Source organism: Leptospira noguchii serovar Panama str. CZ214 (assembly GCF_000306255.2).
Lineage (GTDB): Bacteria > Spirochaetota > Leptospiria > Leptospirales > Leptospiraceae > Leptospira > Leptospira noguchii.
On the sequence record NZ_AKWY02000001.1, the window covers coordinates 115,344 to 230,686 of the forward strand.

At 34.3% G+C, this 115,343-nt stretch carries 89 protein-coding genes, 4 tRNA genes, 1 rRNA gene, 1 other RNA gene and 5 pseudogenes (2 of these 100 cut by a window edge); 57 read left to right on the forward strand and 43 right to left on the reverse strand.

The features are described 5' to 3' along the window. Positions 1–1,246: the 3' portion of an NHL repeat-containing protein gene (locus tag LEP1GSC059_RS00520; protein ID WP_017215079.1), read on the forward strand. 170 nt of this gene lie to the left of the window's left edge; 1,246 of the gene's 1,416 nt are visible here — the last part of the coding sequence; its start codon lies off the left edge, out of view; the stop codon is at positions 1,244–1,246. A gap of 324 nt (positions 1,247–1,570) precedes the next feature. On the opposite strand, the gene LEP1GSC059_RS00525 is transcribed toward LEP1GSC059_RS00520, so the two are convergent. Together LEP1GSC059_RS00525 and LEP1GSC059_RS00530 are read right to left on the reverse strand one after the other, a co-directional pair. Then, positions 1,571–2,914, reverse strand: a complete 1,344-nt coding sequence (locus LEP1GSC059_RS00525; RefSeq protein WP_002179190.1) for an MATE family efflux transporter — start codon at positions 2,912–2,914, stop codon at positions 1,571–1,573. 36 nt (positions 2,915–2,950) lie between these two features. Beyond that, positions 2,951–4,234: a dicarboxylate/amino acid:cation symporter gene (locus LEP1GSC059_RS00530; protein WP_036056747.1), complete on the reverse strand. Its 1,284-nt coding sequence runs from the start codon at positions 4,232–4,234 to the stop codon at positions 2,951–2,953. Positions 4,235–4,373: 139 nt separating this feature from the next. Here LEP1GSC059_RS00530 and LEP1GSC059_RS00535 point away from each other — a divergent pair, with 139 nt between their 5' ends. From LEP1GSC059_RS00535 to LEP1GSC059_RS00545, 3 genes are all read left to right on the forward strand, one after another. Then, the gene (locus LEP1GSC059_RS00535) at positions 4,374–7,556 is read left to right on the forward strand and encodes a SpoIIE family protein phosphatase (protein WP_017215082.1); all 3,183 of its coding nucleotides are present in this window, start codon (positions 4,374–4,376) and stop codon (positions 7,554–7,556) included. Next, positions 7,549–8,439, forward strand: coding sequence for a hypothetical protein (locus LEP1GSC059_RS00540; RefSeq protein WP_036056799.1), 891 nt, complete (start codon positions 7,549–7,551; stop codon positions 8,437–8,439). Before LEP1GSC059_RS00535 ends, LEP1GSC059_RS00540 begins: the two co-directional genes overlap by 8 nt. A gap of 641 nt (positions 8,440–9,080) precedes the next feature. Then, positions 9,081–12,287, forward strand: a complete 3,207-nt coding sequence (locus LEP1GSC059_RS00545) for a SpoIIE family protein phosphatase (RefSeq protein ID WP_017215084.1) — start codon at positions 9,081–9,083, stop codon at positions 12,285–12,287. Between the two features lie 697 nt (positions 12,288–12,984). On the opposite strand, the gene LEP1GSC059_RS00550 is transcribed toward LEP1GSC059_RS00545, so the two are convergent. The 3 genes from LEP1GSC059_RS00550 to LEP1GSC059_RS00560 all read right to left on the reverse strand — a co-directional run bounded on the left by LEP1GSC059_RS00550 (position 12,985) and on the right by LEP1GSC059_RS00560 (position 14,836). Further along, complete coding sequence (locus tag LEP1GSC059_RS00550) at positions 12,985–13,455, reverse strand: DUF2147 domain-containing protein (RefSeq protein ID WP_002179555.1); 471 nt, start codon at positions 13,453–13,455, stop codon at positions 12,985–12,987. A gap of 76 nt (positions 13,456–13,531) precedes the next feature. Further along, positions 13,532–14,053 carry a dCTP deaminase gene (gene dcd, locus LEP1GSC059_RS00555; protein ID WP_017215086.1) on the reverse strand — a complete coding sequence of 174 codons (522 nt, stop codon included), beginning with the start codon at positions 14,051–14,053 and terminating at the stop codon, positions 13,532–13,534. After that, the gene (locus tag LEP1GSC059_RS00560; protein ID WP_017215087.1) at positions 14,054–14,836 is read right to left on the reverse strand and encodes an enoyl-CoA hydratase-related protein; all 783 of its coding nucleotides are present in this window, start codon (positions 14,834–14,836) and stop codon (positions 14,054–14,056) included. 97 nt (positions 14,837–14,933) lie between these two features. Here LEP1GSC059_RS00560 and LEP1GSC059_RS00565 point away from each other — a divergent pair, with 97 nt between their 5' ends. After that, entirely contained in the window at positions 14,934–15,662 is a 729-nt protein-coding gene (locus tag LEP1GSC059_RS00565; protein WP_036056749.1) for an LIC10067 family putative lipoprotein, read from the forward strand. 665 nt (positions 15,663–16,327) lie between these two features. After that, positions 16,328–16,537 (forward strand): hypothetical protein, encoded by a 210-nt coding sequence (locus LEP1GSC059_RS00570; RefSeq protein ID WP_000869875.1) that lies wholly within the window; start codon positions 16,328–16,330, stop codon positions 16,535–16,537. An 88-nt stretch (positions 16,538–16,625) separates the two neighbouring features. Here the strand turns inward: LEP1GSC059_RS00570 and LEP1GSC059_RS00575 are convergent, their stop codons facing one another. From LEP1GSC059_RS00575 to LEP1GSC059_RS00585, 3 genes are all read right to left on the reverse strand, one after another. Beyond that, the gene (locus LEP1GSC059_RS00575) at positions 16,626–16,994 is read right to left on the reverse strand and encodes a VOC family protein (protein ID WP_017215089.1); all 369 of its coding nucleotides are present in this window, start codon (positions 16,992–16,994) and stop codon (positions 16,626–16,628) included. 109 nt (positions 16,995–17,103) lie between these two features. Then, entirely contained in the window at positions 17,104–18,192 is a 1,089-nt protein-coding gene (locus LEP1GSC059_RS00580) for a hypothetical protein (RefSeq protein ID WP_020980113.1), read from the reverse strand. Further along, the gene (locus LEP1GSC059_RS00585; RefSeq protein WP_017215090.1) at positions 18,189–19,829 is read right to left on the reverse strand and encodes a flavin monoamine oxidase family protein; all 1,641 of its coding nucleotides are present in this window, start codon (positions 19,827–19,829) and stop codon (positions 18,189–18,191) included. Before LEP1GSC059_RS00585 ends, LEP1GSC059_RS00580 begins: the two co-directional genes overlap by 4 nt. Before the next feature lie 93 nt (positions 19,830–19,922). On the opposite strand from LEP1GSC059_RS00585, the gene LEP1GSC059_RS00590 reads away from it, so the two are divergent. After that, entirely contained in the window at positions 19,923–20,672 is a 750-nt protein-coding gene (locus tag LEP1GSC059_RS00590; protein WP_020980140.1) for an HAD family hydrolase, read from the forward strand. On the opposite strand, the gene LEP1GSC059_RS00595 is transcribed toward LEP1GSC059_RS00590, so the two are convergent. Next, positions 20,661–21,512, reverse strand: coding sequence for a class I SAM-dependent methyltransferase (locus tag LEP1GSC059_RS00595; protein WP_020980082.1), 852 nt, complete (start codon positions 21,510–21,512; stop codon positions 20,661–20,663). The two genes, LEP1GSC059_RS00590 and LEP1GSC059_RS00595, sit on opposite strands and share 12 nt — an antisense overlap. Before the next feature lie 138 nt (positions 21,513–21,650). Here LEP1GSC059_RS00595 and dapF point away from each other — a divergent pair, with 138 nt between their 5' ends. After that, positions 21,651–22,496, forward strand: coding sequence for a diaminopimelate epimerase (gene dapF, locus LEP1GSC059_RS00600; RefSeq protein WP_002179501.1), 846 nt, complete (start codon positions 21,651–21,653; stop codon positions 22,494–22,496). Between the two features lie 25 nt (positions 22,497–22,521). On the opposite strand, the gene LEP1GSC059_RS00605 is transcribed toward dapF, so the two are convergent. Together LEP1GSC059_RS00605 and LEP1GSC059_RS00610 are read right to left on the reverse strand one after the other, a co-directional pair. Beyond that, a complete protein-coding gene (locus tag LEP1GSC059_RS00605; protein WP_002179166.1) occupies positions 22,522–23,226 on the reverse strand; it encodes a lysophospholipid acyltransferase family protein in 705 nt (234 codons plus the stop codon). Positions 23,227–23,264: 38 nt separating this feature from the next. Further along, on the reverse strand, positions 23,265–23,549 hold the full coding sequence (locus LEP1GSC059_RS00610; RefSeq protein WP_002179283.1) for a hypothetical protein: 285 nt from the start codon (positions 23,547–23,549) through the stop codon (positions 23,265–23,267). Positions 23,550–24,575: 1,026 nt separating this feature from the next. Between LEP1GSC059_RS00610 and LEP1GSC059_RS00615 the strand changes: the two genes are divergently transcribed. Then, positions 24,576–24,923 (forward strand): slr1659 superfamily regulator, encoded by a 348-nt coding sequence (locus LEP1GSC059_RS00615; protein ID WP_002179140.1) that lies wholly within the window; start codon positions 24,576–24,578, stop codon positions 24,921–24,923. 2 nt (positions 24,924–24,925) lie between these two features. Here LEP1GSC059_RS00615 and LEP1GSC059_RS00620 read toward each other — a convergent pair whose 3' ends face one another. The 8 genes and pseudogenes from LEP1GSC059_RS00620 to LEP1GSC059_RS00655 form a co-directional block, all read right to left on the reverse strand. Continuing rightward, positions 24,926–25,501, reverse strand: a complete 576-nt coding sequence (locus tag LEP1GSC059_RS00620) for a slr1658 superfamily regulator (protein WP_002179245.1) — start codon at positions 25,499–25,501, stop codon at positions 24,926–24,928. Positions 25,502–25,699: 198 nt separating this feature from the next. Further along, complete coding sequence (locus tag LEP1GSC059_RS00625; RefSeq protein WP_017215093.1) at positions 25,700–26,239, reverse strand: WbuC family cupin fold metalloprotein; 540 nt, start codon at positions 26,237–26,239, stop codon at positions 25,700–25,702. A gap of 368 nt (positions 26,240–26,607) precedes the next feature. Continuing rightward, positions 26,608–27,419, reverse strand: a pseudogene (locus LEP1GSC059_RS00630) (XAC2610-related protein). A 925-nt stretch (positions 27,420–28,344) separates the two neighbouring features. Further along, positions 28,345–28,421, reverse strand: a tRNA-Arg gene (locus LEP1GSC059_RS00635). Between the two features lie 5 nt (positions 28,422–28,426). Then, entirely contained in the window at positions 28,427–28,837 is a 411-nt protein-coding gene (locus LEP1GSC059_RS00640) for a hypothetical protein (protein ID WP_002179417.1), read from the reverse strand. Next, a complete protein-coding gene (locus LEP1GSC059_RS00645) occupies positions 28,791–29,237 on the reverse strand; it encodes a hypothetical protein (protein WP_002179221.1) in 447 nt (148 codons plus the stop codon). Before LEP1GSC059_RS00645 ends, LEP1GSC059_RS00640 begins: the two co-directional genes overlap by 47 nt. Positions 29,238–29,280: 43 nt before the next feature. Then, a tRNA-Ser gene (locus LEP1GSC059_RS00650) sits at positions 29,281–29,367 on the reverse strand. Positions 29,368–29,379: 12 nt separating this feature from the next. Further along, positions 29,380–29,463: transfer RNA gene (locus LEP1GSC059_RS00655), tRNA-Ser, on the reverse strand. 103 nt (positions 29,464–29,566) lie between these two features. On the opposite strand from LEP1GSC059_RS00655, the gene LEP1GSC059_RS00660 reads away from it, so the two are divergent. The 7 genes from LEP1GSC059_RS00660 (at position 29,567) to LEP1GSC059_RS00690 (ending at position 38,684) form a co-directional block, all read left to right on the forward strand. After that, positions 29,567–30,805: a class I SAM-dependent RNA methyltransferase gene (locus LEP1GSC059_RS00660; RefSeq protein ID WP_155243370.1), complete on the forward strand. Its 1,239-nt coding sequence runs from the start codon at positions 29,567–29,569 to the stop codon at positions 30,803–30,805. Between the two features lie 729 nt (positions 30,806–31,534). Next, positions 31,535–32,131: a hypothetical protein gene (locus LEP1GSC059_RS00665; RefSeq protein ID WP_036056756.1), complete on the forward strand. Its 597-nt coding sequence runs from the start codon at positions 31,535–31,537 to the stop codon at positions 32,129–32,131. Positions 32,132–32,960: 829 nt separating this feature from the next. Beyond that, positions 32,961–34,235: a hypothetical protein gene (locus LEP1GSC059_RS00670; protein ID WP_020980122.1), complete on the forward strand. Its 1,275-nt coding sequence runs from the start codon at positions 32,961–32,963 to the stop codon at positions 34,233–34,235. Positions 34,236–34,503: 268 nt separating this feature from the next. Beyond that, on the forward strand, positions 34,504–35,193 hold the full coding sequence (locus LEP1GSC059_RS00675) for a hypothetical protein (protein WP_004427851.1): 690 nt from the start codon (positions 34,504–34,506) through the stop codon (positions 35,191–35,193). Positions 35,194–35,293: 100 nt separating this feature from the next. Next, positions 35,294–36,778, forward strand: a complete 1,485-nt coding sequence (locus LEP1GSC059_RS00680) for a HEAT repeat domain-containing protein (RefSeq protein WP_017215099.1) — start codon at positions 35,294–35,296, stop codon at positions 36,776–36,778. A gap of 8 nt (positions 36,779–36,786) precedes the next feature. Continuing rightward, positions 36,787–37,830, forward strand: coding sequence for an LIC_10091 family lipoprotein (locus LEP1GSC059_RS00685; RefSeq protein ID WP_002179171.1), 1,044 nt, complete (start codon positions 36,787–36,789; stop codon positions 37,828–37,830). Next, on the forward strand, positions 37,827–38,684 hold the full coding sequence (locus LEP1GSC059_RS00690; protein ID WP_002179275.1) for an N-acyl homoserine lactonase family protein: 858 nt from the start codon (positions 37,827–37,829) through the stop codon (positions 38,682–38,684). Before LEP1GSC059_RS00685 ends, LEP1GSC059_RS00690 begins: the two co-directional genes overlap by 4 nt. A 589-nt stretch (positions 38,685–39,273) precedes the next feature. On the opposite strand, the gene LEP1GSC059_RS00695 is transcribed toward LEP1GSC059_RS00690, so the two are convergent. From LEP1GSC059_RS00695 to pabB, 5 genes are all read right to left on the reverse strand, one after another. Continuing rightward, positions 39,274–41,325 carry an AMP-dependent synthetase/ligase gene (locus LEP1GSC059_RS00695; RefSeq protein WP_017215100.1) on the reverse strand — a complete coding sequence of 684 codons (2,052 nt, stop codon included), beginning with the start codon at positions 41,323–41,325 and terminating at the stop codon, positions 39,274–39,276. A gap of 178 nt (positions 41,326–41,503) precedes the next feature. Continuing rightward, positions 41,504–41,785 carry a hypothetical protein gene (locus LEP1GSC059_RS00700; RefSeq protein ID WP_002179181.1) on the reverse strand — a complete coding sequence of 94 codons (282 nt, stop codon included), beginning with the start codon at positions 41,783–41,785 and terminating at the stop codon, positions 41,504–41,506. Positions 41,786–41,859: 74 nt separating this feature from the next. Then, positions 41,860–42,519, reverse strand: a complete 660-nt coding sequence (aat, locus tag LEP1GSC059_RS00705; RefSeq protein ID WP_002179308.1) for a leucyl/phenylalanyl-tRNA--protein transferase — start codon at positions 42,517–42,519, stop codon at positions 41,860–41,862. A 49-nt stretch (positions 42,520–42,568) separates the two neighbouring features. Next, the gene (gene thpR / locus LEP1GSC059_RS00710; RefSeq protein WP_017215102.1) at positions 42,569–43,117 is read right to left on the reverse strand and encodes an RNA 2',3'-cyclic phosphodiesterase; all 549 of its coding nucleotides are present in this window, start codon (positions 43,115–43,117) and stop codon (positions 42,569–42,571) included. A gap of 47 nt (positions 43,118–43,164) precedes the next feature. Continuing rightward, complete coding sequence (gene pabB, locus LEP1GSC059_RS00715; protein WP_036056760.1) at positions 43,165–44,940, reverse strand: aminodeoxychorismate synthase component I; 1,776 nt, start codon at positions 44,938–44,940, stop codon at positions 43,165–43,167. Positions 44,941–44,971: 31 nt separating this feature from the next. Between pabB and LEP1GSC059_RS00720 the strand changes: the two genes are divergently transcribed. Continuing rightward, on the forward strand, positions 44,972–47,122 hold the full coding sequence (locus LEP1GSC059_RS00720) for an MASE1 domain-containing protein (protein WP_017215106.1): 2,151 nt from the start codon (positions 44,972–44,974) through the stop codon (positions 47,120–47,122). 130 nt (positions 47,123–47,252) lie between these two features. On the opposite strand, the gene LEP1GSC059_RS00725 is transcribed toward LEP1GSC059_RS00720, so the two are convergent. Together LEP1GSC059_RS00725 and prfA are read right to left on the reverse strand one after the other, a co-directional pair. Continuing rightward, complete coding sequence (locus tag LEP1GSC059_RS00725) at positions 47,253–48,755, reverse strand: aminotransferase class I/II-fold pyridoxal phosphate-dependent enzyme (RefSeq protein ID WP_002179335.1); 1,503 nt, start codon at positions 48,753–48,755, stop codon at positions 47,253–47,255. Positions 48,756–48,807: 52 nt separating this feature from the next. Next, on the reverse strand, positions 48,808–49,872 hold the full coding sequence (gene prfA / locus LEP1GSC059_RS00730) for a peptide chain release factor 1 (protein WP_002154096.1): 1,065 nt from the start codon (positions 49,870–49,872) through the stop codon (positions 48,808–48,810). Positions 49,873–49,912: 40 nt separating this feature from the next. On the opposite strand from prfA, the gene LEP1GSC059_RS00735 reads away from it, so the two are divergent. Beyond that, positions 49,913–50,518: a hypothetical protein gene (locus LEP1GSC059_RS00735; RefSeq protein ID WP_002154107.1), complete on the forward strand. Its 606-nt coding sequence runs from the start codon at positions 49,913–49,915 to the stop codon at positions 50,516–50,518. Between the two features lie 81 nt (positions 50,519–50,599). Continuing rightward, a complete protein-coding gene (locus LEP1GSC059_RS00740; RefSeq protein WP_020980100.1) occupies positions 50,600–51,841 on the forward strand; it encodes a hypothetical protein in 1,242 nt (413 codons plus the stop codon). Between the two features lie 614 nt (positions 51,842–52,455). Here LEP1GSC059_RS00740 and LEP1GSC059_RS00745 read toward each other — a convergent pair. The 5 genes and pseudogenes from LEP1GSC059_RS00745 to LEP1GSC059_RS23870 all read right to left on the reverse strand — a co-directional run bounded on the left by LEP1GSC059_RS00745 (position 52,456) and on the right by LEP1GSC059_RS23870 (position 55,772). After that, positions 52,456–53,478, reverse strand: a complete 1,023-nt coding sequence (locus tag LEP1GSC059_RS00745; protein WP_017215109.1) for a hypothetical protein — start codon at positions 53,476–53,478, stop codon at positions 52,456–52,458. 11 nt (positions 53,479–53,489) lie between these two features. Continuing rightward, complete coding sequence (locus LEP1GSC059_RS00750; protein ID WP_002179279.1) at positions 53,490–53,924, reverse strand: NUDIX hydrolase; 435 nt, start codon at positions 53,922–53,924, stop codon at positions 53,490–53,492. A gap of 834 nt (positions 53,925–54,758) precedes the next feature. Then, positions 54,759–54,908, reverse strand: a pseudogene (locus LEP1GSC059_RS23865) (IS3 family transposase); the annotation flags it as partial. A gap of 8 nt (positions 54,909–54,916) precedes the next feature. Then, on the reverse strand, positions 54,917–55,585 hold the full coding sequence (locus LEP1GSC059_RS00755; RefSeq protein WP_002179403.1) for a rhomboid family intramembrane serine protease: 669 nt from the start codon (positions 55,583–55,585) through the stop codon (positions 54,917–54,919). Further along, positions 55,563–55,772 (reverse strand): annotated as a pseudogene (locus LEP1GSC059_RS23870) (hypothetical protein). Before LEP1GSC059_RS23870 ends, LEP1GSC059_RS00755 begins: the two are co-directional and overlap by 23 nt. Positions 55,773–56,367: 595 nt before the next feature. Here LEP1GSC059_RS23870 and LEP1GSC059_RS00765 point away from each other — a divergent pair. After that, complete coding sequence (locus LEP1GSC059_RS00765) at positions 56,368–57,138, forward strand: LA_3696 family protein (RefSeq protein ID WP_017215111.1); 771 nt, start codon at positions 56,368–56,370, stop codon at positions 57,136–57,138. A 371-nt stretch (positions 57,139–57,509) separates the two neighbouring features. Here the strand turns inward: LEP1GSC059_RS00765 and LEP1GSC059_RS00775 are convergent. Continuing rightward, a tRNA-Leu gene (locus LEP1GSC059_RS00775) sits at positions 57,510–57,593 on the reverse strand. 73 nt (positions 57,594–57,666) lie between these two features. Here LEP1GSC059_RS00775 and hisB point away from each other — a divergent pair. The 6 genes from hisB (at position 57,667) to LEP1GSC059_RS00805 (ending at position 63,869) form a co-directional block, all read left to right on the forward strand. Then, positions 57,667–58,287 carry an imidazoleglycerol-phosphate dehydratase HisB gene (hisB, locus tag LEP1GSC059_RS00780; protein ID WP_002179520.1) on the forward strand — a complete coding sequence of 207 codons (621 nt, stop codon included), beginning with the start codon at positions 57,667–57,669 and terminating at the stop codon, positions 58,285–58,287. Next, complete coding sequence (gene hisH, locus LEP1GSC059_RS00785; RefSeq protein WP_002179106.1) at positions 58,284–58,916, forward strand: imidazole glycerol phosphate synthase subunit HisH; 633 nt, start codon at positions 58,284–58,286, stop codon at positions 58,914–58,916. Before hisB ends, hisH begins: the two co-directional genes overlap by 4 nt. Further along, a complete protein-coding gene (hisA, locus tag LEP1GSC059_RS00790) occupies positions 58,913–59,638 on the forward strand; it encodes a 1-(5-phosphoribosyl)-5-[(5-phosphoribosylamino)methylideneamino]imidazole-4-carboxamide isomerase (protein ID WP_002179389.1) in 726 nt (241 codons plus the stop codon). Before hisH ends, hisA begins: the two co-directional genes overlap by 4 nt. A gap of 92 nt (positions 59,639–59,730) precedes the next feature. Further along, the gene (locus LEP1GSC059_RS00795) at positions 59,731–60,945 is read left to right on the forward strand and encodes a vitamin K epoxide reductase/DsbA family protein (RefSeq protein ID WP_017215113.1); all 1,215 of its coding nucleotides are present in this window, start codon (positions 59,731–59,733) and stop codon (positions 60,943–60,945) included. Positions 60,946–60,969: 24 nt separating this feature from the next. Beyond that, positions 60,970–61,494 (forward strand): hypothetical protein, encoded by a 525-nt coding sequence (locus LEP1GSC059_RS00800; RefSeq protein ID WP_017215114.1) that lies wholly within the window; start codon positions 60,970–60,972, stop codon positions 61,492–61,494. A gap of 551 nt (positions 61,495–62,045) precedes the next feature. Further along, a complete protein-coding gene (locus tag LEP1GSC059_RS00805) occupies positions 62,046–63,869 on the forward strand; it encodes a DUF885 domain-containing protein (protein WP_017215115.1) in 1,824 nt (607 codons plus the stop codon). Positions 63,870–64,006: 137 nt separating this feature from the next. Here LEP1GSC059_RS00805 and thiD read toward each other — a convergent pair whose 3' ends face one another. The 3 genes from thiD to LEP1GSC059_RS00820 all read right to left on the reverse strand — a co-directional run bounded on the left by thiD (position 64,007) and on the right by LEP1GSC059_RS00820 (position 67,643). Next, a complete protein-coding gene (thiD, locus tag LEP1GSC059_RS00810) occupies positions 64,007–64,828 on the reverse strand; it encodes a bifunctional hydroxymethylpyrimidine kinase/phosphomethylpyrimidine kinase (protein WP_017215116.1) in 822 nt (273 codons plus the stop codon). Positions 64,829–64,914: 86 nt separating this feature from the next. Continuing rightward, positions 64,915–65,322, reverse strand: coding sequence for an MGMT family protein (locus tag LEP1GSC059_RS00815; RefSeq protein WP_017215117.1), 408 nt, complete (start codon positions 65,320–65,322; stop codon positions 64,915–64,917). 491 nt (positions 65,323–65,813) lie between these two features. Further along, positions 65,814–67,643, reverse strand: a complete 1,830-nt coding sequence (locus LEP1GSC059_RS00820; protein ID WP_081099746.1) for a sensor histidine kinase — start codon at positions 67,641–67,643, stop codon at positions 65,814–65,816. A gap of 17 nt (positions 67,644–67,660) precedes the next feature. On the opposite strand from LEP1GSC059_RS00820, the gene rsgA reads away from it, so the two are divergent. The 5 genes from rsgA (at position 67,661) to LEP1GSC059_RS00845 (ending at position 76,343) form a co-directional block, all read left to right on the forward strand. Beyond that, complete coding sequence (gene rsgA, locus LEP1GSC059_RS00825) at positions 67,661–68,617, forward strand: ribosome small subunit-dependent GTPase A (RefSeq protein ID WP_002179336.1); 957 nt, start codon at positions 67,661–67,663, stop codon at positions 68,615–68,617. Then, complete coding sequence (locus LEP1GSC059_RS00830; RefSeq protein WP_002179553.1) at positions 68,614–69,918, forward strand: hypothetical protein; 1,305 nt, start codon at positions 68,614–68,616, stop codon at positions 69,916–69,918. Before rsgA ends, LEP1GSC059_RS00830 begins: the two co-directional genes overlap by 4 nt. Before the next feature lie 132 nt (positions 69,919–70,050). Next, complete coding sequence (locus tag LEP1GSC059_RS00835; protein ID WP_002179192.1) at positions 70,051–70,980, forward strand: FecR family protein; 930 nt, start codon at positions 70,051–70,053, stop codon at positions 70,978–70,980. Positions 70,981–71,133: 153 nt separating this feature from the next. Beyond that, entirely contained in the window at positions 71,134–72,753 is a 1,620-nt protein-coding gene (locus tag LEP1GSC059_RS00840; RefSeq protein WP_020980138.1) for an LIC10124 family lipoprotein, read from the forward strand. Continuing rightward, positions 72,750–76,343 carry a tetratricopeptide repeat protein gene (locus tag LEP1GSC059_RS00845; protein WP_020980128.1) on the forward strand — a complete coding sequence of 1,198 codons (3,594 nt, stop codon included), beginning with the start codon at positions 72,750–72,752 and terminating at the stop codon, positions 76,341–76,343. The genes LEP1GSC059_RS00840 and LEP1GSC059_RS00845 overlap by 4 nt, the downstream gene beginning before the upstream one ends. Before the next feature lie 1,407 nt (positions 76,344–77,750). Here the strand turns inward: LEP1GSC059_RS00845 and trmB are convergent. Then, positions 77,751–78,404: a tRNA (guanosine(46)-N7)-methyltransferase TrmB gene (trmB, locus tag LEP1GSC059_RS00855; RefSeq protein ID WP_020980121.1), complete on the reverse strand. Its 654-nt coding sequence runs from the start codon at positions 78,402–78,404 to the stop codon at positions 77,751–77,753. 50 nt (positions 78,405–78,454) lie between these two features. Here trmB and LEP1GSC059_RS00860 point away from each other — a divergent pair, with 50 nt between their 5' ends. From LEP1GSC059_RS00860 to LEP1GSC059_RS00870, 3 genes are all read left to right on the forward strand, one after another. Further along, the gene (locus tag LEP1GSC059_RS00860; RefSeq protein WP_017215124.1) at positions 78,455–79,393 is read left to right on the forward strand and encodes an MBL fold metallo-hydrolase; all 939 of its coding nucleotides are present in this window, start codon (positions 78,455–78,457) and stop codon (positions 79,391–79,393) included. A 128-nt stretch (positions 79,394–79,521) separates the two neighbouring features. Further along, positions 79,522–79,872, forward strand: coding sequence for a PilZ domain-containing protein (locus LEP1GSC059_RS00865; protein WP_002179483.1), 351 nt, complete (start codon positions 79,522–79,524; stop codon positions 79,870–79,872). 115 nt (positions 79,873–79,987) lie between these two features. Further along, positions 79,988–80,659 carry a hypothetical protein gene (locus LEP1GSC059_RS00870; protein WP_002179297.1) on the forward strand — a complete coding sequence of 224 codons (672 nt, stop codon included), beginning with the start codon at positions 79,988–79,990 and terminating at the stop codon, positions 80,657–80,659. A gap of 5 nt (positions 80,660–80,664) precedes the next feature. On the opposite strand, the gene yihA is transcribed toward LEP1GSC059_RS00870, so the two are convergent. Beyond that, positions 80,665–81,318 (reverse strand): ribosome biogenesis GTP-binding protein YihA/YsxC, encoded by a 654-nt coding sequence (gene yihA, locus LEP1GSC059_RS00875; protein ID WP_020980078.1) that lies wholly within the window; start codon positions 81,316–81,318, stop codon positions 80,665–80,667. Then, complete coding sequence (gene tilS / locus LEP1GSC059_RS00880) at positions 81,315–82,616, reverse strand: tRNA lysidine(34) synthetase TilS (protein ID WP_002179560.1); 1,302 nt, start codon at positions 82,614–82,616, stop codon at positions 81,315–81,317. The genes yihA and tilS overlap by 4 nt, the downstream gene beginning before the upstream one ends. A gap of 543 nt (positions 82,617–83,159) precedes the next feature. Between tilS and LEP1GSC059_RS00885 the strand changes: the two genes are divergently transcribed. Then, the gene (locus LEP1GSC059_RS00885) at positions 83,160–85,202 is read left to right on the forward strand and encodes a sigma-54-dependent Fis family transcriptional regulator (RefSeq protein ID WP_002179554.1); all 2,043 of its coding nucleotides are present in this window, start codon (positions 83,160–83,162) and stop codon (positions 85,200–85,202) included. 547 nt (positions 85,203–85,749) lie between these two features. Here LEP1GSC059_RS00885 and LEP1GSC059_RS00890 read toward each other — a convergent pair. After that, positions 85,750–86,033, reverse strand: a pseudogene (locus tag LEP1GSC059_RS00890) (hypothetical protein). Here LEP1GSC059_RS00890 and LEP1GSC059_RS00895 point away from each other — a divergent pair. Continuing rightward, the gene (locus LEP1GSC059_RS00895; RefSeq protein ID WP_017215130.1) at positions 86,013–87,239 is read left to right on the forward strand and encodes a DUF3095 domain-containing protein; all 1,227 of its coding nucleotides are present in this window, start codon (positions 86,013–86,015) and stop codon (positions 87,237–87,239) included. The pseudogene LEP1GSC059_RS00890 and the gene LEP1GSC059_RS00895 sit on opposite strands and share 21 nt — an antisense overlap. On the opposite strand, the gene LEP1GSC059_RS00900 is transcribed toward LEP1GSC059_RS00895, so the two are convergent. Continuing rightward, the gene (locus LEP1GSC059_RS00900; RefSeq protein WP_017215131.1) at positions 87,228–87,626 is read right to left on the reverse strand and encodes an SET domain-containing protein; all 399 of its coding nucleotides are present in this window, start codon (positions 87,624–87,626) and stop codon (positions 87,228–87,230) included. The genes LEP1GSC059_RS00895 and LEP1GSC059_RS00900 overlap by 12 nt on opposite strands. Before the next feature lie 53 nt (positions 87,627–87,679). After that, positions 87,680–89,500, reverse strand: a complete 1,821-nt coding sequence (locus LEP1GSC059_RS00905; protein ID WP_020980132.1) for an ABC transporter ATP-binding protein — start codon at positions 89,498–89,500, stop codon at positions 87,680–87,682. Between the two features lie 171 nt (positions 89,501–89,671). On the opposite strand from LEP1GSC059_RS00905, the gene LEP1GSC059_RS00910 reads away from it, so the two are divergent. The 6 genes from LEP1GSC059_RS00910 (at position 89,672) to LEP1GSC059_RS00935 (ending at position 98,500) form a co-directional block, all read left to right on the forward strand. Then, positions 89,672–90,286, forward strand: coding sequence for an ACT domain-containing protein (locus LEP1GSC059_RS00910; RefSeq protein ID WP_002179515.1), 615 nt, complete (start codon positions 89,672–89,674; stop codon positions 90,284–90,286). Between the two features lie 165 nt (positions 90,287–90,451). Next, positions 90,452–91,921, forward strand: coding sequence for an HD-GYP domain-containing protein (locus LEP1GSC059_RS00915; RefSeq protein WP_017215132.1), 1,470 nt, complete (start codon positions 90,452–90,454; stop codon positions 91,919–91,921). A gap of 1,594 nt (positions 91,922–93,515) precedes the next feature. Then, entirely contained in the window at positions 93,516–95,012 is a 1,497-nt protein-coding gene (locus tag LEP1GSC059_RS00920; RefSeq protein WP_002179431.1) for an HD-GYP domain-containing protein, read from the forward strand. A 62-nt stretch (positions 95,013–95,074) separates the two neighbouring features. After that, complete coding sequence (gene aroC, locus LEP1GSC059_RS00925) at positions 95,075–96,217, forward strand: chorismate synthase (protein ID WP_002179450.1); 1,143 nt, start codon at positions 95,075–95,077, stop codon at positions 96,215–96,217. 320 nt (positions 96,218–96,537) lie between these two features. Next, positions 96,538–97,986 (forward strand): NADH-quinone oxidoreductase subunit G, encoded by a 1,449-nt coding sequence (locus tag LEP1GSC059_RS00930; RefSeq protein WP_017215134.1) that lies wholly within the window; start codon positions 96,538–96,540, stop codon positions 97,984–97,986. Then, positions 97,973–98,500: a NuoI/complex I 23 kDa subunit family protein gene (locus LEP1GSC059_RS00935; protein WP_002149710.1), complete on the forward strand. Its 528-nt coding sequence runs from the start codon at positions 97,973–97,975 to the stop codon at positions 98,498–98,500. The genes LEP1GSC059_RS00930 and LEP1GSC059_RS00935 overlap by 14 nt, the downstream gene beginning before the upstream one ends. A 381-nt stretch (positions 98,501–98,881) precedes the next feature. Here the strand turns inward: LEP1GSC059_RS00935 and LEP1GSC059_RS00940 are convergent, their stop codons facing one another. Beyond that, positions 98,882–99,130, reverse strand: a complete 249-nt coding sequence (locus LEP1GSC059_RS00940) for a DUF433 domain-containing protein (RefSeq protein WP_002179175.1) — start codon at positions 99,128–99,130, stop codon at positions 98,882–98,884. 354 nt (positions 99,131–99,484) lie between these two features. On the opposite strand from LEP1GSC059_RS00940, the gene LEP1GSC059_RS00945 reads away from it, so the two are divergent. Then, on the forward strand, positions 99,485–100,009 hold the full coding sequence (locus LEP1GSC059_RS00945) for an RNA polymerase sigma factor (RefSeq protein WP_002179500.1): 525 nt from the start codon (positions 99,485–99,487) through the stop codon (positions 100,007–100,009). An 8-nt stretch (positions 100,010–100,017) separates the two neighbouring features. Further along, positions 100,018–100,206: pseudogene (locus LEP1GSC059_RS00950) on the forward strand (hypothetical protein); the annotation flags it as partial. A 41-nt stretch (positions 100,207–100,247) separates the two neighbouring features. Here the strand turns inward: LEP1GSC059_RS00950 and LEP1GSC059_RS00955 are convergent. Next, positions 100,248–101,297, reverse strand: coding sequence for an IS481 family transposase (locus tag LEP1GSC059_RS00955; RefSeq protein WP_017213233.1), 1,050 nt, complete (start codon positions 101,295–101,297; stop codon positions 100,248–100,250). A 54-nt stretch (positions 101,298–101,351) separates the two neighbouring features. Between LEP1GSC059_RS00955 and rsx the strand changes: the two genes are divergently transcribed. The 13 genes from rsx to LEP1GSC059_RS01020 form a co-directional block, all read left to right on the forward strand. Further along, positions 101,352–102,542 carry an LIMLP_03685 family anti-sigma factor gene (gene rsx / locus LEP1GSC059_RS00960; protein WP_420323965.1) on the forward strand — a complete coding sequence of 397 codons (1,191 nt, stop codon included), beginning with the start codon at positions 101,352–101,354 and terminating at the stop codon, positions 102,540–102,542. A gap of 751 nt (positions 102,543–103,293) precedes the next feature. Then, positions 103,294–103,641: a transfer-messenger RNA gene (gene ssrA / locus LEP1GSC059_RS20985) on the forward strand. 775 nt (positions 103,642–104,416) lie between these two features. Continuing rightward, positions 104,417–105,067, forward strand: a complete 651-nt coding sequence (locus tag LEP1GSC059_RS00965) for a DsbA family oxidoreductase (RefSeq protein WP_002179473.1) — start codon at positions 104,417–104,419, stop codon at positions 105,065–105,067. Positions 105,068–105,884: 817 nt separating this feature from the next. Beyond that, positions 105,885–107,138: a valine--pyruvate transaminase gene (locus tag LEP1GSC059_RS00970; RefSeq protein WP_020980124.1), complete on the forward strand. Its 1,254-nt coding sequence runs from the start codon at positions 105,885–105,887 to the stop codon at positions 107,136–107,138. Between the two features lie 87 nt (positions 107,139–107,225). Next, positions 107,226–109,562: a hypothetical protein gene (locus LEP1GSC059_RS00975; protein WP_020980110.1), complete on the forward strand. Its 2,337-nt coding sequence runs from the start codon at positions 107,226–107,228 to the stop codon at positions 109,560–109,562. A 436-nt stretch (positions 109,563–109,998) separates the two neighbouring features. Next, a 5S ribosomal RNA gene (gene rrf, locus LEP1GSC059_RS00985) occupies positions 109,999–110,115 on the forward strand. 224 nt (positions 110,116–110,339) lie between these two features. Next, positions 110,340–110,501 carry a 50S ribosomal protein L34 gene (gene rpmH / locus LEP1GSC059_RS00990; protein ID WP_000828326.1) on the forward strand — a complete coding sequence of 54 codons (162 nt, stop codon included), beginning with the start codon at positions 110,340–110,342 and terminating at the stop codon, positions 110,499–110,501. A 39-nt stretch (positions 110,502–110,540) separates the two neighbouring features. Continuing rightward, complete coding sequence (gene rnpA, locus LEP1GSC059_RS20995; protein WP_122952331.1) at positions 110,541–110,831, forward strand: ribonuclease P protein component; 291 nt, start codon at positions 110,541–110,543, stop codon at positions 110,829–110,831. Next, complete coding sequence (yidD, locus tag LEP1GSC059_RS01000) at positions 110,828–111,058, forward strand: membrane protein insertion efficiency factor YidD (protein WP_002148780.1); 231 nt, start codon at positions 110,828–110,830, stop codon at positions 111,056–111,058. The genes rnpA and yidD overlap by 4 nt, the downstream gene beginning before the upstream one ends. A gap of 3 nt (positions 111,059–111,061) precedes the next feature. Further along, the gene (gene yidC, locus LEP1GSC059_RS01005) at positions 111,062–112,945 is read left to right on the forward strand and encodes a membrane protein insertase YidC (protein ID WP_020980142.1); all 1,884 of its coding nucleotides are present in this window, start codon (positions 111,062–111,064) and stop codon (positions 112,943–112,945) included. A 31-nt stretch (positions 112,946–112,976) separates the two neighbouring features. Next, complete coding sequence (jag, locus tag LEP1GSC059_RS01010; RefSeq protein WP_002148755.1) at positions 112,977–113,687, forward strand: RNA-binding cell elongation regulator Jag/EloR; 711 nt, start codon at positions 112,977–112,979, stop codon at positions 113,685–113,687. Continuing rightward, complete coding sequence (mnmE, locus tag LEP1GSC059_RS01015) at positions 113,680–115,050, forward strand: tRNA uridine-5-carboxymethylaminomethyl(34) synthesis GTPase MnmE (protein WP_017215140.1); 1,371 nt, start codon at positions 113,680–113,682, stop codon at positions 115,048–115,050. Before jag ends, mnmE begins: the two co-directional genes overlap by 8 nt. Positions 115,051–115,097: 47 nt before the next feature. Continuing rightward, on the forward strand, positions 115,098–115,343 hold the 5' portion of the coding sequence (locus tag LEP1GSC059_RS01020; protein ID WP_002179109.1) for a malic enzyme-like NAD(P)-binding protein. 1,017 nt of this gene lie beyond the right edge of the window; the window shows 246 of its 1,263 coding nt (coding positions 1–246); it begins with the start codon at positions 115,098–115,100; its stop codon lies beyond the right edge, outside the window.

Below are 115,343 nucleotides of genomic sequence, written 5' to 3' on the forward strand. Positions count from 1 at the left end.
TCGGGTTGATCCAAATGGAAAACAAGAATCGTTTTCATTAAACGTTCCTTTTCTTACAGGAATTAATTTTGATCCTCGCGAAGGAAGAATTTTTGTAGCCGGACGAAAACTCGTTTTAAAGGTAGAACCCAATACAGGTGGTGTTATAGAAAGAATTCCGGTTCCGATCGAAAAAATTGCCGGCGTTGCAAGTATTGATTCTTTGCTTTATCTATTAGATCAAGAGAACGGAAAAATTTCCATCTTGGACAAAGCGACCGGAAAATTGATCGGAGGTTTTTTAACGGATCGGGCTCAACCTAGGGATTTGGTTTTTGCAAGAGATTCCATTTGGGTTTCGGATTCTTCCGACGGAAATATATATCGATACAATCCGGATAACGGAGCGATTACCGGTTCTATCAAAACACCTTCTAAAGAAATCAGAGGAATTGTTTTTTTAGGAAGTAAAATTTTAGTAATCGATCGAGCCGGAAAAGAAGTTCGAAAAGTTTCCTTTGTAGAAACGGACCGTTTTATTGCTTCCGGAGAAACAATTCGCCTAATGAAAGTTAGGTTAACTTTTTCGTTAAATGAAATATCGATTGCAGGAGGTTCCCTTGGGATTTTTCAACCGCCCACGACGGAACATCAGAGGATTCGAAATTTAAAAATGATTCAAACAGGATTTAAACAAGATTTTATTGGAAGTGAAAAAGCGTTTGTAAAAGTCCTTGGTGTGGATGATTCCAAAGGTAAACAAACATTAGAATATTCTTTTGAAGTTAGAACTCAAAATATCCGTTATTACGTAACTGACGAATTTTTGGAAAAGAAAGAAATAATAGGGGATGATTTAAAACTGTTTTTAAAAGACGGACCGATTGAAACTCAGAAAAATTCTTATTACGTGGATAAAGTTTTTGATGCTAGATTGTTTAGAAGTACCATACCTTCTTTGAAAAAAAGTCTTTTGGATTCGGGTGTTCCCGTTCGTTCTCAATATACCGCTTTTGTTACAAGTTCAGGTTCTGTTTCTTTTAAAGACACGATGGACGTTTATATTCCCGGTTTTGGGTGGGCTCCTATTCAAGCTGTGAAACCTTCTTCGGAAGAATCCTCTCGTGTATTTAAAAAGGGAGAAGAAAGTATCGATCTATTTCGAGCTGATAGTTGGAATGAAATTCAATCCCCCGTTTTTTACAAAAGTAGAGGTTCTGAAGAATGGAAAAATCTTTCGGCTGAAATCCAATTAATTTTAGAGTGATTCCGTAATTTTTGAATAAGTTATAAATAATGTAATATAAACTGCATTCAGTGTAAAACGATAAAAAATTCTAAAAGTAAAGTTTCTACATTTAGAAAAATGAATTATACCTATTTCATGAAAGGGATTTCTTTACTCGTGTTACTATAAGAAGGATCCATCGTTGCGATATTCAAAAGAAAGATGATCATTTTACAAAACATTAATCTTCAATAAAATAAACTTATAAGAGGAGCACCTTATTCGACGCTTCGAAATCGATTGGATAAATCGTATCAACTTCCTGTAATCATGTTCCATTTTATTCAAATATTTAAATTTAGTTTACGTTTTGTAGTTTAGAATTTTCAAAATTTTTTTTGCTTGAAGAGATAAAGTTAGAGCCCTTCCAGTCATGAGTAAAACCAGAGAAAACCAAAGAAGATGATTGTTCTTTTGAATTTTTCCAAGATAAACAATTGGAAGAAAGAAAAAAGCGGTACTAATCAACATCGAATTACGAAGAATTTTTCCTTTTGTAAGTCCTATAAAAAATCCATCTAAAATAAACGCTATCGCTCCTATTTCCAACACAGGGAACAACCAGAATCTATAATTCATCAACAAAGATAACACTTTATCACTTTTTGTAATCATTCCGAAGATAAAATCAGGAAACAAAAAAACAAAACCAAGAAAAATGGAAGTAAAGAAAATAGAATTATAAAAAGCTAAATAAAGAAGTTCTTTAAGTAGTTTCCAGTTTTTTTCTCCATAAATGTTTCCGGCTAAACTTTCCGTAGCAAATGCGGCACCGTCTACTAAATAAGCGCTGACAAGAATTAGTTGAAGTAAAATCGAATTTGTCGCTAAAATTTCTGTGCCTGCTTCCGAACTGAAATTTCGAAATATGCTAAACGTAACGATCAAGAAAAAAGTTCTTAAAAAAATGTCCTTATTTAGTTGGAGAAGAGAAGAAAAACCTTGAACCGAAAATAAATCTTTATCTTTTAAAAATGAAAGTTTTAAATTATTATAAATTTTTAATTCTCTAAAAAGTGAAAATACAAATACGAACAACATTCCAAATTGACTAATACTTGTCGCTAACCCGGCGCCATAGGCTTCCCAACCTAATTTTAGAATAAACCAGACATCTAAAAAAACATTAATCCCGTTTCCGATTAAAGTTGCGATCAATACGATCGAACTCTTTCCTCTTCCTAAAAACCAACCCGTAAAAACATAATTACAAAGAACCGCGATCGAACCCGGGATTCTAGCGTCAAAATATGAAATTCCTGCGGCTTTGACTTCGGAGTTCCCTTCCAAAATTTGAAATCCGATTTCCCGAATCCAAGGAGAAAGAATAAGAATCATCACCCCGAAAAAACAAGCCAGAAAAATTGATCGGACTAAAATGAAAATCGATTCTTGTTCGTTTTTTTCTCCAATTGCCTGAGCAGTCAGACCTGTGGTTCCCATTCTTAAGAAACCGAACATCCAAAACATAAAATCAAAAAGTATTCCGGATAAAGCTGCCCCCGCCATAAAAACATAAGTATTAAGATTTCCTAATATAGATGTATCTGCTATACTGGTAAGAGGGACGGTGATATTTGCGAGAATATTGTAAAATGTAAGTTTGTAAAATTTACGGCGTGTTTCAATACTTGTCGAATGATCCATTAGAAGTGAAGCGTTAGGTTTTTTCGGAAATCCAAATCAAGTTATCTTGTCCATTACACAAGCAGCCGTAATGTCTCCCGTAACGTTAATCGTCGTTCTGCACATATCTAAAAAACGATCTACTCCTAAAATGATTCCAATTCCTTCCGCTGGGATTCCTAATCCTGAAAGAATTGTGGCTAAGATTACAATTCCAACACCTGGAGTACTCGGAGTTCCGATTGATGCTCCAACTGTGGCAAAAAGGATAAATATCAATTGAGTCGGAGCCAATTCGATTCCAAAATACTGTGCTAAAAAAATCGTAGCTACTGACTGATAAAGTGCGGTACCATCCATGTTGATCGTTGCTCCGACTGGGATGATAAACTCTGCTATACTTTTTCTTACTCCTAAATTTTCAGTCGCGGTTTGAATGGAAACGGGCATTACAGCTGCAGAACTTGAGGTTGAAAATGCAAGTAATTGTAAACCTGCGATTTTAGTAAAAAAATCGATTGGGCTTCTTCTTGCTAAAAAAATGAGAACAATCGAATAAACTCCAATAATTAAAAGAAGTCCCAATAAAACGACGCTCATATAAGCACCTAAAGTAACTAGTAATTCTATGCCGATAGAAGCAATCGCTTTTGCCATCAAACCGAAAACGGCAAAAGGGGTTAGAACCATTGCCCAATGTACAATTTTCATACTAATCTGAAAAACTGAATTCAATATTTCCAAAATGGGTTTTGATAAGTCTTTTGAAGCGGAAAGGATTGCGATTCCGAGCAAAATAGAAAACACAATTACGTTTAACATTTCTCCTTGAGTAATCGATAGAAACGGATTCTTCGGAAAGAATGACATCAATAACTCCGGATATTTATCCAAAGATGGGATCTCAGCCGGAGCCGGAAGTTTGGAACTTAAAGCGGATTGAATTTGGATCGCTGACTTTCCGGGTTTCAACCAGAGGGCCAAAGTAATTCCGATTGTAACCGCAATGAAAGTTGTAAAAACGAAATAAATTAAGGTTCTGATTCCTAGTTTTTTAATATTCTCTAAATTTTCGGCGGAACAAATTCCGAGAATAATAGAAGAAAAAATCAAAGGTATCATAATCATCTGCAAAAGGTTGATGAATATAAGTCCGGGTATAATGAGCCAAGAAGTGAAAAGTTGTGCGGTGTTTCTATCAACTAAAGATAAATCGGAACCGAGTAAGGCCCCAGTAAAAATTCCAGCTAACATTCCAACGAAAATTTTTAACCAAAGTTTTTCTTTCAAACTACTTAGGATCTTGACATTAAGGGAAGTTAGTTTCTCGAAAACTTGCATATTGGAAAACTCTTTTAATTCCTTATTTTTTCTATTGATTTTTGATTTTGGTATGAATTATTAAAGCCGTTTTCGAGATTTTAATGAAGCCCTATTTTTTCGAAACAAATAAAGAATTAGAAAAACGGACTTATAGATTATGGGATTAGATTTTCTGAGATCAGATTTGATTCTCTTCAATTATTATTCTTTTGGAAGTCTTTTAGTAACGATTACAACTTTTTTTCTCGCTGCTTTTTTTCTTAGTTTAAAAAGAAAGACAGTCGCTACATTTCATCTCGGAGTTGCTTTCTTTATATTTGGTCTTTTTGAGATCGGATATTTTATGGCTGCGTTTTACTATCATCCGATTGCGGCTTATCATAGATGGTTGACTGGTTGTTTGATCTTACCTACAATCACACATTTTACTCAGTTTCTTATCCGTTACCCGAGCAATAACAATCGAAAATTTGGGTTTTGGATGATGAGCTTCCAACACATTCTCGGATTTATTGTTGCCTGCTTTTTTGTTTATCTCACTGCTATTTCTGAAAAGATATACCACTTTACCGCTCATCATTGGGATTTTAACGCTTTGATCGCAAGTAAGTATCTTGCGTTTATCATTGCTTTTTATTCTGTTATTGCTTTTATTCTCATTCCTTCCTGGAGAATCATCACAGATAAAGAAAAGAAAAAATTTGCAATCTTCCTATTTTCTATTGGGTTTATGATCGCCGCATTTTATCCGAATATTTCAAACGTTTTGAGTCGAGACGGATTTATGGAAAGATCCACATATATGACTTCGAACGTTATCTTTTTTATTGCGGCTTTTTCGGTCATAGTAATCGCCTTTATCAATAATAGCACTGAAAGAACCACTTTCATGGTTAAGATCGTAGGAATCACGTTATTTACCATTTGTCTGATTATGCAGGCGCTTGTATTTATCTCTAACCAAGATAAGGAATCCGAATACGATAGTTTGAATATTGTAAACGCCGAAAGGGTTTTAGAGAGTGGTCGTGGTAACGGCGAGGTACAATATACACTTAAATACGACGAGAGAACTGGTGAATTGATCACGGATGATTACGATCCAAAATACGGATTGGATTTATCTCTTGTAAAAGTCGACTTACAAAATACGCTGATTTACGAAGAGATCGCGGTTTTAAAAGAAGATCATTTTCGTGAAAATTTAAAAGTCATCTTAGACGAATCTCCGGAATACTTTGCGGGTCACAAAGATGCTATTTACAATTTTGTAAAAGAGAATTCTTCTCTAAATGCAAAGGATTTAAAAAAGGCGCTTTTGAAATATGCAGAAAAGCTAAATAAAGACGCTTTCGTAAATACTAATAAACTACAGGGTATCAATTCCGATTCTTTTTGCGAACAAGGAAAGTCTTATTTGGAAAAAAATAAGGATTTGGAATCATATAAGAATGGAATTTTGAAAAACCTAGAAGGATGTAATTGGAAAGGAAAGGAACTTTCAGGTAAAGAGCTAAAAGCAGAATTTTTAAAATACTTCAGCTATTTTAAACCCGCGGAAACCAGACACTATAGAAGAAGTATAGACGGACTTGGACATCACGTTGCGTTTATGAAATATCTTCCTTCTAAAAAACAAGTAGTAGAATTAGGTTTTTCTTATAAAAAGTATAGAGAGTTTGTACATCCTACCTCTGTAAAACAAACGATCATCTTGTTTGCGGTGATTTTTGTGGTTCTCGTATTATTTCCGTTGTTCTTCAAAAGTAGTCTTGTCAATCCATTGAATAACTTGTTGTCCGGTGTGGAAAAGGTAAATAAAGGAGATCTTGACGTTCAGGTTCCCGTAAAAGTGAGAGATGAAATTGGATTCTTGGCGGATTCGTTCAACTCGATGGTTTCTTCTATCAAACAAGCCAGAAGAGAACTTCAAGATTACGCGGAGAACTTGGAGGAAAAAGTAAAAGAAAGAACTCAAGAAGTTCAAGAGAAAATGGAAGAAGTCCAAAGACTGAAAGTTCAACAGGACGGGGATTATTTTCTTACTTCTCTTTTAGCCAAACCGCTTTTTTATAACGCAAACAAATCAAAACTCGTACATTCAGAATTTATGTTAAAACAAAAAAAACAATTCGAGTTCCGTGGAAAACATTCTGATTTAGGCGGGGATATTTGTATTACCGGAAATTTACGTTTAGGAAAACCGGATCACTACAAACGTTATACAATGGTTATGAATGGGGATGCAATGGGCAAGTCTATGCAGGGCGCAGGTGGTGCCTTGGTGATGGGAGTTGTAATGAATTCCATTATGGCTCGTTCGGCAGCTAACAATAGAATTTTAGATAAAACTCCTTCCGAATGGTTAGAGGATGTATATAACGAAATCCATGCAGTATTTAAATCGTTTAACGGGAGTATGGTGATCTCCGCGACGATTTTTTTGATCGAAGAAGAATCTGGAAAATGTTTTTATTTCAATGCGGAACATCCGTTTACGGTTTTATATCGGGATGGAAAGGCCAGCTTTTTGGAAGAAGGATTACAACTTCGTAAATTAGGTCTGGATTCCGAGTTCGATTTTCAAGTGCGAACTTTTGAACTGAAAAAAGGAGACGTTTTAATATTAGGATCGGATGGTAGAGACGATATAGATCTTACTCCGGAAGAAACCGTAAGAACAATCAATGAAGACGAATATCTATTCCTTAAAAACGTGGAAAATGGAAAAGGAAATTTAGAAGATATTGAAAGTGAAATCCGTAAATACGGAGAACTAACGGATGATCTTTCTCTTTTAAAAGTAGAATTCCAGACAGAAAGAAAAGCGGGTGAATTGGAAGAGATGTTTACCGGCGGAGATAGAATCGAAGTCGCTTTAAATCCTGACGTAATCTACGAAGACGCAAAACAATTATATAAAAGCGGAAAGGTGGATCAAGCTCTTGAACTTCTTAAGACTGGATATACTCACGATACAGCGAATCAAAAGATCAATAAACTTTTAGGTCTTTTAAGTTTTAAAGGAAAAGATTATACGACTGCGATCGAAGTTTTGAACAACTATCTCAAAACAGATCCGGGATTACACGAATATTGGTTTTATCTTTCAATTGCAAATAAAAAGGTAGGAAAGTATGAACAAGCTCTTCAAGCGAGTTTAAAACTAAACGATATTCAACCGGAAAATTTATCTAATTTGGTCAATCTTTCTGATATTTATCGTTTAATGGATCAATTTGATTTGGCCGAAGAAGTTGCAAGAAAACTAATACATTTGGATCCAGGAAATCAAAACGGAGAAAGACTTTTGAAACTCATTGAAAGGGATCGTGCGTAAGTTTTTATTTGGAATTTTATTCCTAATTTCTTTTAGTCTTCATTCGGATAAACACGTATGGATTCGGAGAATTCCTCTAAGTAGAGGAGAACTTGTCCTTGAAATTCGAAATCATTCCCAAAATAAAAATTGGAATGAATTCGCTTATCATAAAACTTCCGATCTTTTTAAAGCTTTGGAATCTTATTCTGGTATTTCTTTCCACGAAGCGAGCGCTTCTGTGTTTGAGGGTCAAAAAGCTTCCGAAAAATATAAGGTTCTTTTAATACTCCAAGATAGAATTTTTTTAAATGGAACAAGAGTTGGAGGATATAATAATATTTCCGGAGATTTAGGATCGGTGCGTGGAATTTTTATGGAACCGAATCTTTCTCCAGTAGGTTATCCTGCATTATTGTTTCATGAACTTGGACATTTTTACTTTTCGGATTTGCCTTGGTTGAGTGAAGGTTTAGTTTCTTTTTTACCTTTTGTTTTGTATAAAGAAAAGAAAATCAATCTTACAAAAGAAGAACTGATTTCGATTGCGGAAGAATGGAATACGGAGGAAAGTCTTCAAGGAGAAAAAGATTTTCCGTTAGATCCTGATTTTAGGGAAAAAAATCCTTCTTCCACTTCTACCTTTTATAATAAAGCATTAAAAATTCAATATATTCTTTATAAGGAATTAGGACCTACGGGTTATCGAGATTTTGTCAAGAAATTGATTTTTGAGAATTCTCCTAAAACTACAAAAGAAGTAATCTTAAAATTAAAATCGATTCGAGATAAAAACTGGACGAGTTTATTAAAAGGTTGGGTTACTCCGGGCCCTTACGAAGTTTATACTTGGAAAACTTTTCAAAAAGAATCTATCTTAGGGACGTTTTTACAACTTCCTTAATAAAACTTTAAAAAGTCATTTTTCTTTTTTTAAATTGAGTTACAGTTTGTTTCAAACTTAGTTGGATTGAGTTTCTTGGGGAAAATTTTTATATGAATATCAATTCAGTTTCGCGTTTTAAAAAAGAATTTTTAATTGGAAGTCTTCGTAAAACAGCGATTTCATGCAAAAATTGAATCTTTAGGTTCCAGCTTTAAGTATTGGACCAATGGAATTCTAAAATTCTGTATTTAAACTTTAGGTTTATCTCGAAATTCATTAGGGTTGTTAAAAAATTCCATAGTTCAGATCAATAAAATTGCTTCAATCGATTGTTTCTATGAAACAGAAATGGATGGAGAATTCATTTTTCAATAACTCTATTGTGTAAGAATTGGTTTACCGTTTAAAAGAAATAGAATATTGAAAAAACTGCATTTATTTTCGTTATTTAAGTGAAGGTTTTGAAATCTTGAAAATTTAAACCTTCCGAAAATCTACGATTTCTCAAGTTATAATAGGCATTATAACGCTCGTTAATTCGAAATCATTTTGATTTTATCATTGAAACTAAGACTTACGTAGCTAAAGTAATGCCTGTTTCGAAAAGAATAAAAATAGATCTGTAAAAATTTTTTTGAAAGAAAGGTTTTATTAAAGTTATGAGTGAAACTGAATCCATTTGGAGCAACATACTTCTCAATTACTATTCCTTTGGGAGTTTATTATCGTTTGTAACAGCTATACTCATATCTGGCGTTTTTCTTTTTATTGATAAAAAAGTATCGAGCACAAAACATTTAGCGTTTGGAGCTTTACTACTTGGTATATTCCAATTCGGATACGTTTTTGCAGCAGTTCTTTATCATCCATTTGCGGCATATCATCGTTGGATTACAGTAGGTTTGATTTTACCTGCAATCCTACATATAGGACAGTTTGTTGCTCGTTATCCCGAGAATGATTTTCCAAAGTTCAACCGCATTACTATGATCGTATTATGGATAGTTGCTGTTTTTTCCGTAGGTTATTTTTGTTATTCTACTTGGAATGCTTCTGTAAAATATCACTTCACCGCACATCATTGGGACTTTAACGCAGAAAATGTAAGTAGAACGATTGCTATTATTATCTTCAGTTATGTATTTATTAACTTTCTTGCGATTCCGATTTGGAGAATAATTTATCTTAAAGGAAAAACGAGATGGATCATTTTTGCATTTTTAATGTCTTTTTTAGTAGGAGGAACGGTACCTGTAGTCGCCAATCTTTTGAGTAGGGACGGTTATATTGAAAGATCGATTTATCTTACTTCGATAGTTCTTTTGTTCATGGCCGCGTTTTTTATCATTCTCATCTTATATTTGAATTTCTCTGTCGAAAAAACTTCTTTTATGCTTAAGATCGTAGGAATTACGTTTGTAACTGTATTAACAATTATGCAAGTATTGGTCTATATTTCCAATCAAGATAAAGAATCCGAATACGATATATTGAGCCGAATTTATATGGAAAAGGCATTGGAGGGTGGAACCGTAAAGGGTGGAATTGCTTATATACTCAAATGGAATAGAACGGACAACTCTTTTGATCGGGAAAAATTTGATTTTAAACTTCATCCTAATCTAGAACAGATAGAAATCGATTTTAAAAATACTTTATTATATGATGAAATATTCAATCTTTCTGAAGAAGGTTTTAGGGAATCTCTTACAAAACTTATGGAAGAGTCTCATAAAAACTTCGGAGGATATAAGTATTCGGTTGTCAATTTTCTGAAAGAACATCCTGATTTAAAAGGTAAAACTCTTAAACTTGAGTTAAATAAAGAATTATCAAGATTAGGACTTCATGTATTCGTAGCTTCTAATAAACTGGATAATATCTTTGAAGAAGATTTTTGTACAAAAGGAAAAAGTTATTTAGAAAACGCTCAAGAAGTAAAAATGTTTCGTGTTGCGTTGGAATCTCGTTGGAACGATTGTAAGTGGGATGGTAAAAAAATAACTTCATCAAAACTAAAAGAAGAAGTTCTGAACTATTTTAGACCGTTTGTACCTTCCTTTACTAGGTATTATCGCAAGAAAGACGTAGAAAATCATAGTCTTCATTACATAGGATTTGTAAAATACGATCGTAAAGAGAATAACGTAAGCGAAGTAGGATTTTCTTATAAAACTTATCGAGAGTTTATGCATCCTACTGCATTGAAGCAGATTTTAGTTTTAGGGGTTGTAATCATAGTAATCATTTTTTTATTTCCACTTTTCTTTCGAGGAAGTCTTGTTGCTCCTTTGAATGATTTGTTAAGTGGAGTAGAAAAAGTAAATGATGGAGATTTAGAAGTTCAAGTTCCAATTAGAGTTAAAGATGAAATTGGGTTTTTAGCGAATTCGTTCAATGACATGGTTTCTTCCATTCGAGACGCAAGAAAAGAACTTCAAGATTATGCCGAACATCTTGCTACAAAGGTTCGATTAAGAACGGAAGAGTTGTCCGAAAAAATTGAAGAGTTTCAAAGACTTAAGATTCAACAAGACGGAGATTATTTTTTAACTTCTCTACTTGCAAAACCTCTAAACTATAACGCAAATAAATCGACTCGTATTTCGACTCGATTTTTACTCAGACAAAAAAAGCAGTTTGAATTTAGAGGGAAACGAGCCGATTTAGGAGGGGATGTTTGTATAACCGGGAATCTGCGTTTAGGAAAGGCATCGGATTATAAAAGATACGTTTTTGCGATGAACGGAGACGCGATGGGCAAATCGATGCAAGGCGCAGGTGGAGCTTTGGTTATGGGGGTTGTAGTCAATTCGATTCTGGCGCGATCTGCCGCAAACGATCGGGTTTTAGATATTTCTCCTGAACAATGGCTTACAGAAACTTATGAAGAAGTAAACTTCGTATTTAAATCGTTTAACGGTAGTATGGTGATTTCAGCTTCTTTCTTTCTAATCGAAGAAAATTCGGGTAAAACTTATTACTTTAATGCAGAACATCCTTTTACCGTTTTTTATCAAGACGGAAAAGCTACCTTTTTAGATTCTTCTTTAATGCTTCGAAAAATAGGTTTAGAATCTGAATACCCTTTCCAAGTTTTTACAACTACTCTCAAAGAAGGAGACGTTTTAATTGTTGGTTCTGATGGTAAGGACGATTTAGATCTTACGCCTGATCAAGACACAAGAACGATTAACGAAGACGAAACGCTTTTTTTAAAAGCGGTAGAAGTTGGAAAAGGAAACATAGAACAGATAGAAGAGCTTATTTACAAAGAAGGAGAAATTACGGACGATCTATCTCTATTGAGAATCGAATACGGGGTTACTTTAACTGATCAAGAGAAAAATTCTTTAAACACTGATAGTGTTCAAAATAATTCTTTAAAAAAAGAAATTTCGGATTGGAGTGCGTCTTATTCACACGCTAGACAGTTGTATAAGGATGGAAATATAAAAGAAGCAATCGATGAACTTGCAGAAGTTTATTCAAAAACTCCTGAAGATATAAAAGTGACTAAGTTACTTGGGCTTTTAAGTTTTAAGGATAAAGATTATATAAAGGCTGTAGAAGTTTTAGAAAAGTATTTGGAAATTGACCCGGAACTAAGTGAATACTGGTATTATCTTTCTATTGCGAATAAAAAATTAGGAAAATTTTCTGAAGCGATTTATGCTTCTGAAAAATTTTTAACAAAACAACCGGATAATATAAACAATCTAGTCAATTTATCCGATTTGTATCGACTCCAAAACGAATATATCAGAGCCAAAGAAATTGCAACTCGAGTATTGGATTTAGATCCTCAGAACGAAAACGCAAAAAAAATTCTTAGGAAAATTGAAAACATTGTATCTAAAACTTAGAATCGAGTTCTGAAAGAATAATTTATCTTAATGTAGAAAATTCATACAGAAATTAAACTATGAAAAAACAGTTAAAATCTTGTATATTCTGAGTTTATAATTAACGTAAATTCGGTATAAAGCGAAAAAGATCGATGTGGAAAATTTAGAAGAACGCTCTTTCAAACTCAGTGTTTCGCTTTTATGGCCGTCGAAGCAACTCAGCGTTTCACTCAACAGATCGCGTTCTAAATTAAAAACGATTGTTGTATAACGTTTCTTATATACAATTTATTGATCAGAGCTGAAAGTTCGATTTGGTTGCTCTTGGCAAGCTGGTTCGCCCAGATTTTCTTGCGTCGAACTCTATTATAAAAGTTACCTTTAATTTTGACTAAAATCTAACTTTTAGATACAAAATTATGTTTTTTTGAATTAGAAAACTATATAAGAAAATTTATATATAGAATAAATTTTTAATTTGTTGAAGGTTGCAACACAAAAATTTTATACAGAAACTATAATAACAAAAAATACTGTAGCGAGATGTTATTTGTAAGAATTCATACATTTATTGAAAATTTAAAAATGATTGATTTCTAGGATTTTGAAACAGACGCAAATGTATTCATTAAAAAAAGTTTTCTAAATCAAAAAACCCTCTAATAAGAGGGTTTTTTGGGGTTTGCAACATTGGGCATCGGGATGTTTAGAAATTTTATTTAACTCTAGTCCAAGTAGACTCTTTTCCAATCATCATAAAGCCGACTTTATAACCACCTTTTAAATCGAGAGTATCAGCATTTCTTAAAGTAAGTCTGCCATCGTAAGTTTTACCACCTTTGGGATCGTAAACTCTTCCTCCAGTCCAAACTTGTTCGCTGTCATAAGAAAAACCGGTAAGAAAAACTAATCCTAAAATAGGACGGGTACGGAGACTTTCATCTTTATTATGTACGTCTATTTTTGGAGAACCAGGAGTACCTTCTTTACTATCTGCTGGGTAGGTAGGTTCCTTTAACCAAACAATTTTTCCACAAATTTTAGCTCCGCATTTATGTACGTCTACTTGTGCGTCTTTTTCCTTATTCCACCATTTTCCAAGGATTGCATCTTCTTCACCGGCAAACGCTGGCGTTGAAATCAATGCGAACGCAAAAAAAATTGCGATCAATTTAGACTTATTCATTCCATTCTCCAAGAGTTGTTTTGCGGACAAAATTCTCAAAAGAATACGAAGAAAGTCAACAAAAAAGAAGGGATTCCTATCTTTCAAAATCTTTATATAACATAGAAGTTTGAATTCCTCGATTGGCTTGGTATTTTCCAGAAGTATATTCCGTTATCTGTCCTTCTAGTGTATGATAAAAAATCTGACAAACTTCTACACCTGGATAAACGATGAGGGGTTGGATGACGGAAATTTCTAAAGTCCAAAATCCCTTAAAACCTACGTCGCCAAATCCTGCAGTTACATGAACGAGCATTCCTAATCTTCCAATAGAAGATCGTCCCTCAAGCATAGGCACTAAATTGTGAGTTTCGGTGAACTCTAAAGTTCTACCTAAATACAAAACACCCGGCTTTAACAAAAGACCGGATTCGGGAATGACCTGCTTTTCGGCGGGATTTGGTTTTTTCATATCCAGAGGAAGTTCGGTGTATACTAGAAGTTCCTCATGAAGTCTTAGGTTGTAAGAATTTGGATTGAGTTGTTTTTCTGAATAAGGAGTAATTACAATATCATTACCGATTCGTTTTTGAATTTCTTTTCCAGTAAGAATCATTTATTTTCCTTTAAAAATCGGTTTTCGTTTTTCCTGAAACGCTTTGAGTGCCTCCAACCGATCTTCCGTATTTAAAGTATTGTTATAGTATTTACTTTCGGTTATGAGAGCTTTTTGTATGTCCTGACCATAACCTTCTGTAATTGCTTTCTTTGCAAGCTGAACTGCGATTGGCGCACATTGAGATGCAATTTCTTCGGCTAACATTTTTGCTGCGGGAAGGGAAGAATCGTGCCAGATGGAATTTGCAATTCCGAAATCTAAAGCGGTTTGTGCGTCGACTGTTTTGCCCGTAAAAATCATTTCTTTAGCTTTTGCGATTCCGATTCTACGTGAAAGTCTTTGAGTTCCTCCTCCTCCGGGAATAATTCCTAAACGAGTTTCTGTAAGTCCGATTCGAATATCATTTTTAAGAAGAATCAAATCACAACAGAGTGCAAGTTCCAAACCTCCTCCAAATGCGTCTCCGTCCAAGGAGGCAATAGTAGGGTATGGAAAATTTTCTAATTCCAAAAAACAAATTTTAAGATCTTCTAAAAAACGTTTCACTTCTTTAGGAGACATGGTAGTTCTTTCTTTTAAGTCTGCTCCTGCACAAAAGGAAGGACCGATACCGCCGAGAACAAGACCACGAATGGATTTTTCTTTTTTTGCTTTTAGAATGTTTTTGTGAAGTGTAGAAAGAAGTTCTTTGCTGATCGCATTTCTTTTTTCCGGTCTATTTAAAAGTAAAACCGCGATTTCTTTTTCCATGGAACACAAGACTGTAGAAGATTCGTTCATTTCAATACACCATTTTTTCAATAGAATAATTCTTGCCGAAACCTTTTTACTTTTATAAACTAGGGGCTCGTTCTAAATTTTTCAGATAAAATAAGTTATGTTGCATAAATTGATAAAAACTCTTTTCTTATTTCTGTTCATATTCTTCTTCATTCTATGTGATAAAAAAAATTCGAATAACGGTTTGTTAGCTACGATCGGTTTTGGAAATCCAGTAATTACTTTGATCGATCCACCGTCAGGATCACCTCCTCAAAGTGATGGAGTTTCTTATACTGGAACTCAGATAAAGATTCAGGGAAGGAACTTTGCTCCCAATTCAACCGAAACGATTGTAAAGTTCAATGGAATTACTGGTACGATTTTTTCTATAACCACGACTGAAATTATTACTACGGTTCCAGCGGGAGCGACTGCGGGTTTTTTAACCGTGTCAAAAGCGGATGGGGCTTGTGATACCGTTTACGGAACAGACGGTTATAACTGTTCTGCGAGAAGGTTCTACGTGGATTGTTATAAAGCTTATAACAATATTTATGGAGATGAAACCACAATTAATTATCCCGATTCTCAGACGATAGAATTTAAGGAAAATTTTTCCACAAAACCTTTTCGTTCTAATCTTAGAGAAGCTGGGGGCACGATACTCGCGTTCGAATGTGATAATCTAATTGCCGTAAAATATTTTTCTACAAGTTGTAAAACTACAGATGTAGGTACTTTTGACACTCCTGTTTTTAATCCTACCATTAATTTTACGGATAATTATGCAGTTCAATATTTTATAACTACTGGAAAAGGAAGTTGTAAGATTAGCTTTCAATAAACCATTGATTATTCTCACAAAGAGCGGTTCTAAATTAAAAGAAGCTAATAGTTTATACATTATCGGCGCGTTCCTGAATGTGGATAGAACGATGCGTTGAATTTAACTTTAATTATTTTCACATCAGTTAACTGAACTTGTTTTTTGGGGAGAAATTCAGTTATATAAAGGCTTGGTTTCTTCACGAGACTACATTGGGATTATATTATAAAACAAGCAACTGTTTAAGCCTTAATCGGAACTTTATAGTGTGTTACTCAGAAGTTATAAAACAGAGTATCCAAAAATCAGTTTCCAAACTAGAATTTATTTCAAGGATTACGGTGTTCTATTATAGAACTGTTGAAAAATGAATTCTCCATTATTTCGTGGAAATGGTCGATTGAAGTAGTTTTGTTAATCGACATTATGGAATTTTTCAACAACTTTAATAAAAACTCCAATTGGATATACAAGTAAGAAGTTCAATATAGTATCAGAACTTTCTCCTAGTTTTGGGACGCGTTGTAAAATCTTTTGAACGGATAAAAATTTTTTAAAACCATTCAACAAAAACTTTAAGATAAGAAAGACTTGCTAGAAATTATAACTTGTCGGAATCGTTCTTAGTAAAAAATGTTTGGATTTTTTTATAAATCTGTTAGAGTTCGGTTAGGAGTTGTATCATGAAGGTAGTTTCCTCGGTTCAGCTAGGGCTTCCAGAAAAAGGAGTCAAGGATACAAGAAAAATCCCAAAGGAAGAAGGGATGATTCACGTCGAGCCTTATGAAAATAAGCAGGCTAACGTTTCAGATAAAAGGGCCTTTGCAATTGAAGCCGGTCAAGACGGGGATTTCTATAAAGTTAAGGGCACTTTTGTTGATAAGGTAGGTTGAACCGGGAGAAAATTGGTTCAAAGCCTTAGAAAATAAAAAAGCCTCTCCTTTGAGAGGCTTTTTATTGAGGAGAATGCTAATAGAAAAATTAATCTTTATAGCTGATTTCTAAAACGTTTCCAGAAGGATCTAAAAAGTGTAAAAATTCTCCGCTTTGACTGGTTTCAGGGCCACGAACGATGGAAATCTTGTTTTCTTCTAATTCTGCAATCGCTTCTGTAAAATCATCTACATCAAGAACAAAACTAAGGACAGGAATTTTGTTTTCTCCTAAAGAATTTTTAAATCCTGAAATTTTTTGAAGTTTGATGTTGATGGAGTCAAGTCCCATTACAACATATTCTCCTGGTTTTTCATCTAACGATTCAAAATCGAATATATCAGAATAGAACTTCGCAGAGACTTCCGGATTCTCAGCAGGTATTAAGAAATAGTCGATTCCTTCAACGATAATCATGGATCCAGTCCTGTTTAACTTTTTCGTCATTGTGGTAGGAAAACCTGGATTGTCTATTTAAAAACGAAAACTGATTCTTAATGTGATAGAAATTCAAAAGAATAGATTTTTAATTCTTTTCGGAAATTTCAAAAAAATGAAACAACCTTGGATTGGACTTTTCTATCTTCCAAAGATATGCATCTAAGATGTAATGTGTAAATTGAGGGAGAAAAAGAACAGAAACTAAAAGTGCAGATATAAATTCTGGAAGTTCGAGAGAATAGAAACTTGAATTTTTAAAAATAAAAGAATGGTCTTTCCAAATAAAACTGTCCCAGATCCATTCTTCAACAAAAGCAAATACAAATAGAATACCTAAGAAACAACTCAGAATTTTTACCCAAGATTTCGTTTGAAATATTTCTATTTTAATCTCTGACCGGTTTTGGATTGTATAATAAAAAAGTAAAAAGATATAAGGAATTCCGTGGTTGATTACGTTTGTGATTGTAAAAGAAAAATCAGAATTAAAATAAACGATTCCAAAAAACCAAACTATCCAAGTATTCAATACGAGTAGAATTTTCCCCAGAGGTAATGAACGGTATTTTACAAAATAATATACATGAACTAGAATATAAAAACAAAGCCAAATTTGTTGTAACCAAAGTATTGAATTTGCTAAAGCAGGAATCGGATATATTAAAAAGTCTCCTTCCATAAACCAAGAGAATTCTCTTTTTTGATCCGTAAGATGCCAATATAAAATAGGAACACATCCCATAAGATAAATCGTGATTTTATCAAATAGAAATGGAACTTGAGCAGAAGAGGTTTTTTTTCGATAAAGTGCTAAAAATCCGAATTGTTGTCTAATGAAGTGAAACACTGCAACGTATGCCATGATTCTCCAAAACCAAATTGTTCCAAAAGAATATAAAAATATTGAAATTAAAAAACAAACAATCGGTAGAGTAATGAGAATATTTTTTTTATCCTTCCATGCTTCCATGTTAAAGTAAGATCGAAATAGAGTGGAATACACGTGGGAGACGTCTATTAACAAAACCGTACAGAACCAAGTCCAGGGATTAATTTCGGAAGGCATAATATTTAAATTACTTAATATAAATAAAAAAACTACAGAAATGATTCCAGGAAAGATGATAAAGGTCAAATCTAGAGAAGGTTTAAAGATCCAACCTTGGGATTTCATATTTTTTGTTCGCCTAAGATTTTATTGGCTGCGTTATATCCTCTTATAAGTGCCTCTTCAAAAATGGAAATTCCGCTTAAATCTGAATGTGCAAAATGAAGATTTGGATAAGATACAGAAAGTTTTTCCCTTTGACCACCCCAGATTAGTCCTGGAACTGGGCGAATCATAGCATGTGCGTAAGTCATTATGTCTATGTTTTTTGTTCTTTTTTCGATGTCGGGATGTGCTTTTTTCAAATCGAAAAAGATAGATTCTTTCCAGTCCCTCCAAGAAGTTTTTATCATTCTTTTGCGTGTGAAAGTTGTATCTTTTTCACCAAAAGCTTGGTAATAAGTTAGAACTGATTCTTCCCTGCTAGCGCGTAAATCTTGGTGTGTGGATACAATATAACCTAAAGATGGACTTTGATAAATTACATTGTCCCAACAAGGAGGAATTCCTTTTCCAGTTGGAACCTTGTCTACACTTAGATTGGCTACGAGCCAAGGAGAATAAACTAATCCTTCCGTTACATTTGAGGTTTCACCTAAAATAAATTTTCGAGTAAAAGAAGGAAGAGCATAAATGATAGAATCACAGAGAATATGTTTTTGTTCTTTGGTAGAAGGTTGATAAATCTGAACTTCAAACCTAGCTTTTTTAGAAACGGAGGGTTTTACTTTTTCTACGAGTGTTTTGGTTTGGATTTTGGATTGAATTGGCAATCTAAGTTTTTCCACTAAAAATCCATTTCCTTCTGGCCAAGTAAGAAGGGTTAGATCTTCTCCATTTTCATCCACGGGACGAGAACAAAAATAATGTAAACCAATCCACGCAGAAACTGTGTCGATAGAACCGCCAAAATCGTCTCGGACCGAATAATCCAAAAACCAAAAAAGTTCTTTGGTTTGAAAACCTTGTTCTTTAATATATTCAAAAAAACTAATTTTATCTAATTTTAAAAATTCAGGATCTCTGGAAGAAAGATCAATTGGGATCGAAAACACTTTTTTACCGTCTCTTCCGATTTTAGATCTCCAAATTTGAATAAAGTTTTTAAATTTTTGTTCTTCATTTGCAGACGCCGAGCCTGGAGTTCCGGCAGGAAATAAACCTTCATTCCATCTTCCTTGATAAAAAATTCTTTCTTCGGGATCAAAACAAAGGTATTTTTCTTCGTAGATTGGTTTTCCGTTTTTATCTTTACCTATGATGATTTTGTTTTCTTCTAGAAATTTTCGAACGAGCACGGCTTCTTCGTTTGGTTGTGGTAAGTAGTGCGCTCCCCAAGGAAAGGAACCAATTGGATTTTTTTCGGATTTTGAATTTCCACCGGGATCGTTTTCTAATTCTAAAATTTTAAATTCGTCAAACCCAGATTTGTGAAGATAATAACCCGCACTTAGTCCTGAAATCCCAGCGCCTAAAATTAGAACTTTTATTTTTTCAGAATTAGAAAAATTGACGTTATGCTCCTTTTGGTTGAATTCTAAATTACGAATTCTGTGTCCGATTTCCATGTTCGGACCTACGATTTTTCCTGAAATTTTTTTCCTAAATTTTAAAAACCAAATTCCACCTACAAGTGCTGAAAAACAAAAACCCAAAATGGAAAAAAAAGATTTTCTAGAAATAGTTTTTGAATTGTAATTCATACTTTTTGGGAAGATTCAATGGAATCTCTGGTACTGCAAGGAAAAATGGAGTAAAAGAATTGCGTTTGAGATTGAAAAGATTCTTTTGCAAAAATGGCTCTATTTTTGGATTTTGATAACACGTTTTTGGACTCGGTAGGAATTTATGAGACTACGATTCTACAACTCTGCAAAAACGCAAAAGAATACGGGTTTTTATCTGTTAAAGAATTTTCACAATTCTATGAAGTAGCAAGAAAAGAAACCAAGTCTGAGTTATCGGATTCTCCTTCTAACCGACTTCGTTTGATCTATTTTAAAAAAATGTGTTTATCCAAGTGGGGAACCTTGGATCCTAAATGGATTTTAAAATTAGAAAACGATTATTTTAAATATTTCCAAGAAGGAATCAAAGTTCGTAAAAAAAAATACAAAAAAGAATATAAAGAAGTTTTTATGCTTTTAAAAACAATTTCAAAAAAACATAAACTTCTTTTTTGTACGAACGAAAATTTGAGAACTCAACTAATTAAAATGAATCTTGTATTTCCAAAGTTGTTTTTGTATTCAATTTTAAGTTCGGAAGAAGTGGGAAAAGAAAAGCCATCAAAAGAATTTTTTTACCGTGCAAACGAACTAGTCAATGGTGAAACTGCAATATCAATGATTGGAGATTCTCTCAAAGACGACGTAGAAGGGGCTCTTCGTAACGGGATTCCTGCAATCCATCTTACTTCCGTCTTTTCAAAAAAGCCTGAATTTTTAAAAGAACGGAAAATCGAATTGGAGATCAATTCCATTAAAAAGGAATATTCTTATTTGGAAACGAACGATCTGAGAACGGCTTTAAAATCATTTCTTTAAAACGGCAAATAACGTGTTATTCAAATTCATCGTTTTAAAACTGAACAACCAAAGAATTTTAGTCACGTAGTAGTAAACTTTTTTAAAAAAAGAACCAAAACTCCCACCTTGACTTCCCGAAACAGACGCGATAGGTTTTAAAATTGTAAATTTACAATTTTGAAACCCGGTTTGTTTTGCAAGCATCTTCATCGTTTTTTCAGTGTAGTCGTTAATATGGTCTTTCGCTTCTAAATAATGACCGTCCGTTCTCATACCTTTGATCATTACCTTTAATTTTGCTTTAAAAAGTTGAATCGGAAAATTAGGTGTTTGTAAAAAAAGAATTCCACCTGGTTTTAAAAGAGAATGCAAATATTCTAATAGACTATGAGGCTTAGGAATGTGTTCGATTACGTCCCAAAGAGTGATCATGTCTAAAGAATTCTTTTCGATTCCCGAATTTTGAACAATGCCTGAAAAAACGTTTTTTAATCCGTTTTTGTCTTTTGCAAATTGAACCGCCTTTTCAGATATTTCGTAACCGATTACTTCCCAATTTGGTTTTTGATCTACAATGCGTTTAACAAAAAAACCAAGTCCACAACCTACGTCTAAAATTTTACCAAAGGGAGCGGTCAAAAATTTATTGATAAAATCTTGATAAATTTCTCTGTGAGCGTTGTCCCACCAGCCTAGATCGTAAGAAGAATCATCGTCCCAATAACCTTCGTAGTGTTCTTCTTGTTCGTATGTAGAAAAGACATGATTACAATTGGAGCATCGGACAATATCAATTCCATTTTCCACGAAAACGACGGAGTTTTGTGTGTTTGAGCAAAGATAACAGGTTCGATTCAAAAAATGTTCCTCATATATTCAATTTTTAAGGTTAAAGCCGGAAAAGCCAGAAAAAACTGTAAAACGATTTCTCGTTTTTGAATTTCCTCGGATTACAGTCTAAGAAAATATAGAAATCAATTTATTTTAGGAGTTTTTGTGGCTTCGCTTAAATTTACCAAAATGGAAGGAATCGGTAACGACTACGTTTATATCGATTCTACTCGAACAGATATTTATTTAACACCGGAACAGATTCAAAAAATATCTGATCGTAATTTCGGAATCGGAAGTGACGGTGTCATTTTTATTCGAAATTCAAAACAAGGCGATTTTATGATGGATATGTACAATTCGGATGGAAGCTCCTCCGAAATGTGCGGGAATGGGATTCGTTGTGTTGCCAAATACATATATGATCACGGTTTAACGAATTCTAAAAATCCTAGGATTGAAACTGGTGCAGGAATTTTGGAAGTGGACTTAAAAGTTGGATCTGCTAACAAGGTTGACCTTGTAAGTGTAGATATGGGAAAGCCGGTTCTAGTTCCATCTCGAATTCCAATTATTTGGAAAAATGAAGAAACTATTATTGATCAGCCGCTTGAAATCGGAGATAAAAATTTAAAATTTACCGCAGTTAGTATGGGAAATCCACATTGTGTGATTTTTGTGGATGATAACGATGAATTTCCAGTAAGAGGAATCGGCCCGTTGATTGAACATTATTCTATCTTTCCGAAACGAGTAAATGTGGAATTTGTTACCGTTCGTGGAAAGAATCATCTTTACCAAAGAACTTGGGAAAGGGGAGCGGGGGAGACTCTTGCTTGTGGGACTGGGGCTTGTGCCGTGATGGTGGCCGGAAATTTAACTGGGAGATCCGGAAAGGATGTACAAATCGATTTAAGAGGTGGAACACTTAGAATTCAGTGGCAAGAGTCTGGAAATATTTTGATGACCGGTCCAGCCCGCGAGATATTTTCAGGAGAAATAGAAATTTAGTATATTCTGAATTTAAAATATATTTCTAAGCTACTTCTGTTTTTTGTAAGTTTTCCATTTTCGCTCGAACTTCGTTAGAAAGTTTTTTGAGATTGTCTTCCAACTTTCCTTCTAAATAAGGTCTATGGTCGATTTTAGGTCCATAAAGAACACGAACTTTTTTATAAATGGATCTTCGTTTAATGTCGCAGACTTCTTTTGGCATTCCCATAAAAGAACGAACTAAAGAAGGAATCGGAATATCGGAATAACTTTCTTCGATCGGAACGATTACGGAAGGAAGAATATCTACTTTATTTCGGATGGAAAAAGCGGCGAAACCTTCGTGAAATGGCACCATGGGCGCTGAGAAATCGTTTTTTACCATGTAGTCGTGGCCTTCTGGAAAAATTCCCAAAACACCTTCTCTTTTAAAAACTTGCTGTACCATTTTGATACTTGCCATGGAAATTTTTCCATCGATCGCCATTGGAATTCCTCCGGCTAGTTTGGCTAAGTCTTTAAAGATAGGAATTCGAAAAGTATAATCGGCCGCGATCCAGGAAATATAACGTGGAAAGGTATAGGAAATAATGAAAGGATCCATATCAGATCTATGGTTACTTACTAGAATTAATTTTCCTTTATGAGCGATATGTTCCGTACCATAAGCGTTTATGTTAACGGCAAAACCCAAAAAGGGGGCCACAAATTGTTTCAATCTAAGATAAGTTTGAACTTCCTTTTCCATGGACATCTCCTCGAATCGTTACGATGAGAGGAGATATTTTATTCACCTGAAAAAATAGACCACCATTTCTTTTTTTCCTCCGGAGAATTTGCATTTTTTGGGTTGGAATCGTAGGATTTATCCCGACCCAATTCTTGAGGTTGAGAGGGATCTCTTCTTTTTCTAGCGTTCTGCGGGTGCGGAATAGAACGTCTTAATTCTTCTAATTCTTTTTGTGCGGAAGCATTGGACTTAATATAATTTCTTATATCGGCCCATTCGGGATCTAATTCGTTCCCGTAAATGGCATAATTCATCAGATCAATCGAATCAAACTCAGGCATAGAGCTTCTTTCCAGGTTTATTTATATAGGTGAGTAAAATTCCCACAATCTCATATAGTCTTCTGGGGGAGCGGTCTTGCAAGAGTTTTCATATCGTAGTTCTAAAAAATGCATTTAGAAGCTACATGAGTTTGAGATAACAAATCTAACTATTTATAGAAAATATTGGTCAATGCGGTTTGATTTAGGTTGGTCCTTTAATAGGTTAATAAAACTTATCCAAATTTTATCTACAGTAAATATTTGAAATTTGAAAGCATTGTGAAGTGTTATTTACAATAAGATTTTTGAATTAGAGTTGTTGAAAAATTTCATAGTTAAAATTAACAAAACTGCTTCAATTGACCGTTACATGAAAAAAAACTAAGTGGCGAACTAATTTTTCAACAACTCTATTGAGAACGTTTGGCTTTCTTAAAATACAAGGAATGACTTTTATTTTTTTAATAGTTAACTTAAGTTCGTAGAGGAAAAAGTTTTTCACTGTAAATCAGGTTTGTGGTAGTTCCCACAAATTTTGTCGCCCTTACACATTTTAAATGCCTGTTTTCATGATCAGCTTGTATGAGTTCCCATTTTTTATTCTTTGCGGAAAAATTAGGTCTTATAAAATAAAAATCTTACACCAAACTTACGTTAGTTAAATAAAATCTAAATAATTTTAAGCATAAGATTCTTTTTTAACACTGTCTCTGAAGATCGGCTATTTCAAATCCGAAAGTATTATCTATGGGGAAGATAGAAGGCGAATTTGTAAAACGACATAATTTAAAAATTGAGGAAGTTAGACAAATTGAAATTATAAAACAGAAAGAAAAAAGTAAAATTTTAAAATTTCCTAAAGGAAGCATCTGGAATGCAGAAAAAATACGAAAACTTTGTGAGAAGTTATTTTTTCAGTGAGATTCAAAATTTGGAAACTTTACAGAAAAAATGATCTTTTTTTAAAAAATACAAGAAATGCCTTCTTATTTTTTAATAGTTAGGTATGATCTTTAACTAGAGATTACTTCGGCTTAATACAAAATGGAAATTTCAAAAGAAGATTATTCTGTGGAAACAGAAAAAAATCGCGGAAGAATTAAAATCTCCGGGACCCTTCGTTTATTGAATGTGGATGAATACGATCCGATTATCTCAGCTATTGAAACTGTGCTAGATAATTCTGGGCGTGGAAAGGCTGTTATTGATATTAAAAATTTGGATTTTTTAAATAGCGCCGGAATTGCTAGTCTTTCTAGATTTGTAGCGGCTTATGATAAGAAAAATTTTCGTTACGTAGAAATCAAAGGTAATAAAAATAGATATTGGCAGATCGTATTCTTGGAAAATGTTAAAAAACTCAGGTCGGAAATTCAAACGAGTCTTGAGTAAAATCAAAAATTCAAAGTTTTAAATTTTGTTTTTATAACTTCATTCAAATCTAAGTACGCTCTTACAATTACTTCGTAAGTAGCTGAAGAAACCTCGTTGATTAAAAATCCTAACCGAACAGGAAAGTCCTTTGAAAGAAGTAAAAGACCGATTCCTGAATCGTTTTTTTCTCCTTTTTTGAGTTTGTTGATATAGGTTTCGTCCGAATTTCGATCTACCAAAGTCGAGATAGATTTTTCCAGTTTATTCTTTGAGATTTCATCGGTTAAGTTTTTAATTTCTATTTTTAGTATTTCGGAATAATATTTTAGATCTAAAAAAATTTCTCCCTTTCTATCTTTGGAAAATTTTGCGGCATTTTCTATCAATTCGTTGATTACGATCGAAATCGTATTAGAAGTGCTGGAATCCAATTTTTCCTGATAAGAGCAATAATTTGAAATGTAATCTGCGGTGAGAGAACAACGTCTCCATTGAACCCGAAGATCCATAGGCCTTAACTTTAATGTAAATTCGCTTTCACAAGGAAGAGAATCCGGTATCAGATTATAATGGCCGTATTGGACGGGGTAGTTCATAATATTTTTCGAATTCTTTAATCAGTGATTTATAACGCCCTAAAAACTAATTCTACTTTATTAAAAAGATCAAGTTTATAATTTGAAATTATATTTTTACTATAAGGTTCTGAATCAGGAATAGAACAGAATCTTATATCCTTAAAATAGAAATTTGAATTTAAAATAAGAAAAGTAAAAAATAAATTTGAATTCAGGTTAAAAAAGTTTTCTTAACTTATCCAGATATTCGTTCCGATTTGGGTCCGTTTCAGCAGGAGCCCAGGAAGCAAAATCTTTATCCGTACTGGGTTCATAAGGCCCTGACTTTCCTTCAAAACAAATCGCGTTTTCAGAAAGACAAACGAGAGTATGGTATACTCCTGGAGCAATATCGATTCCATATATTGGGCCTTGGGAACTTAAGTAGTGAGTTTCTTGGATTGAACCGTCTTCATTAAAAAGGATAAAACCTAAATTTCCTTTTAGCACTAAAAAGGTTTCAGGCTTAGGGGGGAATTTATGTCTGTGTGCTTGCACATAAGTATCACGTGTGAGTACGTTTAAAAATCTTTGATATACTTCTGAAAGTTCGTGGAAGTTATGATTTGCTCTTTTACGAGGGGAGGCATTCGCTTTTTGCAATACTTCCGAAAAAAGAGAATCCGTAAGCAGTTGTTTGTGTGGTTTGGAGTTGAAGTCTGGATTCACAGTAGTCAATAAGATACGATTTGCAGGCCGTGCAAGTATTTCCTGCATTTACTCTTTCTATAATTTCTTGATATTCTACACCTTCGTATCTCGCGGTTTCAACTATAGTTTCAAAGGCTACTTGTGCACAGTGGCATTTATCCATTTTGGTATAACTCTTGGAACGATTTCCTTAACAATGTAAATGAGACTCAGTCTTAGTGTCAAATCGTACATTGATTTTTTAAGAATTTTTCTAGAAATTCAAAAGTTTATAAATTCTAAAAGAGACATAATTTAAAAAAATTTCAAGAAAGGTTCCATTTTTAAAGATTTCGTTGGAATACAAGGGAATCTAGATTTTAAGTCTATCCCAAACTATCCAAGTTTGTGTTAGATTTCAAAGTGTAGGAACTATTTTGTTTCAAAGTTAAAGGTTAACATTGAGTCAATCGAGTGTGATATACCCAAATTCCATTTTTTAGTTTTCCGATTTTTTGCTGAAATGACTTACTCTTTTCAATCCACTCTTGTCTTTCTTTACTAATCTGAATTAACTTTCCATTTTTAGCGATTTTATAAGTTTGATTTAGATATTCACAAGAAGAGTAGTTATAATATGCCCGAATCGTTTTTGTTTTTGAATTGAAAGTTGGACTTACTAATTCACTTAATTCCTTCTTTTCAATAAAAAGATTTTTAGAAGGATCAAATAACCAAATAGTATAACCTTTATTTCCGGTTGCTCCTTGATAAAGTATCAATCTAATATCTTTGTACCCATCAAAATTCATATCTTCTGCTACAAAAAATTCTTCGTCTTCTTTCGGAGGATCGATTCTTTCGATTTTTAGTGTTTGGCTGAGAATGTTTTCGTTTCTTTTTGAAATCTCAATACGATCAAAGACGTTATATATATCGATTCCACCTACGAGATGAAATTTATAAATAGGTAAATCCTTATGAATTGTAAAATTGCATATAACTTAACTCCGCCACGCAGATATTCTGATGTAGTAGAATTCTTTAGTTTTTGATTCAAAGGAAGGGTTATACAATCTTCTATAATTTTTTCAGAATTTTGATTGAGTTGAGCAGTCAATTTTTGAATATTAGAAAAATATTTTATATTGTCATTTGTAGAATTGCAAATTATAACCCAAATACTTGTTCCAATTCCCAATCCAAAAACTAAAAGGATGAAAAAACTTTTCTTTAATACATTAGAATTTATAAATATTTCTTTTATTGAGTTTTTCCTAAAATTTTAGAATGAATCATTTTTAGATCTTCAATAAAAAGTATTACTGATCCTATAAAATTGGATACTGTAAATTTTTTTATAAAATCCTATTTTAAAGCAAAAATATTGATATTTTATTATAAGTTCTGAGTGAAATAATACTACTATTCGGACGTATGAAAATAGTACCAGAAAATGAATGGGCGATTTTACAAAGGCGCCAAAATTCTCAAAAAATTATATCTAACTTGAAATCGTTGGTTTTTTAAAGAAGATCCTACATTTTAAGTTGTAAAACAGGCTTAGATAGTATTATTTTTATGCGCCCGAGTGGTAGGAGCTTTTATTTTTAACATTCTAGAGAATTAAAGTTCCCAAGCATAAACTTATTACAACCCATCTCAAAAATACTTTATCTTTGTTTAAAAGGCTAATTAACGTGGGTTCGGTATAACTAATGCGAAAACGATTATTATACTATGGTCCATAGAAAAAGTAGCATTGAGTTTTTTATTCGCCCAGATTTTCTTACGTCGAACTCAAATCATTTAATGTGAATTCGCGGAGGAATTCATGATTCTGAAAAATTAGGATTTGAACTTTGCAGATTGATTCCTAAAATGTGGGAACTCCCGCAAATTAAGATTTTACAAACAAATTCTGAAATTGTAGGAACTCATACTTTTAGAAAGTTTTTTCTAAAAGTGGAGATTTCTGATTTTTATAGCTTCTTAAAACTAGAAGCATAATAATTTTCACATTCATTTTACTTTTATTATAAAATTAACTTTTAAAAAACGGATTCTTACACCGAGTTCATGTTATTGGATAAGAATTTTTGTGAGGCAGCGGACTTTCCATTTTTGTAAAGCTGTCACTTTCTGCAGAAATCCAATTTTAAGAATAAATTTGTTTAGAGTTTTGAAGAAATTGGCGCGCCCAGAAGGAGTCGAACCTCCGACCTTCTGATCCGTAGTCAGACGCTCTATCCAGCTGAGCTATGGGCGCGTGGGTCAATGAATGTAAGATTCCAAACGAGAAAGATGCCTTTCAGGAATCGTAAGTCCAATTTTTTTTGCGCTTGTGTAATTGTATAGCAGTAATCCTGAAATCCCTAGATAAATCAAAATACCCATAAGATGAATTATATTTCCTAGCCAAGGACCAGCTACCGGGATCCAAGAAACTAAAATACTCGCTAAAAGAAATCCGAGAAAATAAAGAAAATTTAGGAAAGAAATTCCAGAATATTTTCGGACCGTTTGATTTTCCCAATAAAAAGTGAATCCAATTAACCAAGTTCCGAAAAAGGGTAAAGAAACTAAATAGACCAAAAACCTTTCCGATCTGAGAAATCGATTTGCGGTTTCGGGAAAGTTACGGAGAACCGGTTCGTATTTTTTTAAATATTTTTTGAAGTTCATTTTCCATCTCCGGGAAAAAAGGCAGAGTAGATTCTTTTTCTTGATACGCATTCCATGCCCCTAGTAGGCTATAACATAAAAATGCGATCCAGGAAACGTAACTGATAAAATCTGTAACAATCGGGTTAATTCTAATTAAAGATAAAATCCAACTAATTACTGGAAATTCTCTCAGAAACCAGACCACGGAATAAATAACAATAAAGGCACAGTTGAGTTTTAGCGACTGAAGAATATGGAAATACGCAAATTTCTGGGTTCTACGGAAAATCCAAAGAAACAACCAACCGAAGAAAGGAAGGTAGGAGAAAGCCGCGATCAAACCTGGAAGTTCTTCACTTTTCAAAATTCTCAATGTTTCTTGAATCAATTCCTGGGTTTTGAATCGTTCTGAGGACATAAGGTGAGAATTTAAGTTATTCAGTTAAAATGAAAGCAAAATCCGGAGACGCAGGGATTCGAACCCTGGGTACAGTTACCCGTACGACAGTTTAGCAAACTGCTCCTTTCGGCCACTCAGGCACGTCTCCATAGGTTGCAATCGGAGAAGGTAGGATTCGAACCCACGGTGGGATTACCACGACGGTTTTCAAGACCGCTGCTTTAGACCACTCAGCCACTTCTCCTGACAACGGAATTACTTTACCGCGAGAAAACCCCTCTGTGTCAAGGGAATTGTTCTTTGCGTTCTTGGATCTTTGTATTTCTTGGAAGCGGTTAAAGATAGAAATGAAAATTGATTCTGAAGGTCATAAAAGTCGTTCTAAAATACAAACTCACAAAAATAAAATTTTACTCAAACCTCGTTCTTGGGTGAATTTAGGTTATTCGATCGCAAATTCAGAAGGAGAAACTTTCTTTTTGAAAAATGCGATTCCGGGTGAAACGGTTGATGCGCTTTTTTTTAAAAAATCAGGTTCTTTATTTTGGGGAACTGTTTCCAAAATCCATGAGGTTTCATCGGAGAGAATCTCTTCCGATTGTAGCATATTTCCTCGTTGTGGCGGTTGTTCTTATCGTCATGTTTCTTATAAAAAAGAATTAGAGATCAAAAAATTTCTACTTCAAGAAACGCTCGAACGTTTTTTATCTAAAAAACATATTCAAATTCCTGAAATTGAAATTCTCAGCGGTGACCCAAACGGTTATAGAAACACGGCTCAGATTCAATTAGGATTTGCTGGGAACAAAAGGCTCGCTGGTTTTTACGAAGAATTTTCCCATTCTATTGTAAATCTTCCTGAAGAAGGATGTAAAAATTTACCTCAAGAAATGAATTCCGCTTTTGCTGAGTTTTTAAAACAGGAATCAAAACAGATTTCAAAATTAAAAACTCTTTCTTTTCGATTAGAAGGAACAAAAATTATTTCTTACAAAAAAAAGTCCGTAAGTTTTAGTGAAAACATTAGAATTCCAGAATTAAAAAAAATCGTTTGGGAAGTTCCGGCAGGCGGGTTTTTACAAGTAAATCGTTATCTCATTGCTACTTGGTTAGAAAAAATTTTTAAATTAGTTCCAAATAACCAAAATAGAATATTAGAGTTATATTGTGGATCTGGATTGATAGCAATTGCTCTTGAATCTAAAGCTAAAAGTTGGTCGGGTTACGAGATTTCTTCGGATTGTATTGAACAAGCCAAAAAAAACGTTTTACAAAACGGTATTTCATCCTGCAATTTTAAAACGTTGGATTTGAATATTGATTCGATTGATTCTACGGATTTGTTAAATTCTTCCTTTTGGATTATGAATCCTCCCCGAGCGGGACTTTCTAAAAAAGTTTTACAAACTCTAATAGAAACACGTCCGGATGGTTTTTTATATTCTAGCTGTAATCATTCTACTCTTATAAGAGATCTTTCTTTGTTTTTAAACAAAGATTATAAACTTTCAAATGTAACCTTGGTCGACTTTTTTCCAAGAACAAAACATTTTGAAGTTATTGTAAAGGTCGAAAAGGAAAATTAAGATTTTACTATTACTCAGAGTTCTATATTAGAGTTTTTGAAAGATAATTTTCTTTTCTTTTTTACTACTCAGAGCTATAAAATCCCTAGTCTTTTGCGCTGAAACAGGTTTTGCAATAAAATTTACGGTACTCAATTAGATAGAGGATCAGTAAGAACCTGCCCCTAAATATAAAGATTACAAAAATTTGATAATGGAAACTATTAGAAAGTTTATAAATGTTCAGATATAACGATTTTTGTGAGAGTTCCTGCATTTGTTAGAAATTTCTAAAAAATCTTCGTTTATGCTTTTTGAGGTTTGGCACAATTTTTAAACCGAATAGACAATGTAGTTTTTCTACTAATATTTTACACTCAAACTAGTTTTGTGATATAGATTCGTGGCTCTATTATATAGGAATCGGTCATGTGATATTGAATTTTTCAATAAATTTAATATCACATGACTGAGATCAAAAATTTGTTTTTACTGATAAGCTAAATTCTGTGTAAAAAGATTGGAAATAATTTTTTAAGTATATAAAATTCTATTTTTACTACTCATAACTATATAATAAAGTACCTAATATTTTACATAGAATCAGCTTTTTGCGATAGAATTAACGGTATTTAATTTTATAGAGATCAGTAAAACGAAACGTTATACTCAATCTTCTGATTTCTAAAAATATTTAAATCCTATATTCAATTTAAATTGACTGTGTATAATTTCATAAAAAATAACGTTATGTACCGATATTTGTATTTCGTTTTAAAAATATTCATTTTAATTTCTTTGTTACTACAATGTAAACAAGACCAGGAAGGCCCCAAGGATCCGTTTAAAGACTTATCTGAGGAAGAGATCATGAGCCTCGTTCAATTTTATAATATTGTTACCCCGAGATGTGGCGCAGACGTAGCAATTGCAAGAAAAATTGCGTCCTTTTCTTCCGATGATATTGAAGTGGTTTATTCATATTCGGGAGATAGGCCGATTACGATTTGTGGTATGGACAAGGGATTTGCTGAAATTACAATTCAAAAGAGCGGTAGATATAAAGTAGGTTCTATGAAAAGTGGTTATGGTAAAACTAAATGCGGGACTTCAACACTTTCTAGTGAAAGATATCTTGAAGTTTATTTAAATAATTATAATTTAAATCCGGTAAATGGAAGTGATGAGACTGGATCTTTTATTACTTTCAATGCAAGTCCAGGAGATAAATTTAAAATTAACCTCATTGAGAATTTCAGCGGAGTTTATTGTGCAAATTCATACGGTGGAGTTGCGGGAACACAAATCGAAAATTCGGCAGCAACCGGAATTTTACAAAAACTTTAATTTCGATTTATATAGAAATGATCTATGATATGGAAATAAGAATGTTGTAGACTAAGATAAAAATTTTTCATTTACTCTCATCGCAAAGCCGGAATTAGTTCCGGCTTTTTTATTTCCTTTTGAAATACGTTGTCATTTGAGTTGTTGAAAAATTCCATATTTCAGATTAACAAAATTGCTTCATCGGCTGTTTCCATAAAAGAAACTGATGGAGAATTAATTTTTCAACAACTCTATTTGAGATTTAATTCAAAAATATATAATAGAATACTAATGTTTTTATTTAAAACAGAACTTTAGGACTTTGGGGAAAAAATTCAAAGTACTAAATTTTATAGGGATCACGAGTAGTATTCGGATGTAAATTTTATTCAAGATTCTCTTAAATCTTTTTATTGTTTAGCAAGCTTACGGAACGATTTTTATTTTTTGCGTGTTCGTTCAAGCCGCTGATTTTACACAAAAATACGATTTAAAATCTATCATCTTTTTAAAGAAAAAAACTAAATTTTTATATAGGCCTTCATTTATGCAGGTTTCTTAAATTAATAATTAGGTTACGTATTCTTAAGCGGTATATATTTCTTTAGTATAATTTTTATTTATTAGTTTAATATTATATTCTTAAGTATTTATTACTCAATGGATTGAACCCTGTTACTTTTGTAGCAAGAGTTGTTTTTTTATAACGTATTTTATAAATCCTATTGACAGATCTTTTTTATTATTAGTGTTATTATAAAAAAACAAGGGTTGTGGATGATCAAAAGTTGATTTTTTTTCTTAAAACAGGTGGGGGTTGTCCGGACTCTAATAAGGAGAAATGCAAATGTTTAGAAAGATAAAATGGTTTATGGTTTTTCTGTTGTCGTTTGTTTTTGAAGTCGTAAGTTTAGCGGCTCAATCACAAGCCGAGCTTTTTGCGAGACCTGGAGTTATCGGTGATTCTTTGAGCCAAGGTTTTTTTGGCGCTACTGTGGAGAAAAAAACTCAACGCTGGGCTTATCCTATATTGGTTAGCGAACAGGCCGGTTCTTCGGTTTCGTATAATGTTCTTAAAGGACCTTGGATAAATTTTGAGAGTGTTCTACAAGGAGATTGTGGCCCCTTTTGTATTATAAGCTCTTTGATAGGAGGGAACGTTTCCACTGTAGATCTTCCTACAAACGTAGGAATTTCAGGAGCCGAATATAGTTCTGTTTTAAGAACTTCGGGTAAATGTAAAGATATTACTGCAATGAAATGGAAGAGAGAGTGGAATTGGTGGAGTTGGTTTTGGCCTTCTTATCGTTGGGTGAAAGTTAAAGATTGTCAAACTCCTAATAAATTTCATCGATTTGGTCTTCGTGATTCTGGTACTCAAATAGAAATTATGGAGAAGGTAAAACCTACTTTTCTTTTTGGAACTGCAGCAGGCAATCACGTGCTTTGTACTGTACTTACAACTTCTACTTCTTGTTTAGATGAAACACGATATAAAAAAGACATTCGTGAAGTAATGAGACGCTTGGCAGCAATTGGGAGCATTAAAGGAGGCGTTTTGTTTACGGTTCCAAATGTGACTACACTTTTCTTTTTGGATCGACATAGAGATTTCAAAGGAAGAGGGAATTTAACAGGATTAAAAGCGTTTTACCGTAGCTACGTAACTCATGAAGGTCAAGTTTTAGATTCGAGAGAAGTCAGTCAGATTACAAATTACTTAAGCATGGTGAACGATGAAATCAAAGCTCAAGGTGCAGCGATGGGGTTTGCGGTTGCAGATCTAAAAGTAGTCTTTGACGATTTGAAAGAAAACGGACGTCGTATAGAAAGCCCTAGTGGTTGGAGTCCGGGGCATGCTCGTGCGAGTTGGCCTTTACCAGGACAACCTGGGATTTTTAGCTTGGACGGTGTACATCCTAACATGTATGGACATGCAGTTTTTGCAAATGAGTTAATTAAAGCCATAAATTCTCATTACGGTTTTAGCATTCCTCAAGTTAGCGAATATACGGCTTGGTATTATGATAGTTTAAATAGAGATCCGATTGATCTAAAGAAATATCTAAAGGAATATACGATTGGAATATATATTTCTTGGATTCTTCAGGTCTTTACTTAAACGGGATCTATGAAATCCAAAGATATGGTTTTATTCAGAACTATATAACAGAACCCTGATTTTTTGTATTCAAACAATGTTTTGTAATAAAAATTCATGGTGTTTGGTTTTGTAGAACTCAGTAAAACCGGATTTTTCATTAAATTGATGTTATGCGAATTTTATTAAGAATGAAAAACTCATTCATGCAGGTTATCTAAAGCAACAGAAGAGTGTAATTGAAGATTGCCTAATGATATGTGATCTTTAATTATTTGGGGAGTTATTTATGAAATTCAAAAAAGAATATATTTTTATAATTTCTATACTTGCGGCATTTTTAATATTGTTCTTAATTTTTTGGCCTGAAAATTCAAAAAAACGAATTGTTTCGATTGCGGAAGAAAACAAAGTTAGCTTAAAAACAAAATATTATTCGGAAATGGATCCTTATTACCCGGACGCGCCTCATCCTTTTAATGAAGATCCAGATTTGGAAGCTCAGGTTAAAAAGTTTTGGCCAGAAGCGCTCCATCCTAAAAAGACTCCGGAAGAAAAAGAACAGATTAGAAAAGAATGGACGGACTTTATAGCAAGGTACCCTAAAAATATATACATTCCTTCAGAGTTTCGACCCCCTTTAACGGAAACAGAGGAAAAGAAAGCAAGAGAACGATTAGATACTTTTACGGATATAGAAACTAAAAATGCAATTGTATATTCTTTAGCGAAATACACGGAACCAGGAAAACCGCCAGAAGAACCTCCTTCTCAACCAAATGTAGATCCAAAGGAACAACACGCTTATTTTCAATATCGGATCGAAGAATTAGAGTCAAGAATTCAATTAATTGAATATACGATTCAAGAAGGAAGGTTAGAGTCAGACCAAGTTGAAACAGCGTATCAGGATTTAGAAGATTGGAAAAAAGAACTTTTGGAATTAAAACAGGTTCAAAGCCAGATTCCAGATTTTTAATTTCTTCCATTCATAATAATATTTAAGAGAGAGTTTTATGCGATTATTCTTAATTTGTATATTAATTTTATGGAATTGTGAGGGACCATCGAAACCTGAAATGTTACCTGTCCCAGAAGAAAAAAAAGAAATTCCGTTGGAACAAGTCCAAGAAGAATTAAACTCCGAAAACCCACAGGTTAGAGCGCAAGCTATTTTAGAAATTTCTAATAGAATGCATAAACCTTCTTTGAACAAAATTCGGAATTTACTCAAAAACGATGTCAGTCCGGTGGTTAAAGGAACGGCTGCGATTGTACTCGGGACCTGGAAAGATAAAATTTCTATTCCGGAAATTATAAAATTATTTTCTAAAGATTCTGGAGTTACTCCGGAAATTTTATTGGAAGCTCTTGCAAGAATGGCAGACCCTTCTTGTGCTAATGCCGTTCTTCCTTTTTTACAATCTCAGGATCACACTTTGAGATTAATTGCGGTTGATGTTTTGGTTCGTATAGGAGCCAATTCTGCCGGAGAAGCAATTCTCAATTTAGCCCGCAAAAATCAAGATCCTAAAATTGCAAAAACATATGCAATGGCTTTAGGAAAACTTAAAGTTCGTTCTGCGGAATCTTATCTGATAGAACTTGCAAAAACGGTAGAACCATCTCCTACGTTAGCTGCTACTTATCTTGCTCTCGGAAGAATCTCAAGTAAAAAATCAATTCCTATTTTAGTCCGTGGCCTATCTGGAGATTTTGATAAAGGAAGCGAAAACTCTATGATCGCATTGATCGAAATTAAAAGTTCAGCTGCGATTGCGTCTACGATTCCGATTTTAAAACATAAAAATAGAGACATTCGTTATCGTGCGGTAAACGTTCTTTCGGAAATTCCTTCCTCTGAAACAGGGCCTAAGGTTTTAAAAATTCTTGAGGAGAATGAGCCGAACTCGGTTGCACCTGCTGCTTTGGTTTTAGGTAGAATCGGTTTTAAGTCGGCGCGTTTATCAATTGAAAAAAGTTTTATAAATTCTCAATTACCCGATCGTGAAATGATCGGGAGATCTTTAGGTTATCTAGGAGATAAAAAAAGTATTCCAGTTTTATTGAATGTTCTTAAAGAATCGGAAGGAGAAGGCAGATACGGAGCGGCTTGGTCTTTGGGAATTTTACAAGCAATGGAAGTCTTAGATGATTTAATTGCAGCATCAAAATCCAAAGATTCCAAACTTTCTTTATTGGCTGTCGAAGCGCTTGGGTTTTTAGGATCTCCAAAAGCGCTTTCGACTTTGGCAGCACTCGCCGAAAAAAATCCGGATTCATCTTCCATTGTAGTTTCTGCAATTACTTCCATTCCGGGAGAAGAGTCTCGCAAAATTTTAGAAAATTTTGCACAAAAGAAAAACGTTTCTTTACAACAGGCTGCGATTTCCGGACTCGGAGAAAGAAAGGAGCGTGCTAGTGTTCCCGTTTTGATTAAAATTTTGGATGAAAACGAGGAAGTAAGTTTTAAACTTTTAATGTTTTCTCTTTCATCGATTACAGGAAAGAACTTCCATTCTCGGAACGAATGGTTGAATTGGTATAAACTCAACTCTAAGTAATCAGGTTTATGTTTCATTTTAAAGCGATCCTGTTTGTTTTAACTGGATTTATTTTTTTCATTTCGACTTGTAAGACGCCCCTTCCTAAAAACCCGTGGATCGTTCCTTCTCTTAAAGAAGATGAAAGACTATTTTTAGCTCCTTTGAAAGTTGATGAGTTTGTTTCTAAAGATTTAGGAGGAAGGCATTATCCTGCATCGAATGAACTCAGAATAGATCTTTTTAAACCTTATATTGAAAATTTAGAAGGTGGTTATTTAGGCGCCGGAACGGATCAGAATTTTACATTTGTCGCTTGGGCAAAGAGTAAGTATGTGTGGTTAATGGATTTTGATTATACGATTTGTCTAATTAACCGAATTCATCTTTTGTTTTTTAAAATGGCTCCTGATCCGGAATCGTATCGCGAGTTTTGGGCTCGAAAAAATAAACAAACCTCTTTTGAAATTATAAAGAAAGAATGGGGAAACGATCCAGAATGGCCTCTCATTCGAGAAGCTTGGGAAGTGGCTCATAGAGGTAAATCAGACGTTCCACAAAGATGGAATGAACTTGATCGAACGTTTCAAAGATTTGGTCTTAAGACATTTATTCATTCTAAAGAAGAATACGACTATGTTCGAAACATGGTTCTTCAAGGAAGGATCCAGATTTTGAAAGGGGATATTAACGCTGAAAAAAGTATGAGATCTGTGGCGGAAAGAGCCGCAAGATTAAACGTTCCGATTCGAGTTGTTTATCTTTCTAATATAGAAGATTATTTTTCTTACAGTAACAATTTTCGAGACAACCTGCTAAGTTTGCCCACGGATGAAAAAGGAATTGTTTTGAGAACGATGCAAAACGGAACCAAGGAAGAGTATGGATCTCCTGACGGAGAAAAAATTCCGGTGGATTATCCTTTACATTATAATATTCAGTCTTTGAAAAATTTACAGGATTGGATGTTAATATCAGGTCATCTTCATAAAGGAATTCTAATGCAATTTAGAACTCCTATTCAAAAAGGTTTTTCCATGATTAAAAGTGGACCTGCAGAAGTTTTGAAATGAAAAGTTTTATTTTTGGATTTTTGGTTTCTGTTTTTTTTATCTTAAATTGTATTTCAAAAAATCAAGATACAAATCGTTTGAAAATTGCAAACCGTAAAAATTGTAAATCCAGTTTTGGTCTTTATGTATTTACTTATGGAAGAAGTTTATATCCGGACCGATTTTTAAACGTAGAAGAAGATAAAGGAAGTCGCGAAATTGTTTATCTATTTTATCTGATTCGAATTCCTGGAAAAAATATTTTAATCGATTCAGGCTTTTTAAACGAATCTTATAGAAAAAAATTCGGTTTTATAAGTTTTGAAAACCCGGATCGTCTTTTAAAAAAATGCGAAATTGATCCGAAAGAAATTACGGATTTAGTGCTTACACATTTTCATTTCGATCATGCAGGAGGGATTTTTCTTTTTCCTTCTGCGACATTACACATACAAAACCACGATTTGGATCTTCTTAAAAAACAATCTTACTTTCCAAATCAATCCGTATATTTAAATTCTTTAATAAAAGCGAATCGTATTCATTCGTTTGATGGAACATATTCACTCTTACCGGGTTTACAAATTTTATTCACAGGTGGGCATACTCCCGGATCTCAGGCGTTGGAATGGATAGTCACTTCTGAAAAACAATTCTTATTTACTGGCGACGAATGTTATTTTATTGAAGAATGTAAAAATGGAATTGGTCTTACTAAAGAAGCCGCTTTCTCTTTAAAACGAAATCGTGATTTTATAGAATATATCCGAATCTTGGACGGCAAAGGAACGAAAATTCTTACGTTGCACGATCCTTCCATTTTACAGGAAGGAGAAGAAATCGTTTCAGGAATTCGTATTCTTGATTCTTTTTGAAAATGGCAGTGTGTCGATTTTATAGATTGTGATAAGATTCGATTCTTTACTGCGAAAAAAATTGAAGAAGTCTATTGTTGTGAGTATCTTATTTTAGGAACTTTTTTATTAAATGATCATCGCAAAACGATGATTTCATGAAGAAAATGGATATTAAGAATTTTATATTCAGGTTTTATAAAGCTTTTTAATTTCATAAGTCATTTTGGAAATTCGCTTTAGTTAATGTAATTCGGTATAATGCGAAAGGGATCGGCGTGATGGAAACTCAGCCATAACCAACCCCACAAGTTGAATAGGATTTTAGAATCAAAATTGAACTCAGCAAAACGCTTTCCTGAATTCAGGTCTTGCTTCTACAGTCGTTCAACAAATTGCGTTCTATTGAAATTAAAAACGATATGTTGTATCACGTTTCCTGCATATAGTTTATTAACCAGAACCCGGTTCGTCAGCTGACTGTGGCAAGCCGGATTCGCCCAAATTTTCTTACGTCGGACTTACGTTAATTAGAAAACCTGTTGAAATAAAAGCTCGAAGTAAAAAACTCCGAGCTTTTATTTTTAAAGAAAAATCGAATTTAAAAGACTTAATCTTTTTCGTAGATTTTTTTGATTTCTTTACCGTATTTTTCAGTGATCACATGGCGTTTCATCTTAAGAAGATTGGTTAATTCGTCTCCAACCTCGAAAGGTTTTTTGGCCAGAATAATATGCTGAACCTGCTCGAAAGATTTAAAGCCAGTTTTCGTGCTATTGTAGTTACGAACTTCCTTTTTGTAGAAATCGATCACTTTAGGATTTTTGATTATTTCATCGATTTTAGAAGAATCAATTCCATTTTCTTTACACCAAGCGGCTAAGTGTTCCATATCGGGAACGATAATTGCTCCTAAAACTTTTTGATCCTGACCGATTACCATGGATTGTTTGATAAATGGGGATTCATCCATTTTATTTTCAATTGGAACCGGTTCTACGTTTTCTCCGCCTAACAGAACTACTGTGTCTTTGGCTCTACCGGTTAGTGTAAGAGTTTTTTTGAAATTGATAAACCCTATATCTCCGGTATTCATCCAACCGTCTATGATGGTCTTTTTAGTGACTTCTGGATTTTTATAATAACCTTTCATCACTTGTGGACCTTTGACGAAAACGATTCCTTTTTGTCCCAATTTACCCGCTATAACTTCAAATTGATCGTTGATGTGAGTTAACACGTTCCCGTTTTCGTCTTTGATGATCAGTTCGGATTTAGGAACCAAAAAACCTACGGAACCAATGATCGGTTTTACAAAAGGTCTTACTGAAATTACAGGGCTTGTTTCTGTCATACCGTATCCTTCTAAAACGAGCATCCCTATATCGTTAAAGAAATTATCTACGTGCGATTGTAATGCCCCACCACCTGATAGGGATGCCTTTAATCTTCCTCCGGTAGCGCCGCGGATTTTAGAAAGAACGATCGTATCTAAAGTTTTTGCGTTGAAAACAAGTCCTAGACCCGCCAAAGAAAAGAAAAGCCAATTGGGAAGATAAACCCTATAAACAGGAAGAGTCAGATAAGCCAGAATTGAAATGGCGCTTAACGTAAAAGGACCTGTTAATAAAAGGATAATCAGGGATTTGATTCCGATTGCAAGAGATTTAAATATATTTCTCTTTTCGTAATCAACTTCTAATCCATTTAAAAATCTTCTAGAAGCATTGTAGTGTTTAGAAAAGAAATACGCGAGTTTAAATAAAATCCTGCGAATTGGAGGGGTTTGTTTTGGATCATTCACTTTATTGTAAATGTTTGCATAAACGTTTTCCCAAACACGAGGAGCGGAAGCCATAAAAGAAGGTTTTGCTTTTGCAAGGTCGTTTCTGAGATCGGCTACTTTTGTATAGTAGGTTTGAATACCGCTCGAAATAGCTCCGTATTCGTTTACTCTTTCAAATATATGCCAAATTGGTAATATAGAAAGCATACTATCCGTAGGTTTGATGTCCGTCAAAAGCATAGGAACTACGTGAACCATTTGATGGATCATATTAGAATGCATCAGCATTACACCCTTGGGCATTCCAGTGGTTCCCGAAGTATAAATGAGAGTGAAAAGATCTTCCGGTTTAATATCTTCGATCCTTTTTTCGGCTTTTTTGCTACCTTGGGCTCTAAGGGATCTTCCTTCTTCAACCAGATCATAAATTTTATGAATGTGTTTTCCTTTTGCGGCAGAAGACTTATCCATAATGATGATTGTTTCTACTTTAGGAAGTTTTGATTTAATCTTATTGTATTTTTCTAGCATTTTATCGTTTTCGATAAAAACGATTTTTGCTTCCGAGTGATTGAGAATATATTCTAATTCAGATTCGGTGACGTCTGTTCCTCTTGGAACATTTGCTGCTCCGGAAAATTGGATCGCATAATCCGTAAGTATCCATTCTAATCTGTTATCCGCCAAGACTCCGACGTGTTCTCTTGCTTTTAACCCCAACTGAATGAGCGCTTCCGCGAGTGCTATACCCATGTCGTAAAGTTGGTTATAAGAAGTTGGATGGAATTCTTTGTCTTCTCCTTTACTCCAAAATACAGGTCGATCTCCATATTTCTCGGTGGATTGTATCAACATATCCGCGAGGTTTTTATACATTTTCAATTCCTCTTAAGTGAGTTTTACCGAAACGATTTCGGTAGGTTAAAGGCTGATTAAACTAAGAGAGAAACGGAAAGAGTCAATCAAATTTTAGGAAGAGGTTTGGAAGGTGCGCTGCAAAAAGATGAAGGGAAGGGTCCGTCTATCTTTTAAAAGATAGACGGAGAGGAAGATATTATTGCTCTTCACCTGCAGGAGTAGAAGATTCGGAAGCGGGAGCAGCTTCTTCTTTTTTACTTTCTGCTTTTTCTTTTTTGGATTTTTTCGACTTCTTAGATTTTTTTGACTTTTTGGATTTCCTAGATTTCTTTCCTTTTTTCTCGGACTTAGTTTCTTTTGAACTTTCCGTTTGTTCGCTTGGGGTCTCTGAAGTTTCTTCTGCGACGAGTGCTGAGAATCCGGTTAAAGCCATCGCGGCGATCAAAAGTTGGATAAGAATTTTCTTAAAAAGGGTCATTTGTAAATTTCCTATTGAATAGAATGATTGATTGGAGAAGTCCAACATCCTCAGTAAAAATGTAAATACGTTTTTTAAAGAACGAAGTGAGAAGGATTCCATTTTTTACCCGAGGCGACGGCAGACTCTAATCGTTTGAGATATTCTTTTTTAGGAATTTGATAAGCTCCAAGACTTAGGGTAACTAGGTTAAGTTGTTGAGTATCAAACAGAGTAAAATGATCTTTTTTTAAAGTTTCAAATAAATAAAAGAGTCCTATTTTTCCAAAGTCCGGAATGAAGGAAAACATAGATTCACCGGCAAAAAAATTTCCAATTGCAATTCCATAAACTCCTCCACCTAACTTTCCGTTTTCGTCCCAAATTTCTAAAGAATGAGCATAACCAAGTTTATGAAATTCGGTATAACTTTTGATAAAAAGATCTGTGATCCAAGTATCTTCACCCGGACGATACGCACAACATCGCATCACCTGTTCAAATGCGCGGTTGAATGTGATCGTATAACGTTTTTGATTGATTTTTCTTTTTAATCGTTTGGAAACGTGTAGTTTGTTGAGATCGAAAATACTTCTTGGATCTAAACAGTACCAAAGAATCGGTTGATCCGACCAAGGAAAAATACCGTTTTTATAAGCGTATAAAAGCCGTTCGGGAGAAAGATCGCCACCAACCGCTACAATTTCTCGATCCCAAATGTGAGGGTTTCGAAAAAAATCGGAGAAGTCTTTCAAGGTTTGTTTCCTATTTTAAAATTTTCTAAAACTTTATAATTTAGGACTTTCATATTTTGTAAGACGGTAAAAGTGAAAAAGATTCTTCGATGGAATAAACCGGTCCGTTTGAAGACGTTTTAGAAGAATAGATATGAAATTCGGAAACTTTAAAATTGGAAGAAACAAAATTTGCAAATTCTTCCAAGTAAGTAGTTACTCTTGTCTCGTTCGAATTTTTAAAACGACCGATCGTAAGATGAGGTTGATAATTCTGTCGGTCTATGGAAAAACCAAGCTTGCGAATTCCGGAATCTAAGGTTTTATGAAGTTGCAAAAGTTCAACGGAAGGTTTTACAGCTGCAAAAAGAATAGAAGGAGATTTTTGTTTTCCGAAAGTTCCCACTGATTTTAAACCCAGATCAAATTCGGTAAAAGATATTTCCGAGCAAAAGTCAGATAAAATATCCAGACGTTCGGCGGATTGTTCACCTAAGAATACTAAGGTGATATGAAAGTTTTCTTTCGGAACCCATCGAATGTCCGGAAGACCGTAACAAATCGAAATTAATTCTTCTTTTATTTCTTCTGGAATGGAGATTCCGAGAAAAGTTCTCATACTTAAAGTTTATGATCCCTTTAGGTTTACGCAACCAGATTCCCACGTTATTCTTTTATGAAATTATAAACTTCTTTTACTCTTAAAATTCCTCTAAGAGAATTACAAAGAAACACCAAATCCGATCGAAACAAATCTTCCAAAGAAAGAGTTTTCTCGTAAAATCCTTTTCGTTTTAAAAGACGATTTCTAAAAATACCGGGAAGTAAACCTGAAGACACCGGAGGAGTAAAGTAAGAATCTCCGATTTTCACAAAAATATTACTGATACTTCCTTCGATGATTTCTTTTTTTTCATTCAAAAATAAAATATCAAGATGACCCGCTTCTCTGGAACGTTTTCCTTCCCGGTCGTATATTTCTCTTAAATTTGTTTTATGTTTTCTAAACTCCGAAGAGGAATCTATTAAAATATTACATACTTTTAATGTTCCTTTTTTTTGGAGGTTTTCAAATATCTGAAATTCATATGTAAATTTTCCGAAAGAATTTAAACTAATCTTTACTCGATAAGAACCAGAATTTGGGCAATTTGTGGAAACTTTTTTTAAACAAGAAATCCATTCTTGTTCAGAAAAAGGAAATCCGAATTTTTTAGCTGAATTTTTGATTCTTTGTAAATGTTCTTTCTGAAAATAAAATATTCCATTTTTATAAAGTATGGTTTCAAAAAGAGAAAATTTGTTAGAAGCTTCAGTAAAAAATTTCGCCTTTTCTAAAATTTCAAACCATTCTTTTTCAGGATCGGAATCCCAAGTAATTCCAGAACCGATTCCAATATTTCCTTTTCCTTTTTTTAATTCTAAAGTTCGGATTCCGATCGAAAAAACTGCGTTTTGGTTTGGTTGAATTACTCCGATTGCTCCGGTGTAAATTCCTCTGGGTTTTTCCAATTCTCGAATCAGTTGCATCGCTCTGAGTTTTGGGGCTCCTGTGATCGATCCGCCTGGAAAAAGTTCTTTAAAAATATCTTTCCATTCGATTGAATCTGATAGTTCAGATTGGATTGTGCTTGTCATTTGAAAGATCGTTTTATATTTTTCCACCGAAAACAAGTTTTGAACTTGAACACTTCCTTTTTTACTAATTTTTCCCAGATCATTTCGCATTAAATCTGTGATCATTAGATTTTCTGCTTTTTCCTTTTCGGAATTGATAAGAGCCTGAGCATTTTTTTTGTCCTCTTCTGTAGATTTACCTCTTGGATAAGTTCCTTTCATTGGTTTTGTAATCAGAGTCTTTTCCTTTTTCTCAAAAAAAAGTTCCGGTGAAAAAGAAAGTATATCCGAGTTGTAGGTTCTAATCCAAGATCCGTAGGGAACGGGTTGTCTTTCGGATAGTGTTTTATAAAAAGATAATATATCTCCTTCAAAATCAAAAAAAATTTTATCGGTATAGTTGATCTGATAAATTTCTCCCTGATAAAGTTTGGCTCGAATCGTGTCTAAATTTTCGAAATATGTTTTACGATTTGGGATTGAGGAAATGTAAAAGCCGTAATTTTGAGAAGGTTCTGTTTCAATTTCAGAAAATTTTTCGGGGTTTTGGAAAATCGCAAAATATAAAAGCGGCAAAACGGTATCGTTTTCTTTCCAATTCATGTTGGAAAAAAAATAACCTGCCTCATAGGAAATAAAACCGGCTACATAATAACCTTGTTTTATATAGGCGTTTATTTCGTTAAGAGAAGTTAACAATGTATCAAAATGATAAACTTCGATCGTTTTAATTGGATTGCGGAAGATAATTTTTCCGAAAGGATGGAATCCTTCGTCAAAAATCATAAAAGGCTGGCCAGAGAATAGTAGTTCTTCGATTCTCATTATAAAACAAATTTAATTTGGATTGATCATTTTGTCTCTTCGTTTCAAAGAAATCGTAAAGATCTGCGGAATCATTTTTATTTCCGGAATAATCTATTATATTCTCGCGTTGATCGGAAGAAAGACTGCGATCTATCCGAGTTATGCTTCCGCGATTTGGCCTGCTTCTGGAGCGGCGCTTGGTTTCACTTTGCTTTTTGGAAATTATGCGGTTTTAGGAGTTTTTTTAGCTTCTTTCCTTTTTAACTTTGAAACGGATGTATTGTCCGGAGATAATTTATATCTTAGCTTTTTAATCGGTTTTTTTTCTGCACTTCAAAGTTATGTTGGAAAGGTAGTTCTTACTCGTAAAATTCCCGGATATAAAATTTCAGATCGTACTCAGTTTGTATTTCTTTTTATTTTTCTAGAAGCGATTGTATGTGTAATTAATGCAACCGGTTCTGTGGTTTCGATGTACTTTTTAGGAGAGATCGACTTATCTTCAATTCGTCAGAGTTGGTTGACTTGGTGGGTGGGGGAAGTGCTTGGAATTTATGTAGGAGCGCCGTTTATTCTTTTTTGGTTTAGAGGGCCGTACAAATTATTTCGATGGAAAGAATTTTTTGAATCTGCGACATTACTTTTTTTAATTGTATTTTTTTCTCTTACTTCATTCGATTTAGCTACTTCAGTTTTTTTCTTCAATTATTCCTTGGGCTATATTTTGATTCCTCTGATTCTTTGGTCGTCGTTTCGATTGGGAGAACGGACCAGCAGCTTGGCAGTTATTTTTTCTTCGATCATAGCGATCTTTGGAACGATTCCTACGCGGTTTGATGCAGGATCTATCGGGGGGACTAGCATTTTACTTCAGTTCTTTATCGCGGTTTTATCTATTACAAGTTTACTTGTTGTGAGTATGGTGAATGAAAGAAAAGAAGTAGAAGATCAGCTTAGGGTTTCTCATCAAAGTTTGGAAGAGAAAGTGGAAGAAAGAACTCATGAACTTCTTCGTTCTAATGAAATTCTTCGAGAGGAAATTCAAGAAAAAAATGAAGCAAGGGCGGCTCTTGAAAAAAGTCAGACTCGATATATGGGATTGTTTGAGCATCTTCCCGTTGCAATTATCGAAGCAGATTATTCCGAACTCAAACGAGTTTTAGATTGTCTTCCTCCTAACATTCAAGGAGACATTTTTTCCGATTACGTCGAAACACGTCCCGATTTTGTTCGGCATTGTTTTAATTCGATCCAAGTGATCGGAGTAAATCAAGAAACAGTAAATTTGCTGAGAGTCGGATCTGTGAATGAAGTTTATAAAGGTTGGAAATTTTTTTTCAGTCAGGATAACTTTAAGGTTTTTAAAAGAGTTTTAAGAAACATCCGTGAAAAATCTTATTTTTACGAAGTTGAAGTTGGTTTTAGAGTTAAGGACAATACCAGGCTCGACATTAAAATTCGCTGGTCTGTTCCGCCTGGTTTTGAATCTTCTCTTTCCAGTGTGATTGTGACTCTTCTTGATTTTACGGAAATTAAATCCGCGGAAAGAAAATTACAACTTTCTCTGAATGAAAAAGAGGTTATGTTGAAGGAAATTCATCATAGGGTAAAAAATAATCTTCAAGTTATCTCTTCTTTATTATCCATGCAGTCTGATTACGTCCAGGATAAACAAAGTCTTTCTGTTTTTATAGAAAGTCAGAATCGACTCAGAACTATGTCTATGATCCACGAGGAACTTTATCAATCCGAGAATTTGGGTAAAATTCAATATTCCGTTTATATTGAAAAACTTTTAAATCAACTTTTCCAAGTTTACGGAAAATCGGATTCGGTTGTGTTAGTCACTTTATTAGAGTCTTTAGATATTACGGTTAATCGTGCGATTCCGATCGGATTGATTATCAACGAACTAGTTTCAAATTCTTTAAAGTATGCTTTTCCGGAAGGTAGATCCGTTCCTAACAAACCGGAGTTAAGGGTTTCATTTTCCAAATCAGGTGAAAACTTAGAAATGCGTATTGAGGACAATGGAATTGGTATGCCTTTTGGTTTTGATCTGAAGGATTCTAATTCACTCGGATTAAAACTTGTGAATATACTCGTGAGACAATTGGGCGGTAAGATTGATTTTTCATCTGACTCTAAAAAAGGAACTCAGTTTAAAATTCATATTCCTCTTTCGGTTGATTTAGCTTGAAATATTTTTTATGGAAGTTTTTTCCATAAAAAATGAAATGTAATCACTCTTGCAGAAATTATAATTAGGTTCTTTAATTTTACAAACAAATTCTATTTTTTAAACTACTACATTAGAATAGTTAAATTTCTTAAACTTCCAAAGCTTTTTTATATTCCTCAATCAAAAGATCCGGGTCTTCATTACCAACGGAAATTCGGATTAGATTTGGATCAAGCCCGTTTTCTTTAAGAAATTTTCTTCCTTCGTCATGAGTTACCAAATCGTAATGAGCCAGATAAACGTAAAGCATATTGAGAGTAAATTCAGTGCCGAAACTCGGACCTTTTAATAAAGCAAGTCGATCATAAAACTTTTCTAATGGAGTTGAAAGTTCAATTGATAAAACTCCGGAATGTATATTTGGAAGTCTGGTAATTTTTTGGAAGTTTTTAAAAGAATTTGTCGATCCTGTCCAAAAAACTTTTTTAATACCGGGTTGTTTTGAAAAAAATTCTGCTAGTTTTTTAACATTCTCACTGATTTTAAGAACTCTTTTTTCATAATCTTTGATTTCATAAGCTAATCTTTCGCAATCTCTAAAATATGGTTTTTCAATCCATTCTTTACATAGCGGAAGAATCTCGGAGAACCAACTCGAATTTTTATTTAATACGACAGATCCCATCATAAGATCGCCGTTTCCACAGGCAAATTTAGTCAGACTTTCTACAATTACATCTACGTAAGGAAGAACGTTGATGACCGCCGATCCCGCTACTGAAATATCCACGATCAAAGGAATTTTGTAATGATCCACGATGGATTTAAGTTTTTCGTAATCCGGAACCAAAAGAAGTGGATTGGTAGGACATTCCGTGATAATTCCAGCGACTTGCTCCGAATTTTGTTTTAAGAATTTTTCCAATTCTTCCAAATCGGTGGCATTGTGAATTGTGTAAGAATCTTTTGTATATTTTTCTAATATTCTAATATTATCAACATATAACCAACCCAAACGAACCCAAATGGTTTTTTCTTTTTTTTGTTGAATCTGATTGAAAGATTCGAAAGCAGAATAAACGCCGTTCATTCCAGAAACGGAAAGAAGTATTTCAGGATTTAGATCTCCGTAAAAAGAAGATAGAGTAGAAAAAATTTTATTGACCGGATTTTCTTTTTCAACTTTCTCTCTGAAAATTTCTTGTAGGATTCCTTTTTTTAAAAGAAAATCTTCCGCCATTCTGGAAGAAGCAAGGCATCCGGTGTGTTGAATGAAAGAAAGGATTTCTTTTTCTAAATCTTTTAAATCTGGAATGACTAAGGTTGTAATTCCTTCGTCTTCAATAATTTCAAAGTTTTGAATAGAGAATTTTTGTACGATCCAGTTTGCGGCTTTTTTCGAAGAAACGATAAACTGAGGTGTGTTGATTTTTTTTGTATCTCGGTTGTAATCTAAAATTCTAGCTATATAAGAATGTGCAACAAATCTAGGATAACCGGATTTTAATCTAGAAAGAGTTTCCGTTCTTCTTTCTTCGTAACCGATCACATCTGACAGTTGTGGAAGACTTACGGAAACCGCGTGAATGTTCTCAAATGGAATTCTTTCTCCGCAAAGTGTTCGATGTGGTTCGTTAATTTCTTTTAACATTTTTATGGATTCCAGTGATTACGAATTTTTTAACCCAAGGTTTATTGAAATTTTAATGAGTTTGAGTTTCGGAAATTTTCCGAGCCCTATCTTCTTCTGTTAAGGCTCCGATCAATTCGTCTAAGTCTCCTTCCATAATCGCAGAAAGGTTATGACTCGTAAAACCGATTCTATGGTCCGTACATCTGCCTTGAGGAAAATTATAAGTCCTTACTCTTTCAGAACGATCTCCGCTTCCGATCATTTGTTTTTTGATCGCATCCGAAGCTTGTTTTTTGTCTTCGGCTTGTTTTTCTAGAATTCGAGCGCTTAAAATTCTCAATGCCTTTGCCTTATTTTTATGCTGAGATTTTTCGTCCTGACATGCAACTACAACTCCTGTGGGAATATGAGTAATTCGAACCGCAGAGTCTGTAGTATTTACGTGCTGACCTCCGGCACCGGAGGAGCGATATACATCGATTCTAAGATCGTTTTCGTTGATTTGAATTTCTTCCTCGTCTGCTTCTGGAAGAATCGCAACTGTCACCGCACTTGTATGAATTCTTCCCCCTGATTCTGTACTTGGAATTCTCTGAACTCGATGTGTTCCACTCTCGAACTTAAAAAAATCATAGGCACGATCGTCTTCCAAAGCGAAAATGATTTCTTTCAAACCTCCGATTCCTGTTGGAGAAGAATCTATGATTTCGGTTTTGATTTTTTGTTTGTCCGCAAATTTAGAATACATTCTAAATAAATCTGCAACAAATAAACCCGCTTCTTCTCCGCCGGTTCCGGCTCTGATTTCTACGAGAATGCTTTTCCCCGAATTTGGATCTGGAGGTAAAAGTAAAACTTCCAATTCTTTTTCCAGAACTTCCAGTTTTACGTTCGCTTCTCGGATTTCTTCTTTGAGCATAGAATGCATTTCTTCGTCTTTTTCGGATTGGATCAATTCTTCCGCGTCTTTTTTGTCTTTGTAGATTTTGAGATATTCTTCTACTTTGAGATAAAGAGGAGTGAGTTTTGATCTTTCCTTATAAAGATTTTTCAGTGAAGAAGGATCTTTTGCTTGATTTAACTCTTCACTGATTCGAAGGTATTTTTCTTGTATTTTTTCAAGTCTATCTATCATTGAATGAACTCGACCTTTCCTTTATAAATCAACGCACTCTATGGAAAACCATATTTCCGTCGCAGAAGTTTTTTCTGAAAAATTCCTATCCTTATTGACCGACCTTAGAGGATATCGAAGCCCATTTGGCAAAACCGTAGGAAATCCCTCCGAACTCATTCAAGAATGTATTCAAAAAGCTTCAATTCGAGCCGGTGCAATCGGACTTGGGCTTTCTATTTCTAAAAGTCATCTCGGTTATTTGGCTTTGTTACCTGAAATGATTTTATTCTATAGAATTCAAGGTCATCTTGTAAAAGATATTGCAGCTCTTTACGGAAAAGAATCTCAGGTATCTCCCGAAATTATGAGTTATTGTATTTTTCCGGATAAAAATCACGCCTTGATTCGTTCTATTGTCAGAGACGTTGGCACCAGAGTACTTGTTAGACCGGCTACTTTAGAAATCTTTCGTTCGATTGGTTTTCATCTGGGGTGGAAATTGTTTCAAAGGAATGGAAATTTTTCTTCAAAACTTTCATGGTTACCGTATATCGGCGCGGTTTTAAACGGAGGGATTTCTTTTTTAGATACAAAGACTAGTGGTCAAAGGGCTAATGAACTCTTTCAAAAGGAATTGGAATTTACGGGTCGATTTGAAGAATAGACTTAGAAAAATTTTTATAATGGCATTTAACGGTGTTATGATACAAAATAAAAAATTTCTAAGTTGGATTATCAGTATATCATGAAATTTAAATCTATTTTAAAAAATAAAATTGAATCTTATTTTTTTACATTTTTTTTTAACACCTATCTTTTTTCTCATGAAAAGATAAAAAGCAGTAGTGTTTTGTTTTTTCTTAAACAGGTTTTTATAAAAAAGAACACGATCCTAGTTTTGTTTGCGATTTATTTTTTAAATTTCTGTAAAAGTAGTCACGAAACTTTTATCGAAGAAATTCAAGAACTAGTCGAACAGGAAAAATACGAAAAAGCTTCGGAAAAATTGAAGGAAAAACTTCAATTTCCTAAAGATAGAGATGAACTTCTTTCTGCGGAAGCTCCGGATTCCGCTCGGATTATAGAATTTTCAAACGATCGTTTAAAGCTTGTTTGGACTGAAGATCAAAAGATTTTTTTTCAAGATCTCGCAGCGGGAGAAAATAATTCCAGAAGTTTGGATCAGATCCCTTCCAATCTTTCTCTTTCTCAAAATGCGAATTATGCTTTAGTTGAATACACGATGCAAGCTTCCGGCGGTTGCAGATATGTAGCTATTTCTTTAAAAGATTCTAGTCTTTCTTATGAAGCAGGCGCTCAGGTTTCCTGTAAAAGTCGAGGATCGATTTTGCCGGACGGATCAAAAATTTATTACTTTGTAGACGATAATCTCTATGAAGAGAAAACGGTTGAACCTAGAAAACCAGTTCTTGTTTTAAACAAAGAAAAAATCGTATCACCTTTTCCTAATTTAAAAACACGCTTTTTAATGTATCCTTCAGGAAATTCTTTTTTAATTTTTTCAGGAAATGCAGGCGCATATAATTTATATTGGTTTCATCCTTTTCAAAAAACGGCGGAAAAGATAGATAAGGATATTCTTAGTCCAATTTTATATTATGGAAATGGAGAAAGCGCTTATTATATCGGTGGAGAAATTGGTAAACTACATCTAAGAAGAATCAATTTTTCTTCCAAAACTAAACCGGTAATTACAAAACTTTTTACTGTTAGTCGAAAAGAAATCAACCCTTGGAAGTTATCTAAAAAAAATGAGTTTTTATCTGGTTATTCGGGAAAGGTGCATCTTTGGGGTCCTGCAAAAAAAAGTCAAAATCTTCCGATTTTATGTGAGCGTATTCTTTTGACAGGAGACGATCGGATCGTTTGCGAAGCAGAACCCGGACAGTTGTTTCTTAGCAAATTGGATTTTCAGCCCGAAGATTGGAGTATCTGGAAACTCTATGAAGAAGTAAGAAGTAAATAACGTGAGTTCAGTGTAAGAGGTTCGATTCGTTTTATAAAAACCTGATTTTTCCATAAAAAATAAATGTGGAAATTCCCGATTCAAATCACAAAAAATGAATGTTTAAAAATTGATTAGAGTTACTGAAAAATGAATCTCCATCAGTTTCTTTTGTATGGAAACGTTGATTAAAACAGCGTTGTTAATCTGAACTATAGATTTTCAACAACTCTATTATACTGCTTAATCTGCGGGAATTCTCACCGACCATGGATTTACCAGTTAAACTTTGAAAATTGTGGGAACTATTACAAAAAGAATCACCATCTATCCGATTTTTACACAAAAACGCTGTTTTGCGGCCATCATCAAAATTTAAATCTCATTTTAACGTGAGTTCTGATTCAGAAAAATTTTCTAAAAGTATGAGTTTCTACAATCTTAGAATTTTTTCTTAAAATCGTCGTTTGCAGTAGTTCCCACATTTAAAGAATCAATCTGTAAAGTTGAGATTCCAACTTTTTTCAGAATCATCAATTCCTTACCCCGAGTTCACAGTATCTAAAATTTCATGAATTATCAATATTATATTTTAATAATTTTTTTATATAAGAATTTCTTTAAAATATTTAAGGTTATAAGAACAAATTTAAAATTAGAGGTTCTCTGCTGTTTACTCCCGGAGTTGAAGAGCCGTATCTAGTTTTGATATAACTTCCTCCTCCGTAATTCTGATCCAAAAAAGAACCTGAAGGGATAATTCGAATTGTTGATTCTAAATTGGATTTTATAGCCCATTCTTTTAGATCCGTTTCAGAAGGATTTTCACCTAACACGATCACTCTTGAAACGAAAGTTTTTTTCACTTTTTCTTGAAATTCAGGATTTTTAAACTCATCCAAATAAAAAATTCCAAATCTTGCAAAAGGAAATTGATAAGTTGTGAGTGATTTGTCTTCGCTTCTGTTAGACTCCGTTTCTATTTTTTGGAAAGCGGCTAAATTTTTCTTCCAAGTTATCGTAGGGGTTCTAGCTAATACGTTTTCTTTAAAAGTGATTTGTTTGTTAGGATCAAAAATATAAACTACTTCTTTCCAAGTTTTGAGATCAAGATTTGAATTTTCAATCGGCATCAAAATCGAACCCGGTAAAATATAAACACCGTAAGTTCTGGATAAATTGGAAAAAATTCTTAAATATGTAGAACTAGGGTCTAACTTTTTTTCCATATTCAATCCAAGTATAGATTTAAAAAGAATTTCTAATTTAATAAAATGGAATGCTTCTTCGAGATTTGTTTTTTTAAAAACTTCTTGGCGAGAATTTAAAAAATATAAAAAACTTCCGGTATGAGGAGGAAAAACGACTAAAGTATTCTTTTTTAAAAGCCCGTTTTGTTTGGCTTGTTTTAAAGGAGTTTCTACAGATTTAAGAAATCTTTCTTCTGAAGAAAAATTTTCCAACCTCCATTCCGGCTGAATTACAACTACGTTTCCTGCGTTTTTATCATAGCCATTTGTTAAAATTTGATATTCCTTATGGGTGAGGGTGTTGTATTGTTCCGATGAAATTTGTTTTCCCGAAAAGATATACGCAATTCCTAAAAAAATAGGAATTAAGATGAATGAAGCAGCTACGTTTTTCCAAAATGGAATCATATTCTTTTTTTCTAATGCACTAAAGAGGCGTATTCCTTGAGATATAGATTTACCGCGTCGAGCATATATTCGGTAAATAAGGGACTTGGTTCGTAGGTTTGAACGTTTTCCCACGCGATATAATCGTGCTCATCGGAAAGAATGATGTCCCCTCCTAGATAATCCGCGTGATAAGCGATAATGATACAAGGAAAATTTCCTTCGTTAACTCTGTGTTTGTGGATAAACAATGGCTTTGGAGAAACTCGGATTTGTACTTGCAAACCTAATTCTTCTTCGATCTCGCGTTGCATGCTGAGGCCCCAATCTTCAAAGAATTCATTATCGTTCATTCTTCCTCCGGGTAGATCTCCTAAACCAGATTTGCGATCTCTGAGAATTAGAAGTTCGTCTCCTTTTCTTAGGAAAAGTTTTTGGGTAATCTGAAAAAAGCCGTGTTTGCTCATTCATTCTCCGGATTTCCTTACAAGGGCTGATATTTTTTCCTTGCTGACAATCATTTTTATCCTGGTTCGTTATTTTAGGAATTTGATTGGTCAAGTACAATCGAGTTGTATTATAAAGTGTTGTTTCATGTAAATTCGATAAATACAATGTGAAAGCGATTATTATGTTGCGACTGCAACATTGAGTTTAAATTCCGAAGAAATTGGAACAAAAAGAACTCATTGAAACGCTTTTTACGAAAGCGTTTCAATGAATGAGCCTTTTTAAAACTATGAAATTTACGAACTGCAACGACGTTTTTAAAAAGTCGTTGTATTGAGTTTTTTTATTCGACCAGATTTTCTTTCTCTGAATTCATATGAGTAAAGTATAAACTATTAAATAGGTAGTACTTTATTGGAGTTATTGAATAATTAATTCCCCTTCAGCTTCCGTTTCATGAAACGGTCAATTGAAGCAGTTTGTTGATCTGAATTATGAAATTTTTCAACAACTCTATTATATAGTTCTAAGTAATAGTAATGCAAATGTAAGTTTGGCGTAAAAAATTAAACTTTTATAAGGAGGCTATCTTGAATACTAAAGATGGAAAAACTACCTTAAATTCAGATTTGGTTCTGAAATTTTTAATGTTTAAGAGTTTTACAGTAAAATTCTAGATATTCGAAATTTTCCCGTGGATTTTCTTAGAAAAGTAATGCGAATCAAGACTTTAGAGAATTAATATATAATGAATTTATATTTTTGGGGAGTTTTATTTTATTATGTCTAGAGTTTTTATTCTAAATCTTTACTTCACAAACTAATCTAGTAATATATTGTTGGACATATTTTTACGCAGCATTTTCTTCAAATTGAACAGGACTTATAAACCCTAATGAGATATCTTTGTCTATTAGAGTAAACATCTAATGATCAAAAAATATTTCTTTCGCTTCTTGAATTTTATAAAAGTAATTATATTCTATTTCTCTTTTTGGAGAGTTAAGTTTTAAGATCGATTTGAATAGAAAAATGCGAGAATCAAAGTTAAAATAATGAATATTAAATTAAGTATAAAACCAGAATGAAGTTGTTTTCTTTCTGTCGGTTTTAAAAAATAAGCTGCAAAAATTACAGAAATAAAACCTCCTAAATGTGCCCAACGTGCCACTCCGTCCTCCGTAAAAACATTGGTAATGTCCGAATAAACCATAATCCAAGCGACTAAAAAAACCGGAAACGGAATGTTTCTTTGATTAAATCGTAAAGAGAAAGGAGAGAGTAACGCGGCTACTGCGGCAATTCCAGAAATTGCACCGGACGCACCCACAACCGGAGTGGAGTCATGTAAAATCACTCCTCGGATAAAAGAATCCAACAAAGAAGAGATCAAAGCCGCCATAAAGAAAAACAAAAGCCATCTTCCTTTTCCGGCTTTATATTCTACTGCTCTTCCAAGAAAGAAAAGATAAAACATATTTCCAAATAAGTGTATTAAACTTCCATGATAGAACACGGCTCCGATCCAAGAGAGAGGTTGAATTTGTCCTGGATGATTTAAAAAATAGTGTCGAATCAAATGTTCGGGAAGAAAAATGTTCACGATAAAAAAAGTCGCTACCATTAAAAAAACGAAAAAAGTAGTTAAAGGAAATTCAAAAAGAAGAATTCGAATCAAAACGTTTTTGTCCCCTCGAGAAATAACGAATTAGATAGGACTTTAAAATGATTTTTAACTTGATAATCATTATTTCCTATCTCTTGTTCCCGAATCCAGCGTTGTAGAATCGCGTCCGTAATTTCCACGATTGTCTAGATATAATTTTATTTTCGGTCAGATCCAGATTAAATTGAGAAAGAATCATGAAAACGTTTTCTAATATTTTTAAATTATTTTCCCAATCAGTTACGATTAACTCAGGGCTTGTCTCATTGAAAACCAGAAGGAAAAAATTTGTAAAAAAATCAATCGCCAAATCAATTTTATCCTCCCAAAATTTGAAAGATTAGGTTTAAAACAGCGTATTTATTTTGAAAAATATTGATATAAAGACCGATTGGAATTTTCGCTTAGACCGTGATCCTATTTGTGGTGACCGCCTCGATTCTTTTTTTCTAAAAGTTTAGCAGTCAAGTCTAGAATTTTTTGAACTTCTTTCTATTGGGTTGAGAAACTTTCGAAAATGAATAAAGTAAAACTATGAGTTTATTCTATTCAGACTATTTAATGGAAAAATTTTGAATCTTTGTAAAATCTAAAATTCATTTTTATAAAATGATACTTTCAATCCATAATAAAATATGAATGTTTCGATATTTTTCCTAATTCTTTAGAAAAATAGAAATCTCTAAAGAAATTTTACTAAATCCTGAACTATTTAAGATCCGTTTCTTCCATTTCAAGAACCGTACTAACGGAGAAAAAATCGCTTGAATCTCAATCAAATAAAGGAGTAAACTATGTTACTGGACTTAATCCATAAAATTCCGAATCAAATGGAAGAGATATTGGGTCCTGAAGGAAGGGATCAATTTTTGGCTTTTTTAGAAGAAGCATTGACTGCCTCAAAGAACGCAACTCTTGAAATTAGTTTCCAACAATATGAAACCTTTTTAAAGTCCGAGATCTCACAGGTAGATTTTGTAATTAAGCAGTTGAAAACAACTCTATCGGGAGAAATTGAAAAACTTCGTTATGAAGTGGCTGTTAAAGTTATGAATCTTCAAGGAGAAATTTTAGATCTTCGTGCCGAGATAAAAATAAGTTTCAGCGAAGTAAATTCTAAAATTCTAAAGCTTCAACTTGAATTCGAAATGGAAACCGTTAAAATTAGAAAGGAACTTGGAGATTTTTATTCTGGTCTAAAAACCGAAATTGCTGATCTTAGGGCAGAATTAAAAACTGAAATTGCAGAACTTAGAGCAGAAACAAAAACTGAAATTGCTGATCTTAGGGCAGAATTAAAAACTGAAATTGCTGATCTTAGAACAGAATTAAAAACCGAAATTGCAGAACTTAGAACAGAATTAAAAACCGAAATTGCTGATCTTAGAACAGAATTAAAAACTGAAATTGCAGAACTTAGAGCAGAAACAAAAACCGATTTTCTAGAATTACAAAAGTCCATTGTAGATATTCACAAAACAATTGCTGCTCAAACTCGTTGGATTTTAGGTGGTATGTTAGGAATCGCAACACTTTCCGCAGCCATCGGAAAAATTATAAACTAAGAATCTTATTTTTGCCGAAGAAGGGACTCCGCCCCTTCACAGTCTCGCGTCGTGCTCGACTGGGTTCCGGGGCGTCTTTCTCGCGTGCTCATCCATCCATGGATTCGCATCGCGTTTTTTCGTTTCTTACGGAAACTCAAAACGCTCTCGCTCGAAAGCTTCGAGTCCATGTTTATATTGTTAAAATTATTTTTGCCGAAGAAGGGACTCGCCCCTTCACAGTCTCGCGTCGTGCTCGACTGGGTTCCGGGGCGTCTCGAACTTGCCTCAGCACATCGTATGCTTCGGTCGCGTTTTTCGCTTTTTAGGAAAGCTCAAAACGCTTTCAAGTTCTCGCTTCGAGTCCATGTTTATATTGTTAAAATTATTTTTGCCGAAGAAGGGACTCGAACCCCCACAACCTTGCGATCGCTGGCACCTGAAGCCAGTGCGTCTACCAATTCCGCCACTTCGGCAATTTATAGTGAGAAATTGCTCCTACAATTTCGATAGGTTTGGCTTTTACGTCATCCATTATTTTGGAATTCATTGACAGGCAAGTTGATTGGATTCTATGATCCAGTTAGAATGAAAGCAGAGAGAAAAACTTCCGAAACCGAGATCAAATTGGAAATGAATCTTCGAGGAACCGGTCAATATCAGTTTGATACAGAGATTCCTTTTTTCGAACATATGCTTTCACATATTTCCAAACATGGATTGATCGACCTGAATCTTTGGTTAAGAGGAGATATTGAAATAGATTGTCATCATTCCGTGGAAGATACAGCGATTTTGATGGGAACTACAATTCATAAACAATTGGGTGATAAAGCCGGAATTTTTAGATACGGACATTTTACCCTTACTATGGATGAGGTTCTTACGACCGTAGCCGTGGATTTAGGCGGTAGATACTTTTTTAAATACACCGGACCTGAACTAACAGGTAAATTCGGAATTTATGATGCAGAACTTTCTTTGGAATTTTTACAAAAGCTTGCTCTCAACGCAAAGATGAATTTACACGTAGTCGTTCATTATGGAGATAATAAACATCATATTCACGAATCTATTTTTAAAGCTTTAGGTAAATCTCTCAGAATGGCGATTGCACAAGATTCCGCGTCCGCAGGCGCAATTCCTTCCACTAAAGGTGTTTTAGAATGATCGCCATTCTGGATTACGGAATGGGAAATATTCATTCTTGTTTGAAAGCCGTATCTATTTATACTAAAGATTTTGTTTTTACAAAAGATCGTTTAACGATTGAAAATTCAAAAGCTCTAATATTACCAGGTGACGGACATTTTGATAAGGCGATGGAGAATTTAAATTCGACAGGACTTCGGGAAACGATTGATAAACACGTAACTTCCGGAAAACCTCTTTTTGGGATTTGTATCGGTTTTCAAATTCTTTTTGAATCTTCAGAGGAGATTGCTCAAGGTTCAAAAAAAGAACAGATCGAAGGTCTAGGATATATTAAAGGTAAGATCAAAAAATTTCATGGAAAAAATTTTAAAGTTCCGCATATCGGTTGGAATCGTCTTCAAATTCGTAGAAAAGATAAAAGTATTCTTTTAAAAGGAATTGGAGATCAATCTTTCTTTTACTTTATCCATTCTTATAGACCTACTGAAGCCGAAGGAAATGCAATCACCGGGCTTTGTGACTACTACCAGGAAAAATTTCCAGCCGTCGTGGAAAAAAATAATGTTTTCGGAACGCAATTTCATCCCGAAAAATCGCATACTCATGGACTTAAACTTTTGGAGAATTTTATTCGTTTTGTATGATTGTAATTCCTGCTATAGATTTATTCGATAATTGTGCAGTTCGTTTATTTAAGGGGAACTACGAAGAAAAGAAAATCTATTCTTCTGAACCTTGGAAACTTGCGGAAAGTTTTGCCAAGAATGGAGCAACTTTGCTTCATCTGGTAGATTTAAACGGTGCTAGAAATCAACTTGGTATCAATGAACATTCTATTTTGAAAATCCGAGAAACTACTTCCCTCAAAGTGCAGTTAGGTGGTGGAATTCGTGACAAAGAAAAACTGGCTTATTACGATAAAATTGGGATCAATCGTTTTATTCTTGGAACCGCCGCAGTTACAAATCCCGATCTTTTAAAATACGCACTCGATAATTACGGAAAAGAAAGAGTTGTGGTCGCAGTCGATGCAAGAGACGGGATTGTAAAAATTGCAGGTTGGGAAAAAGATTCAGGTATTCATTACAGAGATTTATTAGAGCAACTTGTAAAAGCAGGAATTGAACATGTTGTTTTTACGGATATTGCTCAAGACGGAACTCTCGCAGGTCCAAATCTGGAAGCATATAGAGAAATTTTAAATTCTTATCCGTTTCAAGTAATAGCTTCCGGTGGAATTGCATCTCTGAAGGATTTAATGGATCTTTCTTCTCTCAAAACTAAAATTCCCCTTTATGGAGTGATCACTGGAAAAGCTTTGTACGAAGGAAAATTGGATCTCGCAAAAGCAATTTCTTCTATTTAAGGAAACGAAAAATAGAATTAGATTTTTCTTTTCATCTAAAATGGAACCATACATAAAGGTAAATCTATCTTATTAAAAGATCTGGGATATTCATGAATCAATTTTCTAAAAATAAAATATCGATCATACTTTCCGTGTTAGGACTGATTTTTTCTTTTTTACTCATCCAAAAATATTATGGTGACCCTGGTTCGGTAGGAGAAACTCTTTGCAACGCACTGAGCGAATCCGGTTCTTGTGATAAGGTTTCCGAAAGCGCTTATTCTGCGATCCGAAACGTTCCCGGCTTAGGAGACCTTCCGATCGCTTTGTTTGGTTTTCTTTTTTACGGCTTTGTGGGTTTTCTTTTTATATTATCGGAGATCAAAAAAGAATCCGCAGAAGTAAATCTTAGATTAGCATTTTATGTTTTAGTTCTCGGCCTTATTGCTGACTTAGGATTGTTTTTACTTTCCGTTGGAGTAATTAAAGCATTATGTGGCCTTTGTGCTGCAACGTATTTAGTAACGATTGCACTTCTTGCCGTTAATTTTACTACATTTAAATCTATTCCGGATAAGTCGATAGGTACTGTTTTAAATTCTTTAAATGGAAATATTTTCAATCTTATTATCGTTATACTTTTCTTTTTTGTCCTTGGTCTTTACGGAGGAAAAATTTCTACGGGTGGAGCAAGGCTTGTATCCGGGGCCGCCAATGGAGAAAAATCCATTCCAGAACAATTAAAAGAATTTGGAACAACTCCAACGGTTTCCATTGATTTGAAAGATGCTCCCGTAGTAGGTGATCCAAATGCACCGATTACGATTGTAAAATACGCAGACTTTAATTGCGGCCATTGTATGCATACGAGTAAGATTTTAAAATCTTTCTTAAGCGAATATAACGGAATTATTAAAGTCGCTTATAAAAATTTTCCTTTGGATGGAAACTGTAATCGTCTTGTAGGAAGAAAATCTCCAGAAGCGAGTTCTTGTGTGGCTGCGAGTGCGGCGCTTTGTGCTAATCAGCAGAAAAAGTTTTATCCGGTTTATACTGGTCTTTACGATGATAACGAAGCTGGAGTGATGCACACAGCAGTAACCGTTACTCGTCTCGCCGAAAAAAACGGGCTGAACATGGATCAGTTTAGATCTTGTATGAGTTCTACAAAAATTAGAGATCAAATTAATCGCGAAGTAGACGAGGCCGAAAAACTGAAAATCAATTCGACTCCTACTTTGTTCATAAATAATAAGCCTCTTCCAAAAAGTGGAACTCCTAACGTTGAATTTTTACATCAACTGATTCGGCAACTTATTAATTAGAGTACATCTTTTATCTAAGAAAAGATGGAGAACGAAAAACGATTCTGCAGGAATTGCGGTACGCATATCTTAGCGGAATCTATTCAGTGTTTATTTTGTGGGTCTTTTCAATCTTTAAATTCAATATCTTTTTTTCGTTATGCTGCCGAAAGTAAGTTTTTGAGAACTAAAATTCTCTATCCAATTTTACCTATTTTGAGTCTGCTTCTACTTGTGGTTCATGTTTTGACTCGTTTTGAAAAGATCCCAATTTTATTGTCCATTTTGTTCTTTGTGTGGACTTTCATTTTTTCTATCTCTGGTTTGATTGGCGAATTGATTCTAGATCTAAAATTCCGAGGAGATGTAAAAGATTTTAAAGAAGGATTTATAGAATGGCAAAAACGTCTTTATGATCGTTCTCCTTATTTTTCCTATTTTGGAATGATTTTGTTCGTTGCCGTTCCTTTGATCCGATGGCAAAACTCTCTTTGGTTTTCTTTGTCTTCCGCATGTATCTGGACTTTGTTAATTTCCTTTATTTTTTTGGTCCTCCTTCCCTTAGTTTAGAAAATTATTTATTACTAAAGTAATGAATAACGTGACTAGACGTAAAAAAGACCGGGTGAATCCCGCCAATAGTCTGTAAAAAAAGATTCAATGAAACAGGCGGGACCGGGGCTCTCAGCTTCAGTCAAGTTATTGTGTAATATAGTTATACATTCAATTTTTTTAATTTCAATAACTTGACTCCACAACGCGACCCAGGGAACTCAGCGAATGCCTCTCTAAGGATCGGCATTCAGGAAAGCGTTGTGTTGAGTTCATTCATCGATCCCTTTCGCGCTAATTCAAGTTAAATAATAATACTCTCAAAAATAATAGAGTTGTTGAAAAATTAATTCTTTATCAGTTTGCGTTTCATGGAAACGGTCGATTGAAGCAGTTTTGTTGACCTGGACTATGGAATTTTTCAACAACTCTAATTTAGAATTGTTGTTTGAGAGCGATGTGTTTTTATTCGGAAAACGTAAAAATTTGAGTTTTGGTGTTTTTCGATTTTATAGAGGTTTCTAAAAATAGAACTTTCATATTCTTAGATTTTATGAATTCTGTTTACTATGTTTAGATTTTCTATTTTAAAAAAGATTCTCTTTGGAATTTTAATTTTACTTTCTCTATCGTTTACTCTAATTTTACATACAATTTTTTTTAAACCTATTACACTCAGATTATTTTATGAAAAAATTTTTTGGGAATCAATTTTAGAAGATCCAGAATATCTGACTTCTCTTGGTATTTTAAATCGTTTTGAAATAGGAGGTTATCAAAAAAAACTTACCGATATATCGATCGAAAAACAAAAACAAGATTTAGAAAAAGCGAAAAAAAATCTGGAGATTCTTTTATCTTACGGAAAAGAACATTTATCAGGACAAGAGCTACTTTCTTTTGAAATTTTAGAATGGTTTCTTCGTTTAAAAATTTCTGGTGAAAGATTTTTATTTCACGATTATCCTGCGAATCAATTATTTGGAGTTCAAAATCAAATTCCTACTTTTTTAGCTACACAACATCCTATCACATCTTCTCAAGATGTAGAAGATTACATCGCAAGATTAGAAGCCGTTCCCAAAAAGATAGATCAACTCATAGAAGGAATTTTATTTAGAGATAAAAATGGTATTTTACCACCTGAATTTATTTTGGATCGATTGATCTCGGAAGTCAAAGAGTTTGTAACGGTTCCGGCAAAGGAGAATCTTCTTTATACAACATTCGAAAAGAAAATTAAAAAGATAGATTCGGTTTCTGTGGATTTTCAGAATCGTTCTTTAGAACGAGTGAAACAATCAATTGAATCGAAAGTATATCCTGCATATTCAAAATTACTAATTCTTTTTTTAGAACAGAAAAAACACGCCGATTCAAGGGCTGGAGTTTGGAAACTTCCGGACGGAGATCTTTATTATATTCACGAATTGAAAAAACATACTACGACAGAATTGACTCCAGAAGAAATTCATAATATAGGATTGTCGGAAGTTTCTAGAATTCAAAACGAAATGGAAATGGTTCTGAAAAGGGTCGGAAAAAATAGGCCTATTCCAATTGCCATGTCGGAACTTAGAAAGGATTCTAATTTTTTATTTCCCGATAACGAAGAAGGTAAACTTCAGGCTTTAGAAGAATATAAGAAAATTCTAAAGGACTCACAAGAAAAAACAAAATCTTTATTTTTCAAAATGCCAAAAAGTAAGGTTGAAGTAGAAAGAATTCCGATCTTTAAAGAAAAAACCGCTCCAGGAGCGTACTACGATGAACCCGCGTTAGACGGTTCTCGACCAGGTATTTTTTATGCGAATCTTCGGGATACAAAGGAAATTCCTAAATTTGGCATGAAAACTTTGACGTATCACGAAACAATTCCCGGACATCACTTACAGATTGCAATCATGCAGGAACTAAAAGGGCTTCCTCGTTTTAGAAATACAATTACATTTACTGCTTATGTGGAAGGTTGGGCCTTATATGCGGAACGTCTTGCAAAGGACTATAATTTTTTTCAAGATCCATATTCGGATTTAGGAAGGCTTCAAGCGGAGTTGTTCCGTGCGGTGCGGCTCGTCGTTGATACAGGTTTACATTATAAAAGGTGGAGCAGAGAACAAGCGATCTCTTATATGATGCAAAATACTGGAATGGCTCCGAAGGACGTGACTGCAGAAATAGAAAGATATATAGTTTATCCCGGTCAGGCCTGTTCCTATAAACTCGGAATGTTAAAAATTTTAGAACTCAGAGAAAAAGTAAAGGTTCATAAAAAGAAGACTTTCGATATTCGAGAGTTTCATTCAGTAGTTTTAGACAATGGTTCTTTACCACTGAACGTTTTAGAAAAACTTATACAGGATCAATTGTTAAGCGACCAGGAAAAAAAATAAAACAAATAGAAATTTCTATAAAACAATTTTTTGATTGGATGATAGTCACCAACAACAATTTTATTCGGTAATTCAATTAGAAAGTTTTTAGATTTTGTAAACGGCTCTTATATAGTAGCAACGTTTTGAAATTAATTTTAAGTTTTATGAAATAGCGGAGTATGATTTAGAGTTTTATCTTTTCCTGTGATATAGGATTGTTCGATAGCTGCGTGTAAATATTCTTTTGCATAATAAATTGCTTCGATTAAATTTTCTCCTCGAGCTAAATAAGAAGCAATTGCAGAAGAATATGTACATCCTGTTCCATGTGGATAAAACCCGTTTACAAACGGTTTTTCGAATTTAGAAATTTTTTTACCATCGTATAAAATGTCGATTGCAACTTTCTCATTTTGTAGATGGCCTCCTTTTAAAAGAGTTGGAACTTTAAATTTTTCAAATATTTCTTTTACAAGATCAGGCATTTCCGCACTTGTATTTATTTTTTTTCCGGAAAGAATTTCTGCTTCGTCTAGGTTGGGTGTGATTAGGTCCCCAACCGGGATTAACTTTGTTAACAAAACGTCGATCGCAGAATTCTGCAAAAGTTTTGCACCGCTTGTAGCTACCATTACTGGATCGATTACTATGAAAAAATTGTTTTCTTCTTTTTTTCTTTTTGAAAGAAGAGAACTCGTTTTTTCAATAATAGATGTAGAAAATAACATTCCAGTTTTGATTGCTTTCACTGGAAAGTAATCCAGAACAGCTAAGATCTGTTTTTCTAAAAAATTTGCATCTACTTCTAAAATTCCAGTAACACCCGAAGGGTTTTGAGAAGTCAGACAGGTAATTGCGGAGGTTCCGAAAGTACCCAGAGCTGTAAACGTTTTTAAATCTGCTTGAATTCCGGCTCCTCCTCCAGAGTCCGAACCTGCAATTGTCAGCGTGACCGGTTTTATGTTTTTATTTTCCATTCAATTTCTTTAATGTATTTTTAGAGCAAATTTTTTACCAAAAAAATCAAGTAAATAATTTGAATTCATAATTCTAAAATTTATTTTTATTTCTTTTGTTTAACGATACTTATAGATTTCGGTTTCCTTTTTTTAGGAAGTGATTTAGATGGAATCATATCTGGCCAACCAAATACTTCCCAATCTATTTTGTCCGCAGAATTGAATTTGATTCTTTCATCTTCAAGAATTTTCTTTTGTAAAATCGAACGCCCTGTATCTCCTCGAAAGGAAATTTTTCCCTGACTATTGATAACCCTCTGCCAAGGTACTTTTTGTTCTTGATCTTTAGAAAGAGCGTTTAACGCGTATCCGACGGCGCGAGCTGCTCTGGGCTTTCCTAAAAGTGCCGCTATTCTTCCGTAAGAAGTCACCTTACCTTTGGGAATTTTTTTTACTAAAACGTAAACTTCCTTAAAAAATGATATTTCCGAATTTATTTTCTTATGTTTCACGTTATTTACTCTAAATTTGATTGTTTGATTTTACGATTAGAGTGTTTTTTCAAAACTTTAAGGGAACTTCTATAAGACTTCAGATTTTGTAGAGATTTCTTTAAAAGAAATTGTTTATATTTTAGAGTAGATTTATAAAGAAATTTGAATGTATAAAAATTTCCAAAAAACATTTTGTTGTTCTAATTTAAATATTTAGAATATTTTTTACGAATCATTCTTGTATACATTAGAGTTGTTGAAAAATTAATTCTCCATCAGTTTATCTTTGATAGAAACGGTCAATTGAAGCAATTTTGTTAAACTGGACATAGAATTTTTCAATAACTCTATTTTTGATTTCTAATTCTTTTAAAAAAACCTTTTTATGATTCATTAATACAAGCTATCTTAAAAATATCTTAAATCATTGCAATCTGCATTTTAAGATAAAATATTTTTGAGATAGCGCTTGTAAATATTTGAATCTTAAAAATAATCTTTCTAAGCTATTATAATTTTTTATCTTTTGCAGCCACTTTAGCTATGTTATTTTCCGGGTTAATTGGTAATTCCACTCTAAAAATGGTTCTCCCAGGATTCGAATTTAAAGTAATCTTACCTTTATGTTTTTCAACGATTCCTTTAACAATTCCTAAACCAAGTCCCGTTCCTTCTCCTTGATCTTTGGTAGTAAAAAAAGGATCCCATACTCTATCTTGAATTTTGACGGGAATTCCCGGGCCGTTATCTTCGATTTCAACAACTACATAATCATTCCAAGGAAAAACTGAAATTCCGATTTTACCTTTCCCTTTTAAAGCCTGAATCGAATTTTGAATAAGATTTGTCCAAACTTGATTCAATTCATCCGGGTTACAGATAACAAGTGGAATTTCCTGAAAATTTTTAATTACCTCGATTCCATATTTTATTTGATTATTAAGAATAATTAATGTTGTTTCCATACCTTCTATAATATTCGAAGAAGAAAAAGTTTTGGATTGATCTAAATGGGAATAAGACTTTAGCGCTTTTACAATTCTAACTATGTTTCGAATTGCATATCTTATATTTTTGATATTTCGATTGATATAAGCGGCGTTTTTTAACATAAAATATCCACGATCATCATCTTTTAAAATAATGTTATAAATATATTTCCGTTCTTTACCAATCTGGTTTTCTATAATAAAATTTGAAAGTTCAGAAGTTAGAGAAGGACTAAAGTTCATACTTTTCATTTCTTCTTTAAGTTGATTTTTTAAACGGAATTTTTCTTTCGAATCCAGTTCCGATTTTTTTTTATCCCGAAGCAAATGAAGTAAAGCGAGTTCGAAATTTTTTCTAAGTTTTCTATATCTAGCAAAAAGAACGACGTCAAAAACGTTTTGAACCAGATAGTTCATGTTTTGATCTAAATTATCTGCGGCACCGTTGATCACACCCGCTGGCGTATTGATTTCGTGTGCGATTCCGGCTACCATGATACCGAGAGAAGCCATTTTCTCCGACATGATCAATTGGGACTGTGTTTCTTCTAATTCTTGAGTTCTAATCTTGACTTTTTCTTCTAAGGTTTCGGTTAACTCAACTAGACGTTCGTAAAAAATTGCGTTTGAAAGCGCCATTACCGAAACGGAACGTATTTCATTCAATTTATTGATTTCGGAAAGTGTATAATTTTTTCGATTTTGCTTTTCACCTAACACGATCATTCCTAAAAGACTTTTATTGAGAATTAAAGGAATCACTAATTCGGCTTGGGTTTGTGTAAAAAAATTCTCAGCGGAATTTCGAATTTTACTTAGATTGTAATTAGTTGTAAATTCTTTAAAGTCATAGATCCTATCGTTTTCTGTAATCCAAAGAAGAAACGGATCAAAGATAAAAAATTGAATTTCTCCTGAATCTGGAAAAGGAGCGAATTTACCCATTTCTTCCTTCCAAAGAAATACGATAACTTTTTTTGTCGGAATTATGGTTTGGATAAATTTTAGAATTTTTTCGCATACAAGTCCTGTTAGATTTGTAGAGATTAAATCGTTTTTAAATTGATCTAAAACCGAAAGGTATTTAACGATTTCGCTATTGGAAAATTGAAGGAACGGAAAAATCTTTCTTAAAAATTTACTAGAAGTGAGTTTTAAAACTCGAACTGAAACGATGTAAATTGTAAATCCGAAAATCGCTCCGGTTAAAAGTGTAATAAGAAGTTCATAAGATTCCAAAGAAAAGAAATGGAATGACCGTATAGTTAATGTGGAGATAAGCTGAAAACAGACTATCAGAAGAATTAAATATACGATGGGCCCTAAGGCGATGAGTCTTCGGGTCGTCATTACAGTGCATAGAAATCATGTTAGAGTTAGATTCCTCAGTCAAAGAATTTTTTACCATCTCCCGAGTTTATGGAGCATACTACGAAATTTATTCTTCAAAACGAGGAATCGTAAGAGCTTTCCTACGTGGAAGGTTAAGAACCATTGCCGCTCAAGAAAGACATCCTTTTGTTGTAGGAGATAAAATTCTAGCCGAGTTTTCAGCGGGGAAAGACTGGGTAATTTGCGAAAGATTGGAAAGAAGTTCTTTCCTAACACGTAAAAGTAGAGAAGGGGATACGCAGGTTTTATGTGCAAATGTGGATCAAACGGCGGTTCTTGCTTCTTTAAAGTCTCCCGAAACAAAAGACGGTTTCTTGGATAGATGTTTGGCGGCGGTTTTTGCCTCTGGAACTCAGCCTTTGATTTTATTTACAAAATTGGATCTCGTTTCCGAAGCCGAAGCTGAAAATCGTATGAAAGTCTATCGAAATTTTGGGTACAAAGTACTGGGGATTTCCTGTACAACTGGTCAAGGAATTCCTGAATTACAAAAATATCTGCACGGAAAAATGACGTTTCTAGTCGGAAATTCAGGAGTTGGCAAGTCTACTTTAATCAATCTATTGACTCAAACGCAGGTTCAGAAAACTTCTGGAATTAGCATTTCGAAAGATAAAGGGAAACATACCACTACAAATTCTCTTTTACTCGTTTTAGAAGATGGCACGGCGCTAATCGATTCTCCAGGAATTAAAGAATGGGGGATTCTCCATTTAAAAAAAGAAGAAATTCTGGAAAGTTTTCCCGAACTTTCCAGTCAAAAAAAACATTGTGAAGAATCAAATTGTTGTAAATTATCTTCCGACTGCGCGATGTTATCCGCTTTAGAAAAAGAAGGATTAACTTTGGAAAGAAAGAAGAGTTTAGAATCGATGCTTACGAGCCTGGACAACCCGCATAGAGTCACACGGAGAGATAGGATTTCAAAATGAAAGTGACACATTCTTGTTTGGAGTTTGATTCGATTGAAGATCTAATTGATTTTACTAAAGAATTTGAAACCGGGTCCATGTTACGGTTTCTTTCTCCGATTGAAGACAATTCTGGAAATGTACTCGTTAAAGAAGAAGTTCAAATTAAGGAATCAACTCTTGCTCGTTTAAGAGATATTAAAGGGCAATATACTCCTAAATTTGAAGTTAAATTAAATAAGGAACTTTTAGAGCAAATCCAGAATATACTCGCAATAAAGATTGTAAATCAACTCAAAGTTACGGACATGAAATTTCTGAAATTTATGTACGAAAACACGAATTATAATTTTAAGGGAATTGTTCGAAATTCATTACTTTCTAAAAAGATGGTTTTGGCTCTTTTAAAAGTTTATAATCAAAATCTAAACTTCTTTAAATATATAAGCGAATTAGGTCTTTTGAGTCTCGGAATTGTAATGATTCCTGATACGATGAGATTCAGACTTCTTAGAAGATACGCATTTACCGCGGGAATTCTTATGGACGTTCCTCGAATCGGAGTGGATAAATTTACTAAATTACCTTCCGACGATAACGAGAAAGTCAGAATTGCACATAAGTGTTCTGATATATTACAAAAACTCGATCTTATCGAATTTACGTACGGATCGATTTCTAATCACATGCCTCTGGGAATGATGGAAGATTCGGCTTCAAAAGATAAAACCGTTGCACCTAGTGAAAATATAGACGAAACTTTTTTGGACGATATTATTTCAAATGACGGTGAAAGTGATAGTAAAGGGGACGGTTCTAGGGAAGACGCGATTCCTGAAAAATCCTACGATTTATTCCAAGCCTTATTGACCGACGCCTTGAAGTTGGCCCGTTACATTGCAAATGTTAGTCACAATGCAGTTGATAAGGATTATGTAATGGAGGAATTAGTCTATTATATCGCTTACAATACTTCTAAAAAATATTTCGACGAACTTCTAGCAAATCCTCTCGTTGCCACTTTCAAAGAATTTGAAGTAAACGTTAAGAGACTCAGAAAAATTGCGGAAGTAGAAATGAAATGTGTCTACCCTCCTTCTGCTTGGGCGTATCCTAAGCCGAAGTCTAGCCAGGTTCTTTGTAAAAACAAGGTGTGGGATTGTCCCAACATCGTTATGGGTTGGGATATTCACGTAATTACAGCCCAAGAAGCTTTCGGTTGGGTAGGAACCAGTTTACCTGTCGATAATTATCCAAAGTGTAGGTTGGAAGAAGAATTAGACGCAATTATGGTCGAACCTGAAAAACCGAAAAAAAAATGAACTCGTGTATAAACGTTAGTTTTTTTCTGTAAAATACTAACATTCTTATGATATATTAATTCTAAGTTCTTGCAATTTTTTCTCCTAAGATTTGTTATTTTAAATGTTATCTTTTTAGAGTTTGGGGGTTTTATGAAACGTTATTTGAGTATTGTGATTCTCTGTACGTTTGCAATGTTCTCGCTCGTTTGTAGCACGAACAAGTCATCCGGCAGTGATCAGGTAAAAACTGAGTCTAACGCTGCCAGCGCGAGAATCGTTTGGCTTCTTGGAGACGTAAAAATTCTTTCCGATTCTGGAGAAAAAAAAGCAGAGTTAGGCGCTTCTCTTTCTTCTACGGACCGCGTTATTACAGGACCGAACGGCGGGGCTGAAATTATGGTTGCAGACAGTGGAATTATTAAGATGTCTAAAAATTCCGATATAGAAATTTCCAGCCTTATGAATCCAAACGGTTCCGATACAAATGTTCAAGTGAACTACGGAAAAATTGTAACGATGGTAAAAAAAGGTCAGAAGACTACCGAGTTTACCGTTTCTACTCCGACTGCACTTGCAGGTGTTAGGGGAACTTCTTTTTTAACTTCTGTGGAAAGTCCAGAAGGATCTAAGATCAATTGTGCTAAAGCCAATTGTACCGTTCGTTTTGCAGTGATTGAAGGAACGATCGCAGTTTCTAAAAAGGGAGAATCTTCTGAAGTGATCCTAAGTAAAAACCGCGAACTTAGAATCGAAAAAAATCAAAAGCTCACCGATAAACTAATTCGTTCTCTCCAAAACGATTCTCTTTCCGAAATGAAAGAACTCATCGTTCTTCATAAAAACGAAACTTTCGAATACGGAAAACTAGTAGAAGAACTTAAATCTTCCAGTGAAGAACTTAAAATTTTAAGTCAATCTGGTTCGGTGGAAGAAGTGAAAGCGGCGTTTCAAAAAAGAGAAGCGGATCGTAATAACGCGGATGAGATTACAAAAACCGCTAAGGCAGTAAACGAAACCAAATATGTACAACAAGATGTACAAAAGGAAAAACTGAAATTAAATCCAAAAGAAACATTTTAGGGTTTTTGATAAACCCTTGAACTGGATCAAGCCGGGGAAATTTCCTCGGTTTTTTTATTTTTAATCGAATCACCGAAAATTACGGATGATCGTTCTTTCAATCTTTTTATAATGGATTTCTCATTCAACCTGGTGGACAATATTGGAACTGTTATGAGATCAATTTTTAACCCGATACGATTCTTTACATTCTCCTTCTTTTTTTTATGGATTCTTATCGATTGTTCTTCTGTTCAAAAAATAGAAAACTTCAATTCCGTTTTACAAGAACCTACCTTTAAATCTCTCAAAGAAGAAGAGGCGATTTTAGGAGGAGGTTCTGATTCGGATTATAAAATTCGAAAAACGGGAAATACGATTCCAGTGTTCGTTCTGGCTCCGATTCAAACTCCGGAAGGAATGGATTCTAAGTTAGCCGCTTTCTTGAGCGATGAAGTGCGTTTGATTTGGGCAAAAGTAAAAGGAAAACAAGTTCGTATCCAAGAAATGTCTTGGAAAAATTCTTCTCAACTTTCTCAAGAACTCAAAAGGTTGAACGTAGACGCTGTAGTCAAAACCGATATTCGTGAAGTTTCCGGGAAATGGATCGTAAATCAAAAAATCACGGACCCTGTAAAAGAAATCGTTTATGGAAATGTGGACGGTTCGTTTCAACCTCCTAAAGCTGAAGATGAATTACAGGCTAACCAAACTTATTATTTAAAACATGGTTCCGGAGTTTTAGCTCTGGATGCAAAATCTTCTTTGGTTCCGATTTGGGAAAAATCTTTGAGTTCTGGAGAAATCGATTCGATTTTAAAAAAATCAATTCAAGGTTATCTTTCATTTAGCGCTTCTTCTGCGGACACGGAAGTTTTATTTCAAGGAGAAAAGATAGGAATTGCTTCTTTTAGAAATTATCCGTTGCCGGAAGGTTTACAACAAATTCAGATTACTCGTCCGGGACAAAAAGACATTAACAAATACTTACAAATTCGTTCAGGACAAACAATTTCCATTTATCAAGAATGGAAAGAAGATCGCACTTTAGGTGGTGTAAGAATATTAAGTTTTCCAGAAGCGCTTCAAGTTGCGTTAGACGGTTTGAAGATGGGAGAAACTCCTTTTTATAGAAGCAATCTTACACCGGGAGCGATGCAGTTAGAATTGGTTCGAGAAACTGAAAACGGACCTCTTGTTTATTACGAAGGACAATTGATCGTAAACGCAGATAAAATTACTGAGATCGCTTTACCTTATAAAACAGATAATTTGATTTCAGAGCCAGAGTTCTGGAAACTTTCTGGCGAAAAAGGATTTCAGGCTTTTTCCGGAAAAACATTAGATTTTCAGAATGTTTCTTCTTTGCCACCGGGATGGTATGGAGTTTTTTCCGCTCCGTTTGTGCCGGAAAATATGGAGCTGGAAGGAATTATTCCAATTACTGCAGAATCGGATTCTGGAATTGTTGCTATTTCTTTTCATACTTCAAAAAAGACGATCAGTTTAGAATATGAAAAAGAAAGACTCAGTGTATATTCTTTTCCTTCCAATGGAAATAACGTCGGGACTTATAAGTTCAGAAAAGAAGATAAAGAAGACGGACGTCCTTTTCGGATCGTAACAGATATAAAAGAAGGAACGATTCGATTGTATTTAGGATATTCTAAAGTTTTAGAAGATAAACTCGACGTTTCCGGTGTTTGGCGAATTTCTATTCTTACGAGAGGAGAAAATTTTTCAAAACGTTCTCCATTAAGAAATCTCAAGATCGAATATAAGGGATATAAATGAAAGGTTTGAATTCCATGAAAAATAAGATCATATCGATTAGTGTACTCGTTTTAATTTGCGGACAATTTACAATTCATTGTTTAAGTAAAGATTTTAGAAAATCTCAAACTCAGGACGCAATTTTGGAAAAGGATTCTGCGACCCGAGAAAAACTTAAAAGAGTATCAAGAATTTTGAATGAAGGAAATTCTTACTTTCAAAAAGGGAATTTTGAAAAGTCATTAGAAAAAGCGAATCTTGCAATCAATACCTATCCAACCGCGCCTGGTTATTATCTTGCCGGAGTTTCCGAATATAAACTCGGTAAAAATCAAGAGGCTTTAGTTTCCCTTAAAAAAGGAACCGATATTGATTCTGAGAATGAGCAGATTTTACTAACGTTAGGCATCATTTATACGGCTGAGGGTAAAAACGAGGACGCGATTGAAGTTTACGGTAAATTAGAATCTTTGCCGGTTAAAGACAGATATAATTATTCCTTCAAAAAGGCGGTGATCTTAAAAAATCTCGGAAAGTTTGAACAATCATATGTAACTCTCAAAAAAATTCCTGCAAAGGAATTTGCGTTTCCAGCTCAATTGAACATGCAACTTGGAGACGCTGCTGTGCAATTGAAAAAGTATGAGGAAGCGGAGGTTTATTTTGAAGAAGCAAGAAAGAATGATCCAGAATTATTATCTGCAAAAAAATCCGCTTCTGTAACCAGAGTTGCTTCTGCTTTGGAAAACGGAAACCAGGCGATGAGAAAAAAGAATTACAAAGAAGCAGCTTCTCATTTTCAAACCGCAATTCAAAACGATCCAAAAAACCCAACACCTTATATATTTTTAGGTAATGCCCGGATTTTATCGGGAGAATACGAAGCCGCTTTAAAAGCGTTCGAAAATTCTCTTGCACTTAAATCTGATTATCAAGAGGCAATTTCTGGAATTGCAGCAGTATATTATAAAACTGGAAACTACAGAAAGTCCGTATCTGTTTTGGAAAAGGCGACTTCTCAGTTTCCAAATAATGCGATTTATCAAAACCAAATGGGTTTGAATATGAAGGCGTTAGGCGAACCAGCAAAGGCTCTCGTCTACTTTACAAGAGCGAAAGAATTGGATCCGACGTTTATTGAACCGGTAACAAACTTAGTATTTTTGCTGATTTCAGAAAATCGTTATAAAACTGCGAGAAAAGAAGCTGAGTCTTTAAAATCTGAATCTGAAAAAAAACAAATCATGTCATTTATTGACGTTTCGGAACAGATTTATGAAGGAGATCGACATCTCAGAAAAGGAGATACAAAAGTAGCTAAGACCTTTTATGAAAAAGCTAAAAAGGCTTCTGCAGAAGAACCTTCCGTTTATAATGCGTTTGGAAGATTGTATTTCATTTCTGGAGAATTGAAAGCGTCCGAAGAAAATTTTAAAAAAGCGCTTTCCATTGATAAACAAAATATTCCGGCTCTTCAAGGATTGATCCGGCTTTATTCTTCTCAAAAAAATCAAACACTTACTAATCAATATACAAAAGAATTGGAAAATTTAACTGGAAACGATCCTTCTGCAGCGATTGTTTTAGGAAGAACTTACGAAGATAAAAAAGAATACGAAAAGGCTGAAAACGTTTATAAAAATCTTCAGAAAAAATTTCCAAATAATGAAGCAATTAACTTTCGTTTGGCGATGTTGTATTATAAAATTTCTCTCGAAGAAAATGAAAAGAGTAATCACGATTCCGCTTTAAATTGGGTTTCTAAAGCAGAGAAGTTATCCAAAGATATTCCTGAAATTGCGGAAACTAGAAAAACAATTCAGGAAAATCAAAAATTTGCGACCGTAATTCCAATCATCCAAAAAGCGAACAAACTTTTTGATACGCGTCAATACGAAAAAGCCATACCAATCTATCAGGAAGCTTTTCAGAAAACGGGAAAACTTACTTTATATATTAAGATTGCTGAATGTTATTTGGCTTTAGGAAGTGAAGAAAAAGGAATTTCTATGTTGGAAAATCCTCCTCCTGGAACGCGTAATCTTCAAACTAGAGAAGCGATCAACGCGTTTTTACTTAGAAAGGGGGAAATAGACAAAGCGGAAGTGGGGTTTAAAGAAATTCTCGCAAAAAAACCAGACTCGTATTACAGCCATTATCAGATGGGAATCATACATCTTCAAAGAAAAAAATATGAAGCTTCAATAGATGCTTTTGATAGGTCACTTTTACTCAATAATGATTTTGTGGCGGCAAGGATTGGTAAAGGAATTTCTTTATATCATTCTGGAAGTAAAAAGCTCGCGAAAGAAGAGTTTGAAGCTGCAACACAGCAGGATGCAGCAAACGAACTCGCTCCTTACAATATAGGGATTATACTTTTTAACGATAATCTTTATAATGAAGCCATCGGAATTTTTAAAGAGATCATTCAAAAGAATCCTGAATTTTCAGACGCTCATTATCAGATTTCTTATATCTACTACAAACGAGGAGATTTAGAACAAGCCGAAAAAGAAATCCGTAAAGCGCTCGATTTGGAAAGAAACGAAGGAAATCTTTTTGCTTTGATTCGTATTCTTTCCGAACAAAGAAATAAAATGGCAAATCCCACCATTAAAAAAGAAGTTTTGGATTTAGGAAGAGAACTGGCTGAAAAATTTCCATCATCACCTCACGCTGCTCAGGCGGAAAGATTAGTAATCGCCGATGAAGATAATCCGGTAATTCTTCAATCGTATCAAAGCCGAGGAAAGTTGATCGGCGTTCCTGTAATAATTAACAATTCCGTAATATTAAACTATGGAACCAGTGTGGAATCCTTAGATAAGGACCGGGGAGTTCGCCATTGGAGAATTCAAACTTCCACACCTTATAAATTTTTGTTGGCGGATAAACGTTTGATTGGAGTTTCCGAAAAAAAAATCGAAGTTATGGATTTAAAAACTGGAACCACATTAAGAGAAACGGCACTTCCTTCCGGCGAAGTTAAAAAAGTAAATCTTTCCGGCGAAAATGTTTTAGTTGAAATTGTCTCCGGAAAAAAATCTAAAATATATAGTTATTCGGATCAACTTGATTTGAACGGTTCAGTAGCTTTTGAAGGTTCTTTTTGGTCTGGCATCAAGTCAGGCGTTTTATTCTCGATTGCTCCGAAAGACGGAATTCAAGTGCAGATATATGATTCTTCTTTAAAGGACTTAAACGCCAAAAAAATTTCTCATAATGGAATCGGAGATCTAAGATATTTAGGATCTTATGAAACTGGAATTTTCTTTTTATCCGGAAAGAAGATCGTTTCGCTCGATAATGAAAAATTTACTTCAATTGATCTTCCGAGTGGTTTGGCTTCTCAGTTTGTGGTTCGTTCTACTTACCTTTGGTTTCATGCGGGAAAAACCGTCTATCGTATCGAGTCTGGCTCTCTTAAGTTGAATTCGTTTAACGTGGAAGCTTCAGACATCGAAGGAATTCTTCCGGGTAAAAAAGACGACGGAATTGTTCTTTTTAAATCCGGAAAAGCGATTCGATATAATATCGACGGTAAACCGATCTGGTCTTATTCCTTAAAGGACGAAGAAGGAAAAGTTTATTCTTTAGTTTATCGATGAAGGGAATCACTTCGTAAGTCTTTAGATTTTAAGATAAACCTTGTAAGAGTTTTTGATATTTTTTTTGTGGAATGTGTTGTCTATTTCATAATTTGTAATGTGATGTTAACAAGTAATAACATGTTTCGTCGAGGCGCCGGATTTGTAAGTATCCTTGGTAAATCTTCCTTTATCAGAAAATTATGATTTCCTGATAAAGGAAGATTTGTTTTATTTCTAAGTTGTTGATCTTTAAAAGAGTATTTTAAATTTTTATCCCAAATTTGATTTTAGAATTAAGAACTTAACCCAAAATTTGTCGAGCGACCATAGAAGGCATAACCTTACCCACAAGTTGAATAGGATTTTAGAATCAAAATTGAACTCAGCAAAACGCTTTCCTGAACTCAGCGCTCGCGCTCCCCATGGGTCGTTCGACAGGTCGCGTTAACTCAGCAAAACGCTTTTTACGAAAGCGTTTTAGGCTCAAAAACACACATTTTTCAAGTGTTCCGACAAGAATGAGTCTTTTTACTTGCAAAAAGTATGTTTTTCTGATAGAGAAAAGTCTTCCGAATTTCTCCACCTGAATTGCGACCCAAAACGTTGGAAACTCAACACAACGCTCTCTACGGATCGCGTTGGAAACTCAACACAACGCTCTCTACGGATCGCGTTGGAAACTCAACACAACGCTCTCTACGGATCGCGTTGGAAACTCAACACAACGCTCTCTACGGATCGCGTTGGAAACTCAACACAACGCTCTCTACGGATCGCGTTGGAAACTCAACACAACGCTCTCTACGGATCGCGTTGGAAACTCAACACAACGCTCTCTACGGATCGCGTTGTGGGGTGGGAACAAGTGTTACAGAGGATTTGTCGTAATTCCAACAGATTTAATATTGAGATTTAAATGTTTGTGGGTGCCCCCACGTCGAACTCACGTTCAATAAGAATTGATATAAAATTTAAAGAACTTTTCTCAAAACCTAAGAATTATAAAAATTTGATGATGGAGAATTACTGGAAAGCTTGCAAGCGTCTAGATCCTCAATTTATTAGAAATTTCTAAAGGAGTAATGGTGAGTTTTTGAGACATACTCAAAAATAAAGCACTTACTACTCGGACACATGAAAATGATACTAAGTTATTAACGGTCGAATTTTGGGAAAAAATAGAGTTATTTAAAAAATAACGCAAATGCGGGATTTGCGACATTTTAGAGCATGGCTAAAATATTCAAATTATTGAAATAATCTAATCTAAGTATTCTATTTATGCGTCTGAGTAGTAAAATCAAATCCCTGTATAAAGTTGGTTCTACGGTCATAACAAAAATTTAAAATCTATTATAGAGATTTTATAAAGTTACGATCAAGTGTAGTTAACGTTATTCTTTTTTAAATGTGATTTGCCAGTTCTTATTTTTGAACGAGAATTCGGTCTATATAATAAATTTTTTTTCCTTCTTCCCGTTTTTTTCTTTCAAAATGAGAGATTGGAATTTCGTTTCTTTCCGACTTAAGTTCTACTTTTTCCGGACTAAAAACTTCCGAATTCCTAAAAAGACGAATTACTTTCCTTGCATAAGGGCCGTAGTCTGTTGCAAAATAAAATTTGCCTTTTTCTGAAAGTAAAATTCTTAGAGATTCTAGAAATTTAGAATTCACAGTTCTTTTTTTATGATGCCTTTTTTTAGGCCAAGGATCCGGAAAGTTAAGTAAGATTTCGGAAAATAAATTTTCTTCAAATACTTCCTCTAAAAACCAATTGAAGTTAACACAGAGAATTTTCACGTTATCGAGGGAGTGTTTTTCGATTTTGCGTATCGTGTGACGAATTCGATCAAATTTCTTTTCCATCAATATAAAACCGGTGTTAGGTCTTTGAAGAGCCATTGAGATTGCCACTTCTCCCCAACCTGAACCTAACTCTAAAAAATATGTCTCGAACACTTTTGGGAATAAATTTTCTTTTTTCAGTTTCCTTATAGGGCTAGCTTGCAAAAAATAATCCGAAGCGAAGGGAACACCACTTGCAATCGACCAGAGTTTTTGTTCGAGATCTTGGGCCATGGTTTTCTCGTCAGGGAATTTTACACATTTTGTTTGTCTAATATAATACAGTGAAAATAAAATTATACGGCGTACGGGGTTCACTTCCCACACCACTGAGTGAATCTGAATATAGAGAAAAGATTCTTAAGATTTTGAAAGCGGCACATTCCGAAATCAAACGGAATAACAAAATCTTTTCAGAGGAAGAGTTTTTAAATTCCTTAGATCCATCTTTATCTCGAACCATAGGTGGAAATACAACCTGCGTTTTTATACAAGCTCAGTCTGGAGAACGTTATATTATAGATTGTGGATCGGGGATTCGACAATTAGGAAACGATTTGTTAGGAGATGGTCTTAAACCGGGAGATACGGTTCATATTTTGATCACACATACCCATTGGGATCATATACAAGGTTGGATGTTTTTTAAACCGGCTTATTTTCCTGGAGTAGATATTCATTTTTATTCTACCATTCCTAATCTTCAAGAAAGGTTTGAAAGACAGCAAAATGAGGAACATTTCCCTGTTTCTTTATCGAGTATGATGTCTAAAAAGACATTTCATCTTTTGGAAAAAAATAAAAGTATTGAAATCGGTTCCGTAAAGGTAACTCCTTTTCTTCTCAGACATCCAGGGAATTGTACTGGATTTCGATTTGAAGAACAAGGTAAGAGTTTCTTGTTTTGCACCGATGTAGAAGTTCAGGAACCTGATCTTGAAGAATTTTTCGAACTTAAAAAGGCTTTCGGAAATACTGATATGTTGATTATAGACGCTCAGTATAGTTCAGAAGAAGCCGAAAAAAAAGTGGGCTGGGGACACACTTCAGGTAGAGTTGCGGTACGTTGTGGAGAGATTTTAGAAGTTAAACGATTAGTACTGACCCATCACGAACCGGATCATAAAGATGAAGATATTTTTAAAATCTTTCATCAGGAATCGAAAGTTTCTTCTAAGATGGAAGTTGTTTTAGGACGAGAAAACGATTCGTTTTCTCTCTAAAAAATATTTCTTTTTGAAATCAATCTGTGTTTAAAATTCTTCTAAAAAGAATCGAAAAGTTTATTATTCTTTACTTTCTTGAAAATTTTCTTTTATTTCATCTGATTTGAGTTATTCTGGATGGCGCGATGAGAGCTGAAATAGTGCAACAAAAAAAAACTACAAATGATATGTTGGCGGATAAACGTTTTTATAAACGTTTCCGGAAGAATAATTTAGTAAAGATGGTTCTAGGTAAAAATGAGATATTGGGAAATCTCGAAGATATGAGTATGATCGGAGCTTCGATCAGTTCGAGAGAAGAAATTCTTTTAGGTGAACGTGTTAAGTTTATGTCTCCTATGCTTTCTATCGCAATCGAGGCGGATGTTATCCGAAAAGATTTAGTCGAAGAGAAGTATAAGTACGGACTTGTGTTTCACAATTTATCAGATGCCGCAGTCGCTGAGATTTTAAATAAGATTGTTTCTGCCGATTAAAATCCTTATTTATAATTTCCTATTTTTCTTTTTATCAAAGAAATTTTCCTAATTTTAGAAATATTTTATATACTGCTCTTAACTTGGAACTATATAAGCCGAAACTAATATTAGGATGAAAATTGGCGGGGAACATAGGGCTCAACTTGGAATACCAAGAGATGAGTCTCTGTATTATATAGGACATGGGCAGTTGGAAAGCGCCCCAGCTTCTACGTCGGTTTTACACGTAATCTCTCACGAACTTGGACACGTTGCCGAGTTCAAGTCGGAAGCAATTCGAGACAGAGCCGAAATTCGATCTTTAAATATGAAAATTCATTATGAGTTTCGAAATGGAAAACTCGTGGCGGTCGCAGGTGAGACCGAAGTAATCACTGCGAAAAAAACAGAAGAAACCTCTCACAAAAGTAACGAAATTTCTAAGCAAGATTCTTGGAAGGAAAAAGATTTTCCTAAAAAAGAAGAAACTTCTAAAACCAGATCCGAGGACAGGGAAAAACAAATTTTGTCCGAAATTCGTAGAATTGAGTCTGAACTTAAAATTTTCGAAACAAAAAAAAACGCGGAAGAAAAAAAAGAATTCGATTCTATCCGAAAAACGGAATTAGAAGAAAAAAAAAGAAAACTTGAAATGGTTCTCAGTCAAGAGAAGTTAAAAGCGGTTTTAAAAGATACGATGGATACTTTTAGGGAACTTATGGATAAACAAACTAGAATGAGTTTGAAAATATTCAATACGAACGTTTCTGATAAGCTTGGTAATTTTTTAGACGCCAAAGTTTAATCGAGTCAAGAAATTTCTTCAATTCTTTCCAGGGGATTTCCTACGGTTTCAATCAATGAATATACAATTTTTCTAAGTTCTGGTAAACCTTTGCCAGATTTATTGGAAACAAGAACGGTTTCAAGCATAGGATACAATTCGTGGATGTTCTTCATTTTTTTTCTAAGTTTAGAAAGATCACTTTGATTCAGTTTATCGATTTTTGTTCTTACTAAAACTGGTTTTATACTTCTTTCAAAACAGGTTCCGATCAATTCTAGTTCTTCTTCCGGTAATTCTCTCTGAGAATCGCAGACTAAAAATAAACATTTGAGGTCTTTCGCTAAATTCAAGTAATCCATCAGAAGACCCATCATTGCTTCGTGATCTTTATGAGAATTTGCGGAATAACCAAAGCCAGGTAAGTCTACAAGATAAATGGAATGGTTTACGAAAAAGAAATTGAGTAGTTTTGTTTTTCCAGGTGTGGAAGATACTTTTGCGAGAGATTTTCTTTCTAAAATTGCATTGAGTAAAGAAGACTTACCAGCGTTGGAACGACCTGCAAATGCTATCTGAGGTATTCCTTGAGAAGGAATTAGATTTGCTTTTCCGTAAGACGCTTTGAATTCAACGTCCTTAAAGAATGGTTCGTCCTTTTTTTGAGGATCCTCGTTCATATTCCGGGCTCCTGAAAGTCAGGTAAAATTTCAACTTCTCTGTCTGCTACGATGTCGCTTATTCTAGGGTCCCAAAGACTCAGACAGATCACATCAACTTTCCTTTCCCCGCGAAGTATGGGTAGCATTTTTCTAACCGGAACGGGAATCTCTTTTTGTCTTAGGATTTCAGAAATTTCTATACTCATTCCATTTTTACGAATTTTGGCTCCTGGAGGGCATAAATCCGGAATTAAATCCGGAGGGATTTTTTTTTGATTTCTATTCCATCTAAGAATCATCTCTTTCGGTTCGAATCTGAATTCTTTTAAACAAAGAGAATTTTTAGGAATCAGATAAAGATCGGAAGAAGTTGATTTCCAAAACCATGTTTCTTTATTTTCAAGACTGAACGAATTTTCCTTTTGTAAAAGATCCGTAAGATCTCTGAAAAAATTTCGCGTTGTTGGATATAAATTCAAAGAACGGAGATAACGATCTATAAAGAATTTTCTTTCTCTTTGAGAAAGGTCTTTCAAAACCCAAATATCGATTTTTAAAAAAGAAGGAGTTTTATGATGTGAGTTCTTTTTGGAAAAAATTCTAGGAACAGGTTTTTCTATCCGATGAAAGTTTTTATAAATTCGATCTGGATTGGCTCCTTCTCTTAATAATAAAGGTATAATGTAGTTTCGAATTCGATTTCTAAGATATTCGTCGCTATTGTTAGACTCGTCTTCAAAAATTTTCCAAACTTCGGACTGTAAAATCGTTTCTATTTCTTCTTTGGTAAATGCAAATAGTGGCCTAAAGCGGTTTTTTTCATACCATCCTAGGGTTCGTAATGAATTCCAGCCACCTCCTCGAATCAAGTTGAGAAGGATCGTTTCCAGATAATCACTCGAATGATGACCTGTGACGATATAACCTTCATATTGGTCTGAGATTTTTTTTAAATCCTTATACCGAAACGCTCTTCCAGTCTCTTCAAGCGTTTTCCCTAATTTTCTCGACAATGCAGGAATATTCTTTTTTTTGAATATTTTAGAAAAAGGAAATGTACTGTTTGTGTATTCGAAGATTTTTTTTTCTTGTTCCAAGTTGAATCGGATCGAATGGTCTAAATGATAAATACAAGGCGCGGGTATTTTTTTTTCTATCCACAGCCAGAAATAAAAATGCAACAAGATCGATGAATCTTTTCCGCCGGAATAGGAAAGGACTGCAGGACGAGACAGAATCATCTCATGAAAAGGAGTGATTCTTTCCCAGACCACATGGAAAATTTTTTGTGTGGATTCGGAGATTTTATCTCTCATCGTACTGACTTAACGGGTTTTTCAGATTGCCCAAGAGTCAATCGTTTCTATTGGTTTCCGGATTGATCCGTTTAAAGTAAATTTATAGAAACTCGATTTTACTATTTCGGCAAATCAGATCGAATGTCTAGTTTAACGTAAGTTCGTTGTAAGTACATTAGAAAACTTTCTAAAAGTAGTAGATCCCACATTCTATGTTTTAAGGAATGAATTTTTCTTTAAAAAAGTATTCTATTATGGATTCTTCTTTTATTTGTGATTTTGCCGTTATGTATCTTTTGAGAGTAAATTTCTGATTTTAGATTAAAATGTTACATAAGTCTGTGAATTTAGTAGAATTTAGATTTCTGAAAATCGAATTGAACTTAGATAAAACGAATGAAATTATAAATATTTATCAGCACTATTCAAAAAAACGTTCTATAAATAGGCGAAAAATAAAATTTGAATTGACTTTAAAATTGTCAAATCGCAAAAATTTTAAGCATGTCAGGATATGTGAAGCCTAGTCCCTTAAGATCTATACAAGAAGTTGCCACAGCAATGAATTCTACCCTAGATCCGGATAAACTTCTGGATTTGATCTTAGAACGTTGCATTCAGATTTGCGAGGTTGGTTCCGGTTCTCTAATGTTGGTCAACGAAAAAGAAAACGTTTTGGATATAGTAACTTTCCGTGGGATGAATCCTTCCGTTCGAACTAAAGTAAAACTGAAAGTTGGGGAAGGAATTACCGGAATTGTAGCCGCGTCGGGTGAAGGTATGATTGTTAGCGACGTTACCGCCAATCCACATTACATTTCCATAAAGGATGATATTATGTCGGAACTTGCGGTTCCGATGATCGTTGAAGACATAGTGATTGGAGTAATCTCTTTGGACTCTAGTCGTAAAGGGGCTTTTAACGAAGAACATTTAGAAATCATTTCTACTCTTGCCAATCAAGCCGCTCAGATTTTTAAGAACTTACAAATTTTTAGACAACTTGAACAAAAAAATAAAATCCAACAAGTACTGATCGATATTTCAAGAACTGTTACCTCTACTTTAGTACTTCAAGAAATTTTTGAAGACATTATGGATCGTTTGGAAAAATCCCTGAACTTAGAACGTGGGAGTATTGTTCTTTTTGAACCGGAAAAAGCGATTTTGAAATTAGAGGCTGCTTCCGGTTTAACCGCCGAAGAAATGGAAAAGGGAGTTTATCTTCCCGGAGAAGGTGTTACCGGAAAAGTTTTTGAAACGGGGGAGCCTATCATCATCGAATCCATTGCAAACGATGAGAATTTTTTAAACCGCGTGGGAAACGCAGCTCATTTTAAAAACAATCCTGAGAACGTTAGTTTTCTTGCTGCTCCGATCAAATCCGATACGGATGTTCTGGGGGTGGTTAGTGTTTATTTTGTTCATAAGAAATACATTGATTTAAAAACTTATTTAGATTTTTTGCAAGTAGTTGCGTCCGTAATTTATCAAGCGATTCGGATTCAAAAACTTATCGACGAGGAAAAAAGAGAAATTTCAAGGGAAAATGTTCTCCTCAAAAGAGAATTAAAAAATAAATATAAGTTTGGTTCTTTGATCGGTAAATCTAAACCGATGGAAAAACTTTTCGAAATGATTCATCTTGTTTCCGATTCTAGAGCTTCTGTTTTGATTACTGGAGAATCCGGTACTGGTAAAGAAATGATCGCTTCTGCAATTCATTATAATTCTTCCCGTGCTGATAAACCGTTTATCAAAATCAATTGTGCTGCAATTCCTGAAAACTTACTTGAGAGCGAACTTTTCGGTCATAAAAAAGGTTCTTTTACGGGAGCGGTTTCGGATAAAAAAGGTAAGTTCGAAATGGCAGATACCGGAACGATTTTTCTGGATGAAATTGGAGAAATGGATCTCAATTTACAATCTAAACTTTTGAGAGTTCTACAAGAGAAAGAAATTGAAGCCGTCGGTTCCGTTAAACCTAAAAAAATTGATGTAAGAGTGATAGCAGCGACTAACGCGGATTTGGAAAAATTAATTTCTGAGAAAAGATTCAGACCGGATCTTTTTTACAGACTGAACGTCGTAAACATGGTAACTCCTCCTCTTCGTGAAAGATCAGATGACATTCCTCTTTTAATCAATCATTTCATTGCAAAGTATGCCGAAGAAAATGGTAAAAAAATTACGGGAGTTACGAGAGAGGCGCATAAGCTTTTGATGAATTACAGTTGGCCTGGAAATGTTCGAGAACTTGAAAATGTAATAGAACGTGCGGTTGTGCTTTCTCAACTGGAAATGTTGGATATTCAAGATTTTTCCGAAATCAACGGACGTCTTCTTTATGGAGATGAGGATTTCGATCCGGAAACCGGAGATTCTGAATCTTCTGTGGAAATTGCCATTTCTAGATTTTCTTCTTCAAACTTGGATGCACTTGATGGAAGGGCTATCGAAGTTGTAGTTGGAGAAGTAGAGGCCCGTTTGATTAAATACGCAATGAAAAAGTTCAAATATACTAAGACGAGAGTCGCTAAATTTTTAGGAATCAATCGAAATACTTTGGATAAAAAAATCAAAGATCTTAAAATCGATTATTGATATTTAATGTAAATCTAGTATAACATGAATTAACGTGAAAGGATCGATGCGAGGGAATTCAACAGAATATTCTCTATGGGATCAAGCTTTAGGTCGTTTAGAACTGAATTTATGTTCTGGGCTTGTCCTTTTTCTAAGAAAGTGATTACTTTCGTTTATCAACTTCGCGATTGACAAAACGTTCTATCCAAAACTCATATTGAGAATGTCTAAAAAAAGACGGTTAAAAAGCATACAAGCATGGAATGTGACTTAATTTATGAGAACTATTGTGCGGGTTTCGTTAGGATTTTTTATTTGGAAGATTGTGTGAACTACGATTTAATTTCAATTTGATTGTAAGATCAGCATTATAAAAATTTATTTTATACAATGGAGTTTAAAAAAAATTAATTCTCCATTTGTTTCATAAAAACGGTCGATTGAAACAGTTTTTGTTAATTGCCCTATGGGATTTTTCAACAAATCTAATAAATAAAATTGAATATAAGGGGCTCAAACGACATTGTTTTCTATGATCGCGGTATTTTAGATACTTAAATTGAATCTAAAAAATAAGTGTAAAAATTTTAAAAATTTCTAAATGTTGTACATTGATATATTTTGAAACTTTCGAATTTTTTTGAATCAGGATGGAATTTAAAGTTAGTTTAAAACCGATTCCAAAATCATAAATTTGTGATAAAAAAATTGATTTTGATACAAATTCCAAATTCTTTTCAAATGATCTTTTCCGATGGAAAGAAGTTTATGAATATGAAAAAGTTTAAAATTTTCTAATAAAATACAATTATAATTAGGTGAAAAAGAATGATTCAGACCATTGATCAAAAAACCACATTAAACACTCATAATTTTTATAAATATCTACCTTCACTTTCTTCCTTTACGGATATTATAGAACCTTCCAATTATTTTACCGTTCCGGACGATTGGAATTTGATCATTACGGACGTTGTAAATTCTACGGATGCTATTCGAAGCGGACATTACAAAGACGTAAACATTGCGGGTTGTATCACTGCAATGGCGGTTTCCAATCTTATGGGAGATATGGATTATCCATTTTTATTCGGTGGAGATGGAATGACTTTGTTGCTTCCGGATAATGTTCTTCCAGGTGTTAAAGACATTTTATTTTCAATCCGAGAATTGGTAAAAAGTAACTTCGGATTAAAACTCAGGGCAGGAATTGTAAACGTAGGAGAATTGAAAAGAACTGGAAAAGAATTAAAACTTTGTAAATTAAAGATTTCTGATTTTTACAATCAAGCAATTTTAACCGGTAACGCTTTAGATGTAGCAGAAAGTTTTATTAAAAGCGATGATTCTTCTAACCCTTATATTATCCCTTTAACACATAAAATTAAAATTAAACCGGACTTTACCGGATTTACTTGCCGTTGGCAGGATATTCCGAGTCATAGAGGAGAAACGGTTTCGTTTATCGTTAAGATGAATTCTCCAAGTGTTGCTTCCGATCAAGAATTGTTAAAAATAGTTTTAGACCAAGTGAGCGTTCTTTTAGGAAGCGACTTAGAAATTCATCCTCTCAAAGAAGAAAAGATCAAAGTGGATTTGTCCGGAAAATATCCAAGTAAAGAAGCCACGGTTCATTCCGGAAGTAGAACCGGGATTTTTCATTTTTTAAAAAGGATTAAAATCAAAATTGAAGGACTTGCAGTTAATCTTGCCATTAAAACACAATGGAGATTTGGTCCAAAAGTAAATGGGAAAGAACTTAGAGAATTAAGAAAGTCTCAAGTGATTGCTTCTGATTTTAGAAAGTACGACGGAACTTTAAAAATGGTAATTGCCTGCGATTCAGATTCCAGAGAATCTTTTCTCAAATTTTTGGACGATCTTTATCAACAAGGAAAATTATTTTATGGTTATCATGTCTCTGATAGAGCTTTAATGACTTGTGCATTACACGAGGGTTCTATAAGGGAAGTTCATTTTGTGGATTCCGCCGATGGAGGTTATGCTCTTGCAGCTGCTCAACTTAAGGAACGGATCAAAGCATCAAGAGGTTAAACCGAGTTTTATTTTCCAATTATCGTCGAAGAGTTTATAATTACAAGTCAGCTCTTCTCCTTTTAGAATTAGTCTGGTTGCACTATCCTGTCCTGTTGGGTTGGTTTGATCGCTTGTAAAATCCTCTTTCGTATTTGGATCGTCACTGTGATTCATAAACTTGGAATTGTCGGAACAGTAAAACCATTTCCCTTCTGTTTGATAAGAATATATACGAAACATTTCTTGAACAGAATGCGGGAGTGAATTTAATTCGGAATCAGTTAAAACCCAGACCGTTTTAGGATGGTACTTCCAAATCAATTCTCCTTTTTGAATATCTCGACCTGCAAAGAGGCCAAAGCCGCCAATCGGAGAATCTGCGATATAAGTGGGAACTAAAAGCATTGGAAAGAATGTAAATTGGCCCGGAAAAAAAATGCAAGTAAGAAACGAATTCTTTATAAGACCATTGCTTGTTGTTCGGGTTCAGGAAGCGAAAATCTTTCTAGTTTACCGTTTCGCATTTGAAAAACTTGGTCAGCCTCTCGAATTGTGGAAAGTCTATGAGTAACGGAGATTACAGTTCTTCCTTCTCTTAACAAGGAAAGTGTTTTCATGATTCTTGCTTCTGTTATTGGGTCCAAAGAAGAAGTCGCTTCATCCAAAAGTAAAATTTGAGGATTTCTTAAAAAGGCTCTTGCGATTGCAATTCTTTGTCTTTCACCGCCGGAAAGTTTGGTCCCTCTATCTCCAGCATTCGTTTCGTAACCCATCGGTAAGGAAAGAATCGTCTCATGGATTTCGGCTCTTTTAGCGGCTTCGATTACTTCTTCTAAAGTTGCGCTTGGTTTACCGATGCGAATGTTTTCAAAAATCGTAGTATTAAAAAGGAATGTTTCCTGAAATACAACTCCTACTAAAGATCGAACAGAACTTCTGGATAAAGAATTAATATCCATCCCATCGAAAAGAATTCTTCCTTCATTCGGTTGAACCATTCCTAATAGAAGTTTGATGAAAGTACTTTTGCCAACTCCCGAACTACCTACGATTGCGGTATAACTTCCCTTGGGAATAGTCAATGTGATGTCGCTTAAATTTTTAGATCTTCCTTTATATCGAAAGTGGACGTTTTCGAAATGAATTGCTTCTTTGAGTTCAGGAATGGAAAACTCTTCCGGATCTGATTCGAAAACGGGAGCCCGTAATAATTCTAAAATCCGTTTTGCGGAACCGCTTGCGTGATTCAACGCTGGTAAATATTGAGAAAGATATAATAAGGAATAACTTAAGTTTAAAAACGGAGGTAAAAAAGCAGCTAACGTTCCAATACTAAGAGTATTATTATATGCGAATATAGTTCCTACAAGTAATAAAACTCCTTGAAGAAATAAGATTCCCGAACCCGCAGAACGTTCCAAATATGAATTTGTTAATCCCAACCTAAGGGAAACTTGAAATAATTTTTCGCAATTGTTTTTAAATCTAGCAAAGAAATAGTCGCTTAGATCGTAGGCGCGTATTAAATTCTGAGCGGAAATGGATTCTTCAACAAGACTTAATACTTGAGCTTCTTCTAATTTTCTTGTATAGCTGATTTCGGTCGATTTTCTGGATAAAAACCCTGGACCTAAAAAACTGATCGGCCAAATCAAAAGTGCAATTAAAGCCAACTTCCAATCTAATAAAAAAAGTAAAATGGTTCCAAAGATCGCTTCTAATAACGGACCTAGGCCCCAAGGAATGAACGCTAAAAGTGCGTGTTCCAGCGCTGCAAGGTCATTAAAAAATCTGGAGAGAATATCTCCTAATTTATTGTTCGAAAAAAAATCTAAACTCAGTTGATCCAAGTGCTCGTACATCTGTAATCTTAAGTCTTGGATGATTCTTGCGGATGCCCAATTATAAAGATAATCTCTTAAAGTTCCGAGGATTGCAAAGGCGATCGTTCCGATGGCAAGATAAGCGCCGATCCAATAGAGAGCGTTTTGATTTCGATTGATCAGAGCTTCGTCTATTAAGTATTTAAAACTAAATGGAATACTAGCGTAAAATCCGATTTCAAAACAAAGAAGCCCTATGATTAAAAAAATTCTTCCTTTGTATTTTTTAGCAAATCGGAATAAACCGAAAATCAATAAACTAGGAGCACCTTCCGTTTCCGAACCCGCTTTTTCTTTTTTCGGATTCGGGGCCTTCCATTTTTTAGAAGAACCCTTTTCGGGTAAAGGTTCCGACTTTTGGATCAATTCCGGATTGTATTCGAGAGGTCTTTTCATGGAAAATAAGTCCTTTTATTTTCGGCAAATATCTTTTATTTCCACCCTACTTTGACTGTTTTCACACAAAATCTTGAGGCAAGAATTTTTCATCTGGTAAGAGACAGAATACGGTCGGAAAAGAGTCGTTTTTTTTGAAACGGGCATTATCTTTGTAATCGGGTCTATAGAATGGTTCAATTTCACTATAAGGAAAACGGTGGGTTCTATACGGTTACGTTAAAAACGTCCGAAATTGCTCCAGGAACTCTTCATAAAATGGTGAAAGCGATGTTTTTTATGGGTTGGGAAATTGTTTCAGGAGACATCGAAACAATAGAAGAAGGTGGTCAATTCTATAGTTACGATATTTTTACGTTAAAGTCAGAGGAAACCGATTCTAAAATCAAGGCTTCCAAGTTGGGAGTTTTGATGTCGTCTGTATTTACGGACGATTTTGTTTTAGAAGAAATGATCCATCACTCAAGTGAAATCGATCTTAGAAATACGTTTCATTTAAGTGCAGATTCCAGATTAGAATTCGAAGATGTTGAATTTGGAACTAAAACTAAATTTTCACTTGAGGCTCCAGATAGAAAGGGGCTTCTCTATTTTGTTACCGGAGTTTTGAAAGAGAACGGTATTAACATTCATTCCGCGAAAATTCGTACAGATCGATCTGGAAACCGCGCTCAAGACACGTTTATTCTATCCGATACAAAAGGAGTAGGTTTTGCTGGAACTTCCTTGGAGGATCGCGTCAGCCGAAATATACTCGAAATTAGTTTGAATTCTTCATGGAAGTAATTGATAAAATACTTTTTTTTCGTCTCTTATTCAAAATATTCGGTGCAAACGTTTTATTCCCACCTTTTCATGGATCAAAAATGAAATTCTTAAGCGATTATTTTAATCTACGTTAATTGCGTAGCTATATTCAAAAAGTAAAATTCACTATTTAAGATTATCCTTATGGACGCGCAGAAAGACTTACAAAAATTCGATTTTACAGAAGAAATCATTCAACACTTTAAAATTAACAGTGTAATTCCAGTCGATTTTTATAATAGAAACGGACAGATTCTAATTCATAAAAAAGAAAATGCAGACGGAGACGACATTACAAAATTATTAAGGTTCGAAAGCCAAGGAATCTACTTTTTAAAATCCGAATTTGAAAAAATTTCCGGAGGAAAACAAGGAGATGGACCAAATAATGTAAACGGTCGAGACGTCAGTTTTACCAAACTGGTTAACGCTGAGTTGACCGTAGATCTTGCTAAAAACGCTTCTAACTTTTTATCTGAATTAAAAAAGTTTCCTCTTCACGGAAATCAGTTAAGACACTTAAATAAGTCTATAGACGGAATATTAGAAGATTTTAAATCAACTCCGGACATGGAAACCGGATTAGTTAACATCATAGAAGTTATGAGTGGCGCTGGAGTTCCTATGGATTCCGAAATACTTACAAAACGCACCGTGATTTCGATGGCTATGAAAGTTAGAGCCGGAAAAGTTTTTACCAAGGTAGACATGGAACAGAAAAAGTTAGATCAAATGAATCTAATGATGTCTTCTTATCTTGCGGATGTTGGTTATACTCAGATGAAAATTCCGATGGAGAGAGATTTAAAAGCGGAAGAATTTGAATATATTAAAAACCATCCGATCATTAGTTATCTTATGATAGCAAATCTTCCGGATTTGGACGATAACATCAAAACTTTGGTTCTCAATCATCACCGTCCTCATAAAGGGGAAGGAATGAATAATAATTATCCTCAACCAAAAGCCCTTATCCATAAACTTAATGTTTATAAGGAAAAATATAAGGACGATCCTAAAAAAACTATTTTAGTCGCGGATATTCAAAAACAAATTCGGAATATTCTTACCAACAATCTTCCTATGGAAGATATTGGGGCCATTTCCATTGCGGGAGAATTTGCATCCTTGACTACAAGACAAGCGTGGAGAGAAGCTTTTGATCCTTTGGTTGCAATGAAACTAATTTTGAATAACAGCTTTTTTGCATATAATGAAAAAACTTTGAGGGATTTTTACGATCATATTGGTCTTTCCTTGTGCAATAATCAACCTTTTATTCGGGAAGGGGACTTTGTGATTGTGGTCACGCAAGATTCTAATCAAAAAGTGTTTTTTGAAGTTTGTATTATTCGAGAAATGTATAAAACTCAAATTCGCCCTATGTTAGAAAGAATAGGAACCATTAAGCCTAACTTTAGTAATATGGGAAAACTTAGGATTTCAGGATTTGATATTACTTCTTTAAAATTAGATCGCAGAAAAGCGGTTTACAATCTCGAAAAAAACCAAGACCCAAGAAAGATCGTTTACGTTTTGGATTCTAACATGGATACTCGTCTTTATGAGGAATTGACTAAACAAACCGGAGAAATCCCTAAAGAAAGCGCTTAAAAATTGATTCTTTGTTACGGGAATTGAATAATCTAGGAGCTTTAGTTAATTTAAATATAATAATATTTAAATTTTCACATAAAATTTCTGTTTTGAGATCATTGCCGAATTTTAAATTGATTTTATGGAAGTTCTTTAAGAAGCCCGGCCTTGTTCGAAATTTTAGATAAATGTATAGTTTGGCTAGATGACTTTGGTTTATTATATAATTTTAATATTGTTTTTCCAAAAGCAAGATATAAAATTAAAACTTCCGATGAAAATACCATTAGAGTTGTTGAAAAATTAATTCTCTTTTATTTTTTCATCAAAATAAATGTATAAAATCATTTGTAGGTATGAATTTTTTCAACAACTCTATTTTAGAAAATGTTCTTAATCTGATAATTAAAATGATATAATAACAGACAAATAATGAACTTATATATTTTCTATTGAACTAAAACCAAATGTGATCTAGGAATTTTGTGTTTTTAATGCCAAAAATAAAATGAGCATTGAGTTTGGAAATTCCGAAGGAATTGCAGTGAAAAGAACTCAATGAAACGCTTTTACGAAAGCGTTTGAAACTCAACACAACGCTCACTGCGGATCGCGTTAACTCAGCGTCTCGCTTCTATTGGCGCTCGACAGGTTGCGAGCCATTTTAGCTTTGAAATATGCGAGCGATTCGCCCAGATTTTTTTACGTTGAACTCACGTTAATTGTTTTTCTCCTAAAGTTAAAAATATAAGATTTAATAACAGAGGGAAGCATCTATAAAATTCCAAATGAACAACCATCCGATCAAATTTCTATATGAAATCTCCGTCTTGTGATCTTCATCGAATCGAAAATTTATTTTATAGGAGTTCCCAAAAACAAATCTAAGATTTTACAGTAAAATTTTAAAAATGTGGAAACTCATACGTCGATTTATTAAACAACAGTTTCAAAAACAATAAACGGTCAAAAATAATACGGTTTTTGTGGGAACTACTACGTTCTGTTAAAAAGTTGAGTAATCATTTCATATCTAAACTCTTTTTTGGTTTTAAATGTGATTTTTTACAGGATAGAAATGCCATGGATTTTAAGATAAAAATTCCTGTTTAAAACAAAATTCCAAGCACTGAAATTTAGAGTTTGTCCCAAAATCGCCCAATGTAGGAACTACTGCGAAAATTGAACGAGATTAAAACTGCTCGAAAGTTCGCAAATGCGACTTAATTTGTGGAAACTACTGCATTTTATTAAAAATCTCTAAAGAAATGATCGCATAAAATTCTTTAAGGTTTTTGGATAAATTCTTACTAGTTTTAGAGCTATGATAAATGTTTTTAAAATTTCAATATAACTTTTTCTAACAGTAAAAAACTAACCTCCAAAGTGAATTTCTACGAAAAAAACGGGCCTTTCACTGTAATTCGTTTTATAAAAAACTTTTATGGTTTTTGGAAATAATTTTTTGAATTCCTGTGACTTTTGGTTAGAATGTACGTTTCATAAATAATTTTTTTCCAGTCGGATTGTGTATCTTTCTCGAAGAAAGAGTTGTCAAAAAATTTTTATAGTGTAACTCCTTTCCAAAATATAACCAACGGAATTTGATAAAATGAATTCTAATATAAGCCACCACTCACAATCGGTTAATAGAGAGCTTTTAGAAAAGTTCGAATTTAATTCGGATGTTATCACGAGTTTTATTAGTCAAAGCGAAATACCGGTCGATTTTTATAATAAAAACGGACAGATTTTAATTCATAAAAAATCAGATGCATCTGAAGAGGATGTCACGAGGCTTCAAAAGTTTGAAAGCCAAGGAATTTATTTTCTTATTTCAGAAAAAGATAAAGTTACTAAACCAAAAAATAATCCAGATACGGTTCATGGAAGGGAAGTTTCCTTTACTAAACTCGTAAATCCAAATCTTACAGTGGCTCTTGCCAAAGAAGCTTCTGAACTTTTAGAGGAACTCAAACACTTTCCGTTAACCAACAACCATATTCGTTTGGTTCAAAAGGGTATCGACGATATTCTTGCAGACTTTAAGGGAAGTACAGATATGGAGCTCGGACTTGTGAACGTGATCGAAGTTATGAGACAGGCGGGAATCAAGGCAGACTCAGAGATGATGACTAAACGTACGGTGATTGCTATGGCAATGAAACTAAGAGGATTGAAAGCACTGAGCAAAACCGATAACGAAATTCAAAAAACAAAACAACTCAACATTATGCTCGCTTCCTTTATGGTGGATATAGGGAAATCCAGAATGAAACTTCCGAACCATACCGATCTTCGCCCGGAAGAATTTGATTACATTAAAAATCATCCTATCATCAGTTATCTTATGATCGGAAATTTAAGTGGAATTAATTCGGAAGTTAAATCTGCAGTTCTTAATAGTCATAGAACCTTTCGAGGTGAAGGTTTAAACAATAATTATCCGACTACGAACATGATCATTCGAAGGCTGACTGAATATCTTCAAAAGTATAAGGATGATAAAACAAAAAAGATTTTGATCGAAGACATTCAAAAACAGATTCATCATACACTTAACAATACTTATACGGACGAAGACCCGGGAATTATTTCGATTTCTGGAGAATTTGCTTCTCTCAGTTCAGATCAAGAATGGCGTAACTCATACGATGCTCTTACTTCGATGAAATTAATTCTAAACAATAGTTTCTTTTCCTATAACGAAAAAATTGTTCGAGACTTTTTCGATTTTATGGCGCTCAGTCTTTGTGAAAATCGAAGCGTTTTGAATCCTGGGGACTACGTTATAGTCGTTTCTACGGATTCTCAAAGAAAGATTCATTTTGAAACTTGTGTGATTAAGGAAATTTTTAGACATCAAACCAGACCACTTTTGGAAAGGATTGGAACGATTCGTCCCGTGATTATCAACAAAGGTAAGATCAAAATTCAAGGTTATGATCTCCATTCTTTTCGCCAGGATAAAAGAAAGGCGGTATTCGATTTAAATAACAGTATGGACCCGAGAAGAGTCATTTATATTATCGATCCAGAATTGGAGCCTAGTTTATACGAGAAGGTAGATCAAAGTTTTAGAGGAACCATTCCTCGTTCTGTGGCTTAAAACTAAAGGATTCTTTTAGAAACTCGCTTTATCCCTGGGCTTTCCCTTGTTTTTTTGGTAATATGCCTTCTAGCTGGGGAAAAATTTTTAAAGTCAGTACTTTTGGAGAATCTCATGGAACCTCCGTGGGAGTTGTGGTCGAAGGAGTTCCCGCAGGAATCCCCATTCGTTTAGAAGAGATTCAAAAAGATCTAAACCGCAGAAGACCTGGACAAAGTGATCTCACCACACCTAGAGATGAAACTGACTCGGTGCGTGTAGTCTCTGGAGTATTTGAAGGAAAGACAATTGGATCTCCGATCGCTTTGATTGTGGACAATCAAAATACAATTTCCAAAGACTACGAAAATTTAAAAACCACTTTTAGACCTTCTCACGCAGATTATACTTATCAAATGAAATATGGCTTTCGTGCTCACGTAGGGGGAGGACGTTCTTCTGTTAGAGAAACGATTGGTCGCGTAGCTGCAGCTGCCATTGCAAGAATGATTCTCAAAGACGATCTTGGAATTGAAACCGTTGCATGGGTAGATTCAATCGGAACTGTTCAATCCAACATAGGCGAGAAATATCCGAAGTCCAGAGAAGAAGTAGATCAAAATGAAGTTCGATGTCCGGACGCTGATAGTGCTGATCAAATGCGTTCTTTGATTCTAAAAATGAAAGAAGCCGGAGATAGCGTAGGAGGAACGATCAAATGCGTTTCTTATAATCTTCCTCCGGGTTTAGGAGATCCCGTCTATGACAAGTTAGACGGAGATTTGGCAAAGGCGATACTTTCCATTCCTGCTTGTAAAGGATTTGAAGTGGGTTCCGGATTTTCTGGAACGTTATTAACTGGAAGTTCGCATAACGATGAATTTTATGTCGAAGAAGGAACCGGAAGAATTAGAACCAAAACCAATCATTCCGGAGGACTGCAAGGTGGTATTTCCAACGGAGAAGAATTGGTAATTCGTGCCGCTTTTAAACCGACCTCGACAATTTTTAAAAAACAGAATACTGTAAATGTCAAGGGAGAAGAAACCGTTTTAGAAGCAAAAGGTCGTCACGATCCTTGTGTTCTCCCTCGGGCGGTTCCGATTATAGAGGCAGTTGTTAATTTAGTTTTAGTGGATGCATACTTATACCAAAGGGCGATTAATCCTCAGTGGTTTCAAAAATGGGTCCGGGTTCCAGATTATTATAAAGACTTAGAGCTTTAAGAATCAATCTCAAAAAGGATGTAGGCTTTGAAACCCATTCTAGTATAAAATTTGAATCCGACAAAAGTTATTCCAAAAACTTTTAGAAAATATACGCGGTAGTTCCCACAAAAACCGTCTTATTTTTGACCGTTTATTGTTTTTGAAACTGTTGTTTAATAAATTGATGTATGAGTTCCCACAGTATTGTTCTACAACAGAATACATAGTATAAAAATTGATAGCCGATTTAGATTTTAGAAACGGGTTGCCAGAATGAGAATGGTACGTTTCTATAGAACTGTTTCCCGAAATTCGGGAAGAATCAAAAGGATGATTCCATGGTAAAAATTAAGATCGACGGAATCGAATATGAGGTGGATGAAAAAAAGAACCTCATATCGGCGGCAAAAGATGTCGGAGTCGATATTCCTTTCTTCTGTTATCACCCCAAACTTTCCATTGTGGGAATGTGTAGAATGTGCCTTATCGAAATTGAAGGAGTTCCTAGACTTCAAGCAGCTTGCAATACGAAGGTGACGGAAGGACTTTCCATTTTCACAAAAAACGATCGGATCAAGGAAGCGCGAGAAGGAACAATGGAGTTTCTTTTAGCGAATCACCCTTTGGATTGTCCCGTTTGTGACAAAGCGGGAGAATGCCAACTCCAAGATAATGCTTTCAAAGAGGGAAAGGGTAATTCCAGATTTACATTAGAAAAACGGAATGTTCCTCAAGAAGAAATAGGTTCTAACCTGATCATCAATCATAACCGTTGTATCGTCTGTTATCGTTGTGTTCGATTTGAAGAGGAAATCGTAGGAGAATCTAATCTAGGACTTTTTGAAAGAGGTTATCACTCAATCATAGGACTTGCAAAGAACGAGCCGATTCAACATAACTTTCAGGGAGCTCTTGCAGATCTTTGTCCTACGGGCGCACTTCTCAATAACAAAACCTTATTTAAATCCAGAGTATGGTGGTATAAAAATGGAGAATCGATCTGTCATGGATGTAGTACTGGCTGCAATGTTACGACTAACGTAAGAGACAACAAAATGTATCGATATATGCCTAAGATCGACGAAGAAAAGGATATGTATTTTCTTTGTGATCATGGGCGTTTTGACATTGATTGGTTGAACGAAAATCGATTATTCTCGTATTATCAAAATGGGGACACATCGGAAAGTACCGTAGTGTTACCTGCCATCGCGGAAAGAATTCGTCAATCAAAACGAATTGCGATTTTGGGCGGCGCAAAAGAATCGAACGAAAATTTAAAAACTATTCTCCAAAGTGTAGAATCTTTTGGAAAATCGGTTATTGTAGAAGCAAGGGTAGAAGAAGTTCAATACAAGGCGCCCGAACAAAAAGATTTTTTGATGACTACCGACTTCAGACCCAATACGAGAGGAGCGACAGATTCCGGATTTATATCTTCACAAGGAATCGATCTGATTCGTAAGTCGATCGAATCTGGAGAAATTGATTTGGTTTTTGTGATTCATGAGAATATTAAGAAAATATTCTATTCCTTTCCTTCAAACGTTATTTTTGTTTTATTGAGTACAAATTTAACCCAAGAAATATCCGAAGTGACTTACGGAATTCCAATTCAAACTTTTTCAGAACAAGCCGGTTCTTTTACAAATAAAAATGGATTGAATCAATCCTTTCAAAAGGTAATGGAGCCGCCTAAAGGTTTATTAAATTCCGGTTCTGTTTTTAGGAGATTGGCGGAATTGGTCAAAGCTTCTCCCAAGGAGGTTGAAGTTGGGAACCGTTAATGTAGTAAGAGTAGCAAGTCGTCATAAACTTTCCTGGTATGAAAAATTTTATTTTTATTCTATCGGAAAAGGACTTTGGATCACTCTCAAACATTTTATCAAGGCTGCAATTTTAAGAAAGACGGTAACGATAGAATTCCCTGAAAAGAAAAGAAAATATTCCACTCGTTTTCGTGGAATGCATACGATGAAACGTGATGAACAGGGTAGAGAAAGATGTACAAGTTGTTTTTGTTGTATGTGGATATGCCCTGCCGATGCAATTTATATAGAAGCAGCGGAAGTGACTCCTGAAATTCAACACCTTCATCCAGAAGATAAATATGCTAAGAAATTTGAGATCGACCTGTTACGTTGTATTTTTTGCGGGATGTGCGAGGAAGCTTGTCCGAAAGGAGCAATTTATCTGGATGGTCCCGGCGAGATGGCCACCGATAACCGAGAAGATCTAATTTTAACCAAAGAAAGAATGATGCAACTTGTGGGTGGACCAATTATTGGAGAAAGGCAATAGTTTTAGAGTGCGTTTGATTAATTTTCCAATTTAAGACTTTATTTCAAAGTTTCTTTTTGAAAAACTTATAAAGAAGATGGAAAAATAGAATTTTTGAAAAATGAATCCCATCAATTTTTGTACTATGGAAACGGTCGATTGAAGCAGTTTTGTTGATCGTCACTATGGAATTTTTCACAACTCTAATGGTTAGAAATTAATCGACTTCTTGAGGTTAGCGTGAGTTTGGCATAGAAAAATGAGGAAGAATTTTCTAAAGTATGAACTCATACATTTTTAGAATTTGTTCGTAAAATCTTGATTTGTTGTAGTTCCTACATTTTAGGAATTGATCTGCAAAGTTCAGATCCTAAGTTCTTTTAGTAAAATGAATCTTGCTATTTAGCTGACTTTTTCGTGAGTATGTTGGCTTTGTCTTGCCGTTTCCAATTTTGCTTCTAAAAAGGACACCGCTGAATCAATATCGTGATTACAGATCCCCGGATATTCTCTTAAAATTCCCTTTCTAGAAATTCCTGCTAAAAGCAAATCTAAAATTTCTGAAACTCTAACTCCAGTTCCTTTAATAAAGGGTTTTCCTCCCAGATAACCCGGAATGACTTCTATCGAAGTAAATTCATTTTTGTTCATATATTCTTAACAATAGTTGCCGACAAAATTAGAACGAATTTTTTTCCGATCTTGAATTTTGTTTTTGCTCACTCCCAATTTGTTTGTAAAAATAAATTAAATTCTCCTGACACATTCAATCGTTCTATAAACTTATGAATTTTGATTAGAACCGGTTGTTTGCTGCAAAAGCCTAAATCAACACTTCTACAGAAGAAAATATATTTTCTCTATATAGAAAATAGAGACGAATAGGACATAGTTTTCCGAACAAAGTTTTCGAAAAAAGGTCGAGTTTTAATTTCTTTTTTGTGCTTTTAGAATCCTAATTTATCAAAAAAACTGCAAAAGACCGAGTAATCGGTATTTATTTCAATGGTTCAATCTGATTCTGTAGATTTTTCAGTTTTATACGAGGATAACTACCGAACCGTATATCATTTTCTTTTGAAAATTTGCGGTGATTCGGAAGTGGCTGAGGATTTAACTCAAGAGGCTTTCTTAAAAGCATTTACTTTTTTTGATAGATTTGATTCTAAAATTGCTTCTTTTAGTACATGGACTTGTTCAATTGCAAAAAATCTATATTTCAAACATTACAATAAGCAAAAAAAAGAATTTGGAAACATACGACTTAGCGATTTAGTCGGCGATATAGAGGTTGATCCGGAAATTCCGGAAAATTTAGAGAAGGTTTTTTTGGAAAAAGCAATAAAAGATACGATTGAAAGTCTTCCTGAACCGGAAAAGAGTATAATATTATATAAGGAATTAAAAAAGAAAACTTTAAAAGAGACTGCTCAAGTATTGGGAATTTCGGAAAGAACCGTAAGTAGAAGGTTAATTTCCGCTATTTCCTTGCTTAGAACCAAATTAGAACAGCAAGGATTTCAACTCTAAACTCTATTATGAAAACGGAATTAAACGATATAGAACGTTTTGAAGACCTTTTAGGAAGATACTTATACGGTGAGTTGAATGCCGAAGATAAGCGTGAACTTCTTCAATTTGTACTTAAAAATGAAAAAGCTCGTTCTATGTACCAAAATTCTACTCGGATTAATTCCATTTTATTTCATACTTTTTCTAATATTAAATGTAATAGCCAAGATTAGATCAGACACTCCGTTCCTGTTTATTACGAAAATTGTAAGTTGTCGAGATACTTATTCTTAGCTAATTCCTTCGCGTCAAGAAAAGTTTGTATCGGAGTTTTACCGAAACAATACTTGCCCTGATGCGTTCGTTCGTAGTTATATGAATCGATCCACTGATCCAAATCCTTTTGCAAATCTTCAATTGAGTTGTATACCTTCTTCCTGAAAGCAACTGCATAGAATTCGTCTTGAACGGTTCTATGAAATCTTTCACAAATACCGTTGGACTGTGGATGCCTTGCTTTTGTTTTTGAATGGTCTATATCTTCTACGGCAAGGAATAGCTGGAACTCATGGTGTTCCCTATTTCCACAATACTCGGTTCCTCTATCGGTTAGAATCCTCAACAAGCGAACGCCTTTTTCTTCAAACCAAGGGATCACTTTGTCGTTTAACATATCGGCAGCTACTAACGCGTTCTTCCTGTCGTAAAGTTTTGTCATCGCCACTTTAGAATAAGAATCGATAAAGGTTTGTTGGTAAATCCTTCCTACACCCTTGATCGTGCCAACGTAATACGTATCTTGGCATCCCAAGTATCCCGGATGTTCCGTTTCTATCTCGCCTTCAACTTGTTTTTCTAATTTCCTTCTTTCTAATGCTTGCACTTGTGATTCGGTTAATACGGGAGAATTGCCTTGAGCCATGAATGCCTCTAAAGCCTTCAGTCTTTTTTGAAAAGTTTCCAAATCGTGACGAACCCACACACTCCGAACAGTCGCAGGAGCAACTATGACTCCTTGTTTTTTCAATTCATTCGACGCTCTCTGCTGTCCATATGCGGGAAAGTCGATAGCCATTTTCTTTACAGCTTCTTCCTTTTCAGGTTCGATACGATTCTTAGGATTCGGTTTACGTCTACTCAGATCCTGGAGGGCAAGTTCTCCTCCCTTCTCGTATAACTCTTGAAAACGATAGAAGCTATCTCTTGAATAGCCCATCACGTTACAAGCCTTTGAGACGTTCCCCAAAGTCTCCGCTAACTTCAAGAGACCCATTTTGTTTTTGATTATCTTTTGTGCCGTTGTCATCTTTTTCTCCTTGGTAGTTTCAAGGAGTGTAAGATCAAGTTCTAACTATTACATATTAAAAAAACGCCTTATTTAAAATCGAGTATTCAGAAAAAGGTTTTAGAATTTCCGAATACGATTTTAAAATCCAGTTCTTTGATTTCGGGATTTATCGCGGCTATGTTATTTTTAGGTGTAGGATTTTCTTTTTGGTTTAAATATGAACTTGAATTGGATTCTAAACTAGATCAGGCTTTTATCAATTCTTACGGAAATTGTAAAATCGATGGTGTAGCTTCTCAACCTGGACAAAGTCTTCTCGATCGTAAATTGGTTTCGGGTAATTTTTCTATTTGCGAATTTCAAGTAGAAGGAGCCCAAAGTGTTGCGGTTCGAATGTTACCCAATTCTGAGGTTTCGGTTACTGGAAATAAAAAGTATTCCTTTTTGAATGTGGTTCGAGGATCGGTTCTTGTAGATTCAATTCAGAATGAATCTACGGGAGAAGGTTTACTTGCAATTCTTTCACCTGACGTGAGGGCCTTTTTAGCAGGAACGAAAGTGGTTTATTCCAGAAATGTGGGAAAATCCTATTCTAAACTAGATATAGATGTTTTGGATGGAAGGGTAGAAGTTGAAACCGGACCTTCGATTGCTTTTGAAAAAACTGCTAATACTTTAACGAAAGAGGAAAGAGAATTTTTAAAGATGAATTTCCCGATTCTTTTTCAAAGTAAAAAGGTTCAGGTAAATTGGGGACAATCTTTGTCTTGGAAGGGAATTCCGGAATCTAGTTTAAATAAGATTCGTTCTTTAGAAAAAAGTATCGAAGAAGCAAAATCTCAGGGTTTGAAATTAGAAGAAGATTTTGTATTCGCATTAAATTCAGACGTTCGTAAGCTTGGGGGCGAGGATACGATCGGAATGTTTTCGATGGAAGATGATCTGAATAAAAAAATTAAGAATATTCTTCCAAATCAAGAAAGAGAATTAGAAGAGAAATTCAAATCTATGGTTCGTTTTGCTCCGAGCGATTTAAAACAAGTCGAAAAATTGAAATCTTTGGTTGCAAAATTGGATAATACGGCTTTGATTCAAATTTTAAAAGATAAAAATCAACCAAATCATGAAAGAGTAATTCATTTTAAAGATGGTTCTCAAGTAAAAGGATTTATATATCAGCACGAAAGTTTTTATATCCTTTTAAAGAATGATGGAAATCTTTTATTTCCTGTCGATGCAGTCGATTCGATTCATTTCGAATAACACTAATTTGGCGATTTTATTTCGAATTAAAAATCAATAAATTTATTTATTTTGGGAATTCAAAATCCATATACTGAGATTTTGTAAAAGAGTTTTAAACTTTTCCGAGTTGTATAAAGTTAAATTTGGCGATTTATTTTTCCGTACAAAATTATATATTGGAAATTCTCCTACTCAAAACTGTGAATAATCGGTTTTTAAAAATTAATTTAGCGTCTAAACAGCAATTCGTGTGCAAATTGAAGGTAATCATCTATTCTATTAGGCAACAGACAATCAAGCTTGTAGGTAAATTTTGCAAATGTAGAAATTTATATTTTTAGGAAGTAAAAAAATTTTCTACTTAAAATGACACGTCTCCGAAATTAGAAATCATTTTTGAATTTTTGGGTGTGTGCCTACAGAAATCAGTGCATTGAGTTTTTTATTCGTCCAGATTTTCTTACGCCGAATTCAGATTATTTAATATTTATAGTTCTTTAGTATTTTCCTTTATTATAATTTTTGAATCAATTTCCACGTTTTTGTGAAACTCAAATTTTGAATTCTACAGGCGACCATAGAAGTGATGCGCTGAGAATTTCCAGAGAAGTATTACGATCTCTCTATAGATTTTTGGAACGAATTTTAGATTCGATTCATCGTTTAAGCGTACTATAAATTTTAATCGAAGTATTTTATCGTTTCTTAATTTTATAAAAAACTTGCAGTAAAATTTCGGTTTTTTATTTTTGACAGTCTAAGAATAACAGGGGACGAAATTGGTTTCGACTGTTGTTGCCAGGGATTATGTGGCGTGTAGAGGTTGTAGGCTCCTCTCAAAACCTTCAAACAATAACCGCTAATAACGAATTAGCTTTAGCAGCTTAATCTCTGCTACGGAACCTTAGTTTTTTCTCTCGAATTCTAAACGTTCTGACACTGATCGAGAGGCGATTCTTTTGGTTTTCGGTTCCTAAAAGAATTTGTATTTGAGCCGAATAGGAAAGAGAGTCCTGTCTGAGGGTTAACCTTTTTCCGAAATTTTATACACAGACTACACACGTAGAGGCTGATCTGGGGCGCAATAGGACGCGGGTTCGAACCCCGCCGTCTCCAAAGTTTATCATTTATATAATTCAATAATCAATTTGATTCTAAAGACCTATCACAAAAAAACTATTCCTTAGTTTGGTACAGGAAAAAGTTTCATTGTAAAAATATAAAAGTCAGATTTATCTATTTTAAAGTGAGTTCAACGTAAGAATACCTGGGCTAATCCGACTGCCATAAGCAGCCGGACCGGGCTCTCAGCTCTGGTCAATAAATTGTATATAGGAACGTTATACGATTTATCGTCGTAAATTCAATTTAGAACGCGATCTGTCGAGTGACCTGCAGAGCACTTGATACATTGAGTTTCCAGAAGCGAGACGCTGAGTTCGAGAGATTGTTCTGCTGAGAGTTCCCCCGCATCGATTCTTTTCACGTTATTTTATGATTCTTGAATAAGATTTTTATCAATAAACTTCTTGGGTAGTTCCCAAATTTTTATTTTATGCTGAAGCTGAATTTTTAGGTTTTTGTCTTTGGATGTTGTAAAATGTGGGAACTCTTACAAATTATATCTATTTCGCAATTTATGATTTTTTGTGGGAGATCCTACATTCTAATTTTTTAGACAAAGGTATTGATTATATTGTTATATTTTTTCGAAGTAAAAAATACTAGAATTTTAATTTGGTTTAACAAAAAGAAATATTCTAATTATATAATTTGATATAAACGAACTGAAATTTTTTAAAAAGTAAAAACCCTTTATGTTTTTTCGACTTTTATGAAAAATCTTTTATGATTAAAATTGTTCTTTCTTTTGAAAATTTGGGAAGGTGGCTATGGAAACTAAAATCGCAATTTATTCGGACGTGGTTTGTCCTTGGTGTTATATTGGAAAAAAAAGATTTGAGGACGCAATTTCAATTCGGAAAAAGTCACACCCTGATGATAAGATCGAAATAGAATGGAAAGCCTTTCAACTCAATCCGGATTTAGCCCCAGAAGGAGAAGATAGAATACTTCATATGACTCGAAAATTTGGATCTATGGATCGTGTTAAAATGATGGTTCAAAGAGTTGCCGATATTGCTAATTCAGAAAATCTTCCTTTTTTGTTGGAACAAGAGGGGCATCAACCAAATACTTTCTTATTACACGCATTGATTCGAAAAGTGAAAAAATATGGAAAGGATTCGATTCTTTTGGAAATCTTTTTTAGAAAATTTTTTGCCGAAGGTAAAAATCTTTCAGACACAAATGTAATTTTGGAAAGTTTACGACAGGCGGAAATACAAGAGGATGATTTTTATTCCGTAAAAAAAGATACTACTTTGCTCCAGGAAGTTCATGAAGAAGAGCAAAAAGGAAGAGAATTAGGGGTTTCTGGAGTTCCATTTTTTGTGTTTAATGAGAAATATGCCGTTTCAGGCGCCCAAGAATCGAATCTTTTTTTACAAGTATTTGATCGATTGGAAAGTGAAAATTCTTAATTAAATATATTTAAATTTTCGAATATTCTAAATAAAGTGAATTTTATGTTTTTATTGATACGAATAAACCTCTTGTGGTTAATTTTTTTATTTCGAAATCAATACTGCTTTTGAAAGAGATTTTACATTTTAACTTTTGGAATAAAATATCATTTTCATTCTTCTTCCATAGTAGGTTTTTCATTCTTTTTTACAAACTTCGTTTACAATTTCTAATCTTTTTATTAAACGAAGTATTGATTATTACCAATATTTACAAAAATAAGGCACTAAGTTTTAAAAAAAATGCCATTGGGTAAAATGTGGTGGGTTTCTACAGAAACCGTTTTATTGTAATATTTATAATTATTTAGTATTCTTTTTTATTATAATTTTTGAATGCAATTTTATATTGCGACATCAGGTAACAGTGTACTAAGTTTTGTAATTCAAAATACACTTTCTTCTTATGGATCACATTAATTAGCTCGACAGCTTTTGAGATACGCTGTAAATAAAATGGAATTTATATCGAAAACCACAGATTACAAATTCAAAATGGATGTTTAATTTTTGAAAAGACCATTAAATTACAATTTTATGGAAAGATTTGATTGGTCATGGGTTCTTTTGGAATTTTATAGAAGTTTCTAAGAAAATATTTATAAAAGTCTTAGCTTGAATATTTATCTTTCGAAAATAAATAATAAACTCTTAAGACTAAGTGTAATAAGAATAGTTTAGATGTAAGTTAAAAAAGAATCTGTAAAATTTTTCTTTGAAGTTAGATTCTAAATTCTAGTTTCTATATCTTACTTAAAAAGAAATTTTGTATAATATGCAATACTCAATTTTCGGTCGGAAATTTTTAAAACAAACCGGAATCGGACAATTGATGGACGATTTAAGTAATCCTTCTCCAGGTTCTTGTTTGTTAGGTGGAGGAAATCCGGCTTTTATTCCGGAACTGATCGAAGTTTGGAGAGAGATCGTATCAAAACAAATCGAGTCCGGAAGTATGGATAAAATTTTAGGAGGTTACGAATCTCCTTCTGGAATTTTAGAACTTAGAGAAATGATTGCTTCTATTTTATCGAATGAATCTGGAACAAAAATTTCCAAAGACCAAATTGCAATTACAAACGGAAGCCAGAATGCTTTCTATTTCTTATTAAATTTTTTCTCCGGAAATTTTGGTAACGATCAAAGAAAAAAAATCCTTTTTCCTATTCTTCCCGAATACATCGGTTATACAGATCAAACTTTGGAGCCGGATTCTTTTTTATCTTTTACACCTGAAATTCGAGAAATAGGGGATCAATATTATAAATACTTTATATCTTTGGAAAATTTCGATTCTGTTTCAAGTTGGAAAAAGGAGGCAGGTTGTATTTGCGTTTCTAGGCCCACAAATCCAACGGGTAATATGATTACAGATCAAGAACTTGAATTTTTAATTGAAAGAGCGAGTAACGTAAGAATTCCTTTATTGGTTGATAACGCTTACGGATTTCCATTTCCCAAAGTTGTTTTTGGAAAAAACTCTTTCATTCATAGACCTGGAATGATTCAGGGTTTCAGTCTTTCTAAGTTGGGTCTCCCCGGAGTTAGAACTGGTTTTGTAGTGGGCGATTCGGAAACAATTACTTTGTTGCATAGAGCTAATTCGGTTATCAATTTGACGAGTGCCAATCCGGGACAATTTATCGCATTGGATCTTTTTCGTTCCGGGCGTTGGAAAGAGTTGTGTGAAAAAATAATCTTACCTTTTTATCTAAAAAAATCGATTTTTACTCAGGAAACGATTCTAAATAATTGGAGTTCTAAAATTGACTATAAAATTCATCAAAGTGAAGGTGCTTTTTTTCTTTGGGTTTGGGTTAGGAATTTATCTTTACCCGTTAGCGATCTTTATCCGATTTTAAAGGCAGCAGGAGTTATCGTCGTTCCTGGTAAAACTTTTTTTCCAGGTGCAGACTCAAATTGGTCTCATAGAGAAGAATGTTTTCGGTTGAGTTTTGCCAGAGAAGATAAAGAGATCGAAGAAGGAATTCTAAGAATCGGAAAAGTATTGGAAAAATTTTTGAAATAAATGATTTTATCCAGCTGTTTAAGTGGAATACTGGCCAAGTAAAAATGTTCAATTAAAAAGAATTGTACTGTAGAATTGATAGGAAATATGGAAAGCACTGAACAGGACATAAGTTTTGAAGAGCTGGCAGCAAGTAAACCGACGGAAATTCAATCTCTTGCACCCGATTATATTTTTTTAAACGAAGGGGCAGTCGGCTTGTCTGCAACTGCGCGTTGTATTTTAGATGAACTTAGAGATTGGCATAAAAAAACTGAGAAACACGGTTCTAAAAGTATTCATCCTTCTTATTTACTTACTTTAGATAAACTTTCAGACCTTTTAAATAAATATAGGAATTTAAGTGAACAAGCTAAATCCCCTCTTAGTGTGGATCTCGCCTTACGACAATTAGTCGATTATGAAAAAAAAGGAAAAAATAAATCTGCTTATATTTATCCTTTTTTAGTTCGTAATGGTGCAAAAATTCAAGCTAGAATTGCAATCGCAAGTCCTCAAAAAGAAACCAAAACGGATGTAAATCCTTATCGAGCTTCTTGTTTTGAATTTTCGGAAGAAATGATTGATCTGATTTTACAGAATCGTGCTAAAAAACCGAAACTTCCCGATGAAGACAGTCCTGGGACTTTTTTACTTCATAAAAACAAGGCGGGAAAAAATTGGCTTTTTCCTAAGTTGGCTTCGCTCGAAGCGGAATTTTCTACACTTTTAAAGAAGGGATTTCAACCTTACAGTTATATTCCGATGACAGATTTTCTACGAGATTTTCTAACTTATGCAAATAAGAAAAATTACGTAATGAAAATTCTTCCAGATTATCATATCATTTTAGATGATCTTCAGTTAAACCCCGATGGTTCTTATGTAAATCAACCGGAAGTTATAGCACATTATCGTTGTCAGGTGGATGCTCTTGAAAAATTTTCAATTCCTTATTTAAAAGAGCTGAGTCAAAGAGCGGGTTATGGTCTTTTCGGAACTAGAATTATAGAATTTGAACAAACCCATATCCAGATGGTGGAGCCAGGAAGAAAACAAAACTCGGAAAAAGTAAAAGCTCTGATTTCACTTATCAATGATTACCCGTTCGATCGTGAAACCGACGAACTTGGTAAAAAAGTATCGGAGACTTGTAGACTTTCCATCCAGATTATTTCCAGACTTATGGAAGAAAAAGAAAAACTCTCTCAAAGAAAAGAGGAGAGTGTATTTAAATCTTTAAAATTAAAAATTCTTAATAAAATTTCTGAAAACACACTTCAAGAGCAAACTTTATATCGTTTTTCTCCAGAAGAAAAATTGAAATCTTCAGGTTTATCCGACGAAACACGTTATCCGTCATTGATTGAGGAATTAAAAAAGGAGATTTCCGATCAATACGGAATGAAGGTAATCGAAAAACCGGATCAAACTTCTGAAGTATATGCAGTTGATCCAGGTTATATGGCTGCGGTGCTTCATAAGTTGAGTAGTTTAGCGACTAAGAATGTCGCTTATCAAAAAGAATTGGAAATCGCAAAAGAGATCAACGCAAGTTTAAGTAATCCGAAACATCCGGGATTAAATACAAAACTGAAAGCAGAACACATTGTAAAACTTCAACAAGGAATCCAGACTATGGAACAGTTGGAAGTAGAAAAACAACGTTCTCGAGAATTTGCAAAAAAATTCAATCTTCCAATGGGGATGTTGGGTTTTGTAGCGAGTATGATCTTATTTTTAATTGCATCCGTGCATTTTAAAACTACAGGAATTTTGTTCGTGGGAATTCCAGTCAGTTTGTTTTTAGGACTGATGATCGCATTTCATTTTAGAGATAAAGAAAAATCGGATATTCTTTCCGGTGGAAGTTCTGGCTCTTCTCTTGGGTCTGGCTTTAAAGGAGAATATGGAGCCATGTCTTCTTCCAATGATGATGATAATGGAGAAGATTCTGAAGATGAACGTTATCAATCTTCCAAGGGAGAAACTCCGAAAGAAAAAAAAGTAAGTTTAATCGCAAAAGGCGCGGAGCGATTTATTTTTCCAAGTCGATTTACTAAGATTACGGATAAAATTCACGATTCTCGTTCTTTACGTAAAAAGATTTTTGAAAATTTAGATAATATTCGAAATAACGTAGCACATCTCAAAGGGGAAAAAGACGACGACAAAGTTGCCTCTACGATTGAATACGCGCTTTTACAAAATTCAGCTATGATTGTAGTTCCTGATGATATAGTTCCCCAAGGAATGCCTGGTTCTATCATTTTAAGCCATAATGATTTAAAAGCTCCTTTGATTCGGGATCAAATTGCAGAGTTTCTTAGGAATGAAGCACAAAAAAAACAATATGATAAGAAGCTCGTTAAATATTATACTTTTCTAATTAATACAATCGAAGTTGAATATTACAAATATCTCCCTAGCAGAAAGAAGAAATAAAAATCGGACAAAACACTATATCTTAACGTGAATCCGGCATAAGAAATTCATTTTTTTGAAAAAAGTTGAGATGTGATCAATTCCTAAAATGTAGAAACTCGTACAAAAAGTAAATGTTTAAAAATTTGTAATGTACTTAATTTGTAGAAACTACTGCAAATTGCGATTTTACAAATCAATTCTTAAATTGTTAGAAACTCACATTTTTGGAAAAACCTTTTTCATTTTCTTACGCCGAACTCGCGTTATTTTAAATTGCCCATTCGAAGTCACCATAATCAAACTCCACAAGTTGAGAGGTTTTGAAACGGTGATTCGCGTGCAAATTCAATTGACTATACAACTTTCGATAAGAAAATTTTTGGAAAGAATTTGAACTTTTTTATTAAATTTAGATTGACCATAGAAATCGGTACGAGATGCTGGCTTCAAGATTCCCGGTGACTATAGAGAGAGGGCCACACCCGTTCCCATCCCGAACACGGAAGTTAAGCCTCTCATCGCTGATGGTACTATGTGGTTCGCTGCATGGGAGAGTAGGACGTTGCCGGGTTTTTTGTTTTTAGGGCGAAGGATCGATTCAAACAATTCTCTTTCGTTCGGGTATTTTCTTTTTCCCTAAAATCCCAAAGAATAAATTCCCGATGAAGTCAATTCACTTCGAGTTTTGAAAGTGAAATGGTTGACTCAAACCTTTTTCAGAAAGTTTCTGTATGGGAAATATTCTTTTTCCTAAAAAAAGAAAAACGTAATCATTAATGCCAATCAGGGATAGATATGAAAAGAAATTACCAGCCTAGCCGAGTTAAAAGAGCGAGAACGCACGGATTTCGCGCCAGAATGGCTACTGCCGGAGGAAGAAAGGTTCTTTCTCGCAGAAGAAAAAAGGGCAGATATAAATTGACCGTATCCGACGAAAAACTCGGTAAAAAATACTAAGAACGAATCATCGAAGAGACATTAAAATCCAGAAAGGAGATTCAATTTCTTTTTAAGACTGGAAAGAGAGTTTCCTGTTTCCCGATTGTTTTGGTATATCTTCCTAATTCCTTCTCAAAAAATCGTTTTCTTTACTGTCCGGAAAGGACTGTAAAAACTGCGGTTCAAAGAAACCGAATGAAAAGAAAGCTTAGAGCAATTATACACGAAGAAGAGGAAAATTTTTCAAAAGGCTTTGATATAGCAATATTAGCCAAAAAAGAAATTTTGAATCTGAATCACAGGGAACTGATTAAGATTCTGGTCTCTCTGATCAATCGAATCCGATGAACCAATTTGTAATCCAACTGATTCAATTGTATAAAAGGCTACTATCCCCGTTATTACCTCCTGCCTGCCGTTTTACACCTACTTGTTCCGAATATGCTGCTCAAGCGTTTCAAGAATATGGATTTTTCCGCGCTACTCAACTCAGCATTTGGAGAATTTTGAGATGCAATCCTCTTTCTCAGGGGTTTGACGATCCGTTACCACCAAACACTAAAGGACGAAACTGATTTATGGAAGATAGACAAAGTAGATTGTTTTTAGCTTTGATTCTCAGTATGGGAATTTGGATGGGAGTGAATTATTTTTTCTTCCCTAGTACATCCACAAAAAAAAATACCGAAATAAAACAAACTCAATCGGATAAAACTTCCGAAAATACAAAACAACAAATTATTTCGGAAAAAACAAAAGAATCTAATTCAATTGATCCTGCTGTTCAGAAAGAAAAAATAACTCCTTCCGACGCGAAAAAAAACTTTATCGTAACAGATTCTTACATAGTCGAATTTTCATCGTTAGGTGGAAGAATTTCCAAATTTTACGTGAAAGATTTTACGGGTCTTAACGGAGAACTCATTCAAGTCGCTCGTAAAAATCCAGAAACGATCGTAGTTGACGAAAAAAGTTACCAAGCGGTGGAATTATCTAGAGATAAAGGATTTGATTTTAACTTTTCGGATTCTCTTGTAGAAATTTCCGATTCACCATGGAACTATATTCAATTTTCCTTAACTGAAGATAAAATCAATCATATTGTTTCTTTTTCGGCAGTTTCTCCCGATAGAAGTTACCAACTGAAAAAAGAATTTCGTTTTTATCCGAGTGAAAATTATTTTAAACTTTCCATTTCCATCGTGAATCTTTCGAACGAAAAACTTTCTTTCGCTTCTCAAAAGAATATTCGATATTTGAGAACCTTTGGAAGTCTCGGACCTTATCCAAAAGATAGACCTTTGACTGATAGGGATACTGCGAATTTTTTTCGTTTTTATCATTTAGGTGGTTCTTTTCAAGATACGTTAGACGGAAGTTCCTCCGTTGGTTTTTGGTCCTCGGTCGGTAATTTTTTTACTGGGAATTCGGGAACTGACGAATCTTTTAGCATTAAAACAGATAAAGAATCTGGATTAGATTTTGCAGGAACTGGTTCTCGTTATTTTATTGCCGTGGCTGATCCTCTTGATCATAAACCGCAAGGAATCGTTTTAGATAACAGACCTAAAAACGAAAGTGGAGCTGTTTTAGTATATGATAATATACTTTTGAGCCCTGGCGAAAAATACAACCTAGACTTTGCTTCTTATGTAGGAATTAGAGAAAGCGAAGGTATGGCTTTTAAAAATCCTGAGTTGGATCCGAGCCAAGCTAAAAACAGCCCATTTGTTGGTTTAAGTTCCGATTTAAATAAATCCTTTAATCAAGGTATTACTACTCCTTTCCGAAATGGAATCATTTGGATTTTGAAACAAATCTACCGTTTTACGATTCCAAATTACGGTTGGAGCATCATTATTTTTGCAATCCTTTTTAAACTCGTTTTTTATCCGTTAAATCAGAAGCAAGCGGATAGTATGAAAAAGATGCAAGAACTTAGTCCGCAACTTAAAACGATTAACGAAAAGTTTGCCAATGACCCTAAGATTCGTCAGCAAAAAACGATGGAACTTTATAAGAAGAATAACGTGAATCCCGTGGGCGGTTGTCTTCCTATGGTGATTCAAATTCCGATTTTTATAGCACTTTATACTGCTTTTTCTGATACAATAGATCTTTGGAATTCACCGTTTTTATGGGTCAAGGATCTCAGCGAACCGGACGTAATCTGGACTTCTCCCGCGATTCCTTACTTTACTCAAACCGGAATCGGTTTAAACCTTCTTGCTCTTTTGATGGTGGGGACGCAAGTCCTTCAAACGAGAATGACTTCTGTATCTATGGATCCAAATCAGAAAATGCTAATGTACGTAATGCCGGTTATGATGCTTTATATCTTTTGGAACATGCCTTCCGGAGTTACTCTTTATTGGACTTTCCAAAACGTTCTTTCTATCGGTCAGCAGTGGATCACAAATCATCTGAAAAAAACCGAAGAAAAGAAAAAAGCAAAAGTTTAATTGCAACGAACTCATTATCGAGGATATACACATGGAAAATTACATCTTTGAAGCCGAAGCTAAATCCAAGTCTGAAGCCGAAGAGTACACTCTCAAAACTCTCCGATTGAATTCGGATGAGGTTCGTTTTGAAACCGTAGATTCCGGGAAAGGAGGTTTTTTCGGAATTTCTCAAAAAAAGCCGGCTATTGTCCGGGCATACGTTACTTCTAGGGATCTTCCTGCTGAAAAAATTATTCACGGGGTAGTTCTTACCGTTTTGAAAAAAATGGGGATTGAAGCGGAAGTGGTTGGTATGGGAGACGTAGACGGAAAAATTTACGTCGAAGTTGCAAGTAAAGAGTCTGGGCTCGTGATCGGAAAAAGAGGATCTACGTTAGACGCGATTCAATTCATCTTGAATTTGATGGTCGATTCCAAAATTAGACACGGTAGAAAAATCGTTTTGGATATAGAATCTTACAGAGATAAAAGAGAACTTTCTTTGGTTCGTCTTGGAAAATCCGTTGCTGCGACCGTTGCTAAAACTGGCAAATCGAAATTGTTGGAACCAATGAACCCTTTTGAAAGAAGAATCATCCACATGGCTCTTCAAGAAAATGAAAAAGTTTTTACTAGATCTGAAGGAAACGGCACTTACAAAAAAGTAAGGATCATTCCGATGAAAGATAAACACAAATACAAAGACGTTGTCGAAAAAGGTCCGAATAACGACCTTCTTGAAGAAGTGAACTTTGAATGATACGATAGCTGCTGTATCCACTCCTTCCGGTGCCGGAGCCATCGGAATTATCCGAATATCCGGTCCGGAAGCTCTTACGATTTCCTCTTCCTTTCTTTTTTCAAAAAATAAATTTCTTTCTCCCTCCGAAATTCTACCTAGAACTGCGATCCAATGTGTTTTTCGGATCGGCGATCGAAAAATAGATCAAATATTATTCTTTTATTTTAAGGCTCCGAACTCTTATACGGGAGAGGAACTTTGCGAGTTTCACTTTCATGGAAATCCAATTTTGTTAAGAGAAGCGTTAGACGCCATCTTTAGAGCAGGCGCTCGTCCTGCAAAACAAGGTGAATTTTCTCGTAGAGCATTTTTAAATGAAAAATTGGATCTTACGGAAGCGGAGGCGATTGGTAGATTGATTGCCGCGCGTTCCCGTTTTGAGTTGGAACTTGCACAAAAGAACGTTTTTGGCGAAGTTACTCGTTTTACTTCCAATTTGAGAAGCCAGTTGATTTCTCTCAAAGCAGAGTGTGAAGCTGAGATCGACTTTTCCACAGAAGATCTCACGTATGAATCCTTGGAAGAAAGAAAGACGCGTATCGAAAATATAAAGTCTCTTTGTCAAACTGTAATTTCAAAATCCGATTCCGCCGAAAAGTTAATCCAACAATTTAGAATTGTTCTCTATGGAGAACCAAACACTGGTAAGTCTAGTCTGATGAATGTTCTTCTTGGCAAGGAACGTTCTATCATTTCTGAGATCCCTGGAACAACTCGAGATTATATCAGTGAAGAAATTCTTCTTGAAGGAATTCCTGTTCGACTTGTGGACACCGCCGGTGTTCGAGAAACTAAAGACCATATCGAAAAATTAGGAATTGAAAGAAGTGAAAAAGAATTTCGATCTGCGGATATTCGACTTTTTCTCGTAGACGTTTCTAAAAAAGAAAATTGGAAAGAGTTTATTAATAAATCTAGGGAGAAATTGGAAGGTTCTATTCTTATCGCAAATAAAATTGATATTCTAAATTCTTCCTGGAACCGAAACTTATTTTCAGACATAAAAGATTTAATCGTACTGGAAATTTCCTGCAAAACCAAAGAAGGAATTTTAAACCTTTTAGATACGATCAAAGAAAGGACGGGCAGGTTGGGTCATTCTGAGGATTATGTCCTTTTAGAAGAACGCCAAAGGTATCATTTCGAAGCCATCGTTAGATGTCTTGATAAAACTCTCCGTCTGATTGAAGAAGGAGCTCCCGCGGAGATTTATATTCAAGAAATCAATTATGCTCTTGTCGAAATCGGAGAGGTCAACGGCAGAGTGGATACGGAAGAAGTTCTCGGTAGAATCTTCAGTAAGTTCTGCGTTGGTAAATGAAATTTTATCGTCGCAAGGTTGAATTTGAAAAACATGGGAAAAATCGTATGAGGGAAAAATCGTTACAATATCACGCGCTTCATCCTAAGGGAAAAATTGAAGTAGTTCCTACAAAACCTACTCAAGATTCTTACGACCTTTCCCTCGCTTATTCTCCCGGTGTTGCTTATCCTTGTTTGGAAATTAAGGATTCTCCCGAACTCGTTTATGAATATACGAATAAAGGAAATCTTGTTGGTATCATAACAAACGGAACCGCAATTTTAGGATTAGGTGATATAGGCGCTCTTGCT

What these genes read in the sequence shown, in the direction of transcription:
- LEP1GSC059_RS00525 (WP_002179190.1), bottom strand. Translation starts at nt 2,914, where the DNA reads ATGGATCATTCGACAAGTATTGAAACACGCCGTAAATTTTACAAACTT.
- LEP1GSC059_RS00530 (WP_036056747.1), bottom strand. Translation starts at nt 4,234, where the DNA reads ATGCAAGTTTTCGAGAAACTAACTTCCCTTAATGTCAAGATCCTAAGT.
- LEP1GSC059_RS00535 (WP_017215082.1), top strand. Translation starts at nt 4,374, where the DNA reads ATGGGATTAGATTTTCTGAGATCAGATTTGATTCTCTTCAATTATTAT.
- LEP1GSC059_RS00545 (WP_017215084.1), top strand. Translation starts at nt 9,081, where the DNA reads ATGAGTGAAACTGAATCCATTTGGAGCAACATACTTCTCAATTACTAT.
- LEP1GSC059_RS00550 (WP_002179555.1), bottom strand. Translation starts at nt 13,455, where the DNA reads ATGAATAAGTCTAAATTGATCGCAATTTTTTTTGCGTTCGCATTGATT.
- dcd (WP_017215086.1), bottom strand. Translation starts at nt 14,053, where the DNA reads ATGATTCTTACTGGAAAAGAAATTCAAAAACGAATCGGTAATGATATT.
- LEP1GSC059_RS00560 (WP_017215087.1), bottom strand. Translation starts at nt 14,836, where the DNA reads ATGAACGAATCTTCTACAGTCTTGTGTTCCATGGAAAAAGAAATCGCG.
- LEP1GSC059_RS00565 (WP_036056749.1), top strand. Translation starts at nt 14,934, where the DNA reads ATGTTGCATAAATTGATAAAAACTCTTTTCTTATTTCTGTTCATATTC.
- LEP1GSC059_RS00570 (WP_000869875.1), top strand. Translation starts at nt 16,328, where the DNA reads ATGAAGGTAGTTTCCTCGGTTCAGCTAGGGCTTCCAGAAAAAGGAGTC.
- LEP1GSC059_RS00575 (WP_017215089.1), bottom strand. Translation starts at nt 16,994, where the DNA reads ATGATTATCGTTGAAGGAATCGACTATTTCTTAATACCTGCTGAGAAT.
- LEP1GSC059_RS00580 (WP_020980113.1), bottom strand. Translation starts at nt 18,192, where the DNA reads ATGAAATCCCAAGGTTGGATCTTTAAACCTTCTCTAGATTTGACCTTT.
- LEP1GSC059_RS00585 (WP_017215090.1), bottom strand. Translation starts at nt 19,829, where the DNA reads ATGAATTACAATTCAAAAACTATTTCTAGAAAATCTTTTTTTTCCATT.
- LEP1GSC059_RS00590 (WP_020980140.1), top strand. Translation starts at nt 19,923, where the DNA reads ATGGCTCTATTTTTGGATTTTGATAACACGTTTTTGGACTCGGTAGGA.
- LEP1GSC059_RS00605 (WP_002179166.1), bottom strand. Translation starts at nt 23,226, where the DNA reads ATGGAAAAGGAAGTTCAAACTTATCTTAGATTGAAACAATTTGTGGCC.
- LEP1GSC059_RS00610 (WP_002179283.1), bottom strand. Translation starts at nt 23,549, where the DNA reads ATGCCTGAGTTTGATTCGATTGATCTGATGAATTATGCCATTTACGGG.
- LEP1GSC059_RS00615 (WP_002179140.1), top strand. Translation starts at nt 24,576, where the DNA reads ATGGAAATTTCAAAAGAAGATTATTCTGTGGAAACAGAAAAAAATCGC.
- LEP1GSC059_RS00620 (WP_002179245.1), bottom strand. Translation starts at nt 25,501, where the DNA reads ATGAACTACCCCGTCCAATACGGCCATTATAATCTGATACCGGATTCT.
- LEP1GSC059_RS00625 (WP_017215093.1), bottom strand. Translation starts at nt 26,239, where the DNA reads ATGCAGGAAATACTTGCACGGCCTGCAAATCGTATCTTATTGACTACT.
- LEP1GSC059_RS00640 (WP_002179417.1), bottom strand. Translation starts at nt 28,837, where the DNA reads ATGAACTTCAAAAAATATTTAAAAAAATACGAACCGGTTCTCCGTAAC.
- LEP1GSC059_RS00645 (WP_002179221.1), bottom strand. Translation starts at nt 29,237, where the DNA reads ATGTCCTCAGAACGATTCAAAACCCAGGAATTGATTCAAGAAACATTG.
- LEP1GSC059_RS00660 (WP_155243370.1), top strand. Translation starts at nt 29,567, where the DNA reads ATGAAAATTGATTCTGAAGGTCATAAAAGTCGTTCTAAAATACAAACT.
- LEP1GSC059_RS00665 (WP_036056756.1), top strand. Translation starts at nt 31,535, where the DNA reads ATGTACCGATATTTGTATTTCGTTTTAAAAATATTCATTTTAATTTCT.
- LEP1GSC059_RS00670 (WP_020980122.1), top strand. Translation starts at nt 32,961, where the DNA reads ATGTTTAGAAAGATAAAATGGTTTATGGTTTTTCTGTTGTCGTTTGTT.
- LEP1GSC059_RS00675 (WP_004427851.1), top strand. Translation starts at nt 34,504, where the DNA reads ATGAAATTCAAAAAAGAATATATTTTTATAATTTCTATACTTGCGGCA.
- LEP1GSC059_RS00680 (WP_017215099.1), top strand. Translation starts at nt 35,294, where the DNA reads ATGTTACCTGTCCCAGAAGAAAAAAAAGAAATTCCGTTGGAACAAGTC.
- LEP1GSC059_RS00685 (WP_002179171.1), top strand. Translation starts at nt 36,787, where the DNA reads ATGTTTCATTTTAAAGCGATCCTGTTTGTTTTAACTGGATTTATTTTT.
- LEP1GSC059_RS00690 (WP_002179275.1), top strand. Translation starts at nt 37,827, where the DNA reads ATGAAAAGTTTTATTTTTGGATTTTTGGTTTCTGTTTTTTTTATCTTA.
- LEP1GSC059_RS00695 (WP_017215100.1), bottom strand. Translation starts at nt 41,325, where the DNA reads ATGTATAAAAACCTCGCGGATATGTTGATACAATCCACCGAGAAATAT.
- LEP1GSC059_RS00700 (WP_002179181.1), bottom strand. Translation starts at nt 41,785, where the DNA reads ATGACCCTTTTTAAGAAAATTCTTATCCAACTTTTGATCGCCGCGATG.
- thpR (WP_017215102.1), bottom strand. Translation starts at nt 43,117, where the DNA reads ATGAGAACTTTTCTCGGAATCTCCATTCCAGAAGAAATAAAAGAAGAA.
- pabB (WP_036056760.1), bottom strand. Translation starts at nt 44,940, where the DNA reads ATGAGAATCGAAGAACTACTATTCTCTGGCCAGCCTTTTATGATTTTT.
- LEP1GSC059_RS00725 (WP_002179335.1), bottom strand. Translation starts at nt 48,755, where the DNA reads ATGTTAAAAGAAATTAACGAACCACATCGAACACTTTGCGGAGAAAGA.
- prfA (WP_002154096.1), bottom strand. Translation starts at nt 49,872, where the DNA reads ATGATAGATAGACTTGAAAAAATACAAGAAAAATACCTTCGAATCAGT.
- LEP1GSC059_RS00735 (WP_002154107.1), top strand. Translation starts at nt 49,913, where the DNA reads ATGGAAAACCATATTTCCGTCGCAGAAGTTTTTTCTGAAAAATTCCTA.
- LEP1GSC059_RS00740 (WP_020980100.1), top strand. Translation starts at nt 50,600, where the DNA reads ATGAAATTTAAATCTATTTTAAAAAATAAAATTGAATCTTATTTTTTT.
- LEP1GSC059_RS00745 (WP_017215109.1), bottom strand. Translation starts at nt 53,478, where the DNA reads ATGATTCCATTTTGGAAAAACGTAGCTGCTTCATTCATCTTAATTCCT.
- LEP1GSC059_RS00750 (WP_002179279.1), bottom strand. Translation starts at nt 53,924, where the DNA reads ATGAGCAAACACGGCTTTTTTCAGATTACCCAAAAACTTTTCCTAAGA.
- LEP1GSC059_RS00765 (WP_017215111.1), top strand. Translation starts at nt 56,368, where the DNA reads ATGTTACTGGACTTAATCCATAAAATTCCGAATCAAATGGAAGAGATA.
- hisH (WP_002179106.1), top strand. Translation starts at nt 58,284, where the DNA reads ATGATCGCCATTCTGGATTACGGAATGGGAAATATTCATTCTTGTTTG.
- hisA (WP_002179389.1), top strand. Translation starts at nt 58,913, where the DNA reads ATGATTGTAATTCCTGCTATAGATTTATTCGATAATTGTGCAGTTCGT.
- LEP1GSC059_RS00795 (WP_017215113.1), top strand. Translation starts at nt 59,731, where the DNA reads ATGAATCAATTTTCTAAAAATAAAATATCGATCATACTTTCCGTGTTA.
- LEP1GSC059_RS00800 (WP_017215114.1), top strand. Translation starts at nt 60,970, where the DNA reads ATGGAGAACGAAAAACGATTCTGCAGGAATTGCGGTACGCATATCTTA.
- LEP1GSC059_RS00805 (WP_017215115.1), top strand. Translation starts at nt 62,046, where the DNA reads ATGTTTAGATTTTCTATTTTAAAAAAGATTCTCTTTGGAATTTTAATT.
- thiD (WP_017215116.1), bottom strand. Translation starts at nt 64,828, where the DNA reads ATGGAAAATAAAAACATAAAACCGGTCACGCTGACAATTGCAGGTTCG.
- LEP1GSC059_RS00820 (WP_081099746.1), bottom strand. Translation starts at nt 67,643, where the DNA reads ATGACGACCCGAAGACTCATCGCCTTAGGGCCCATCGTATATTTAATT.
- rsgA (WP_002179336.1), top strand. Translation starts at nt 67,661, where the DNA reads ATGTTAGAGTTAGATTCCTCAGTCAAAGAATTTTTTACCATCTCCCGA.
- LEP1GSC059_RS00830 (WP_002179553.1), top strand. Translation starts at nt 68,614, where the DNA reads ATGAAAGTGACACATTCTTGTTTGGAGTTTGATTCGATTGAAGATCTA.
- LEP1GSC059_RS00835 (WP_002179192.1), top strand. Translation starts at nt 70,051, where the DNA reads ATGAAACGTTATTTGAGTATTGTGATTCTCTGTACGTTTGCAATGTTC.
- LEP1GSC059_RS00840 (WP_020980138.1), top strand. Translation starts at nt 71,134, where the DNA reads ATGAGATCAATTTTTAACCCGATACGATTCTTTACATTCTCCTTCTTT.
- LEP1GSC059_RS00845 (WP_020980128.1), top strand. Translation starts at nt 72,750, where the DNA reads ATGAAAGGTTTGAATTCCATGAAAAATAAGATCATATCGATTAGTGTA.
- trmB (WP_020980121.1), bottom strand. Translation starts at nt 78,404, where the DNA reads ATGGCCCAAGATCTCGAACAAAAACTCTGGTCGATTGCAAGTGGTGTT.
- LEP1GSC059_RS00865 (WP_002179483.1), top strand. Translation starts at nt 79,522, where the DNA reads ATGAGAGCTGAAATAGTGCAACAAAAAAAAACTACAAATGATATGTTG.
- LEP1GSC059_RS00870 (WP_002179297.1), top strand. Translation starts at nt 79,988, where the DNA reads ATGAAAATTGGCGGGGAACATAGGGCTCAACTTGGAATACCAAGAGAT.
- yihA (WP_020980078.1), bottom strand. Translation starts at nt 81,318, where the DNA reads ATGAACGAGGATCCTCAAAAAAAGGACGAACCATTCTTTAAGGACGTT.
- tilS (WP_002179560.1), bottom strand. Translation starts at nt 82,616, where the DNA reads ATGAGAGATAAAATCTCCGAATCCACACAAAAAATTTTCCATGTGGTC.
- LEP1GSC059_RS00885 (WP_002179554.1), top strand. Translation starts at nt 83,160, where the DNA reads ATGAATTCTACCCTAGATCCGGATAAACTTCTGGATTTGATCTTAGAA.
- LEP1GSC059_RS00895 (WP_017215130.1), top strand. Translation starts at nt 86,013, where the DNA reads ATGATTCAGACCATTGATCAAAAAACCACATTAAACACTCATAATTTT.
- LEP1GSC059_RS00900 (WP_017215131.1), bottom strand. Translation starts at nt 87,626, where the DNA reads ATGCTTTTAGTTCCCACTTATATCGCAGATTCTCCGATTGGCGGCTTT.
- LEP1GSC059_RS00905 (WP_020980132.1), bottom strand. Translation starts at nt 89,500, where the DNA reads ATGAAAAGACCTCTCGAATACAATCCGGAATTGATCCAAAAGTCGGAA.
- LEP1GSC059_RS00910 (WP_002179515.1), top strand. Translation starts at nt 89,672, where the DNA reads ATGGTTCAATTTCACTATAAGGAAAACGGTGGGTTCTATACGGTTACG.
- LEP1GSC059_RS00915 (WP_017215132.1), top strand. Translation starts at nt 90,452, where the DNA reads ATGGACGCGCAGAAAGACTTACAAAAATTCGATTTTACAGAAGAAATC.
- LEP1GSC059_RS00920 (WP_002179431.1), top strand. Translation starts at nt 93,516, where the DNA reads ATGAATTCTAATATAAGCCACCACTCACAATCGGTTAATAGAGAGCTT.
- aroC (WP_002179450.1), top strand. Translation starts at nt 95,075, where the DNA reads ATGCCTTCTAGCTGGGGAAAAATTTTTAAAGTCAGTACTTTTGGAGAA.
- LEP1GSC059_RS00930 (WP_017215134.1), top strand. Translation starts at nt 96,538, where the DNA reads ATGGTAAAAATTAAGATCGACGGAATCGAATATGAGGTGGATGAAAAA.
- LEP1GSC059_RS00940 (WP_002179175.1), bottom strand. Translation starts at nt 99,130, where the DNA reads ATGAACAAAAATGAATTTACTTCGATAGAAGTCATTCCGGGTTATCTG.
- LEP1GSC059_RS00945 (WP_002179500.1), top strand. Translation starts at nt 99,485, where the DNA reads ATGGTTCAATCTGATTCTGTAGATTTTTCAGTTTTATACGAGGATAAC.
- LEP1GSC059_RS00955 (WP_017213233.1), bottom strand. Translation starts at nt 101,297, where the DNA reads ATGACAACGGCACAAAAGATAATCAAAAACAAAATGGGTCTCTTGAAG.
- LEP1GSC059_RS00965 (WP_002179473.1), top strand. Translation starts at nt 104,417, where the DNA reads ATGGAAACTAAAATCGCAATTTATTCGGACGTGGTTTGTCCTTGGTGT.
- LEP1GSC059_RS00970 (WP_020980124.1), top strand. Translation starts at nt 105,885, where the DNA reads ATGCAATACTCAATTTTCGGTCGGAAATTTTTAAAACAAACCGGAATC.
- LEP1GSC059_RS00975 (WP_020980110.1), top strand. Translation starts at nt 107,226, where the DNA reads ATGGAAAGCACTGAACAGGACATAAGTTTTGAAGAGCTGGCAGCAAGT.
- rpmH (WP_000828326.1), top strand. Translation starts at nt 110,340, where the DNA reads ATGAAAAGAAATTACCAGCCTAGCCGAGTTAAAAGAGCGAGAACGCAC.
- yidD (WP_002148780.1), top strand. Translation starts at nt 110,828, where the DNA reads ATGAACCAATTTGTAATCCAACTGATTCAATTGTATAAAAGGCTACTA.
- yidC (WP_020980142.1), top strand. Translation starts at nt 111,062, where the DNA reads ATGGAAGATAGACAAAGTAGATTGTTTTTAGCTTTGATTCTCAGTATG.
- jag (WP_002148755.1), top strand. Translation starts at nt 112,977, where the DNA reads ATGGAAAATTACATCTTTGAAGCCGAAGCTAAATCCAAGTCTGAAGCC.